The organism is Vibrio nigripulchritudo, from assembly GCF_027924785.1.
Classification (GTDB): domain Bacteria; phylum Pseudomonadota; class Gammaproteobacteria; order Enterobacterales; family Vibrionaceae; genus Vibrio; species Vibrio nigripulchritudo.
In genome coordinates, this window is record NZ_AP027049.1 from 2246875 (window position 1) to 2362217 (window position 115343).

The window sequence follows — 115343 nt, forward strand, 5'->3', positions numbered from 1 at the left end:
TTCAGAACCCGGACCACCGTGTGAACGTTCCGTCTTCTCAAACCACATTGGGTGGTCCTGACAATGCTCATAGCCCATGCGACCGATGGTTCGGCTCGAGATCTCAATGAAGCCAGAAGGCGTGCCTAATGCATTAATTTCTGGGTCTTTACGGAAATCGGCGTGGCGAACCCAAGGTTTACCTGTACCAAAGTCCAGAACCCCTTTCTCCCAGAACTCATCAAACTCAGGCATGTCGAACTTAGCTTTGTTTGCGTTGCGACAGTCTTCATAAAGCGAGCGTACCCACTCCATTTCATCCATTCCGCGTGTGTACTCTTTGTGACGACCAAAGCGACGAGTCAGCTCTGTGAAGATGTCGAAGTCGGTACGAGACTGGAACAATGGATCCACCAGCTTCTGCATCGCCACCAAACCGCGACCAGAGTATGAACCGTACACGTCGATGTCGTTACGTTCCCATTGTGTACAAGCTGGCAGAACGATATCGGAGAATCGACAGGTTGCCGTCCAGGCGAATTCAATGGTCACAACAGTTTGAAGCTTGCGGAACGCCTTCTTCATACGGTTGCGATCCTGATGGTGGTGCCACGGATTGTTCCCTGAAATCACCATCATTTTATAATCTGGCAGTTTGACTTTAGAGCCGTTGTAGCGAATCTCTTTGCCCGGTTCGAGCAAGCAGTCAATCCAGCGAGCAACAGGAATGGTTCGGCTATAGCCGTTGAAATCCTTGTTATCCCACTTTGGCTTCATACCCTGGTCAAGGTTACGAGGGAAACCACCCGGAGCCGCAAACCCTGTAGAAGGCACACCAATACCAGAGTAATGGTGTCCGTAAGAGATGCCACCACCTGGAAGACCGATTTGACCTACCATAGCTGCGACTACCGCCGCCGCCCAGTATGGTTGCTCGCCGTGCTCCTGACGCTGAATACACCAGCCCATCAGGATTTGAGTACGACCGCTGACCAGCATGCGGGCAAATTCGCGAATCTTATCTGCTTCTACACCACAGATTTCTGCCGCCCACTCTGGGGTTTTCTCGATCTTGTCTTTGGTTTCACCCAGAACATATTGAATGAATGGGTCAAAGCCCAAGCAGTATGTCTTGATGAACTCTTTATCGTGCAAATCTTCTTTGTAAAGCACGTGTGCGACGGCCAGCATAAACGCCACATCAGTCATCGGATTGATGTACATGTGATCATTTTGCAGGTAGCGCTGAGTCTTGTTCTTCACTGGGTCAACCGACAGAACGTTAATCTCACCTTTGGCGACTTTTTCTTTAAGCTGCTCAAGGTAAGGGAACGATTCATGAGTCTCACAGTTCCAGCCAACCTGTAGGTTTTTCACTGGATCGTTTGCCCACAGGATGATGTTGTCGCTGTTTTCCAGAATTTCAGACCAGGATGTCCCTTGCGCATAAACTTCTGTAGAACCCAGAACGTAAGGCATGATGGTTTGACCTGCACCTGTCGAGTAGTCCCCTACTTTGGTGATGTAGTTACCGTGCATGCCCACTGCGCGCTGCATGTGGCTGGTACAGCTGTGGAACTGACCCGTCTGACGCCAGCCTGTCTGACCTGCGTGCAGTGCCCATGGACCGTAGTCTTTCTGAACACGCTCAAGCTCGCGGTAGAACAGGTCTAACGCTTCATCCCACGTTACGCGAATAAAACGGTTGTTACCGCGGGTGTCTGCGCTGTATTTGTGCTTTTTCAGCCAGTCGAGACGCACCATCGGATAACGAACACGGGATGGGCTGTAAATGATGCCCTTAATGCCGTTGATCATGTCTGTTGGGTGCGAATCCATCTCCAGCGGTTTGATTTCTTGTACTTTACCGCCGTAGATGTGGGCGCGAAACGCGCCCCAGTGAGAACCAGAGACTTTCCAGGTTCCTGTTGTTTCCGCTGCATTTGCTGAAGCTGATGCCAATAAGCTTGGACCAATCACAGATGCGGCGCTTGTTGTTGCAACACCTTTAAGAAAACTTCTTCGTGTAATAGCCATTTCTTATACTCCGACTGACGCTTAATGGTGACCTTCAGCAAAATCTGAAGAGTGCTTCTGTAGGTATTTCAATACCAGTGCTTCACTGTCTTTATCAAAGTTCACGAATGCGAGCATACCGTTGAACATGCCCGGCCAGCCATTAGCTGTGAAGTGAGCTTCGTCTGGTTGGGTATGACATACCGAACAGTTGGTTTGGTAAGCTTCTCTCGCTTTGTCCCAAATCGGTGTCACGTCACCCAGCATCGCCGTTTTCTCCATCCAGAGTTTGGTTTCCACACGCTGCCATGGCAGACCCGTTAGCTCGTCTTCTTTGGTTTCAAACGTTTTCACTAAGTCTTCGTTGGTTGCGGTTTCTTTTAGCAATGAACCCACTGCGATGTTCAAACCAAAGTCTTCCTGAATAACGCGACCAAAGCCTTTTGCCTTACGCCAGCCTGAAATTTCAACCTGAACGGCGTCGCCTTTCTCATCCACCACTTTCACAGTGGATGCAGGGTTTAGAAGACCCGCTTCTTTAGTCATTGCCGCATCTTCATACATAGGTAGATGACGCACGCTGGTGATAGCGTTACCCGCTGAGTAATCGGTGCTTGAAGCCAACTGCTCCAGCTCACCAATCAGACCACCTGAGCTGTCCATGTTTTTGGGCAGGCTGTGAGCAATGCCTTTGTGACAGTCCAGACAGCTCTGGTCGCGCTCTGCGGCGTTTTTCATTTGAATACGAGCCGCTGGCTTCATCTTGTCGAAGTCCATCGATTCGTAGTTGTGGCAGTTCTTACACTCCAGAGATTTGTTTGCAGAGAAACGATCCCATTCGTGCTTTGCCAGCTCGATACGGCGCTCTTCAAATTTCTCTGGGGTGTCCAGGTCGCCAAAAATTTGTGCGAAGACTTCTTTTGAAGCCTGCATTTTACGCGCAATTTTCGCCGTCCATTCATGAGGAACGTGACAGTCAGGGCAAGTAGCGCGTACACCAGAATGGTTTTTCCAGTGGACGGTTTCCTGCAACTCCTGATAAACGTTGTCACGCATGGTGTGACAGCTGATACAGAACTCTTCTGTGTTGGTCGCTTCCAGTGCAGTGTTAAAACCACCCCAGAAGATGATGCCGGCAATAAAACCACCCATTGTCAGTACACCCAGGCTGATGTGTACCGCAGGGCGAGTCATAGTGCGCCAGATTTTTACGATAAACGATTTCATGATTTGTTCTCTTTAAAATTCTTCGTTCAGATGGTGGTTTCGTTTAGCCGTGTGCACCTGGAGGCCCTAAGAAAAAGACCTGTAGCATCCACACAATAAACCCGTAACCGCCGACAAACATGACGCTAAGAACGGGAAAGAGAACTACAGTAATGAGGAGGAAAGACTTCCACTCCAAAGAGCGGGATTCTTTAGACTCCACTTTGTTAACATTACTCATACATTTGCCTGCTATTAAGTGATATTTTTGTCTGTACTCGGTTCGATAAACCCAATACACCTACAACTTATAATGAGAAATTTTAGAACGATCGAATCTTACGATTCAACGATAAGATGCCCTTCATAGCACGCTATTCAACACTTTTTTGAGCTCATCCAGAGATGTGTTTAATTAACATTTTATGTGAAGAATAATGAACAGATATGAAAAATTAATATTGTTGTATATATGTTTAATTTGAAAGTTTTTTGTAAATAACCGCTCTGCCAATCCGCTCAAAAACACCCATTTCTCATCGATTTTTACCACTGCTTCCGCCGATAAATGTAGCTCAAATGTTAAATTTAGACGCTTCATTTGTGAGAAACCATCTGCAAAAAGTCACACAACTTTTCCCAAATTCACGATAAAATACGGTAAAAAATTTAGGGGTCTCCATGCAGGAATCCATAGACATCAGTTGGGCACTTTTACTGCTGTTTTCTCTCACTTTGTGCGTGCCTTTGTACATCAATCAACGCTTTCAACTAGGGTTGGCAAAAGATGTGGGGATCAGTGTGCTTAGGATGAGCGTTCAGCTCATTCTGGTTGGGGTTTATCTGGAATTCGTGTTCAAGCTAAACAGCCTTACACTTAACGTTGTCTGGGTTCTTATCATGGCAGGAATAGGCACCAGCGCTATTCTGGACAAGGCCAAGCTGCCTGCAAAACCTCTGTTTTCTTCCATATTGACTGGGCTCGTTGTTGGGCTGTCGCCTCTTATTGCTATTTTGTGTGTCGTGATCGTTCAGCCTGAACCTGTTTACAGTTCTCAGTATGTCATTCCCCTTAGTGGCATGCTGATAGGGAATAGCATGCACGCGAACATCGTCATGCTTCAAAACCTCTTTACCTCTTTCAAAGAAAGAGAAGGCGAATACCATGCTGCGCTTTCATTGGGAGCTTCACCTACTTATGCCTCGATGCCGTTTGTACGAGCTGCTATGCAAAAAGCCTGGTCTCCTATCCTTGCCTCCATGGCAACAACAGGCTTAGTCACCCTCCCCGGCATGATGACAGGGCAAATCCTTGGTGGCGCCAGCCCGCTTGTTGCCATCAAGTATCAGTTGATCATCTTACTGGCAATATTCGTGATGCTAACGATCTCTCTTTCTTTATCTACGATGATGATTTTGCAAAGGGTTCTGACAAAAGAAGGCAGAGTGCTTGTATCAATAGAGTGAAGGGCTCACCTTGGTAGACGGCTGATTTTGTTCAGACTGGAGCTGGTTAACAATCGTTGCTTTTAGCCGAACTGGCGAAACTGGCTTGTTAAGCAATAAGTAGCCGCAGTCTCTCACTTCTTGCTTCAGCTCTTCGCTGCGGTTGGCACTCAATACAATTGTAGGAATAGGACGAGAACGGTTTTGATGAACATGACGAGCCACTTCAAGACCTGTCTCTCCATTATCCAGATGATAATCAACAATCAGCATCTCCACAGACTCACTGGCAATGTCACACTCTAATTGCAACGCGGAAAGTGAACCAGCAGTGACAACGTCACACCCCCATCCAGTTAATAATTCACTCATCGCTTCACAGATATTGTTGTCGTTGTCCACCACCCAAATACGACTCCCCTGTAGTATTGCGCTGCCATTCAGTTCTTTAGGGGCAACCAGCGGAGCACTTTTCGTTTTTACGATTCCATACGGCACCATAATTGAGAACCTGGATCCTTTATGGAGCTCTGATTCCAGACTGATTTGATGACCAAGGACATTAGAAATTTTATCGACAATGGCTAAACCCAGCCCTAACTGCGTCCGGTTCTCGGCTTTTCTCGGGCTGAGTCGTTTAAATTCCTGAAAAATCTCTTTCTGCTTGTCTTTCGGAATGCCGTCTCCCGTATCAAGCACATCTATTCTTACTCCGTTTGGGGTTCTGCGGCTGCCCAGCAATACCTTGCCCGATTCAGTGTATCGCAGGGCATTACTCATGAGGTTTCGAATGATTCGTGAGAGCAATACAGAATCGCTGTAAACGACAATATCACTGGGCACATAACGTACTTCGACGTTAGTTTGCAGAGCCACCTGATGAAACTCATTGGCGATATTGCCAAGCAGCTGATCCAACGAGAACGGCTGTTTGTCGGCTCGAATCGTCCCCGCATCTAACTTGGAAATGTCCACCAGCATGGTGATCAGCGATTCAACGTCGGACAGAGAATGCTCTAAAGAGTCCACCAGACGGCTCACTGAAGAGCATATCCGCTGCGCTCTTAAAGACCCCAAAAACAGTTGGGCCGCATTCAAAGGCTGAAGTAAGTCATGGCTGATTGCTGCGAGGAATTTCGTCTTGGATAAATTCGCCAGCTCTGCTTCCTGTTTTGCTTCAAGCAACCGGCTTTGAACGGCACGTCGCTCTTTCACTTCTTTACTGAGCTGCTTGTTCAAATCTTCCAACTGGGCGGTTCTGAGCTGAACTCGTTTCTCCAGTGTTTGATAGGACTGACGCAGTTTCTCGCTGATCGTGGCTTCATAACGGGCAGATTCCGCCTCTTTCAGCAAAGTAATGTCGGTATAGAGCATCACCAGTCCGCCATCAGAGGTTTTACGCTCACTGACTTGTACCCAGCGGTTGTCTTTTTGCTGAAAAACGCGACCACCATGTAAATCCGAATAAGGCAGCTCTTTGATGATCAGCCCCTTGGAGTGCGCCAGTTGTTTCACTTCCGATAGAGTAATGCGGGGCATATCGAGGGGAATATCGTTATCTAGCCAGAATCGCTGGAAACGGCTGTTAGAGTGAACGAGATACCGGTCTTTATCATACAGGGCAAAACCATCCGATATGGACTCAATGGCATCGACGAATCGTTGCTGGGCTCGCTCTACTTTTTGGTTTGCGTTGGATAATTCACGGTTGATAGTTTCAAGCTCATGAAGCGTGGTATTGAGTTCTTCCGTTTTCTCTCGCACCTGATCTGCCAGCATCACCGAGTGCTGGAACGCGGCATAGGGGTCAACTCTGTGGCTGCTGTCCTGCTCGACTCTTCTTACCAGCGAATCGATAATCTTCTTCTGGCGTGCGTTCTCTTCTAGTGCGGATTCTAACTGACGCTTTAATTCCTGCTCGCTATCCATTCAACTCGCCTTATCACGCTTAAGAAGTTCGTCCGAAGAGATTGGGTAGACATTTTTCTGCCGACCAATCGCCACACCGGTCAGAGTCTGATTCATATGCACACCGCCAAGCTGCTCACCATAAGTATTGAACCCAACCATCCTGAACGCGGAAAAGATTTCCCGAATGGTCTCCAACCCGTTGGATTGTTCTATCTCTTTTCGTCTTAAGAAACAGTCACATCCAATGATAATTTCCAGATCTCCGATTCGTTCAGAGACTTCATTAAGCTTTTCTTTTACGTTGGCGTAGATGTCTCCCGGTTTCATCGCGGTAATCACGATGCCGTCATCTACCGCGCAATAGAAATCCAGACTCAAATCTTCATTCACTTTCTGAATGGAACGAATGTAATAATCGCCCCCTACTTTCACTGCCAGAGGGTGTAGTGCGTAAATTTCCGGGCGTAGGTCTGCTAACTCTATCCCGACTTCACGCGCGTATACTTTGGCGGCGGGTTCAGCGTTAAACTCGTAGACTCGTCGGCATTCGCTGTCTGCTTTGGTGACCACCAACTTGCTGCCAAGGCTGTCGATATGGTGGGTAGTAAACACTTCAAAAGGACAGGTCGTATTAAACATCACAACAATGGCAGAACTTGTATAGAACTTGCCATCACAATAGACGTGTGTGTTAGCGAGGTTTTCATCATCCCCTGCCGAACCACCAAAGTGAGGAATGCGACCGAGCGCGGTATCCAAAGTAACCAGGAAGTTCTCTTCTTGCGGGGACAAGCCATCAATCAGAGTGAGGACAAAACTGGAATGTTTGATCGGCGCTCTGAGCTGGCTTCGGCAACCATCAAACAGGTTTTCTACGCAGCGTTGGGCAACATTCAGCTCAAAACCTTCAAGGGGTATCACCATTCCCGAGACCGTAAACGCGTCTTTCGCAAACCCTATAGCACTGATACTGCTTTTTGCGTATCCCGCACTGGTTATCTCCCCTGCTGTCGTACACCCCATTACTTTACAATGGGTAAAAGCTCGGTGCATTTCTGTTTCCAGTTCTCGCAAATCGTAAGCTGCTGAACAAAAAAACAAAACAAACCCAATATTGGGAACATTCAGCCGGGAGGCTAACTCGCGAACCGCTTTCACGGCATCCAACTGATAGGATTCTGCTGTGACGACAGAGGTTTGCTCAGGAAGAGGATTGGCAGAAAACATAGGTAACCTCGAGATTTTGGATACCTTCAGTCTATCGTGCTCTCAACATACCGATATCCTACTTAAGGAGGATATTCTCCTTTCAGGAACTCCTCATATGGTCGATGTCTCAATTTTAGTACGTGAATTCTGAGCTCAGGTTAATAAACTGTATTTAAAAGACAGTTAAAAGAAATGCGGCTCACATCTCGCTTTGTGTGAAATTGAGTATAGAAACACAAAAACCGAGGTTAGTTGGGCAAACATCTGCATCAGTGGTAATAATAAGAATCAAAAAAGAAAACCTTAAGGAAGAGGGATTCGTATGTACAAATTCTTAATTGCCGACGATCATCCATTGTTTCGAGACGCTCTGGTGTCTGTTATCCGGAGCAAATTTCAGGACTGCACCATTCATCAAACGGAAGACGTTGCCACCACTCTGGATTACGTTCGCGATCACACCGACACCGATCTGGTGCTGCTCGACCTTAATATGCCCGGAATGGAAGGGTTGAATGGGCTGCTTGAGCTGAGAAACCAAGCACCTTCTATTCCCGTTGCCATCATTTCTGCCGAAACCAATAAGCAGACCATTCTCCAAACTATGGCGTACGGCGCGATTGGTTTTATCTCTAAATCGTCCCCCAGAGAAGAAATGAGCAATGCGTTTTCTCAAATCATCAATGGCGACGTGTACCTTCCTGCCAATATCATCCGCGCGACCGAAGAAAACAAACCCGTTAACCAAAGAACAAGTAAACCCGCGTTTTCGGCTGATATGCTAAACACCCTGACTCGCCGACAATTATTAGTACTTAAGTCTATGTCTCAGGGAAGCGCCAATAAACAAATCGCCTATGATCTCAATATTTCTGAGACCACAGTGAAATCTCACGTCTCAGCCATTTTGAAAAAACTTGGGGTCCACAACCGCATTCAGGCGGTGGTGGGGGTAACTAACATCGACTTTGATCGCTATTTACGTCGATAAGTTATTTATCAACTGCGACGCTGAGTTTTAAGATAAGGTGCCAACGCGGTCTTCCACATAGCAAAAGTAAACGCCAGATTCGATGCACTTTCTGATTCTGGCTCCTCCAACGAAATCCCCAACAAATGATAGGCTGTTTGGTAGAAACTGGGGCGATGTTTTTGAAACATAGAGAGCATCAATCCTTTGCCTCCCTGAAATGCTTGAATGACTTCCTTCTCTTTGACATTTTTCAGAGAAAATGCCTGTATCTCTTCTAATATCAATCGTCGGGATCTTTCTGGCTGGCGGTCAAAGTGGCTGGTAAATACCAAAGCATTTCGCTCTGGTTTTACCATGGCACTCAAGCTGTAAAGCTGACCAGATAGCCGTAAATCAATGATGGATTGCCGGCTTAATACCCACTGCGCAGCGGCTGACTGAGCATACAAGGATACCCCTTTAGGCAAGCGAAACTCAGCACTAAAACCATCGTCTCTCAGCTCAACAGTTAAAGAAGGTTCCTCTGGAGACGTGGCTGAAACACTATGAGGAAGATTGGCGGGGGTAAATATAGCCTGATCAGATTTCAACTCGCTCAAATGAAAACCAGTAGGTAAATGCTGACGCAGGTGCTCATCAAAGTGCTGCCAGAATATCAATGCTGAACAAGACAGAGTGATCGTCAGGCACTGGATGTCGCTGAGCAAGCCGATGATGCTTTGTTCGTCAAAAGAAACGGATGCGTTTCTCGCCCGAAAATATACCGACATGTAATGCATCAGTTCTTTCAGCCATTGACGATAAACACGGCTAAGCACTGAGTTATCTCTCGGCAATCGGGCAAACAGCGTAATGGTATGATAGTTCATCGGTTTTGGAAGCCAGTCACCAATGGGTTCACGTTTGCTGACGGGAAAAAGCAAGCCTTCATTGACGGCAGTAACTGACTGATAAAGCTTAACCAGACTGTCTCCCCACTTCTTTTTATAGAGGTGATTTTGCTGACTATTGAATTCATGCCAGATGTTGATGGCTTCACGGCTCTCCGTCCATTGGCTAACCAGCAGACTCAGGTATCGCCCCATCAGTTCATCGTATTCTCCGGTGTCGCTTTTCATTCGTATCGTCGGTTTGGGATCCAGCATGGTAGAAAGCGGAAACAGTGAATAGCCCAGTGTCTTCAATGTTGCCTGAACGTGTCCTTCGCTGAGCATTCGATAAAGCTGAACCGCTTTTTGATCCGACATTCGAATCGTCAGTAAGTGCGAGTCATTGATTTTTCGTGTTTTACTCAGCCATTTTTCTGGCATCGACAGATCTTTGGGTAGCATGGCTTCACGGTACAGTAAGGCGGTGACTATGCCTTCCCAGATACTGCTGACCGACCATTCACCTGCCGTGATTAACGTCATGTTTTCAGGTTGGTAGTGTCGCCAGTAGTAACGGGTCAGATCCTGATGAGTCAGAGAAGAAACAGAACCCGGGTCACCACAATAAAGTGGGTATTTGAGCTCAGTCGACATTGAACAAGCCTGATTGAATTCATCGAACCCCTGATAGCCAACCAATTCCTGATACAACGCATTTCTTTCACCCTGCTGAATGCCTTTCTCGTGGTTTTGATTCCAGTCCGTTTCTCTGAGTAAAGGAGTGAGCACGCTTTGTATGAAATAGTTGAGACCATGCCCTGCGTCTTCTCTGTGATGACCGGACAGATGAAACCGGGTATTTCCGCGCCGGGTAGTGGCGTTAAATTCCGTTAAAGCCAGCGATGCCTTTAGCTGCCAAAAACGGCGGGAGGATGGAAGTTTGTGACACCCACGAAGCACCATGTGTTCAAGTGCGTGAGCCACTCCGCTGCCATCGGAAGACGGGGTGTTGATCTTGACAGAGGCAGCAAATGTTTCCTTTGCTGCACCGCGATAAAGATTCTGGCAATGCCAGTGTGTTAGACCAGATGTGTGTTTCCAGCATAACCAGACATCGCCATTTGAGGTTATCTTCTCATCCGTTAGATAAAACGGTGGACTATCAAGATCACTCATCAGGGTTTCGCTATGACTCTTTGACCAATGAAACTAAAACTTCATCAGTAAGTATTTGAAGTGACAGACAGAAGCAAAGGTATCCGTTTTTTTAACCATGCTACTTCCTTTTACTTTTGTCTATTTGTTCCATATTGCGGTGAAGACCAAACATCATTCTGCGTCGTTCATCGCTTTATCAGCAGGTCGTTCCTGTTTTTTATTCCCTGCCTCATTTATAAGACTGTCATTTTTGTGTATTTCAATGAGAGCGGACGGCGAGTGAGTGAAGAAGAAATTTGATTGCGTCAGGATTGCTCAACCAGAAAAAGTGGCATAGTTTCAAAGAAAAGAAGCTCTTGGAGGACAAGAGCTTCAAAACAGGAAAGAAGGTTTAGAAGAACCCGAGCGGGTTAACATCGTAACTAACCAACAGGTTCTTAGTTTGCTGATAATGCCCTAGCATCATCTTGTGGGTTTCACGTCCAATACCAGATTTCTTGTAGCCACCAAAAGCAGCATGAGCCGGATAGAGGTGGTAGCAGTTGGTCCAGACGCGTCCTGCCTGAATAGCGCGACCAACACGGAATGCGCGGTTCATGTCTCTTGTCCAGACACCTGCGCCCAAGCCATATTCCGTATCGTTGGCAATCGCTACTGCCTCTGCTTCATCTTTAAATGTGGTGACACCAATGACGGGACCAAAGATTTCTTCCTGGAACACTCGCATCGAGTTTTCACCTTTAAGAATGGTTGGCTGAATGTAGTAACCACCACCGAAATCTTCCGGCATACCGCCCATCACAACCGATGCGCCTTCGTTTCGACCGATTTCCAGATACTTCTTGATCTTCTCAAACTGCTCGTCAGACGCCTGCGCCCCAACCTGAGTTTCTGTATCTAAAGGATTGCCGTGCTTGATAGCTTTCGCTTTCGCCAGGACCCTATCCATAAATGCATCGTAAATGCTTTCCTGGATAAGCAATCGGGAAGGACAGGTACAGACTTCGCCCTGGTTGAAAAATGCCAGAACTGCTCCTTCTGCCGCTTTCTCAATAAACGCCTCTTCCTGTTCCATGATGTCTTCGAAGTACACATTTGGAGACTTGCCCCCCAGCTCTACGGTCGACGGAATCAAATTGTCTGCCGCACAGCGTAGCACGTGATTACCGATTGCAGTGGACCCGGTAAAAGCGATTTTAGCGATACGCTTAGACGTTGCTAAAGCTTGCCCTGCCTCTGGTCCCATACCATTCACCACATTGAGTACGCCCGGTGGCAGTAAATCGCCAATCACTTCCATCAACAGTAAAATCGTGGTTGGCGTTTGCTCTGCTGGCTTAAGTACTATGCAGTTACCCGCAGCCAGCGCCGGTGCTATTTTCCATGCTGCCATGAGCAACGGAAAGTTCCAAGGGATGATCTGCCCTACTACACCGAGTGGCTCAGGAATGTGATACGCCACTGTATTCGCATCCAGTTCGGCGGCTGTCCCTTCCTGCGCTCGAATGCATCCGGCAAAGTACCGGAAATGGTCGACACAAAGTGGAATGTCCGCGGCTAATGTCTCTCGCACCGCTTTTCCGTTTTCCCAAGTTTCTGCGACAGCGAGCATTTCAAGGTTCGCTTCAATTCGGTCGGCAACCTGCAGCAGTATGTTGGAACGCTCAGTGACCGAGGTGGTGCCCCACGCGTCTTTGGCTTTGTGAGCAGCATCGAGAGCCAGTTCGATATCCGCCGCCTCTGAACGAGGGATTTCCGCAATCACATCTCCCGTACATGGAGATGTATTGGTAAAGTACTGACCGTTTGTGGGTTCTACCCACTGACCGCCAATGTAGTTTTGATAGCGGGGTTTAAAGCTAACAACTGCGCCTTCCGTCCCTGGTTTCGCGTAAATCATAAGCACCTCTCTAGTGGTAGTCGTTCTGTCTATTTTTGGTGATCGCTCTGTATCACTTGTTTTAGGGTCTGTTGACCTTTCGAGATGATTTTTGCAGCCATTTGTGGGTTCTTTATACAAGGCAGCGCTTATTCGGTGTAGTCGCTCTACATCAATAAGCGGTAACACAGTAGAAAGGAGCCACAAATGCTGCCCAAAGGGTTCAACTAGGCGTCCCCGGTCTATACCCTTTACTCTTTGTTGCAAGGTATTTGCTTAGAATGAATAAGCTAAAGACCTTGCGCCGCGATTAAAACACATAGAACTCGAACAAAATTTAACCGCGAAAGGTCAACAGACCCTAGATAGTTCATTCTCCCAGTAGACACTTTGATGCTCCATCCGCAGTTGGTTGGCAAAACCTCCTCCTTTCGGATGAGAAAAAGCTGCAATGATAGAAAGCAAGCTTTTCCCATTTGATATTAAATTTACCCAGATGAAGTTTAGACTTTCCTCATATATAACCAAGTACCTCAGCTTCTATTTCTCTTTAAATTAAATTATCGAAATCCCAGCCTATTTAGGTGTTGATATAAATTATTTTCAAAAAACAGAATTTAAAATTAGCGCACTTATTTTTGTTATGATATAACATATTAAATTAAGGAAATTTAAATTATATCGATTCAATTTTTTCCTATTATTAATCATCTCAATTTCAAAACACTTACACGAAAATCAAAATTCAACCAACCAGTTTAATTATTCTCTTTTCATATTTTCTAAAGTTACTTTAATAAAGTTTCAGCTATTGATAAAAAAGCTCAACAAATACCTATTCAATGGCAATTTTTGTTTTCAGAAATTTTGCTCTTCCTTTAACTTGAAAGGCTGCGCTTCTAGCCCTTTCTAAAAAGGCGTTTGAAAATCAGGCTCAGAACAATATTCTGCCTTTTCAAACTCTGAACCAGCCGCACAAAACTCAGTGCATGCATATTTTTCTGTTACACGCATAGAAAGCATTTTTATTCAAAAATAAAGAATGAAAAGTGGCATTTTCACTTTCTCAATATTTATGCTTCACTTTCACAATTTAATTATTTTTGCCGTGAAAGATTTTAATAAAATTTGAAATGCCCAATTTTCGATAACTAACATGTGTTGTTTCGTTCGCAAAAGAAACAACCTTTCAGTCAACTTCAAAGGAAATGAATAATGAAAATGGCGAATAATAAAAAATCTTTGCTCGCGGTTTCGGTCGCCTCCGTTATGCTCTCCGGCTGTTTTTGGGATGATCCGAAATTCGTCGCAAAATACGTCAGTGACCAGATCGATAAAGATGCCGTGGTAAAACACCTCGACAAACTTGAAAAACGCGCAGTCCCTACCCCAGATGGTAAAGCCATGACTCGGGCTGCTGGCACCAAAGGTTATAAAAAATCCCTGAAATACATTGCGAAGAAATTAAGAAAAGCCGGATATAAAGTCACTAAACAAGAATTCGATTTCAGAAGCTGGCAGGAGCTGGGTAATACCAATGTGGAAGTAGACGGTAAAACACTGCTGAGCTCCAAAGATGCGGGAGAAGGAGAAGTCCCAGACTACGCAACCATGTCCTATTCCGGCTCGTCGAATGGCACGGTGACGGGAGATCTTGTCTTCATCACACCTGATTTCAGATTCGATCAGCCCGATTACGATGATACAGACGGCTGTGAAACGACCGACTTCGACGGCAAAAACGTGACTGGAAAGATAGCAGTCATCCAGCGTGGGGGCTGTTCATTTAATGCCAAAGCCACCAATGCTCAGGCTGCCGGGGCAAAAGGTGTGCTTATCTTCAACCAAGGCAATAATGATGGTCGAAAAAGCGTGGTTCAAGGTACTTTAGGTCGTGACAGCACGGTGACCATTCCAACCTTTGGGCTGCGTTATGATTTAGGTAAGCAGTGGTATGACGCGCTCGCGAGCGGCGCAGTCAGTGCTTCCATGAATGTTATTACGATGAACCAGATGGTGAAAACGAATAACTTACTGGCAGAGACACGTCATGGTGACGATGATCAGGTCATTATGCTTGGTGCGCACTTAGACTCTGTACCAGAAGGGCCGGGGATCAATGACAACGGTTCGGGCTCCGCAGGTCTGCTGGAATACGCCCTGACGCTTTCAGACATTGGTGTTAAACCTAAAAACAAAATCCGTTTCGCATGGTGGGCAGCCGAAGAAGCCGGGTTGATAGGTTCGAATTACTACACTGAAGAATTGTTTAAACCGCTCCTTGATGAAGCTCGCAAGCAAATCATGGAAGAGCTGGGAATCGATAACCCAGACGATCTGACGGAAGAACAGCAGGACATGGTGGAAGCACGTTATAACGAGCTGAACAATGTGAAACTGTATCTGAACTTCGACATGATCGGTTCACCGAACTACATCTATGGCGTTATGGATGGTGACCTTTCAGACACCAAAGATAGTCCGGATAACGCCTACACAGGTGACTTCACTCCACCATTTGGTACTTCGGATATCGAGGCACAATTCATTGAGTTCTTCGGAAATAATGGAGAGAAGACCGTTCCTCAGGCGCTTTCCAAACGTTCCGATTACGCTGGCTTTGCTGACTGGGGCGTGGCATTTGGTGGGTTATTTACCGGTGCTGAAAAACTGAAATCAGCAGAAGAAGTGGGTGACTTTGGCGGCGACATCGATGTGGCTTACGACAAGTGTTATCACCGCGCGTGTGATGATTCCACAAACGTTAGCCATAAAGCGCTGTTTATGAATACTAAGGCGCTGACCTATGTGACAACTTACTACGCAATGAGTGAAGAGCTTTTCCCTGAACCAGAAGCGACAACACAGGCTGCTGCGAAATCTGCACGCAGTTTCGCCATCTCGTCGGAGCCTACTGCACCTAAGCAGACTCTGCGTATTGGTGAGCGCTTAAAAGCGGCTGACAGCGTATCTGACCACGACCATTTCCACGGTGATTTTGATCAGGACATGGAATAATCTCCTTTAAGCTCGGGTATATCACCCGAGCCCATTTGTTCCAACCTTCACGCCCCTTCTCTGGGGCGTTTTTTCGAGTTCTCGAAAAGCTTCTGTCATAAAATCTACATGACCTATCTCTTAAACTTTCGAGAGATTCATCTCTAAAACCAACCAAGCGATACGGAACATAAAAATCGTATGACCAAACCATTATTCGTATTCGATCTAGATGACACCTTAGTAAATGGCGATTGCTCGATGATCTGGAATCAATTTCTGGTTGATGAGGGAATGGTTACTCAACCTAACTTCCTCTCTGAAGATAAAAGATTGATGGCGATGTATGCTCAGGGCGACATGGATATGCAGGAATATCTGGATTTCTCTCTCAATCCGATTACCGAGCATTCTATAATTAAGGTCAATCAGCTTGTGGAAAAATGCGTACTACAACGCATATTGAAACATGTTTTTCCACAAGCGAGAGATCTGCTAGCCCAGCTAAAGCAAGACGATGTCACCATATTGGTTATTTCTGCATCAGTTCATTTCTTGGTTAAACACGTCGCTAATCAACTGGGAATTGAGCACGCTATTGGTATTGACTTGATTGAAAATAACGAACGCTATACGACGAAAATCAGTGGCGTTGCAAGCTACCAACATGGCAAGGTAACCCGTTTAAAATCATGGCTTAAAGAACAAACCGTGTCTTATGACCGCATCATATTCTATACAGATTCGATAAATGACTTACCACTCTGTCAATACGCCGATGAAGTCCACCTTGTGAACCCCTGCTCACAAATTCGTTCGTATGGATTTGAAAATAACTGGAACATCATAAACTGGTAATGAGTGTTAACTGGGTTATCCACAGAAAATGTGGATAACCTTTTGAATGCGAAGCCAGATCACAAATCAGTCATAAAATCCGGTGACTTTTTAATTTTTTACTACTGTCATTAAAGTGAAAACTGAGTGGGGCATTCTCCCCAACATAAAAGACGCAAGGATTGAACTTAGCACATGGAAATTCAAAATCGTCTGGCTAGACCATCAACAAAAAGCAACGTGGGCTCTGAACCCACAGGTGACAGCAAAAACTGGCTTAAAGAACCAGTTAAAGCCATCGTGAAACCTGCGCTACGTGTTAACCCTGAAGAAGGTGTTACCACGGGCTTTGTCGGTAGCAGTACCGACACTCTGGCAGGCGTCATGACTCCGGAAAGCTTAATCTGGTATTAGGTCACCTCAGAACAATTCGCTTAAAAAGACTGTAAAAGCGGGCTCAATCGAGCCCGCTTTTTTGTTTCGTCCGAGATCTGCCAATCTTTAGGATCTGTTGACCTAATTACGCAGATAAATAAGCCAGTATCCCATTCCGACGAACACGCCTCCGCCAATGATGTTTCCTAAAGTAACGGGAACAAGATTATTGATGATGAAGGTGGTCAAATTCAGATCAGCAAAGCTTTCTGGCGTTGCCCCTATCATGGTCCAGAATTCTGGCGTTGCGAGCTCTTTTATCCCTATTGCCATGGGAACCTGAAACATGTTGGCAATGCAATGCTCAAAACCAGCAGAAACAAACATGGCAACAGGCAACACCATCACGATAATTTTGTCTGTCAGGGTTCTGCCACTGAATGTCATCCAAACTGCAATGCATACCAGAACATTACACATGATGCCTAGAGCAACAGCCTGCCAGAAGCCATGGTGAAGCTTGTGCTGAGCGATGTGCATTGTGTTTAAACCAACCTGCCCTGCATCAAACGTGTATTGTTTCGCAGTAAGCATGATGCCCACTAAAACCAGCGCCCCAACCAGATTTCCGGCATAAACCACCAGCCAGTTTTTAAACAGGCACTTCCAGGTAATTTTTCCACTCGCTCGCGCAACTAGCGTCAGCACCGAACTGGTAAAAAGTTCGCCTCCCGTAATGATCACCAAAACAAGCCCCATGCTGAATGCCAACCCGCCGACAAAACGGGTTAATCCCCAGGGTAAGTCCTCTGCCCCTGTGGTGATGGTGGTATAGAACAAAAATGCAATTCCGATATGCAATCCAGCTGTAATTGCCAGCAGAAACGATTTCATTGGATCTTTTGTTGCCTTGCCAACACCGATTTCTGCCGCACGCTCGGCCATTTGAGGTGGTAACAACGCATCGAATTGGTTCATATTCATGGTGCCTGAAACATTTTGAAACATGGAAGAGGCGCGGATAATCGCTCTAATTCCACTAAATTTCAAGGGATATTTCTATGTTTTCAAAAATTGTTGAAAGCCTTGTAAAACAGGCGCTGAGAGGCAGGAAAAAAGCAAATGAAATTCATAATCTTGGCTTAAGAAAAAGGCAGATCAGCAAAACCCGTAGTGATATCACAATCCCAACCAGGCACTGGCTAGTTTGACACCAATTTGATTCAACCTAACAGATCTTTATTCTCATGGTTGTACATGATCTTTCAGAGCTTTATGGTGGGGTCAGACATTTCGCTCTGAGGAATTACGATGAAATACACCCAAGACCATATCGACGAGCTTAACCTTCTTCTTCAATTTGATATCAGCAGTGCAGCAACGGGCATAAAAGTGCACCACGACGCTTCTGAATCTGCTCAAAACGCTGTTCAGCGTCTCTACGAGAAAAAATTATGTACCCTGCCTGACGGTGGCTACCTAACAGATGAAGGCATTGAAGTGGCAGAACACGCAGACAAAATTCTTCGCGTGCTGTGTGCAGGTGCTTAATCAATGAGCCGTATTGTAATTGTAGGGGCAGGCTGGCTAGGTCTGCCTCTCGCTAAACACCTTATCTCCAATGACCATCAGGTTGTTGCGACCAAAACCTCTCAGCAGGGTATCGATCAGCTAAGCGCTCAATCAATCGAAGGCGTTGCTTTTTCATTTTCCGACCGCTTAGAAGAAAACATCAACCGCCTGACCCAGATATTTACTTCTCATCAAGCAGATATTGTCGTGGGTGCATTCCCTCCAGGTTTTCGAAAAGGAAATGGCGAGCAGTACGCTTTGCACTGGCAAGCTATGTCTGAAGCAGCAAATGAAGCTGGGGTCAAAAAGATAGTAAAAGTCAGCTCTACCACTGTATACCCTGAACAATCACTGGACATGACCGAGGAAAAAGCATCTCTATCTATCGCTATAGAAAATAAAGAGTTTTCAGAAAAGGCTGTCATCATGCTGAAAGCTGAGCAGACTATTATCGACTCTGGCTTGGACTACGTTGTGGTTCGATGCAGTGGATTAGTAGGTTCAGACAGACACCCTTCTCGGTTTGCAGGTCGACTTAAATCGGTGAGTAAGTCTGCACCTGCCAATATGCTGCACCAGGATGATGCTGTAGGCGTCGTCGCTTTTGCTGTGACCAATCTCCATAACACCGTTGTCAACGCAACCAGCCCTTCAACCGTCAGTAAAGCGGAATATTATCAACGAGCGATCGAAGCCATCGACTCGGATGAAGAATGCACTCTTCCACCCGTGGTTGACCAACCCGGAAAACGAATTGTGTCTGACAAGCTGGTTTCTTTGGGCTACTCATTCCTTTATCCGAGTACGCTGGACGCGCTATAGGAGAATTTATGTCAACGCGCCTTTATCAGCATATTGAGACTTTGTGGGATTACATGCAAATGCATCAGCATTTTCAGAAAGCTGACTGCATTTTTTGTATGTGCAGTAACGACGAAAGGGTCGCTGAATATGCAGCGCAACTCTATCTGGATGGCATTGCCCCAAAACTGATTTTTTCTGGCGCTCAAGGCAGATTAACAGAAGGTTTGTTTGATGTAACAGAGGCTGAGCATTTTGCTGATATCGCCAAACAGTTGGGTGTCCCTGAAAGTGACATCGTTTTAGAAACCAAAGCCACCAATTCTGGAGAAAACGTCGCCTTTACTGCCATTATTCTGGAACAGCTGGATTTCGCCCCGGAAAAAGTACTCTTGGTACAAAAGCCTTACATGGAAAGGCGCGCATACGCGACCTTTGTGAAGCAGTGGAAGCTGCCTTATAAAGAGGTCTATGTCACATCCCCCGGTGGTCGATTTTTGGACTACTTCAACGATACGATACCCTCTAACCTAGTGATAGAGGCGTTATTGGGCGACTTTGAACGTATTCAGACGTATCCGGAAAAAGGGTTTCAGATAAAACAGGAGATCCCTGAATCTGTCATGCGTGCATACAACAATATAAAAGCGTTCCCTTCATTTGCCTAAATGCTGGGTTTTGCTTTTTCGCAACAAAATTGGACAATACCCAGAGACGATAGCCTCTGGGTATTTGGGTTCTGGTGCCCTCAGAAATACCACTTCAAGGGGCTATTGATCTAACAATAAAATCAAATTACTTAGGAGTGAACGAATGGAAGTCTTGGATCAAGCTGTCGGCTTTCTACTAGAAAATAAGCTTCTGCTGAGCGCCTTAGTCATTTTAGTGATCGTTCTGATTCGCAAGCTCATCATTTCTATGATCCGGGGTGATGTCAATTTTCTTTCTGAAGATCAACGTAAATGGATTTCCCGAACCAAAAACGGGACCTTTTCCGTCATCATTATTACGTTGTTTTTGCTTTGGCAGTCGGAAATCAGCGAATTTGCGCTTTCATTAACTGCAATTGCAGTTGCCGTGGTTGTCGCGTCAAAAGAGATCATTTTATGCTTTACTGGCTCAATTCAACGCGCCAGTTCACGGTCTTTCCGTATCGGAGACTGGATTGAAGTCGGGAATTTATGTGGCGAGGTGATTGAACACAATTTGATGGCTACTGTGATTCAGGAAATTGATCTTCACCATGGGAATTACAATTACACGGGTAAAACCGCTACCCTACCCAACAGTATGTTTTTCAGTATTCCAGTTAAAAATCTGAACTTCATGAAACGTTACGTTTACCACAGCTTTAATATTGTGGTAGGTGAATTCCGGAACCTGTACCCAATGTTCCCTAGCCTACTGGCTAAAATTGATGACCACTGTGAAGATTTTATTGATGTCGCCAAGCGCTATAACGTTGTCATTGAACGTCATGCTGGTGTGGACCTACCTGGTGCTGAACCGCATATTTCGATATCCAGTGCCAACACCGGAGAGCAGGTTGTTCACTTTATGCTGTTCTGCCCAACCGATCGGGCTTTTGAAATTGAACAGCTGGTTCGCGAAGATTTCATGGCAATGTATCAGAGACATTTCGGTCAGAAAGCGTAACAAACAGATTCATGAAAATGATAAAACCCAAGCTTTGGCTTGGGTTTTTAGTAGGCTAAAAACAAAAAAACCTCGATATTGCTATCGAGGATTTTTTTGTTTTTGGAGCGACACACGAGGTTCGAACTCGTGACCTCAACCTTGGCAAGGTTGCGCTCTACCAACTGAGCTAGTGTCGCATATATATGATGAGATGGTGCCCCGGGCCGGACTTGAACCGGCACAGCGCGAACGCCGAGGGATTTTAAATCCCTTGTGTCTACCAATTCCACCACCAGGGCACACAATATTCATTGTGATGGAGACACCATCTGGATACCGCTATTCAAGCCATACCACTTTAATTTGGAGCGACACACGAGGTTCCCGATCTTCAAGGCTTAGGCGTGACCTCAACCTTGGTAAGGGGGAAACCTTGTATCGCAGTTTAACGAAACATCGTCAAACTAAAATTTGGAGCGACACACGAGGTTCGAACTCGTGACCTCAACCTTGGCAAGGTTGCGCTCTACCAACTGAGCTAGTGTCGCGATGGAGGCGCGTCCCGGAGTCGAACCGAGGTCCACGGATTTGCAATCCGCTGCATAGCCACTCTGCCAACACGCCTTTGACTCTTTTTGAAAAACCTTGGTGAGTTCCTCTTGAGTACGGGAAGGCATTCTACGCATTCCCGCGAGAGCGTCAACTGTATTTTTTAGTTTTTTGATTCGTTTGGCTATTTTCCATTCAAAAGGAGTAAAATAGATTATTTTTGTAGCGACATTTACCCAATATCGACCTCTTTTATTTGTTTAAAACACATTAACAGAGTAGTGAAGAAAGTTAAGGTCATTAAACAAGAAATTCAGCCTGTGGGCACATTACAACTGAATCAAGATTGATACGTATTTGAAAAAAATACGACTCCTACCCTTTTATCTTGATCGGCTCATCATCCATACAGAAAACGCCCGTCCAATCCTTATTATTGACCTTAATATCAAGTAGTATTGAAACCAAACAAACCGTCAGATTTGTTCACCTCTTTAAAAGCAAGTCTCTGTGAAATCTATAGTATTAGCACGCTCTTAACATAGATAGCAGTTCCATAACTAAGGAGCTCAATAGTTTACACTTAAAGCTCAAATCTGAGGTGAATAGAGAATTAGCTCTTTGAACTGGCTGAGTTTTATATAGTATGAGATATCTTAATTTTCGACATTGTCACCACAGGGCCCCATCATGACAGATCCGCAATGGCAGACAACATTAATGCAAGAGGTCAGAAACCTAGTGACCGCGGCCTCTGCAAACGATGTTAAAGAAAGGTATGCCGATATACAAAAGCTGTCTGAAACTACTGGGCAATCCATTCCTGTCGAGATTCAGAGTGTCTTCAATGCCTACTCCCGATACCGCGAAGGTCACCTGATCCCTGCTATAAAAGAGTTCTTCGACTGTGTCTCTTTGTGCCAGACCCATAATCAAGAGTATCTGGCTCACATTGGTTACTTTCATATCGGTACGATTTTCGGCTTACTGGGCGATCATTCCCATGCGAGTGAATTTTTGACCAAAGCAGAAAGAGTCGAACAGTTTGGCGACCAGCGCCTGCTGGCTTTTATCCGCAATAATATTGGTGACCTGCTTATGAATGTTGAGCAGTATTCATCAGCATTGAAATACTTTGAGCAGTCACTTGATGCGTTGAATGATGAAGAGCTGGAATACAAACTGGTTCCTTACATCAATATCATTGGTGTCAAAGTAGAGCTAAATCAGTTGGATGAAGTCGCTGCCATATCGGATCTGATAGAACCACATATACACGGCAATCTAAGATACCTTAGCTTCTATCATCAGGTTCAGGGTCGCTACCATATGGCAAGGGGGAACTTTGAACTTTCCGAGACTCACCACCTTGCCGCAATAGACGCAATTAAAGTTTGTCAGAACGATTACTATCTGTCTGAAATGATGCTGGATTACTGCTATCTGTTAGTAAAGCAGTCTAACTGGACTTTATTGGATCAATACCTTGAAGAAGGCTTAGGTTATGCAAGAAAAGTCGGCACAGACAAACTTATCGACAAGTACAACCATATCTTATTGAGTCGGCTGGAAACCATGCCTTCCGGAGAGGAAAAAGATGAGCATTTCAGTGCGCTCTTTGCTTCTTTCAAGAAGTCTCGTGATGCCGCACTAAAAAGGGAAAAAGATTACCTTAGCCAAATTTACCAACTCAATATGGATCGACTGGCACTGGAATCAGCGCAAGACATCAATAAAAATCTGGCATTGATCAACCGGGTTGGGCAATACCTGAGCACGTGCAACAATTTTCGGGATGTACTGCCCCAGTTAGTTGATGATCTGAGTAATCTTTTCACCATCGATACGCTTGCTATTGCGTTTTATGAGTCCGACAAGCCAAAGCTGTTTGTGGAACATTATTACGAAGACAATGCCATTAAGAAGCCAACCTACGTCGATTTTCTGCAGAAAGCGACATTCTTTGAATACTGCGCTAAGAATAACTCTTCACTTTATTTCAACGACATGACGGCAGAGAAAAAGCGTGAAATGCTAGGTGAAACCTCAGAGCACGATAACATGAGCTCGTTGTTATTCTCTCCAATCACCATCAATGGTGAAGTGAAAGCCGTCTTCACGATTCAGGCAGGGGCTTGCTATGCCTATCAGACGTATCAATATGAGCTATTTCTTCAGTTGACGAACTATCTTTCTATTGCACTGGAAAATCAGCTCAACCGCCATCAGCTCACCCTGATCTCTCAAACCGATCATCTGACCAAATTATGGAATCGCCAGTCCTTGGATGCTCATTACCGAGAACTGCAAAACAAAAAGCAGTCTGGCTACAGCATCATCATGCTGGATATTGATTGCTATAAGCAGCTCAATGACCATTACGGTCACGTTAAGGGCGACGAAGTACTCATCACCATCACTCAGCAAATTAAGGAGCATTTTAAGCATCTGAGTGCCAAGTGTTACCGCTACGGTGGCGACGAGTTTGCTATTGTGGTCGGAGGAAGAACATCGGCGAAGGTAAATGATGCAGTTCAGAATCTTCAGCAAGCCGTTTTCAAGTTGAACCTACCCAATCTGAATTCGTACTGTGCTGACCGCGTATCGCTTTCAATAGGCGTGGCTCACTTCGATGAGTGCCCTTCTTCAGTTTCCCTATCTGAATCTCTGCAGCACGCTGACAGCGCGCTATATCACGCCAAACGTGGGGGAAGAAATCAGTACGCAGTATCCGAAGTCGCTAAAGCGGAGGCATAAAAAAACGGATGATTTCTCATCCGTTTATTATTCTTTGTCAGCTTGGCAATCTATTGATGCTTTTCATCCAGAAGATCATCTTTGGCAGCAACCAGATACTGAACCATTGACCAGTAGGTCAGAATTGTAGCGAAGTATAGCGCCGCGTAACCCAGCCACACCATCCAGTCATCATAACGCCAGATGAGAACCCAAAGTGCGAACATCTGGGACAGTGTTTTTACCTTGCCTACCCATGACACTGCGACACTTGAGCGTTTGCCTATTTCTGCCATCCATTCGCGCAGAGCAGAAATAATAATTTCACGAGCAATCATGGTTATCGCCGGAATGGTGATCCACCAGGTCGCGTAATGCTCTGTAATCAGAATAAGAGCCGTTGCAACCATCACTTTGTCGGCAACGGGATCAAGAAACGCTCCGAAGCGAGAAGTTTGCCCAAGCCGACGCGCTAACATACCGTCTAGCCAATCAGTAAATCCTGCTACCCAAAAAACCATTGCAGCGGCAAAAGGAGCCCATGGCGTGGGGATGTAAAACACGATGACAAATACAGGAATCAGTACTAATCGGAGTAAGGTAAGAATGTTCGGTATGGTAAAACGCATATATTTTTTAAGCTCTTAGTCATTGCGCGCTTAATGGTGCGTCAAAACGTCTATTGTTTCAATGCTTGATGAATGTTTTCTGCCAAAGAAAGGCTAATACCTGGAACTTTGGCGATTTCTTCGACAGTTGCCCGCTTTAACTCCTGCAAACCACCCATGTATTTCAGTAAAGCCTGACGCCGTTTAGGACCGACACCTTCAATGCCTTCCAGTGCGCTGGTGCGACGGGTTTTACCTCGTTTGGCTCGGTGACCTGCTATAGCATGGTTGTGGCTTTCATCCCGAATGTGCTGAATCAGGTGCAACGCAGGTTCATCAGTCGCCATGTTGAACTCATCACCTTCAACCGTAATCATGGTCTCTAAACCAGGTTTTCGGGTTATGCCCTTAGCAATACCTATCAGCCTTGGTCGCTTAGGCCAGTCTTCCCAGTGCTGAGAAATGATTTCGTGTGCACGATTTAACTGCCCTTTACCGCCATCGATAAAGATAATGTCGGGGATCTTTTCAATGTCCAACTGCTTTGAATATCGACGATCCAGAACCTGCCCCATGGCGGCGTAATCGTCTCCCCCCGTAATACCCTCAATGTTGTATCGACGGTATTCCTGTTTGACCGGACCTTCACGATTAAACACCACACAAGATGCTATGGTGCTTTCGCCCATGGTATGACTGATATCAAAACACTCCATACGCTGGATAGAATCCATATCAAGATGATCCTGAAGCGCTTTCACACGCTGATTAATCGTCATCTTGTGGTTAATTTTAGTGGTTATCGCTGTCAGAGCATTGGTATTTGCCAGTTTAAGATAACGCGCTCGCGTACCTTTCGGATTTGTCAGAATGGTGATCTTCCGCCCGGCTATTTGAGTCAGCACTTCCTGAAAAGGTTCAGCATCCACAAACAAATCCTGCTCCAGAATCAATCGAGTCGGAATGGTTCGCGCTTCGTTATGACTCAAATAGTACTGGCTCAGAAAACTGTGAAAAACTTCGTGTCGGTCTGTGTTAGTGGGGATCTTAGGAAAGTGGCTGCGACTTCCTAATACTTTGCCCTGACGAATCATCAAGATATGGATACACGCAATGCCGTTTTCCTGAGCAAAGCCCAAAACATCTAAGTCATCCATGGAATCTTCAGAAACGAATTGCTGCTCCTGTACCCGACGAATCGCCTGAATCTGATCCCTTAGAGTTGCGGCATCTTCAAAGCGCAGCTCCATGCTGGCTTTTTCCATCTTGGAAACCAGTGTTTCTAGAACTTGCTTGTCCTTCCCATTCAGAAAAAGGCGAACGTAGTTCACCAGCTCCGCGTACTCTTCATCAGATATTACAGACGAAACACAAGGGGCAGCACATCGACCAATCTGATACATCAAGCAAGGGCGAGTACGGTTGCTGTACACCGTATCTTCACACTGACGAACCGGAAAAATCTTTTGAATTAAATGCAATGATTCACGGACAGCACCGGAATCTGGGTACGGTCCAAAGTACTCCCCTTTGCGCTTCTTGGCACCTCGGTGCATCGAAATGCGAGGGTGTTTATGACCGCTCAGAAAGATATAGGGGTAGGACTTGTCGTCTCGCAGCAATACGTTGTATTTGGGTAAGTATTGCTTGATGTAGTTGTGCTCAAGGATTAACGCTTCTGTCTCGGTATGCGTAACCGTCACATCAATCTTGTTGATGTGACTGACTAACGCACGCGTTTTTTCGTTATCGACCTTTTTACGGAAGTAACTGGAAAGACGTTTCTTGAGATCTTTGGCTTTGCCGACATAAATTACCGTCGACTCGGCGTTGTACATTCTGTAAACGCCGGGTTGACTGGTAACTGTCTTAAGAAAGGAACCGGAATCGAATTGCTGAGACACTACAAAGTCTCGGTATCGATCATTCCGTGACGGATTGCTAAGTGAGTCAGTTCAACATCACCACTTATATCCAGCTTGCTGAATAAACGATAGCGGTAGCTGTTTACGGTTTTCGGGCTCAGGCTCAATTGCTCTGAGATGTCGGTAACCTTCTGACCTTTAGTAATCATCATCATGATTTGAAGTTCTCGTTCCGAAAGGTCTTTGAAAGGATTTTCAGATGCGGAAGAGAACTGGCTCAACGCCATTTGCTGCGCAATTTCAGGTGAAATGTAGCGCTGCCCGGAGTGCACCATTCGAATGGCATTCACCATTTCGTCTGGACCTGCCCCTTTTGTCAGATACCCCGCGGCTCCGGCTTGCATAACCTTCGTCGGAAACGGGTTCTCTGTGTGTACGGTCAGTACAATGATTTTTACATCAGGGTTAAAACGAAGCACTTTTTTCGTTGCTTCCATACCCCCGATGCCTGGCATGTTCATATCCATTAAAACAACGTCAGCATGGTTATTTCTGCACCACTTGACGGCTTCTTCACCGCTGTCAGCTTCCCCTGCTACGTTCATACCACGGACGTCTTCAATAATACGTCGTATCCCTGTGCGAACCAGCTCGTGATCATCTACAAGGAAAACATTTATCAAACTTGTATCTCCACACTATTTTTTGGTTCTATCTATTCCTTCAGTTCACACTCCGGTGAACTGAATTCATAAATTCAGTTGAACTCATCATATCTCAATTCTGGGTTAAAAATTACAATGAATATGCGTCACAACGCAAACTTTCGTCATAACTTATAATCAGAGTCGTTAACTTACCCCTCGTTTGTACTGATTTTCGCCAATTGTTGTGGCAATTTTAGTCAGCAATGTGAGAGAGCGCGAATTTGTTATTTATTGATATTTCAGTAAACAAATCATAACGTCTTAATTCCCATCAAATAATTCGACACAGACCTCAGATCCAAAAGTTCTTATTTATAACTATATGTTAGGTTGTACGGTATTTTGCGCCCTGTTTGTAACGAATAAGTTTCAATAAATTCAATCGACTCAGATATAATTAAAGCGGTTTTGAAGTGTAAGTTGATGCATTTCTGGTCATCAATACCTCAAAGTTGCTAAACCATAAAAATTGTAAGAAATTCACAAGACCAGCGAAGTAGAGATAGACACATTGAGTATTCAAGACGGATTCGTATTAACAAGACAAGCAAGGGACGTGTCCGGCAAAGCTCAGATTGATTTATGGGTAAAAACGGCACAAGGACCCGCCCATCTTGTCATTCCAGACCAAAAGCCAGTGTTCTTTATCGAATCTGAGTACTCACTACTGGTAACCGAGTTATTGGATGCGGCTGCAATTCCTTTCGATATCAAGCCTCTTCCACTAAAGACTTTTGACCAGGTTGCTACGGCAGGAGTTTATTTCACTGCCATTAAACACGCGACCACTGCCTCTCAATTACTTAATAGCAATGACATTCTGACCTACGAATCCGACGTAAGGCTCGCCGACCGGTACCTTATGGAGAGATTTATTCAGGGAAGTATTCAGTTTCAAGGCAATACTCAAGCTAGAAATGATTATATAAAGGTCAATAATACGCAATGTAAGTTTGGTAACTACCACCCTCACCTCACTCAGGTGTCTCTGGATCTCGAATGCAGCGAGAAAGGGATCCTTTACTCCATCGGGCTTGCCAGTGAAATGGATAGCAGGGTCATCATGATTGGTGAACCTCAGCCTGCAACCACCAATATTCAATGGGTCGAAAACGAGTACGCACTATTGAAAGCTATGTTTGACTGGTTTCAAATGTTTGATCCAGACATTGTAGTTGGCTGGAGTGTCATAGATTTCGACTTTAGGCTGCTTAACAGGCGCTGTGAGTGGCACAAACTTCCCTTGAAAATAGGGCGAGGCGGTCAAAACGCGCATTTTCGCCAGTCGAATAACAGCAACCAGAGCTTCATTACCATTCCCGGTCGGGTTGTGTTAGATGGTATCGATACGTTGAAAACCGCGACCTACCACTTTCGCTCGTGGTCGCTGGAATCCGTTTCTCAGGAGCTTCTCGGAGAAGGAAAAGACATCCATAACGCTCATGACCGCATGGATGAGATTAACCGAATGTTTGCCGAAGACAAACCCGCTCTAGCAAAGTACAACCTGCAAGATTGTGTATTGGTGAACCGCATATTTGAGCACACTCATCTTCTGGAATTTGCCATAGAACGCTCGAAACTCACAGGAGTGGAGCTGGACAGGCTTGGCGGTTCCGTTGCAGCCTTTACCAACCTGTATTTGCCTCAGCTACACCGTGCGAATTATGTAGCACCTCATCTGCAGTCCGAGAACTGGCTAGCCAGCCCCGGTGGTTATGTGATGGATTCCATCCCGGGGTTGTATAACTCAGTGCTGGTTCTGGATTTTAAAAGCCTGTATCCGTCTATCATTCGGAGCTTTTTGATTGACCCTATGGGCTTAATTGAAGGTCTGAAACTGGACGTCGGGAATACGCCAGATACTGCCGTTGAAGGTTTTCGAGGAGGACAGTTTCACCGTGAGCGTCATTTTCTTCCCAAGATGATCGAGCAACTCTGGGCTGCACGTGATGTGGCGAAGAAGAACAATGAGAAAGCCTTCTCGCAGGCAATTAAGATCATCATGAACTCCTTTTATGGGGTGTTAGGTTCATCTGGCTGCCGTTTCTTTGATACTCGTCTGGCATCGTCCATTACAATGCGTGGGCACGAAATCATGAAGCAAACTCGTACACTCATCGAAGACAAAGGCTATCAGGTCATTTATGGGGACACCGACTCGACTTTCGTCGCCCTAAACCAGCCTCATTCACAGGAAGATGCAGACAAAATAGGACACGCTTTAGTCGAGCACATCAATCAGTGGTGGCAAACGCACTTAACCGAAGAGTTTGGTATTACTTCCCATTTAGAACTTGAGTATGAAACGCACTATAAGAAGTTTCTGATGCCGACTATTCGTGGTTCAGAAGCTGGCTCTAAAAAGCGCTACGCAGGTCTTATCGGTGATGGAGATAACGAGCAGATCATCTTTAAAGGGCTGGAAAGTGCAAGAACGGATTGGACCCCCCTATCCCAAGAATTCCAACAAACACTGTATGACATGGTCTTCCACAATCAGGACCCCGAGCAATACATTCGAGACTACGTTGAAAGCACCAAAAACGGAGAGTTCGACCACCAGCTCGTGTACCAAAAAAGACTTCGAAGAAAACTGGCTGATTACCAGAAAAACATTCCACCACAGGTCAGAGCCGCTCGACTTGCAGACGAAAAAAACGAGAAGCTGGGAAGGCCTCTGCAATACCAGAACAAAGGGCGTATTGAATACGTCATCACACTGAATGGCCCTGAGCCCAAAGAATATCTTGAAAGCCCCATCGATTATCAGCATTACATCGATAAACAATTGCAACCCATCGCCGATGCCATTCTGCCATTCATCGGCTTGGATTTTGAAAGGTTAAATGCCCCTCAGCTGGGTCTGTTTTAGCCCACATTCTCACCATCAATTTTTTTGTTCTTTACGACAAAAATGTTTGTATGACGGAATAAAAATTAATTGCTACATTCGCTTTCCCTGAGTATCCCAGAGGACAATTCACTCTCCTCTGCTCAGGGAAACGCAGCGTGTTGAACCCCATATTACGGCACCTCAACATCGCTTCATGGCTGCTCCCAGCCTTTTATTCACATACAGGTCTCAGACCTAAGTTATCGAAATGAAAAAGAAGATCATCGTAGGGTGGCGAGAAGTGCTAAGCCTACCTGAACTTCGCCTAGATCGTATCAAAGCGAAAATAGACACAGGTGCGCGAACTTCATGCCTCCACGCTTATAAGTTGGAAACGTTCACCAGAAATCATGCGCTTTGGGTTCGGTTTTGGATGCATCCAGAGCAGAACAACACTGAGCTAAGCCAGATATGTGAAGCAAAAGTAATGGATGAACGCATAGTGCGCGATTCAGGCGGTCATGAAGAAAAACGTTATGTGATTGAAACGCTTCTCTCAGTAAATGAAGAGCAGTGGCCAATCGAAGTGACCTTAACCAACAGAGAAAACATGAGATTCCGAATGCTACTGGGCAGAACCGCCATGCATGACCGAATCATTGTTGACCCAACCGAATCATTTTTAGTGCCATTTGAGGAGAAAAAATAGTGAAAATTGGCATTCTTTCTCGTAACGAATCTTTGTACTCCACTCGCCGTCTTATTGAAGCGTGTGAAGCTCGTGGTCATGAGGTTAAGGTAATCGACGCACTGCGTTGTTACATGAATATCAATTCCGAAAAACCCGAAGTTCACTTTAAGGGTGAGGAATTGACAGGGTTCGATGCCATGATTCCTAGAATTGGTGCGTCTGTGACTTTTTACGGCACAGCAGTACTGCGTCAGTTTGAAATGATGGGCGTCTTTCCTGTTAATGAGTCTGTGGCGATTACTCGTTCGCGCGACAAACTGCGTTCTTTGCAACTGTTGTCACGCAAAGGCATCGGGATGCCAGTAACCGGATTCGCCAGCAAGCCGGATGATGTGAAAGACCTGTTGGATATGGTGGGTGGTGCGCCCGTTGTGATTAAGTTGCTTGAAGGCACTCAGGGCATTGGTGTTGTTTTAGCTGAAACCCGCAAAGCGGCAGAAAGCGTTATCGAAGCGTTTATGGGCTTAAAAGCCAACATCATGGTGCAAGAATTCATCAAAGAAGCAGGTGGTGCGGACATTCGCTGCTTCGTGATTGGAGACAAAGTCATTGCTGCAATGAAACGCCAGGGGGCAGAAGGTGAGTTCCGTTCAAACCTGCATCGCGGAGGCAGTGCTTCACTGGTGAAGATCACTCCAGAAGAGCGCAAAACAGCAGTAGCTGCGGCGAAAGCTATGGGGCTGAATGTGGCTGGTGTTGATCTGCTTCGCTCAGAGCGTGGACCTTTGGTGATGGAGGTCAACTCTTCTCCGGGTCTTGAGGGCATAGAGAAAGCAACTGGCAAAGACGTCGCTGGCATGATTGTGGATTTCATTGAGAAAAATGCGTCTTCAAAAGGAACAAAAACTCGTGGCAAAGGCTAAAAGAAACTCCGATTTCCATTTGCTGGATTACACAGTCGCTCCCGGTGAGCGACTGAAATTTGAACTGGAAGCTGCGAAGCTTTACACGCATTCGCCACTTTCGATTCAGATTGAAGTCATTAATGGTAAATACGCTGGTCCGGTCATGATGGTGAATGCGGCAATTCACGGAGATGAGCTGAATGGTGTGGAAATGGTACGCCAGCTCTCCAGTGTGCTTGATCCTAGCAAACTGAAAGGCACGGTTATCGCCGTGCCCATCGTCAACGTGTTTGGGTTTATTCATAAGTCTCGTTATCTGCCCGACAGACGAGACCTGAACCGCTGTTTTCCCGGTTCCGAGAAAGGGTCGCTGGCATCGCGTATGGCGAACTCATTCTTTACCAACGTTGCTCAGCGTTGTGACCTGATTCTGGATCTGCATACGGGTGCGATTCATCGCACCAATTTACCGCAGATCCGTGGCAATCTGAGCAACCCTGAAACACTGCGTCTGGCAAAAGCATTCAACACGCCGGTAATTGTTGATGCGGCGCTAAGAGATGGCTCTCTGCGCAGCGAAGCGGAAAGAATCGGCATTCCAACGCTTACCTACGAAGCGGGGGAAGCGCTGCGGTTCGAACCCATTTCCATCAGTGCGGGAATGCTAGGTATCAAGCGTGTGATGCAGGCAGCCGGAATGTTAAGGGTCAGCCGCAAAAAGTACCCGGAACCTGTAATTGCCAAATCAACAAACTGGGTGCGGGCGAACAGCGATGGCATGCTTCGAACTGTCGTCACCTTGGGAGAAAAGGTAGAAAAAGACCAGATACTGGCTTATATCAGCTCGCCTCTGGGAGACACTGAAACCCAAATTATTGCGCCCAAAGAAGGCATTGTTATCGGTCAGCAAACTCTGCCGCTGGTGAATGAAGGAGACGCCGTTTTCCATTTGGCGTACTTCACTCAGGACACCGATTTTGTTGAGCAGACAGTGGAAAGCTACATAGATGAAGTGAGTGACGTAGACTCAGAAACCATTACCACAGGTCAAATTACCCTCTCACAAAGCTAGTTCCAAACTCCCGGCAAGTTTAACTGTCGGGATTTTTTGCCTCCTCTTCACAGATTATCTTCATCCGTTTCTTTGAAACTCTCGTCACTAAAAATTACAATTAACATATTAATAACAATTACAGTGGAACGCGTATGTTGTCGATTTTTGATATTTTCAAAGTGGGTGTAGGACCATCAAGTTCTCACACCAACGGTCCGATGATCGCTGGTTATCAATTTGGCAAACTGATTCAGCCCGACTTAGGGAAGATAACCAGAGTGAAGATCGAACTCTTCGGTTCGCTGTCTCTCACTGGTATTGGTCACCACACCGATCGGGCTACTTTGTTGGGTCTGATGGGTTACGAACCTGCGAATATCGATATTACCGAAGCCAATGAGCAGCTTGAAACCTGTGCGAAGCGAGATCTACTGTTGCTATGCGGAACGCAGTCCATCGCCTTTAATCGGGAAAAAGACATGCTTTTTCACAAGCACGCGTTACCCCATCACGAAAATGGCATGACATTAACCGCTTGTGATAAAGACGATAACCCTGTTGCGAGTGAAACCTATTACTCCATTGGGGGTGGGTTCATCAAAACAGAAGAAGAACTTAAGAACCCCAAACCGCTTGATTCTGTTGCCATTCCCTACCCTTTTCATAGTGCAGAAGAGTTGCTGATGCAGGCAGACAAACATGGATTGAGCTTAGGTGGTCTGGTTCAGCAAAACGAACTCGCCATGCGCTCCAAGGCAGATTTGGATCATAAAGCTGATCAGATTTGGGATGTAATGAGCCGCTGTATGGAGAAAGGGTTCGAAACGGAAGGTATCTTGGATGGTGGTTTAAACGTGACGCGCCGTGCCCCTGCTCTACTCAAAAAGCTTGAAGCCAATGCATCGCTAGAAAATGACCCAATGGAAGTGATGGACTGGATCAACCTGTTCGCTTTTGCGGTGAGTGAAGAAAACGCCGCAGGCGGGCAAGTCGTAACGTCTCCGACTAACGGAGCTGCTGGTGTCATTCCCGCAGTGCTGATGTACTACCACCAATTCCTGAGACCTTTAGATAACAAACAGATACGTGATTTTCTGGCCGTGTCCGGCGCAATAGGCATGCTTTACAAAATGAATGCCTCGATATCAGGTGCCGAGGTTGGGTGTCAGGGTGAAATTGGGGTCTCCTCTTCTATGGCAGCAGCCGGACTAACGGCACTGCGCGGGGGCAGCAACGAACAAATCTGCATAGCGGCTGAAATCGCGATGGAACACTCACTAGGCATGACCTGTGATCCCATTGGTGGGCTGGTTCAGGTTCCCTGCATCGAGAGAAACGCAATGGGTGCGGTAAAAGCCATCAATGCATCCAGAATGGCGCTCAAACGCACCAGCAAATGTTTGATCTCTTTGGATAAGGTCATTGAAACCATGTACCGAACCGGTAAAGACATGAACAAAAAATACCGTGAAACGTCATTGGGTGGACTGGCTATGATTCATCTTGCTCCGCCTTGTGAGTAAGGTTGAAATGGACACTTATGATCAGTATTTTTTCTCTGATTTGTTTTCCAGATAGTAATTAACGAAGTCATTTCTAGAAAGGGATTTGCTGAAATACCAACCCAGAACAGAGACACCCGATTTGCAAGGAACTACTTCCAATTGGGTGTCTTTTTCTACGCCTTCGACCACCACATCTAACTGCAATTCCTCTGCAATACTGAGCAGGCTGTTAAAGACCTTCAAACCTTTTTCGGTATCTAATGCGATGACAAAACTCCGATCGATTTTTATCGCGTCGATATCAAATTTATTAAGATAACTGAGCGAAGAGAATCCGGTTCCGAAATCATCAATATGAATTTTAACACCCAGAAGATGGAGTCGGTTCAGTGCCAGAGTCATTTTCCTTCTGTCAGACAGCAACGTTTGCTCTGTGATTTCGAAATGGATTTTTCCGGCAAAAGGTACGACCAACCTTTCTACCTCCTGCAACATGCGATCATCCATTAGCGTCTGTGGCGTGATGTTTATACTGACTTCTAAATCCACGTCTTTTCTTATCCAGTAGTCGATGTCACTGACGACGCGCTTAACCACCCACAAATCCAGATCTTTCATCATTCCCGCCTGTTCCAACCAGGGCAAGAAACGATTGGGATACTCAATGTTCCCATGTTTATCAACGGCTCGGACTAACGCCTCGCAGCCAATTATTTCCATGCTTTCAGCATCGACCTGAGGCTGATATTCAAGACAGAACTCTTTGTTACTGATGCTTTCCAGATGACTTTGCAGGCTGATCTCCTGTTTGGCTTTCGCCTGCATGATCGAAATCGGATCATCGTTAAGGGTCAGTGCTTCTTCCTGCCGCCTTGTGTAGGTCGTATCCAGCGCAGAAAAATAGATTGAGTGCTTTGAATAGGAACGCTCTAAACCAAACACAAAAGGTGCGTAAATTAGTGCTCCAAGCAAGATATTAAATAGCTGGAGTCCAATGGCTGCCAAGTCGCCATGAGTGGCAATCCACGCATTAACCAAAATGGGGCTGTTAAAAGGCAGAGATACGCTAGGAGACGCGACCCACCCACTTTCAACGGCAAAGAGGCTCACGACAACGTTAACCAAGGGCACCAAAATGAATGGCACCAATAGCCTCGGGTTAAATATTATGGGCAACCCAAAAAGAAGAAGTTCGTTCACGTTGATGGCAGCAATGGGGATACTGGCGAGCGCAATAACGCGTAGAGATTGCTGCTTTGATATCACCAGCATGGCAACGATCAATGAAAAGGTGGCGCCGCTCCCTCCGATGAAAACAAAACTTCCCATCAAAGATAAATTCATATGGTAAAAGGCTTCACCACCAGAAATCACAACAGAATAATTGAGGTCAATGGCTTCGTTTAAAAGCTCCACCATCGGCAGCAAGGCGTAATAGCCGTGTATTCCAAAGAACCAGAATACTGAGTTCAGCACGCTGAAAATCATTCCGAACGAATATGGGTCGTTTGCATAATCCAGAGACCGAAAATCAAAGCTCGTCATGCTGGACACAAAAGCAATGAATCCGGTATTAATCAAAATGGTAATGCCAGCTACCACAATAGCGGGCAGTACGAGATTCAGCGTTTCTTTTACTATCTGCCCCGCACTGTCCAGGCTGGTCAACTCAAACCATTTCTGCTTAACAAGCCAGCTAATGATTGGAATGAAGTACAAAGGAGTAACGATCGCCATGATGACGCTGTACATCAGCATCACATTCTCTTCGGGAATCAACTGGCGCAGCACCACTAAGTACGCTATCGACAGAAGTGCTATGGGAGGTCGTGGCATGCGGTATTGCATGGCAAGAATATATGAAATGGCGGCAGTCAGAAGGAATGGAAAAATAGCCGTCAGCTCTGAGTGCAGGGTAAAACTTGCCTCAACCCAAGAAGGTCTTTCGGCGTAAAGGAAATCCCCGATAGACGCGACGAATAGAATCAGAGAAGACAACATTAAACATGGAACCATCCACAATAAACCTTCCCGCAGCGCCAACAGAGAAGACCACAAATGCTTGGTGAAAGACTCATTCTCCCCCCAAATCACCAGCATTTTTAGCTTGTCTGCCCGATTCCATAGCTGCATGTGAGATCTCAGCAAAATCTACCTCAATTAACATTAGCACATGGCAATGTAGCAACGCTTTCCCGAAGTTGAGACGCTCCGAGCTTCTCCTGAAACATCGAGCGTTCCCATTACTTCACAAAAAGGTTTTATGTTAAATTTCTATTGACAAGGTATTACGTAAAACAATATGCTTTGCACGCATTCTAATCACACACTGCTGGAGTAATTTAATATGAGCCGCCAAAACGGTTTCTCACTCATCGAACTGGTCATTGTTGTCGCTATCATGGGAATTCTTTCTGCCGCTGCGTTACCTAAGTTTACTGAGGTAAGTTCTCATGCAAAAAGAGAAACATTAATATCTGCTGAAACAGCCTGGAATTCTGCTGCGAAGAATATTACCGGACAGGCGATGCTGGAGAAAAAAGAAAAGAACAGCGTAATACGTTTTAATGGCAAAGAGTTCAAGCTATCAGGTTTAATGCCTTACCTAGACGCAAAAAACTTAGACAGAGCAATGAGTACGAAACTCGCCTACAAAAATGTCACGACCAAAAACAAAAATGAAAATGGCTTTAAGGAAGGCACCAGTGACGAAGATGATAAAGTGAAGTCCGTAATCTTCTGGCATCATAATATGGACGGAGAAAAAATATCGGATATGACTCCAGAAGTCATACGTGGAAACAAGTGCTACATAGAAATCTCATCCAAACCAAACCACCAGAGCTACCGAACAAAGTCGAATTTCAAAGGTTGCTAACTTAGAAACAAAAACGCCACTCCGAGGAGTGGCGTCTATACTTTAACCAATTCTGAATTCGGTTTTATCGTAGGCTTTAACCAGCCATTTGCCGAATCCATCTAAAATACCGATTATCGACCGTTTTGGAACGGGTTTACCCTGAAGCAAGATAACCAGTCTTTGTACCTCAACCTTTTTCTTGGGATAAAAACGCAAAAAGTGTTTCCCACACTCTACCGGATTTTCAATCCACTGCTTATCCTTGTACATGATCAGTGAATAGCTGGCTCTGAGCAATTTCTTGGCAATGATCTTTTGCAGGTAGCGCGTTTCGGTATCTGAATGCGACTTAGCAATCTTATCTCTATAGAGCGTGACCCAATCACCAACATCCATATTCCAGTGCTTGGCAATTTCCCAACTGGGTTCAAAATCTCCGAAGCTCTGAGATAAATCTTCCCCATGAACGCAAACACAGCAGTGGCGGAGCATAAAGCCCCAAGTAAAAATCCCATCAAGGCTGAGAATTTCAGGCATGGTGCCAAACTGAAACTGAATACCTGTTATCAGGTGATTGTATTGTTTTGAGAAACGCCACTTAATGGTTTTTACAATGGTGTGCTCTTTGTCGGAAAGCGGACGTTGAGTAACGACAACAATATCCAGATTAGAATGCCCTACCCTAGCTGTTTTTCGTGCAACGCTGCCAAAGACATACACGCTATGAAGATTGGAGGTTAGTCCACGTGTGAGAAAGCCGAGAACTTCGTCGATGACCGGTTGAAAATCAGGCTGGAATGCGTCTTTAGGGTCAATGACGGGCAGAGAAGTGGTTGTGTTCAAAAGAATATTCCGAATTTTAGACTCCAGTATATATTCGCCCAGCATTTCCATTCGATCAAGTGTGGGGATACAAATTAAGACCATGGTTCCGGTGAATGAAATCCCCTTTCGATTCAGGCAGTTTTCCTCATATGGCTCAGCAAAGTAAACATGGGTTGCGAGTTGGCTTAGACTAATGCCAAAAATATAAGCATTCAAACCTGCAGAAAGGCGCTTGGCAGTTGTTACCCTATAAGGTTTCATGCTAGTTTCAGCCTGAAAACCAAGCAATTGCCAGAGATGTGGCAACACGCTTGAGTACCAAAACATTTAGGAAATAGACATGCCAAAGGCTAGCGAATTAAAAAAAGGGTTTGCCATTGTTTCTAACGGCAAAACGCTTCTGATTAAAGACATCGAAGTCACGACTCCAGGTGGTCGTGGCGGTGCAAAAATTTACAAACTACGTTGTAACGATTTAACGAATGGTGCGCGAGTAGATGAGCGCTACAAGTCTGACGACGTTGTTGATACTGCGGACATGACAAAGCGCAATGTTGCGTTTTCATACGTAGACGGTGATGAGTACATCTTTATGGATAACGAAGATTACACTCAGTACACCTTTAAGCAGGACGAGATTGAAGACGACCTGCTGTTCATTAATGAAGAAACACAAGGGTTGCAGGTTCTTCTGGTCAATGATCAGGCAGTAGGTCTTGAACTTCCTTCATCTGTTGAACTGGTCATTGAAGAAACGGACCCGTCCATTAAAGGCGCTTCGGCTTCTGCTCGTACTAAACCTGCTCGTTTTGCCACTGGCTTGACCGTTCAGGTACCAGAGTACATTTCTACTGGTGATCGCGTGGTAGTTAACACCACTGAACGTAAATACATGAACCGAGCGTAACATTATGTCAGACCTAATTTCTTTTGATGATGTCATCGATACTGCCTACGATATTTTTCTTGAAATGGCGCCCGATAACCTCGAACCCGCAGATGTAATTCTGTTTACCGCTCAATTTGAAGATCGCGGTGCGGCAGAAATGGTTGAAACGGGTGACGACTGGGTCGGACATGTCGGCTTCGATGTAGATAAAGAAATTTACGCCGAAGTACGCATAGGCTTAGTTAATGAAGAAAGCGACGAGCTGGATGACGTATTCGCCCGAATGCTGATTAGCCGAGACCCGGATCATAAGTTCTGTCACATGCTTTGGAAACGAGACTAACCCTCGTCTCATCTTCATTCACTAGATACAGAAAGCCCGCTAAACACGGTTAGCGGGCTTTTTTTGTTGCGTTAAGCTGTTACCACAGCTTCATCATATTGATGGTGGCGCTGCTGCCATCAGCCGCCTGATCCACCACCTGAAGAACGATACCGTAATGTGGGGTTAAACGACCTGTCGCTGGACGGATTGGATTGGAATAATCTTCCCAGTCCGCAAACATTGGGTTCGCTACCACATATGGGTCATCCAGAGTCAGACCATTGCGGTCTACAAGATGAATCTGGTTACCTGTCTTAGTATTGAATGCGGCATCACGTACCTGATAGCGGGACGTCGCCGGAGTGCCATCGCTCCAGAATTGTGGGTTACGGTCAGCATCAACAACACCTAACCATCCCTCACCTGGGTGAGAAGACACACCGTTGTCCGTGTGAGACGTATCGACATACCAAAGCACCAGACCCGGATCGAACGTCATGATGTGGTTGTTGCGATTGATGTGTGCCAATCCCTTATCAACGCCTTCATGTTGACGCCATTCCGCCAGATAGTAATGCTCATGTTCAAAGCGACCATCATTCAGAATCATGCCGTCAAACGTCAGTTCTGGGTGCGCTGACTCTGCATTGTAGTGGGCAACCTGCTGTGCGTCAGCAGTAACTTTCACTTCATCAAACCAGTAACCATTTTTCACGTAACCGCCATCCGTCAGGTAGTTAAACGTGATGGTCACGGTCTGACCTGCGTAGGCTGTCAGGTCAAAGTTTGCGTCTACCCAACCGTCAGATACTCCGGTAAATCCGATACCGTATCCAATTTCATGCGGATCGTAGATCGTTGTGATGTCACCCGCAATTGGAGTGCCGTTCACCAGAACTCGTCCAAAGTCATATTCATCTTCGATGTCGTAGTTCACTTTGAACGTCAGAGCGGCGGATGTCGCAGCAGGGATAGCAACATCAAACTGAATGTTGGTGTTCAGGTTGTCCCCACGTTGGGAGTAAAAAGACTGAGTACCCACAACATCCATTAGTTTCACAACTTTTGGCGGCAGATTGATTCGCAAGTAATCATGATTGCTGCCTTTCGAAGAAGCCTGATCTAACACCACGGATTGCGGAGACGTATTCAATTGGTCGAACTCGACCGTTTTACCATGTAACCAGTTTCCACCTAGTGAATTTTGCAGGAACTGACGAGCCCATGGGCTAAAGCCTGTTGGTTCTGTGCCCGGAATCAAACCCGCCCATGAACCAGAAGACATGATCGACCAGTAAGAAACAGGCTCACCAGGCGTGCTGCCCCACTCGTCCTCACCGTAGATTGTGTCGTATTCATCAGGCAGACCCAGATCGTGACCATATTCATGGGCAGCCACACCAGCAGCTGCATCAATCGGCTGAATCGTGTAGTCGTACGCAGCCATTGAGCCACCCCAGTTTGGCAATGGTGACGTTGTACCTTCAATCGCAAACACTTTGCCCAGATTCCAGCGGTGAGACCAAATAGCGTCAGACCCCAGATTACCGCCCCCAGCTTCCTGACCGACACCAGAATGGAAGATCATGATGTGGTCAACCAGACCATCTGGCTCGCGCAGGTTACCATCGCCATCCAGGTCGTAGCGATCTTCCAGGTCATAATCACCCAGATTTACATTAGGATCTGCCGCCGCAGCCACAAGAGCTTCACGAACCAGATCACGAGCATTCACGTCTCTGGTCGTGCCTTGTTGTGCACCGTAAAATGCCGCCGGATGCTTAGCTTTGTACCAACCAGCCACGCCACCTATTTGCGTGTAGGAACCACCTGACTGCTGTTCGTAGAACTGAACCATAGAAATCAGGTTATTACCGTTGCTGCCGACGTAACCATCTCGTCCAAACAACATATTTTGGTAGTGCGTTGGTGTGTAGTCTTCGTAGTAATTCGAGGTTTCACCCGGCGTCACCATGTTAGCAGGGTAGTCTGGGAACTCGATGAGTATTGCCAGCACCTTGTCCTGAGTTACAGGTCCTGTCCATGCGTTCTCTTCCTGAACACGAGCGATAGATGCAGGAACTGCGCTGCTGGAAGATTCCGAACCCATAAGACCAAGCAGTCTCTTGTTACGCTTCTCTTCATAAGAAGCAAGTTCGCCCTCTTCTGGTTTTTGAACATGAATAGCAGACAAATACTGATACAACGCCTTAACCGATTCGGTTTCGTTAGCGTCTTTTGCAATAACACCTGTCTTTTTCAACATCGAAATCATGCGATCTTGGTTAACGACACCAAAGTCGACACCGTGTGATTTCACCGGACCAGCCACCGCGGAGGTGGAAAGCCCAAGCAGCAGCGAAGTCAATACCCCTGCTGCCAATTTACTTTTTATTGGTAATGCACGTGAACTCATTTCAAGCCTTTCTTCCTGTTTATTAAAAGTGATTGGTTTTGAACGAATAACCAAAATTCCATTTATTAAAAAGGCGACATAAGCAAGTAAGGGGGCAATTTAGCCTCTATTACTTATCTCTGTCTTAAACCCAAAAACTCTGAATAAATCAATTATTCAAAATCGAAACAAACAATTAATACAAATGTTAAATCATGTCTACGTGAAATAATTTATAAACAATAATCACTCATTTACTATTTATAATTAAATCAACAAGACAATCAGAATTATTGTTCTTTGTTGATTTAAATTTCAGTAAGAAACCATTAAAAACATAATTAACAACAAGATTGACAGTTAAAATTTAAATCATAAAAATCAACACCATAAGAAATAAAATGGAAATTAATAACAACAATAACAGTAATGACAACAAGGAATATAATTCTAGACTAAAACGTTTTATTCAATTTTTATTAATAAAAATACAACATGTAATTAAGTTGTCATAATTGAATAATGATCTCAAACAAATGAAACTAATAATTTAATTAATAGATAATAAAAATAAAAAATTCAATTTGGACATCCGAAATTATTGTTATGTTATTACATTACAAATTTATATATTTACAATAAATGACGGAAATTTGAGAATATAATGTGCCTTTCTTTTCCTTCCCGATATTTTTCTACCTTGAGCGGTGCTCCATACCACTGCTATTCGGTCTGGAGTCAAAGTCCATAGCGAACAACATTGACAACGTCTCATTTCTAAAAATCCTTACTTTAACTCTGGTTTTGTGAGTTAAGCCCATTGATCATTTTTTATACAAATGATTAAACTATCATTAACAGTATTACTTATTAGCTGTTAAGTAATACTTATTGACATACCTCCACCTGATTAAGGTGAGATGACGAGAAAAACTTAAGGAAAGTTGAACAGCAAAAGGAAGATTGAATATGGATCGTTCAAACAAAAAAATGGGGCTTTACCCAAAAGGTATGGACCGCAGAACATTTTTAAAAACTTCGACCGCCGCCAGTGTTGCTCTGGCTTTTGGGCTACCGGGAATGTCGTGGGCAGATGCACATGATCATATGTTAAGTAAGTTTTTGACCGCAGACGTAGACTGGAAAGCTCATGCCGGAGAAACCATCGTGCTCGGCGCAATGGAACACCCGTGGACACAATCAATTGCCCCTGTTCTTCCTCTGTTTGAAAAACTCACGGGCATTAAAGTCAAGCTGCAGAAACAGTCAGAAACTGAATATGTGGGTGAAATGCCCGTCAAGCTCGGTGCCGGTTCGCCAGAACCTGATGTCATGATGGTTCATGCACTTGGTCAGTTCATCAGCTCAGGGTGGTTAGAGCCTCTTGAGGAGTACTACTCAAATCGCGCATTGTTCGATGCAGGCTGGTACGACGCCGATGACATTTTCTCCATGGCAAACGAATTCCCGGTGTGGTCAGACAAAGTACGCTACAGCATGGCGGTAACCGCCGAAGCTCAAACCATGTTCTGTAATACCAAAGCGTTCGAAAAAGCCGGGCTAGCCATACCTAAAACCTACGATCAGGTGTATGAAGCTGCCACTAAGCTCAAGTCGAATCAAATGGCGGGCATTGTCCTTCGCTCCAAATCCGATGGCACCGCAGGCACCTGGCCTTGTGGTGGATTCCTGTTCTCTTATGGCGGTGAAGTGATTAAAGATGGCCGTTGCGTGTTAGACAGTGATCAGGCAATCGCCGCCATTGATATGTACGGACGCTTGCTCAAAGATGCCGGACCGCTCGGCGTCGGAAATTACCATTGGTACGAAGTATTGAATGACTTCTCTGCAGGCGCAGCTGCCATCGCAATGGATTCTTCCAACTTCGCAACCGACTTCCAGAACCCAGAGAAAAGTCTGGTGCACGACTCGACCACTTACGCCGCAATGCCAACTCATGGAAACCATTCTGCAAAAGCCAATATCTGGACGTGGCAAGCTGGCATCAACCGTCACTCTAAAAAGAAACAAGCCGCTTTCTTGTTACTCACATTCCTGAACTCGAAACCAGGCTGTGCGCTGACATCAGCCAACGGCCTGGCCACCATTCGAAACTCAGCATGGGACTCAAAGGCCTTTAAAGATCGCTTTGGGGCAGATGCTGCTCAGGCGGCACTTGCCAATCTGAACTCTGGTGATGCAGAAGTCTTCAAAGCGTGCTGGTTCCATCCGAAAGCCGCGCAGATTCTGGATGCATGGGGCATTGCAATTAACGAGGTCGCGACAGGCGCAAAAACATCTAAGGCTGCCATGACAACCGCAACCAACAAGATCAACGACATTTTGTAACACCAGTCGGGTAAGGAAGCTCGACCGATACAACACATAACATCAGGGAAGGAAATAAGATGAAGGCAATGTTGTCCAAAGGGATGGTCGGATCCAGTCCGCCTGTGCCGCTTCGCTCGGCAAGAGCACATCGTAGAAACTTTATTTTGGCGATGTTATTGCCCGCTACCGCGGTGCTGCTTTTGACAACATTGTTTCCATTCTTGCTCAGTTTGTATCTGTCCTTTACCGACTACTCACTTTTAAATGCAGGGGAAAAAAGCTTTATCGGGTTCGGTAACTACAGCAAGTTGTTCCAGTCTGAAGAGTTTTGGTCTGCCACCAAAGTGACTCTGGTTTTCACCATAGTCGCCGTGACCCTGCAAACCATTTTAGGGGTTGGAATGGCAGCTTTGCTTCACTATGAATCAAAGCAGGCTCCGTGGTTACGACTTCTGTTTTTATTGCCTATTGCTATTACGCCGGTTGCCGCAACCTTCACCTTCAGGCTGATGTTCAACCCTTCGCTTGGGGTTCTGAACTATATGCTGACATCAATCGGGCTGGAATCCAGCGCCTGGACAGCCGCCCCTGAATCGGCGCTGTTTTCTCTTATTCTTGTCGATACCTGGCAATGGACTCCTTTTATTTTGCTGATCACCGCAGGCGGGTTGGCTTCTCTACCATCGGAGCCAGAAGAAGCCAGCGAAGTAGACGGTGCAAACGGCTGGCAAACCTTCTTTTACGTAACCTTGCCGCAGCTCAAACCTTACATTGCCTTAGCTTTGTTGTTTCGGGTTATCGACGCATTCAAGACCTTCGACATCATCTTCGTGTTAACCGGAGGTGGTCCGGGGATCACTACACGAACACTGAACATTCTGGCGTACAAACAAGGCATCGAATTTCTTGAAATGGGTTATGCCTCGTCCATCGCTATCGTGATGCTGATTTTTACCTTGATCGTCAGTCAGGTGTTTCTAAGAAAACTGGGCTTGTTTGATTTGAAAACAGGAGGCACATCATGACCGAGCGAAAAACAACGGTAAGCTCCATCATCGTCCGCCTTTTTGGCTCAATCTGGGCTCGCCGCGTGGTGCTGTATCTGTTCGCCATCTGGTGTCTGTTTCCGCTTTACTGGATATTTTTAACAGCGCTGAAAACGCCGATTCAGGCAATGTCGCGTCCGCCCAGCTTCTGGTTTGAAGCCACACTAAAAAACTTTGAAAAAGTGCTGGCAGACCCTGCAATTCTGGACTTTTTCATCGACAGCGCAATTGTTGCCACAGGTTCCACCGTTCTTAGCCTGTTAATCGGCGCGCCTACCGCGTACATCCTCGCCCGCTTCCATTTTAAAGGCCGGGGAGATTTTGGGTTCTGGATTCTAAGCACAAGAATGACGCCCCCTGTCGCCATGCTGATCCCGTTTTTCGTGCTATTTTTCCAACTCGGTCTGCTGGACACGCACATAGGCTTAATCATCGCACACGTGGTACTCAACCTCGCCATTGTCGTCTGGCTGCTGCGCGGTTTTTTCTCAGAATTGCCCGTAGAACTGGAGGAAGCCGCCTACCTCGATGGAGACACCTATTTCAGCGCATTCTTCCGCATTACCTTACCTCTTGCGCTTCCCGGCTTGGCTTCCGTTGGCATTTTGATTTTCTTACTGTCGTGGAACGAATTCCTTTTTGCACTGGTGCTAGGCGACAGCGAAGTCCGAACCGTCCCTATCGGGCTCTACGGCTTCATCGGGTATCAAACCATTCGCTGGGCAGAGCTCTCTGCCTCTGCCGCATTGATGATCGTTCCGATCATTATTTTCATTGTTATTTTCCAGCGTCACCTACTCAGAGGGTTGACGATGGGGTCATATCGATAAGGTTTAGGAGTTATTGATGACACAAGTTTCGCTAAATGCCGTCAACAAAGAATGGGCTGGAGTCAAAGCTGTCAATCAGTTTGACCTGAACATCGCACAGGGCGAATTTATTGTTCTGCTGGGTCCATCAGGATGCGGAAAAACCACGACCATGCGAATGATCGCCGGGTTAGAAACCCCGACTTCAGGCGAGATTCGCTTTGACAATACCGATATGACAGACCGCCTGCCAAGGGATCGAAACATCGCTATGGTGTTTCAGAACTATGCTCTGTATCCGCACATGACCGTACGCGACAACATCGCCTATCCACATAAAATCGCAGGGTTAGATAAATCGGAGCGCTATCAGAGAGCGCTCTACGCCGCAGAAAAAGTCGGGCTTCTGGACTATTTAGATCGTAAGCCCAAAGCCTTATCCGGTGGGCAACGCCAGCGTGTAGCACTGGCTCGGGCGATTGTCCGAAACCCTTCGGTCTTTTTGATGGACGAGCCCCTATCGAACCTGGACGCCAGACTTCGGGTGGACATGCGTGCAGAAATCAAACGCCTTCAACGAGAGATGGAAGTCACCATGATTTATGTCACCCACGATCAGATAGAAGCCATGACGCTGGCTGATCGAGTCGTCATCATGTCTTCCGGCGAAATACAGCAGATCGGCACACCAGATGAAGTGTATGACGATCCGGCTAACTTATTTGTCGCGGGTTTTCTCGGCTCCCCTTCGATGAACAAAATTCACGGTCAAATTCTTAATGAGTCTTTTCAGACAAATGCCGGGGATCTCCCCGCTCAGGGTATCGGAAACAACACAAACGTTGTGCTGGGTGTTCGACCTGAAGACTGCGCACTTTCACATGAACCCGCCCATTTGACAGGAAAAGTCTATGCGGTAGAGCCTACCGGAGACGCCACACTGGTAGTCTGCAAAGTCGATGATCAATCCGTCACGTTGAAAGCTGATAAACATTTCCGCCCAGAACTGGACGCAGAAATCCATATTCAGGTAAATCCAGAACGTATTCTCTACTTCGACAATCAGACAGGTTTGAGGCTCCGCGCTCAATCAGAAGCTAGCAACTCAGGAGTACAAGAATGAAGAAAAGACGCTCCCAGGCTTGGTTTGGTCCCTTAGACAAAGACGGCTTTATCCATCGCAGTTGGATGAAAAATCGCGGTGCAACAGACGACATGTTCGACGGACGACCTGTCATTGGTATCTGCAATACTTTCTCAGAGCTCACACCTTGTAATGCGCACTTTCGGGAGCTGGTTCAGGAAGTGAAAAACGGAGTGCTGGAAGCAGGCGGCTACCCTCTGGAATTTCCCGTATTTTCCTGCGGCGAGTCCAATCTTCGCCCGACCGCTATGCTGTTTCGCAACCTAGCGTCAATGGATGTTGAGGAGTCAATTCGCGGTAACCCAATTGATGGTGTCGTGCTGATGGCAGGTTGCGACAAAACCACGCCAGCTCTTTTGATGGGCGCTGCCAGTGCCAATCTTCCGACTATTCTGGTGTCCGGTGGTCCTATGCTCAATGGGCGATTTCGAGGAGAAACATTAGGCTCCGGCACCGATGTGTGGAAATTTTCTGAAGACGTTCGCGGGGGCAAGATCGACGTAAAAACCTTTATGGACGCAGAATCAGCCATGTCCCGTTCTGCTGGGCACTGCAACACAGTGGGAACCGCTTCGACCATGGCTGTTATGGCGGAATCTTTAGGTGTTACTTTACCTTATAACGCCACCTACCCCGCCGTTGATGCCAACCGAGCTCGAATTGCGCGTCTTTCAGGCAGGCGAATTGTCGATATGGTGGAAGAAGATTTGTGTCTCAATCAGGTTTTAGTCCGAGATGCGTTTTTAAATGCAATAAGAGTCAACGGAGCGATTGGCGGGTCGACGAATGCCGTAGTGCATCTGCTCGCTATTGCCGGGCGCGCCGAAGTGCCGCTGACTCTGCAGGACTGGGACGACTGTGGGCGAGATATTCCGACTCTGGTGGACTGCCTGCCAAGTGGTCGATTCCTCATGGAGGACTTCTGCTATGCGGGGGGCGTGCCGGCAGTGATGAAGCGTATTGAAGCTTCCATGAACTTGGATGTCATGACGGTGACGGGCGACTCGCTCAAACACAACATTGAATCCGCTCAATGCTACAACGATGAAGTGATTCGACCGCTGAGCCAGCCACTCGTTGATCATGGTGGCATCGCTATTCTCAAAGGCAATCTGGCTCCAAAAGGTGCGGTGCTAAAACCCTCTGCTGCGACTCCTGAACTCATGAATCACCGCGGCAAAGCCGTCACTTTCTCCACAATTGAAGATTTCAAAGCTCGTATCGACTCGCCAGATCTGGATATAGATAAAGACTCCATTCTGGTACTAAAAGGAGCCGGACCAAAAGGCTACCCGGGCATGGCGGAAGTCGGCAATTTACCCTTACCGAAAAAGCTGCTTGAGCAGGGTGTCCGTGACATGGTTCGAATATCAGATGCCAGAATGAGCGGTACCGCTTTTGGTACTGTGGTGCTTCACGTCGCACCTGAATCGGCCGCGGGTGGGGTTATCGGGCTGGTGGAAGATGGCGACATGATTGAACTGAATGTAGAGCAACGAAAACTTCACCTTGAAGTGTCGGATGAAGAGCTTCAACAACGACGCAATCGTCATATAGAAGAACCCTGTTCAATAACCAGTGGCTACCAAAAACTGTATATCGACCATGTACTACAGGCGGATCAGGGAGCTGATCTGGACTTTTTAGTGGGATGTCGCGGCGCAGACGTACCACGCGAGAGCCATTAGCAAATCAGGCTTCAGGAGAGTAAAAGGTGACAGATTACATCATTGTGGGAGGCGGTAGCTCAGCGTGTGTTGCCGCGAATCGTCTGGTAAAAAAATACGGTGCCAGCGTTTTAATGTTAGAAGCTGGCTACGCGGACAATCATCCGTTATTTAGTATGCCCGCGGGCTTTATCAAAATGTTGGCGGGTTCAAAATATCTGACTTTTCATCATACCAAGCCACAATCTCAGCTTGGTCAGCGTGTACACGATATTCCACAAGGTAATGTGCTGGGCGGAGGCAGTACGGTCAATGCCATGGTTTACATGCGCGGTTGCGAGGAGGACTATAAAAGTTGGCATCAGGCGGTGGAAGGCGATGGCTGGAGCTACCAAGATGTACTGCCCTACTATGTGCAACAGGAAGGGAATCAACGCCTGAACAACGAGCTTCACGGAGTAGATGGTTCTTTGAAAGTGTCTGATCCAGTTCATATCTGCGATATGAGTTACATCTACCTTCAGACGATGCAAGCCATGGATGTTCCACTTACACAGGATTTCAACTCTGGGAACCAATTCGGCACCGGATTGATGCAGACCACCACTTATAAGGGTCGTCGCTGCTCTGCTTCAAAAGCCTTTCTTTCCGAGATTAAGCATGAGAAAAAGTTCGAATTGCGGTTGGGGGCGAAAGTAACGCGGATCCTGTTTCTCGATAACACCGCCATTGGTGTGGAATATCAGCACAAAGGGCAGACGTATACAGTAAAAGCCAACAAAGAGGTTTTGCTGGCAGCCGGGGCACTGGTGACTCCACAACTCCTTATGCTTTCCGGAATTGGTGACAAACACCACTTAGCCGACCATCAAATTGATTTAATTCAACATTTACCGGGCGTTGGGCAAAATCTGCAAGATCACCATGAAGTGCCTGTCGTCGTATCTACCAAAGAAAAGCTTGGCTATTTTGGGGAAGATAGAGGGCTAAAAATGATCAAAAATGGTCTTCAGTTTTTGTTGCTAGGTAATGGCCCTGTCTCCAGTAACGGTTGCGAAGCCTGTTCGTTCATAAATCCCATTGAACCTGAAGCCAGACCGACGATTCAACATTACTGCGTGCCCACCGTGTATTTGGATCGTGACGTAATGGGTATAGCGCCTACTCATGGCGCCACATTTAATGCCTGCGTGATACAACCCAAATCGAGAGGCAGTGTGCGGTTAGCATCCAATCGACACCAAGAAAAACCCATTGTCGATTCCAACTATCTCAGTCACCCCGACGATATGGCACTCCAAATTGCAGGTTTTAGATATTCCCGTGAAATGCTTAAGGTTCCGCCTCTTTGCGATGTTGTGAAAGAAGAAATCTTCCCCGGCCTGAACTGCGTTACTGACGAAGACATTGAGGCACACTGTAAACGCACGGTGAAAACCAACTACCACCCAGTTGGAACCTGCAAGATGGGGGTGGAAACAGACGAGTCTGCCGTTGTGGATAGCCACCTTCGTGTGTTTGGGGTGAAAAATTTACGAGTGATCGACGCATCAATTATGCCAACAATCATTAGCGCCAACACCAATGCTCCTGCCATGATGATTGCAGACTACGCGATAGACCGAATGATGAACGAACAGACAAGGAGCTCATCATGACCGTTGGTTATCCAGACCTGCGTAATAAACATGTGTTGATAACTGGCGGCGCAACGGGGATCGGTCAGGCATTAACGTCGGCTTTCGACCAGCAGAAATGCAACGTTAGTTTTTTGGATATTAATGCCGAAGCTGGTCAACAACTTGAGGAAACTCTGAATACGGCAAGATTTGCGTCAGTGGATATTCGGGATTTAGCCGCTCTAGAAAAAGCCATTAAAGATTTCGAGATAGAGTTTGGCTCGGTTGATGTGCTGATCAATAACGCCGCAAATGACAGGCGACATTCTCTGCCAGATTTAGACGCGTCCGATTGGGATGAGTTGATGAACGTGAATCTTCGTTCCTGTTTTTACACCGCCCAATATGCGCATGAAAAAATGAAATCAAATGGAGGCAGCATCATCAACCTGTCTTCAATCAGCCACTTGCTAGGGATTTCAGGCTACCCCGCCTATTCCACCGCTAAGGCTGCAATTCATGGGCTGACTAAGTCTCTGGCTCGCGAACTTGGAGAATGGGATATACGAGTCAACACTCTCACTCTCGGCTGGGTCGTCACTGAAAAGCAGAAACAACTCTGGCTGACTGAACAAATAGAAAAAGAATGGCTGGAACAGCAATGCCTGAAGAGGATGGTTCAGCCACAAGACATTGCAAATACTGCTCTGTTTTTAGCATCGAATGCCTCATCCATGATCACCGGTCAATCTCTGGTGATTGATGGCGGGCGAACTTAGGATGAAAACAATTTGACCAAGAAACAGTTTTTACATGAACACGTAGCGACAGAAATCGGACAACGAGTGGTCAGTGGTCGCTACCCTCCGGGCGTAATGTTCGGCAATGAGCAGGATCTGATTGAAGAGTTTAATGTATCGCGCACAGCAGTACGTGAAGCAGTGAAAGTACTGAATGGAAAAGGCATGGTGGAATCTGTTCCCCGGCTAGGTTTAAGGGTTCGCCCTACTTCGGAATGGCATATGCTCGATAGCGAAGTGCTGTCCTGGGTGGTGCAAAGCTCGTTGAGTAGCGATTTGATTGTAGAGCTTTATGATCTGAGACTGGCGTTTGAACCAAGAGCAGCATACCTCGCAGCCAACCGGTTCTCGAAAGATGATGACATTGCCATTCGACGAGCCTTACAAGGCATGACCTTATACCTTGATGAAGAAGACAGAGTCCGACACGACCTTGCGTTTCATTGCGCGATTCTCGACGCCACTGGAAACCGATTTTATCGCTCGCTGGGTGACATGATATCCGTCGTTTTGCAGCACACGTTCCGGCTTGCTCACAGAGATCTGGACGATGAATCCTGGGTGGACGAACACAAAAAAGTTTATGACGCGATTGTAGCTGGCAACGGTCAACTGGCCAGCGATTTAATGTCTTCACTACTCGAAAATGCCCTGAACGACTTAAAGCAAGCCACACGCCGCGCTTCTGAAGAAGCTTCAAATGAGTAACTAGGTTGATAGCTATGAATAACGTAACACCACGCTTTGAAACTAACGACATTGTTGGGGTGAATCCCGTCCTCGCCATGCCTTTTACCCAGAATGGTGACGTTGACTATGAGAGCTTCGATCGTTTGGTGGAACACTTGATTCAGACGGGTTGCCATGGCATGACTTTATTCGGTATCGCCAGCGAGTTTTACAAGCTATCGTTCCCTGAAAAAGAAAAACTGGCACTTCGCTTTCTGAAAAACACGGAACATTCAAACGTGTATCGCTGCCTGTCTGTAACCGATCACGCAACTGAAGTAGCAGTTCAAACTGCCCAGCATTATCAATCTCTAGGTGCAGATGTGCTGATGTTATTGCCCCCCTACTTCCTAAATCCTCAAACCTGGCAAATTGAAGAGCATATCGAAGCTGTTCTTTCTTCTGTCTCAATCCCAGTTCTGATTCAATACGCCCCCACTGAAACAGGCGTGCCAATTCCCCCAGAAAAGATGGCAGCATGGGGTAAGAAATACCCTAACGCAATGTTTAAAGTTGAATGCAATCCACCAGTCGAATACGGTCAGACGTTACTTTCGATGCTGCCAGACGCAACCCTTCTCAACGGTTACGCAGGCTTGTACATGTTAGATATGATGTCCATTGGCGGAAAAGGCGTCATGCCCGGCAGTTCATTTGCTGAGGTGTATGTGGACATCTATAACCTCTGGCAAAGCGGGCAGCATCAGACCGCCAAAGACAAGCATCAGCAACTTCTCACTTTCATAGAAGTCTGGATGAGTAACTGCGAATACCTGATAGACATAGAAAAGAAAATATTAGCCAAACGAAACGTCATTCAATCCGACTATTGCCGCAAACCGGGATACCCAACCACTGAAAAAGATAACCAGCAGATAGAAGAGTTTTTTCAGTTAATTGGTTTGGGGTGAAATAAGTGGAAATTTAACTTCTGTGGAGGCTAAATTTCCAAAGTCTTGCGTGCCTGTATGATCTGCCCAAAATTGAGAACAGCTGTGCGAAGCCTCAAGTGAAACGCTAAATCTATATGTCTAGCTTTGTGCCAGCACCATGATTCAAAGAATAATTCCACTTTGAGATTAACCTCTAAAAGCCATCAGGATTTAAGCCATATTCTGCATATTTAATATGTTATCTTTCTTCTCTTTATCAACATGTTAGATATTGAAAAGGACTTGAGATGAAAAAACTATTATTTGCATTCTTGTTGATAGCATCATCCGCCTCTTACGCCGATTGGCATCATGGAAAAATTGAGATTATATCAATAGGCTATGATGGGAAAACCATCTCGATAGGCCAAGCAGGCTCGACGAAAACAAACTGCACATGTTATCCAACCTGGCCAAATCTATACTGCTTGAATAGAGATCGTATCTCATTTAATGAAGAGTACGCTTTACTTCTAGCGGCTAAATCTCGTGGGCAGCCGGTTGCTTTAAATATTGATGAAACCACATGCCAAGTAACCGCCATGTATGAGAATTGAGACTACGGAATAAAATAACGTATTGTTTAACGTCTATTTTAAATATGAAGTCTTGGCTGCACTGGCAGCCATCTCTCTTCCAATAATGTGCACAATCGCACGCTTTTATCAATACAATCCAAATTCAACATTTGTTAGTTTAATTAAGGTAAAGACTCATCAAACCTTCAGTAAACACGTGATATTTCTTAGTGAGTAAGGTGTAACTAATGAATTTACTATTTGTATGTTCTGAAAATAGATTAAGAAGCCCAACAGGAGAAGAAATATTTTCAACCTTGAATGGAATTAATGCGATTGGGTGTGGGACCAACAGTGATGCGGAAACACCTTTAAGCGGAGATCTAATTCAGTGGGCAGATATAATATTTGTAATGGAAAAAACGCACAGAAATAAAGTATCTAAGAAATTTAAGGATCTATTAAAAGGAACGAAATTGGTTTGCTTGGACATTCCTGATAACTATGAACGAATGGATCCTGAGTTGGTTAAACTTTTAAAAGCAAGAGTTTCTAGGCATATTCAATCTAGGTAAACAAACAATATGATAATTGGACTCTCGTGATAAAGTGGCTCAAGTATTTACATACAAAGACTTAAATCTCAATCTAAGTGATTTGAGCAACAAAAAGCCTCGCACTTGGCGAGGCTTCGTATTTATTAACGGCTCAGTTTAACCTTGGCGACGTGTTTTCGCTTTCGCAGGCTTTCTGCGTTGGTTTGCACGACCACCGGAGCTGTTTACGCGCTCTTCATGACGTTTCACCGCTCTGCGGATCTTCTGGCTACGTGAACGGTCACGTTTGCGAGATGTGTTATGAGGGTCAATCAAGGACGTTTTTTCTGGTGCAAGCTCTACCATTTCACGCAGGTAGTTTACTTCTTTAAGCTCCAGTTCCATCCATCCGCCGCGAGGCAGTTTCTTATCCAGGAAGATATCACCGTAACGAACACGTTTCAGACGGCTCACAGTCGGACCTTGTGATTCCCACAAACGACGGACTTCTCGGTTACGACCTTCGTTGATCACAACGTAGAAAGTGTGGTTCATGCCTTCGCCGCCAGTGTATACCACGTCTTCGAAGCGAGCTAAGCCATCTTCCAGTTCAACACCGCGAACCAGGTTCTGAATCATTTTCTCGTTCACTTCGCCGAACACGCGAACCAGATATTCACGTTCAACCTGACGTGATGGGTGCATCAAACGGTTAGCCAGTTCACCATCGGTTGTGAACAGTAGCAAGCCAGCAGTGTTGGCATCCAGTCGACCTACAGACACCCAACGTGCACCTTGAATTTTAGGCAAGCGATCAAAAACGGTACGACGACCTTCAGGATCGTGACGTGTACAAAGTTCGCCTTCCGGTTTGTAGTATGCCAGTACGCGGCAGACCACTTCTTCTGAAGCTTTTACTGAAACATTGTGTCCGTCGATTCGAACTGTCGCGTTTTCATCTTCTAAGCGTTCGCCTAGTTTAGCCACGAGACCGTTAACGCTCACGCGTCCGGCTTTGATTAGCGCTTCCATTTCACGGCGAGAACCATGACCTGCTCGCGCTAAAACTTTCTGTAACTTTTCGCTCATTAATTTACCTATGTGTCGCCTTCACAGACGTCGAGTGCAAAATTTGATGCCACCAGTTTTGGTGGGCGCGTATTATCGCAGATATTCTGGAAAAATACCCATTTAAATTTTGATTTTTTTATTACTCGAACGGCGTGGTATCCCCTGCCCCGACACGCGCAATCACAGCTTCATCTTCACTAAAATCGATAACTGTAGTTGGCTGCTCACCTAAGTAGCCACCATTGAGAATCGCATCTACGGCATGCTCAAGTCTGTCACGGATTTCTTCAGGGTCGGATTCTGCAACGTCGCTGCCTGGCAGAATCAAAGAGGTCGACATCAAAGGTTCACCCAGAGCTTCAAGCAGATCCAGCGCTATGATGTTGTCTGGCACACGAATTCCGATGGTTTTCTTTTTGGAATTCATTAGCCTGCGAGGCACTTCTTTCGTGCCTTTGAAGATAAAGGTGTAAGGACCCGGAGTATTATTTTTTAATAATCGAAATGCTGTATTGTCGACGCGAGCGTACAAAGACAACTCTGAAAGATCACGACATAACAGCGTGAAGTTGTGTTTATCATCCAGTTTGCGGATTCGGCAAATGCGTTCAAGTGCCTGCTTGTTTTCAAGCTGACAACCAAGCGCGTAGCCAGAATCGGTGGGATAAACGACGACACCGCCATTGCGAATAATGGCAACGGCTTGAGTAATCAATCGGGCTTGCGGGTTTTCTGGGTGAATGTAAAAAAATTGGCTCATTATTCTTCCTCGCTTGCGAGCTCTTCGTCTCTTGCGAACTCCTCGTTTCTTGAATCTGGGGATTGTTGATTCTGAATCAAATCCCAATCTTTCCACACTGGCTCTACACCAGCGGGCAGCCATAAGTTTCTTCCCAGTTCCATCCAGGGTGACGGATAATGAAAGTCGGAACCTTGAGAAGCTAATAGTTTGTATTGTATAGCATAATCAGCAAGATTGCGTCGTTCTTGTTGGGCTTGCTGAGGCTGAGCCACTTCCATGGCATCTCCTCCTGCTTCACAAAACGCCGTAATCAGACGCTTAATCCATTTAGCCGTTAGCTGATATCGACCTGGGTGGGCCAGTACTGCCTGACCACCCGCCGCATGAATTGCGGTAACAGCATCCTCGATGGAGCACCAGGATGGCGGAACATAACCAGGATTATTACGAGTCAGATACTTCTTAAATACCTGCTGCATAGTTTTAGCATAGCCGTTATCCACCAGCCATTTGGCAAAATGCGCTCTCGTTACTGAAGCGTCACCCGCGATTTCACGCACTTCCTCTAACACACCTTCTCGTGTTGCTTTTGCAAGCCTTTGAGCGATGAGTTCAGAACGTTCTGCTCTTCTGCGTTTTTGTTCATGAATCAGCGTTTGAAGAGCGGGATGCTCACGGTCGATATTCAACCCGACAATATGAATATCTTTATTCTGCCAAACAGTAGAGATCTCGATTCCATCAATCAAAGTAAGATCGATGTCATTTTTCCGGATATAACTGTGCGCCACACTAAGCCCGTCAACCGTGTCGTGGTCTGTAATGGCTAACACCTGCACTCTGAATTCAATCGCTCGATCAATCAATTGTTCAGGTGAAAGTCTGCCGTCGGAGGCAGTGGTATGGCTGTGGAGATCTATTTTCATATTAATGCTTGACTTTTTACCCTTGCACTAGTTAACTAGTACGCAATGACGGACAGCGTACTTAGGAAGCTCATGTTACAGGAATTTAACCAACAACATAACGACAAAGTTTCAGTGGTTTGCACTGTTGCTTCGTGGTGGCTTGTGTGGTGGAAACCTGCGCGGGCTATTGTGCGTATCTGATTTATAGAATTTCAGTCAAATAGCCCGCTCCCTGAGCGGGCTTTTTGTTTTGTCGACTTACTCACACTCAACCGGACAATATTACAGCAAATCAAGGCGTTCAAAGATTGGGGCTGAGTGACGAATATGCGAGTATGTAGTTTCTCCAAATCGCACCACAAATTGAGTTTTTTAACTGGGGATTTGGAAATGTGTTTATTCAAAAGGAGGGCTTGTGAATAAGGCCATAATGATTAAAGAAAAAGGACAGGTCACCCTGCACCCAATGTCCGTGCCTTACAGTGAAGATCCTACGCGCCTTTTTCAGGTACTTTGCGGCGATAAAACCAATAGTCTGTTGTTGGAATCGGCAGAAATTGATTCCAAAGAAAATTTAAGCAGTTGGTTATTGGTCGATGCCGCTGTCCGCATCGTATGCCGAGGTCATCAGATCACTTACGAAGCCCTGACTGAAAATGGTCGTCATTTGATTAAACGCCTTTCTTCTAATCTTCACGAGCAGGTTTCGTTTGAACTGTCGCCGGATGCACTGGTCCTGAATTTCGAGCAGCCGGATTCCGAGTTAGATGAGGACAGCCGTTTGCGCGAAGCATCGAGTTTTGATGCTCTAAGACTGGTTCAGCACAGTTTCGATTTGGAAGGAAAAGACAAACACTCAATCTTTATGGGCGGTCTGTTTGCTTATGATCACGTCGCCAACTTTGAACCTTTGGGTAGTGCTCAGCAGGGCAACCGATGCCCAGATTACGTATTCTACGTCGCTGAAACTTTGATGGTAGTGGATCACCAGACTCGCACCTGTACAGTACAAGCCACACAATTCGACGGTAATGCCTCCACAGAGTCTGCTTTAAAAGAAAGACTGAACGACATTGCAGAGAAAAGTAACAAGCCAGCGCCACTTAAAGAGGCAGTGAAACTGAAAGATGTCTCAGCAGTACCAAGCATTTCAGATGACGTTTTCTGCCAAACCGTTACCGACTTAAAAGAATATGTTGTGAAAGGCGATGTCTTTCAGGTGGTTCCGTCTCGTCGATTCACCTTACCTTGCCCATCACCACTAGCGGCTTATAAAGAGCTAAAGCACAGTAACCCTAGCCCTTACATGTTCTACATGGACGACGAACTGTTCACATTATTTGGAGCTTCTCCAGAAAGTGCGCTCAAGTACGAAACCAAAACCAATCAGGTAGAAATTTATCCAATTGCTGGTACGCGTCGTCGCGGCAAGAAAGCCGATGGCAGCATCGATTTTGATTTGGATAGTCGTATTGAGCTTGAACTTCGTGCTGACATGAAAGAAAACGCCGAGCACATGATGCTGGTCGATCTGGCTCGTAATGACGTTGCGCGTATTTCTGAAGCGGGTACACGTCACGTTGCCGACCTACTCAAAGTAGACAGATACAGCCACGTAATGCATCTCGTCTCGCGTGTGGTCGGTCAACTGCGTGAAGACCTTGATGCTCTGCACGCCTACCAGGCGTGCATGAATATGGGAACATTAACAGGCGCGCCAAAAATCCGTGCGATGCAGCTAATTCGAGATGTAGAGAAAGCGCGTCGCGGCAGTTACGGTGGCGCAGTGGGTTACCTGACAGGTGAAGGCGACCTGGACACATGTATCGTTATTCGTTCTGCATACATTGAAGATGGCATTGCGCAAGTTCAGGCAGGAGCTGGTGTTGTTTATGACTCCGACCCTCAGGCAGAAGCCGACGAAACCCGCGGTAAAGCGCAAGCGGTAATTTCAGCAATTCAAAGTGCCCACAAGGAGTAAAAGATGGCGAACCTAGTATTTGTAGATAACTTTGACTCCTTTACGTACAACCTAGTTGATCAGTTCCGCTCTCTGGGACATGACGTTACCATCTATCGCAATCATATTGCTGCGGAAGTGATTGCCAACGCAGTCGAGAAGCTGGACAACCCTGTTGTAGTACTGTCACCAGGTCCCGGTGCGCCATCCGAAGCAGGCAGCATGCCAGAGCTGATTCAAAAGCTAAAAGGCAAAGTGCCAATGATTGGTATTTGCCTGGGGCATCAGGCGATTGTTGAGGCGTATGGAGGCACCGTTGCCGGAGCAGGTGAAATCGTACACGGAAAAGTGTCGATGATGGCGCATCAAAACCATTCCGTATATCACGATCTGCCCTCGCCTATTGCCATTGCTCGTTACCACTCACTGGTTGCCACTTCTGTACCTGAGTCACTAGAAGTAACGGCAGAAGTCGACGGACTGGTGATGTCTGTGGTAAATGAAAAAGACAAAGTGTGCGGATTCCAATTCCACCCCGAGTCCATCATGACGACTCAAGGGGCGAATTTGCTTGCCAATACCATTCGCTGGGCACTGGCTTAATCAAGAATAAGAAATTACGGATACTCAGCTCGGCTTTAAGTCAGAGCAAGAAGAAGGAAGATTTTATGGAACAGATTATAAATAAGCTTTACGACCAGCAATCTCTGACCAAAGACGAGAGCCAGCAACTGTTTGATGCCATCATCAAAGGTGAAATGGATCCTATTCTGCTTGCTGCTGTTCTAACTGCACTAAAAATCAAAGGCGAAACGCCAGAAGAAATTGCAGGCGCAGCATCAGCACTATTAGCTAACGCTAACCCGTTCCCTCGCCCGGATTACGATTTCGCAGATATCGTCGGCACTGGGGGCGACGGTTCTAATACCATCAATATTTCAACTACCGCCGCTTTTGTCGCTGCTGCATGTGGCGTAAAAGTCGCAAAACACGGCAACCGAGGCGTATCGAGCAAGTCCGGTTCTTCTGACCTGCTGGATTCATTCGGCATCAACCTAGCAATGAGTGCGGAAGATACGCGCAAAGCTGTGGACGATTTAGGCGTCGCTTTCTTATTCGCACCGCAATACCACGGCGGTGTTCGCCACGCCATGCCAGTTCGCCAGACCATGAAAACGCGCACCATCTTCAATATTCTGGGTCCTCTGATTAACCCAGCCCGTCCTAACATCGAATTGATGGGTGTTTATGATGCGGCTCTGGTTCGCCCAATTGCTGAAACCATGCTGCAAATGGGTATGAAGCGCGCAGCAGTCGTTCACGGAAGCGGTCTGGACGAAGTGGCTATTCACGGCGAGACTCTGGTTGCAGAAATCAAAGACGGCAAGATTGAAGAGTACACCCTTTCCCCGTCAGACTTTGGTGTGAACACGCACCCATTAGACGCCATCAAAGGGGGCGAGCCTGCAGAGAATCGCGCCATTATTACAGATATTTTGACAGGCAAAGGTACGGAAGCGCAGGTTTCTGCGGTTGCTGTAAACGTTTCTCTTCTTCTAAAGCTGTTTGGAAACGAAGATTTGAAAGCCAATACTCAAAAAGCCATTGATGCCATGAATTCTGGCGCGGCTTATGAGCTGGTGAAACAACTGGCAGAGAGAGGCTAAATCAATGTCTGAGCACATTACTCAACAAAACCGTGAAATGGCACAGGTGCTTGCTAAAATCGTTGCCGACAAGCATATATGGGTGGAAGAACGCAAAGTCAGCCAGCCTTTGGAAAGCTTTCAACCGTCACTAAAGCCATCGGACAGAAGTTTCTATGATGCGCTTTCTCAGGGTCAGTCTGCTTTTATTCTGGAATGCAAAAAGGCATCCCCTTCCAAAGGTTTGATTCGTGATGACTTTGACTTGGATTACATTGCCTCTGTATATAAGAACCACGCGAGTGCTATCTCGGTTCTGACGGACGAAAAGTACTTTCAGGGCAGTTTTGATTTCCTTCCTCAGGTAAGGAATCAAGTAACACAGCCTGTTCTTTGCAAAGACTTCATGATCGATACATATCAGGTGTATCTTGCAAGGCAATACAATGCTGATGCCATTCTTCTTATGCTGTCTGTGTTGGATGATGAGCAATACCAAGCGCTGGCAGAAGTGGCAGACAGTTTAAATCTGGGTATTTTGACAGAAGTCAGCAACGAAGAAGAGCTAGAACGTGCGATTCGTCTCAAAGCGCGCGTTGTGGGCATAAATAACCGCAACCTTCGTGATCTTTCTATCGACCTCAACCGAACCAAAGAGCTGGCACCAAAACTGCCCGAAGGCACCATTGTTATCTCTGAATCCGGCATCTACAGCAATCAGCAAGTTCGCGATCTCGCCAACCATGCAGATGGCTTTCTGATTGGAAGCTCATTGATGTCTGAAGACAACCTTGAGCTTGCTGTTCGCCGCGTTCTACTCGGTGAAAATAAAGTATGCGGTCTTACTTCACCAGAAGATGCCGCCAAAGCTTATCAAGCTGGTGCGGTGTTTGGTGGGCTTATTTTCGTTGAAAAATCCAAACGCTATGTGGATCTGGAACAAGCTCGCTTAACCATGAGCGGCGCACCTTTGAACTTTGTCGGTGTATTCCAGAATCACCCATCTGACTTTGTTGCAGAAACCGCATCCACACTTGGCTTATCTGCGGTTCAGTTACATGGCGATGAAGACAAGTCTTATGTCGATTCGCTCAAGGCTGCACTGCCAGAACAATGCAAGATTTGGAAAGCATATGGTGTATCAGAGTCTGCACCAAGCCTGCTGAAAGCCAATATTGATCGTCACCTTCTAGATTCAAAAGTGGGCAATCAATCTGGGGGAACGGGTGTTGCGTTCGACTGGTCACTGATTGGCGACGAAAGAATCATCATGCTGGCGGGCGGGCTTTCGCCAGAAAATGCGAAAGAAGCGGCGAGTATTGGTTGCCTGGGTCTGGACCTGAATTCCGGCGTAGAAAGCGCTCCGGGGCAGAAAGACCAAGCGAAACTGAGCCAGGCTTTTAAAGAAATTCGAAATTACTGATCACTGGCGGCTTGCCCGCTATCAAGAAAGTTTAAGGAAATACCATGGCAAAATTAGATGCCTACTTCGGAGAATACGGTGGTCAGTATGTACCACAAATTCTGGTTCCAGCACTTGAGCAACTGGAACAAGCCTTTATCGACGCGCAGGAAGATAAAGAGTTCTTTGCTGAATTTATGGGTCTGTTGCAAGAGTACGCTGGTCGCCCAACTGCCCTGACGCTCACTCGAAACCTCACCAAAGGTACAAAAACCAAACTGTATCTGAAGCGCGAAGACTTGCTTCACGGTGGTGCTCACAAAACCAATCAGGTACTTGGTCAGGCACTGCTGGCGAAACGCATGGGTAAGAATGAGATCATCGCAGAAACAGGTGCTGGTCAGCACGGTGTTGCAACCGCGCTTGCGTGTGCATTGCTGGGTTTAAAGTGTCGCGTTTACATGGGTGCGAAAGACGTAGAGCGTCAGAGCCCGAACGTGTTCCGTATGAAGCTGATGGGCGCGGAAGTGATTCCGGTTCACTCAGGTAGCTCTACTCTGAAAGATGCGTGTAACGAAGCACTTCGTGACTGGTCTGCTTCTTACGAAACCGCGCACTATCTTCTTGGTACTGCTGCAGGACCACACCCTTTCCCAACCATCGTTCGTGAATTCCAGCGCATGATTGGTGAAGAAACTAAGAATCAGATTTTGGCTCGCGAAGGTCGCCTGCCCGACTCTGTTATTGCCTGTGTAGGTGGCGGGTCAAATGCCATCGGCATGTTTGCAGACTTCATTGATGAAACCGACGTTGCGCTTATCGGTGTTGAGCCAGCAGGCTTAGGTATCGATACCGATCAACACGGCGCGCCATTAAAGCACGGTAAAACGGGGATCTTCTTTGGAATGAAAGCCCCTCTGATGCAAGACACTTATGGACAGGTCGAAGAGTCTTATTCAGTCTCTGCAGGTCTGGACTTCCCTTCCGTCGGTCCTCAGCACGCGCACTTGAACGCTACAGGTCGTGCTGAGTATGTCTCTATCACCGACGATGAAGCTCTGGATGCTTTCCAGGAACTGGCGCGCAACGAGGGCATCATTCCGGCTCTGGAATCTTCTCACGCACTGGCTTATGCCCTGAAACTGGCAAAAGAGAACCCAGAAAAAGAGCAGCTACTGGTTGTTAACCTGTCTGGGCGTGGCGACAAAGATATCTTCACAGTACACGATATTTTAGAGAAGAAAGGAGCGCTGTAATGGATCGTTATCAAGCTATGTTCGCCCGTCTGGCGGAAAAAAATCAGGGTGCATTCGTTCCCTTTGTTACGGTAGGCGATCCTAACCCGGCACAATCTTTGAGAATCATGCAAACCTTAGTGGATGCAGGAGCAGACGCATTAGAGTTAGGGATTCCATTCTCCGACCCACTGGCGGATGGTCCGACAATTCAGGGGGCAAACATTCGTGCCCTGGATTCAGGTACCACACCGGATATCTGCTTCGACAGCATCGCAAAAATTCGTCAGGACAACCCTGAACTGCCTATAGGTTTGTTGATGTACGCAAACCTTGTGTATGCCAATGGCATCGACAGCTTTTACGAGCGCTGTGCCAACGCAGGGATTGATTCGGTACTGATTGCAGATGTGCCAACCAATGAAAGTCAGGAATTTGTAGAAGCCGCGCACAAGCACGGTATTCATCCAATCTTTATTGCCCCACCAACAGCGTCAGACAACACCTTAAAGCAGGTCTCAGAGCTCGGTGGAGGTTACACTTACCTACTCTCGCGTGCTGGTGTAACAGGCGCAGAAACCAAAGCTAACATGCCTGTGGGCGATATGCTGGATAAGTTAAACCAGTTTGACGCGCCACCTGCATTATTAGGTTTCGGCATCTCGGAGCCTGAGCAAGTCAAGAAAGCTTTGGAAGCAGGAGCTGCAGGCGCGATTTCTGGCTCTGCGGTGGTGAAAATTATTGAAGCTAACATTGCAGATGAAAAAGCTATGCTGACAGCCCTGTCAGAATTTATCTCTCCGATGAAAGCTGCCACTCAAAAATAACAACATAAACGCAACATTTACCTTAATGTTGCGTTTTTCTCTCCCCCTGTTTAACGCGATCTCTTGCCCCACCTTTCAACCGAATAAACAACCTAACTCATATCAAAAGCAAACGTTTGGCATGAATAGTTATTCAAAAAACCATCAAATATGAATTTTTTCTTACTTATTCGTCTGCGTTATATTGATCGAATTTCCAATTCGGTGTAAAAGACCAAACCAGATTTTCATCCGATATTTTTTAACATATCAGATGCAATATCTAGGTTTGACGATATTTATAGCACAGAGGTTATGGAAGTGTTAAAAAGTAAGGGTTTATTAGGCAATATCGGTGTTCAAGTCGTTATTGCTATGATTCTTGGTACCCTAGCGGGTGCTTTGATGGGCAATTCAGCATCTATGTTTGCGCCGTTGGGTTCAATCTTCATCGCATTGATCAAGATGCTAGTGATCCCACTGGTGGCAGTAGCGCTAATTTCTGGTGCAGCAGGTCTTGGTGATAGTCACTCAGCAGGGAAAGTGGGCATCTTTACCCTAGGGTTCTTTGCAGTTACGTCTGCACTGGCAGTGACGCTGGCTCTGGCAATGGGTGAGATTTTCGAGCCGGGTATCGGTGTAGATGTATCTGGTGTTGAAGGCATGTTCTCAAACCAGTACGCATCAAAAGGTGAGTTGCCAACGTTCTGGGCAACTGTTATTGGCATGATCCCTACCAACGTTTTCCAATCTCTGAATGAAGCGAACATTCTTCAGATTCTGGTATTCTGTCTTTTCTTCGGGATTGCCGTATCTAAGCTGGAAAAAGAGCGTCGTGCTCCACTAATCAATGGCGTTAATGCCATCGTTGACGCTATGGTCTGGATGATCAACTGCGTGATGAAGATTGCTCCAATAGGTGTCTTCGGTCTGATGGCAGACGCAGTCGGTACTTTTGGCTTCAGCGCTCTTACCGTTGTGATTAAGCTTTTCTTCGTTTACGTGGCAGCCATTCTTATCTTTGGTTTCGTGGTTTACCCTACTCTGGTACATGTATTCACTAAAACATCCGCTAAGAAATTCATTTCTGCGATGAAAAAGCCTCAAGCTGTCGCGCTTTCTACTGCATCTTCAATGGCGACACTGCCTGTTACTCTGGATACCGTTGAGCACGAGCTGAAAGTGCGTAACTCAACAGCGTCTTTCGCGCTTCCATTGGGTGCAACCATCAACATGAGTGGTAATGCAATCTACTACGGTCTGGTGGCGATTTTCTTTGCTCAGCTGTTCAACGTAGATTTAAGCCTTGGCGCTTACGCTGCAATTATCGTGACCGCGACTCTTGGTGCGGTAGGTCAGGCAGGTGTTCCAGGTCCTTCGTTCCTTGTTGTAGCAGTACTTCTTGCTGCCGGGATTCCAATTGAAGGTCTTCCACTGCTGTTCGCACTGGATCGTGTTTTTGACATGATTCGTACTGCGCTGAACATTACTGGTGACGCAGCTTGTGCTGTTATCGTTGACTCTTTGATTGATGAAGACGAGAAAGCCGCTGAAGCGAAAACTCAAAGCGCTTAATTGGCTTACGCTAGATAACAAGAAGGGAAGCCTCGGCTTCCCTTTTTTATTTCTTCATTCGCTTTTCGATTTCCCTTTTCTCCCAGTCGTCATCGAAAAAGCTGAATACCTCGAATACCTTCACCGCTTGCAACGCAATACTTAATCCCCAACCTAACGCAACCCAAATCGTCCATATATAACCTGGACTGGTGATGAGGTTGATGATGAACAAGAAGCCTATCGTTGCCACATAGCTCAACAGGCTTGAGTAAAACTTTTTCAATCGTTTTACTTTTTTAGCTGCGTCTTTCTCTTCTGTTGAAATGACAATGTTTTCGTTACTCAGGCTTTCTGTATTGGTCATTGGTGTCTCCTGCTGCAAAGTATGAATATCAACTTCAAACACTGCGGCTAAAGATTTGAGTGACTCCATTCCAGGTTTGCTCCCCTGTTCTATTCTCTGAATGGTTCTGACACTTAATCCGCTCATCTGAGAGAGTTGTTCTTGAGACCACCCTCGGTCGGTTCTAAGAGCTTTCAAATTCATAGCAACGCCTTGTTGATGCAACTTACTTTAGCCGGATTTCGACCTGACATGGAACGACATCAAGCCGACACCGACCCGACAGTTCCTATTTTTCAATCAGTTAGCATAACTCACGGTAACTCCGGAGCATATTGCGAACATCTCAATTTCAGACGATAACATCAGAATTTTGCCTGGATGTCGAATAGAAAAAGGCAAAGCTTGAACCTGAACTTTGCCCAATATCTTGCCTACATGCGATTTACACATCACTCACTGTTGTGAGCTCTCTGTCTTTCTTAAAGCGTTTAGAGAACCAAAGATTTTCGATTTTTGTCGGAGCTTTTCCTAAACAGAGCACTCGGGTGATGTTGGTGCCTAACAACAATCTTTCGGTAACAATTGGTCCCACGATTCCGGCTAACAATGACACAGCAAAAAGCAGGTGAGTATTCTCAACACCAACTTTGGTGAGGATGATTCGAAAAGCCGCAGTAAAGAAAACATGGAAAAGATAAATTGAGTAAGAATACACACCTATTCTGGCAAGCCACTGGCTCCTTCCGCGAATAGACAGCGCACCAATGCAAAATACTGCTCCTACCAATAACCCATAGACAGATCGCTTGTCGTGCACATAAAGGTAGCCAAGCGCGTTCAGCATGAGCGACGCCGAAACCAAGGCCAACAACATCCAACCGTGCCAAACCGAAAGATACCGAATCAAGTTAAACCTGTGTATCGCTACACCGAGCAAGAAGAATGGAAATAAGTAGACAGTACCAGACAAAGCAAAATACGGTACGTCAAAGCTAGAGGTATAGATAAAGGTCGCCAATCCAAAAACAGCCGAAAACAACAGTGGATTACTCAGGAATTTCAATGCTTCAAATATCGCTACGAACGCAAATATGATGAATAGCGCCTCTACAAACCAAAAATGTGCCACAGGTAAAACATGCAGCGTTGACCAATTGTATTGCTCAGCATTCGCACCAGGGGTGAATGATTGCAAAACCGCAAAGGACGTTCCTACAACCAGCATCGGGAAAAGTAATCGTCTCGTTTTTCCGGAGAAAAACTTTCGATAATCGCCATTAAACGGACGATAGGCGTAAACCAAGCCCGATAAAAATGTAAAGATGGGCATCCTGACGTAGCCGAGAAGATCATTCACTTCTCGATACACGCCCTCTTCAAGCCTTAATCCATTAAAAGGTGTATTACCAACTACATGGTATGCCACAAGTAAAATACACGCGAAGCCACGCAGCGTGTCGATTGCCTGTCTGTCATTATTCATTTTTTGTTCTTCAGTAAAGAAGCCCGTGGGGCAAAAAGGGAAAGAAATTGGAAGGGATGATCTCAAGAGCGTAAATTGGCAAAGGAAGCTGCTCAGAAAATAGAGCAAGAGCGTAAACCTGAGTACCTCGCTGGAGACATTTCAATCTGTTCATAGATTAATTCGCCTTCCACCGAGTATTTCAACATGTGAAACCCGGTTATGTGACTGGTTTTATATTCATGTTTAACATGAATTTACTGAGCTTTTTATTTTATAAATATCATACTCTTAGTAAGACCAGTGGCAAAATAGTCTCACTTATGAAACACCGCAAAACTCACGCTTTCGTTGATAAGGTTATTCGTTAGACAAAAAGCCGATGACCTGATGAATACTCTCGACCACGAGTGGGACGTTTTGCCACAGCACAAAGTGCCCTTCATCTGGTGGCTGAATGAGCTTTACAGATTGTTTAGGAAGTTTATTGATGGCGAATACAGAGTTGCCGGGATCGGCAATATCGTCCTCAACACCATGGACAATATTGATAGGCATAGTTAAGGCTGACCAATCACGAGATGCCAAGAGTTCCAGTTCCTTAGACAGTGACATCATTTCTACGTTGGACTGATTCCATTCTGTGGGTAACACCCACTTTGCCAGCAAGGTATCTGCAATGCGGTTGTACCATTTGGGGTGTTCCAGTTCCGGATCAAACGCAGGAGCGACAAACACCATCCCACTAATCTGATTAGGTGCAATAAGCCCTAACTGAAGAGCAATTGGTCCCCCCAGAGAGTGTCCAACTAATATATTCGCTTTGTCTTTGGATAAAAAAGGAAGAATGGCCTGAGCTTGCTTTAAGATAGATGGTTCTGGCAGTGGGTCAGATTCGCCATACCCGAGCCTATCAATGGACACTAAGTCCGCTCTTTTACGGAGATCCGGGTGCTCAAGATAAGCAGAATAGCCTTCTTTGGAACCGGGAGAGCCATGAATAAAAAGAATCTGAACCTGTGTTTGTGGTGAAGTAACACTGGTCACTCCAAGCGATTCGGGCACGGAAACAGGCACGTCGCTATGACGCATTTGGGCACTGGCTACAACCACAATCAAAACAAGGCTCAGCAACCACCCCCAATACTTCACTTTTCTTCTCACATTACGTTCTCTTTAGTTCCACTGACCTACCCAGTCTAGGAGACGGGTACATACAAAATAAAACATGATTCGAACTTGCGCCCGAATCATGCTTATAAAGAACGAAATGTGTAGGAATTTATTTCACTAAACCGCGATTTCTTCCAGCGGCTTTACCCAGTTCTTGCGCCATTCAGGTGCTGGGTAGTTGTCTGGCCAAAATTCGGTCTGCTTAGTGATTCTGCCATTGAATACTGTATGGAACGTAATGGCTCGACCAACGACTTTACCGTCAGAAACGGTGACATCGCTGACAACCTGAGTGCCTTCTTCAATCAGGCTGTTTACCTGAAACGTCCATTTGCCCTCTGCTGGGTATTCACTATTGATAGAGGCAAAGTTCTCCTGTCCAACAATGAGTTCATTAGATTGTGGCCACGAACATTCAAAATCTTCACTCAACCATCGTTTCGCCACATCATGAAAATCGTTTTCTGCCATGGCTTTCCAGTAGTTGGCGACCACTTGCTTGGGAGTTACATAAGAGGTTTTTTTCACTGAGATATCCTTTATCTGCTATTGGATTACAGTGCGTCTTTTATTAGGTTCTTTTGACCTAGTTATTTTTATTGCTCAGGCAGCGACACTACTCTGGCACAGACGGCACTTTCCCCTTGCCTGTCTGGAAAATCAGGAAGATGGCGCTTGCCAGAGTTCCTCCAAAGATCCACAGGTTAGACAAGAAAGAGTCAAACTCATATTGCTCATGAGTCATAAACGCGGAGTGCAATATGCCATGAATGACAATAAAAGTAGCCATCGCAGTTTGAAGTTTTTCGATCTTACTCAGAAATTCCGTCGGTAACATAACCATCATCACAAGAAACAGAGGAATATGCGCCGCGACAAACAATGTCATAGCATAATCCTGTGGTATCCAGACAGTAAGCGGAATCACCAACCACTCGTGGTGCATCATGGCGTCAATCTCGTGAATCACAAAGAAAGCAAACCCAAGAAAAAATAAAACGTTCTTCATATCTATCGTAATGTTCAGGGTCTGTTGACCCCCTGGTTAAATCCAACGACGGACTTGCGTTTGGTATTCTGGATAGGAGTCTGGAAAAAGTTCTGTCAGGAACCTTTCTTCTGGCAGAATCTGAAATTTCGTTATGTATGCGACAAACAACGCGCAAAACGTAAAAGAAAGCCAGTTATTGAACAGTATGCCTAGCCCCAAAAGCGCAAGTAACATTCCGAGATACATAGGGTTTCTTGTGTACTGATATATGCCCGTTGTTACCAGAGAGGTCGTTTTCTCTGTCAGCGTAGGATGGAACGTTGTCTTCTTTTTGTTAAAGGCAATCAAGCCAGAAGTGGCAAGCAAAATGCCAAGTGTAAACAATAGAAAACACAGCAGATATGTCACAAGATTGTGTTGTTGGAATATTTTCGCAGCAGGCAACATCCACATACTTATGGCGCAAGTGAAAGCGATGATTGGAGGAGGAATCTTCAGCTCAAGTGCCTGCATTGACTTCCCTATCAGTTTTCCCGATAAGCTCAAACTACCCGAATCAAATCCGATTGAAAAGAGTTGATAGGCCTATATGATAAGAAATGTGCAATTTGGCATAACATTCGTACTTTTTTGAATAAAAATATTTACAATACGCATGCCAACTAAACCCTTAATTTCAAAGAGGTTTAACTATTGAAAGAATACGACATTGCGTTTCTGCATACCGCGAAGATTCACGTTGATACTTTTACCAATCTTACTAGCCAAATGGCACCTGACTTGCGCCAAATCCGTCGAGTTGAACCTGAGCTGTTAAGTAAAGCCGTGTCAGAAGGATTGAATCACTCTGTAGTTGCAAACACCGAAGAGATATTACGCGATTTAGCCAGTATCGCGAGAATCACAATATCCACTTGCTCTACGCTGGGAAGCATCGCTGAACAGCTGGCGTCGAGAGAAAAGTTAGATGTTAGAAGAATCGACCGGGCAATGGCAGATGTTGCCGTCGGTCATCAAAAAATTTTGGTCTTGGCGGCATTGGAAAGTACGTTACCGCCCACCAGGCAGTTGCTAGAAAGTTCAATGCGTACGCAATCGTCGATAGTGGACATTCACTATCATCTGATTGAACAGGCTTGGGAAGACTTCCAATCCGGCGATATGCCTGAGTATTTAACGAAGATAAGAAATACAATTGTGGACCAGCAGTCAGGCTATGACGTCATTGTGCTGGCACAGGCATCTATGGCAGGTGCAACAAATGACCTGGCTGCCCAAATTCCGGTGCTGAGTAGCCCGGAAATTGGGGTAAAAGCAGCAGTGAAGACGCTATTGAATCTATAAGAAATGGCTAGAACGCCATCAAACCTACGACAAACAGCCCTAACAAATTCAGTGCTGTTACTGCGAACACCACACTGCGAGCAATTTTAAAATTGAGGTAATAGCAGAACATGTGAGCCACGCGAGAGCCAAAATAAACCGAGGCAAGCAAGTTGACCCAATACGGGGATGCCGAAGTTAAAACGGCAAACAGAGTGACAAGAATAAAAATGGCAATACTTTCATTGGTGTTCAGATGTGCACGCGCAACACGAAACAAGAGATCATCGTGGTTTGACGCGATGGTGTGCCCGGGTTTGTGCTTTTTGATAATACCGACAACATCTGCAATCAGAAGCTGAATAAACATCAACGCTCCCATTAAGCCCACAACCAACACCGTGGTCTGATACTCCGCTAAATAGATCATATGAATCTTCCTTGATATAAAGATGCCTACAAACTTACCCTGCCATTGAAGAATATCCAGCAGATACCTATAGAAATTATGAAAACTGAGAGAAAGAAACCAAAAAAGCCATTGCTTCACACAATGGCTTTTCATAATTATCTCTCGATAGTGCTGATCAGTTTTTCATACGTTCCTGATATTCTTCATAACTCATCTTTGAATCTTGCATGCACTGCTCGTATTCCAGCTTGTCGGCAATACTCTGGCACTGATTCTGTTGGGAACTGCGAGTGCCGTAATACGCCTGAGGACCAGAGCATGCAGCGATCAACATTACAACTGACGCTACGGTGATAATCTTAACTTTCATGTCTTGAGTCACTTCCTTGAAACCATTTCATGGGTTTGTCACGGAATAATTTAGACCACTTCACCCTGCTTTGGTTCATCAACTTCCAGGAAGCAGTAAACGCGGAATGTGTAAGCTGTGATCATGACCATTAGAATAGTGCTGATTGCCCCAATAACAAAGTCTACAACCGCATTTTCTAACTCAAGAATGCCAACCAGAGAACCTAACAGATAGGTCGGCATTGCCTGCAACAGAGCCACCAGCAAATAGCCACCGAGAATTGGCCATTGGAATTGCTTGGTCGCATTCCAGCTTAAGGTTAATGACTCTGTGTACGATTTCTCTTCAAGCACGCAGAAATAGTCTGCCAGGCAGAATCGTCCGATAAGATAGATTCCTGGAATGATCAGCAGCATAAAGCCGAAAAATACCGCTATACCCATAACGATGTACATGACCAGTAGCCTGACATAAGCATCACTGCCGTGACGGTAACACTGTCCTGTTGTTAAGTTTGCCCCGTCATATCGCGACTTCAGAAGAACCACAATCGCAGCCTGATACAAAGGAAGAAGAACAAAAGGAGCAAGGGTAAGAAGAGAGCCCTGAAGCGCAGTTATATTTTTCAAGTCAATAGGGATGACTGCATTAAACAAGTCGACAATGCATATCACTGGCAGCATGACGAGCGTTATGGCATACAAGTGACGTCGATAGTAATTCCAAGACTCCTGAATGATCTTAAAAATGTCCATGTTTTTCCTTTGCAACTTAAAATGCAGCCTCAAAATATAGTGTTTAACACGATCTTTCAAACATTTGTCTTTTCTAAAGTGTGTAATTTTGTAGCTTTGGTACAGTTCGCAAAACTCATGTGCGTTTATTGAACTGTGAAGGAAAACGAAAAAAGCCCCTATCCGGGGCAAGACTCACTTACAGAGAATTGAAATTGGCGCAACTCAGGCACAGGCGATATGGGGGTTGTGTGCCTGACTGATGCACCTCTTTAAAGTATTAACACGCTTTGATTCAGGAAGTTTCGTTAGCGGAGTCTTCTGCCTTACTGGCTGCTCTGACGGCTAAATAGCAGATGACAACCATAAAGAGTGGAATGACAGCGGCTGCCGTTTCAACCCAGGCAAAACCCAGAAAGCTCTTAGCCAGTATCAGATGACCGAATACCAACATCAGGGCACATACAATAGCAACAACAATCAATTTTATCTCTTGAGAGGCGGTATGCTTGCTCATGGGAAGACTCCTTAACTTAACCACCCCTTTTATGCCATACAGAACCTAAAACGCTGTAGAACAGTTACTTCGAAAAAGAACCGAACAGTTAAAAAAACGCCTCAAATCACTTTGAGGCGTTTGTTGGTTCTTGATGTTTGTTCAGATTATCTCCAGACACCCCACTGACCAGTCGTACCAGGTTCTTCACCTCGGGTATGCCACTGCGCAGTCCACGTTTTGCCAGCGTGTGTTACCGTATCACCCTCCTTATAAACTTTGGTTGCACTCCATGCATCTGTTACCGGAGGCGTAGGGTCCGTCGCTTTGATAAGAGACAGCTGATAGGTAGGCTCTGCATTCGCTGCATGAACCTTGTTCGCCAGCACATTTGAACTGTCGTACATGTAGTGATTCATTTCAGCATGCCAGATACCAATGAACCACTTACCTTTGTTCTGGTCATTGAATTGAGTGGCAATCAAACCCGCCCAGTTCGACTGGTTGTTGGCTGTGATTGGCAGTTGAATGTCATTTGTCTCTTGTCCTGTAGGGCTAAACGTACGGAATCTCACCGTATCCCCTACTTCTACAGGTCCAAAATCGGGAGTCACAAAGTAGCCAAGTTCCGTCAGGTTCTTCGCTGGAGGAGTGGGATCAACTGGACCCGGATCTGGGTTAGTACCGCCACCACTGAAACTGATGTCACTACAGTTGTAGAAACCTTCACCGCCTGGATCTTTGCGCTGCCAGCGAGTGTAAAGTACTGCATCACCTGTTCTTCCTGCCGGAATTTTCACAGTGAGTCGGTATTTCTTATCCGGTCCAAGCACCACATTGTCATTTCTGACTAGTCGATCGAGATCTGACCATGTTAACGGTGCATCACCTGTGTAAGCGGCGTTGGATAGGTACACTTCCCAGTACGATGGATCATGAGGTGTAGAAGCGTTAAAGACTAACTCAAACTCATTGTTCGCATCCAATTGAAGGGCTGTCTTTTGCCAATGTGGTGACGCCACATCCAGCCCGGCTTTTGAGCTAGCGCCAGCGGAACATAAGCTGCCATCTGCGATTACAGCTCTTACGTGTGCCATGTCTTCATAATTGGCAACGTTCGCTGCAATTTCGTTTCTTTGTACGAACGGGAATGCACCCGAAACATCGTAAGCTGCCTGACAAGCCTGATTAGGGATAGCGTTATCCCAAAATCCACCGTCTAGGTAACAGGTGTTTTGTCTCGCGCTTGGGTATTCTACCCAGCCATGCGCATTCGCCAAACCTGGCAATAAAACCTGCGATAGCCCTGCCAAAGCGACAGAGCATAGTGCTAGTTTTTTCATTGTTTCTCTCCGTTTTATTTTCCTGAACATGTCCACGGTGGCGAAAATGGCTGAGCCAAAATAACCGCGAACTCATTCAGGTTAACAAAGGAGAAAAAGAGAGGAGTCGAATGCAAGTTTATAAATGCAAAGGATTTGTTAAAACGATAAAGTGATTCCATAATCAACTTTACACAATGCAACTGCATTTATTGATTTGCGCCTGATTTCAAACCTCAGCTCAGTTGTAAATTGCCTCACTAATCCAAGCGCCCAATTGACGTATCGCGTGCTCAATTTGAGCATCCCACTCAAATGAACAATTCAGCCGAATATGATGTGCATAGTGCTTATCTGAGCTGAAAAGAATACCAGGCGCAATCCCGATATTGTCTTCGAGAAGTTGGGTATATATCGATTCCGCATTTACACACTCCGGCATTTCAACCCAAACGAAATACCCCCCTTTTGGAGACGTCACCTTTACCTCCTCAGGCAGGTAAGCCCTCAGCCCCTTCAGAAAGTCCTGCTGACGCTGTTTAAGAGTTTTGCGAAGTTTGCGCAAATGTGTGTCGTAGCCACCAGACTGGAGGTAATCAGCAATACCTAACTGAGTTGGCATACTGGCAGAAAGCGTCGACATCAGCTGTGCACGCTGCAACTGCTTGGCGTACTGACGGTTTACAACCCAGCCCACACGGTAGCCAGGGGCAAGGCATTTAGAAAAAGACCCGCAATGCAAAACCGAATGCTGACTGTCAAAGGCTTTGGCAGGCTGGGGTTTTGTATCATCAAAGTAGAGTTCCGAATACACATCATCTTCGATCAGAGGAACATCGTGGCTACACAACAACTTAACCAGCTTTTGCTTTTTCTCTTTTGGAACAGTGTGCCCCAGAGGATTCTGAAAATTCGTCATAAACCAGCATGCCTTGATTGGCAAAGTGCTCAGCGCCTGATCCAACATTTCTAAGTCGATACCTGACTTCGGGCAACTGGGAATTTCAACCACTTTGAGTTTCAGGCGCTCAATCGCCTGCAATGCACCATAGAAGGTAGGTGACTCCACCGCGACCAGATCACCTGGGTTAGTGACAACCTGCAAGCTCAGGTTCAGTGCTTCCATCGCCCCGGAAGTTACAACAATATCGTCGGGCAATACGTGAATGCCTTCGAGGTTGTAACGCTGGGCTATGCATCGTCTTAAACTGTCGTTGCCGGGAGGAAGGTTATTCACCGTGGACTTTGGTGCCATCTTACGCCCGCTGCTCGCCATGCATCGCGTCAGTACTTTGAAGGGGAACAACTCCGGGTCTGGAAACGCGCTGCTTAATGGGATCACATCGTTTTTCCGAGTTTGCTGCAAAACATCAAAAAGCACGTCATTGATGTTCACCGTATCTGTCTGGCTGAGTGATTCTCGGGTACTTGGCAGCGAAGGCTCTGGCGGTTTCGGCGCGACGTAATACCCCGACTGCGGGCGAGCCGTAACCCAGCCCTGGCTTTCGAGCAACTGATAAGATTGCATCACGGTTGCAATACTGAACCCTGAAGTTCGGCACGTTGCCCTGACGGATGGCAGTTTGTCTCCTGCCCTCCAGACGCCGTTTTCGATTTGTGATTTGATGTCCTGAGCCAATTGTTCGTATCTGGTCATTCCGTGAGCCTTTGCTTGTTCGGTGCTTCGAACAGTATCTTGTTATTATGCTTTTTTTCAGAAGCTCGAATAGTAGTCTTTCCGCGACGATTTTTCATGGCATCAGCCTCGTGCAGCGTCCATTTTTGTGAAGATGAGCACCGAATGACACCCCTAAAGATAAGGCTCGCCGTTGTCACAATCTTGCGGTATCTTGAGGAGTAGATATACCCAAGCGACCTCAAGGTGCAGAATTCAGAGTCTCATATTCTGATTCAGTTCAAGGAAAAAAACGCAGTGGAATGACAAGTCCTTTCCAAGTTTTTTGACGAGGAAATGAGACAGAATATGGACTCCCGTGGGCGAGTTTGCTTGGTTCTCATGCTGTGTTATCGATTTTTGATTTAGACCCACTAGATCTTCAAATCGATGCCTTGCCTGAAAACCAAGCAATTCTCGCTGAAACTAGTACCTTGAGGTTACTTGGGTATAAACTTTTATCACCAACCTCCTGGTTGGGTGCAGACAAAACCAATTCATATTCAAAGTGGTATCATAGGAATGGAATTCAGGCACCAATTTATTGACGTCTCTCCCTATCAACGCGTTTTTGTCATTGGCGACATCCATGGCAAGCTTGACCATTTAAAACACACACTCGATGCCATTGAATTCGATTCATCGAATGATCTTCTTATTTCCGTCGGCGACCTGATAGATCGTGGTCCTCAGTCTATTGAAACTCTGGAGTTTTATCACCAGACACCTTGGTTCCTTTCAATCGCTGGAAATCATGAACTCATGATGTCTAATGCCCTTTCTGTCTGGGATCTGGAAGATAAAACTAGCGAACAGAGACGCCTGATTGAAGTGTGGTGTAAAAACGGTGGAGATTGGGCGTTAACTCAGCCAAGAGCGACGCTTGAGAAGTTGGTAAACATCGTTAACCAAATGCCCTGTGCCATCACTTGTGCGCTGCCTGATGGTCGTAAGGTGGGAATCAGTCATGCTCAGCCACACTCGCTTGTGTGGGAGGAAATGCAGAACTGGCAAGGAGATATGATGGACAACCCACGATGGATTTGGGGTCGAACTAGAATCCAGGGGCAGCCTTCTGAGGCCGTATCCGGCGTTGATTTCACCATTCATGGGCACACTCGTAGCGACAAAGTTGTGCGGATAGCAAACAGCTATTTTATCGATACCGCATCACGCAATGACTACACTGGAGAATTCACGCTACTGGAACTCTATTCCGGCGAGTTTTACTCAGCATTAACCTTGACCGAATGGGAAAATTTGTAAGACTCCCAGCATTTTTTGACAAAAAGCTCACATTTCATACTGATCAGTTCGATTTCATGTCATATGCTCGTTTTATATCCAAGTTATCAAAGTAACTTCATGGGTATAAAACTTAGAATAACGATGCTCGAAGGAATGAACATGAGAACACTTTTCGCTTTGCTGGCGTGTGCAATGGCTTTTCAGGTAACCGCTAAACCCAACATCAACGATATGCAGCAATGTCAGGCACTGCTGGATTTTCTAGAGAAAAAACTGGCAACACCCCCGACCCAATATTCTAAAGAACAGGTTCAAACAGCCAAACTTGGCTTAGAAGAATACGACGCCTTTATCCAAACAGAGATCGTTACTCCCGGTTTACTGGCATTTAATGGTGGTGACAAAGGCAAAGCCGATGCCATGCAGCAACAAGTCGATGCTTTCAAGTCAACCGTTGTTTCCGCTCTGGATAAACGCTACCCCAGTCAAAAGCTGGTCATGGACCACGTTATCTCCCTTAACGAATGCACTAAAAAAGCGGTGCCTTCAGGGGAAGAACTGGACGATCTCAAGCGTTCGATGGAAGCTCTAATTGCTTTGGTCAGGACTCAGTAACATCATGACCAGAAAAGTCTTTTGGGATGATCCATATCTCACTACCCACTCCACCACGGTGCATTCGGTTTCCGGCTCAGATATTGAGCTGGAATCAACGATTTTCTATGCCGAAGCAGGTGGACAGGAAAGTGATGAAGGCTCCATTGGCGACTATCAAGTAAAAAAAGCCACTAAAAATGGTAAGCAGATTACTTACACTTTAGAAGACAGCCATAACCTGCAGGTTGGCGATCCCGTAGAAGTGAAAATCGACTGGTCTCGTCGATATCAGTTGATGAGGCTGCATTTTGCTGCGGAAGTCGTGCTGGAGCTTTTTTATAAGCAGTTAGCCGGGATTGAAAAGACGGGCGCGCTCATTGCTGCCCACAAAGCGAGAATCGATTTTCACTATCCAGATGGAATACGCGAAACCATTCCTCTGGTTCAGGAAAAGGGGCAGGCTCTGATCAATCAGGGGCTTCCTATTATTTCCGCTTTTTCGGATGAAAACGCAGAGAGGCGCTATTGGAAAGTCGAAGGATTTTCTCAGGTTCCCTGTGGAGGTACTCACCTGAAAACCACCGACGAAGTGGGCACGCTCAGGTTAAAACGAAAGAACCTAGGAAAAGGCAAAGAACGGGTAGAAATCTTTGTAGAAGATGCCTAGAGTCTGTTATCTACAGCACCAGAACCGTCGAGTTATCGATGAAATCCCAGTCCAAATCAACACCAAGCCCTGCCGATTCAGGAAGTCTCGCATAGCCATTCTGAATCGGAAGAGGCTGCTTTAAACCAAATGAAAAGGTATGCGTCGGGAAAAGCAATTCGGCATAAGTGGTGTTATTGATGGCAGCTGCCACATGCAAATTCACCATTTCTAACGGATGAAAAATAGTGGTGTGCAACTCGCAATTCATATGGAATGCGTCTGCCAGATGCGCTGTTTTCAATACACCAGTGATACCGCCCGACCAGGACACATCTGCTCTAACAGCATCGAAGACTTCACTACTTATCGCTTCTGCCACAGAATAAGGGTGATGCGGTAATACCTCCGCTCCCACAATGGGTATCGATACTTTGAATTTCAATTTCTTCAGTGCGCTGAATGATTCATCTGGCAATGGTTCTTCCAGCCAGAGATAGTTAAGTTCTTCAATGGCTTGTGCAAATTGAATGGTCTCGCTCAGTCGGTATGGCGCAACCGGATCAGACATCAAAGCAAACTCTTCCCCGACCGCTTGCCTGACTGCGCGATGAATCTCGATATCTTCTTCAACCTGTTTACCGGGAGGATGAATCTTATAACCGCAGAAACCCGCGTTTTTCACCGCAAGCGCTTCTGCCTGATAAGCTTCGGCATCGGGCAAAACCAAAGAGGATGTATAGACAGGAACCTTATTTCTCAACCCACCGATGTATCGCCACAAAGGTTGTCCTGCATGCATGGCACCAAGGAGCCACAAGCAACAGTCGAATGGTCCGAAACTGTACATAGGCAGGTGATGCCACCAGCGATTAGCAACTCGAAACTCCTGCCAGATCTTTTCTCTGTCTAACGTATGTTTACCAATCAACAAGGATGGCATACAGGACGCCGCTAAATAACCAGAACCCACTGCCGACTTACCTGCAAAGCCGAACATAGAGGCACTGAGACCGCACTCGGTAGTAAGAGTAACAACCAGAAAGTCGATAACGCTTTGTGTTTCAGATGCATTGACAGAGTGTGATTTTAGGCTGCTTGCGCCCATATCGGTTGATGTCTGACAGCAGCGTATTTCTACGTTTTTGATGATCATATTGAAAAAACCGCTACTTATAGGTGATCAGGCATTCAGCATGACCCAGTGCTTCGGACTTGGTTTTGTTGCCGCGTGCCACCGCAATCACCAGATCCGTAATCTCATCGGATACCGAATCAAGAGAGGAACCTTGCAGTACTTTGCCAGCGTTGATGTCCATATCTCCTGACATCCGCGCGTAGGTTTCTGGATTGGCACACACCTTAATCACCGGAGAAATCGCACTTCCAACCACCGAACCGCGCCCTGTTGTGAACAGGACAACATGCGCCCCACAAGCGATAAGCTCCATAATTTCTGCATTGTCCGCGATATTCGGAAAACCAAACCTCACTTCCCCGTCTGGCACTACATCCATAAGCCATAAGCCGTTTTTATTAGGAAGTTCGGCAGGTTTGATGATGCCTTCAATTGGGCGAGAACCACTCTTTGAATACGCGCCGAGTGATTTTTCTTCGATGGTGGTTAGCCCTCCGTCAGCATTACCCGGAGCAAAACTGGCGAACCCGAGCACGCTGTAATATTCGGCTGCCTTGTTGACCGATTCGACCAAAGCTTCTGATATTTCCGGTGTTGCCCCTCGCTGGCTCATATGCGATTCACAACCAATCAGCTCTCCCGTTTCTTCGAAGATGCAAGTCGCGCCCATATCCACTAACTGGTCGAAACTTAAACCCACTGCCGGGTTAGCAGAAATACCTGATGTGCCATCAGAGCCACCACAAATTGTCGCCACAGACAGCTCGCTGATGTCCATCGGCACTTTGGTTTGCTCACTCAGCGTTTCTAACGCACCCGACACCCATTTAATACCAAGATCAATGGCATTTTGCGTGCCTCCGACTTCCTGAATACCTATGGTTCTGGAAGGGCGACCACTGTTTTTCACCATGGTGTCCAGCTTTTCGCGGTTCATGCTTTCGCAGCCGAGAGAAACAAACAGCACCGCCCCCACATTCGGGTGGGTAGCCAGCCCAGATAAAACCCGTTCTGCATGCTCATTCGGATAGCACCCTGGAAAACCCACTTCATGGACCAACCCCGGTGCAGACGTTTCGAAATGACGAACAATTTTGCTGACTACGAAATGGCTGCATTCCACTAAATAAGCCACCATCACCTGATTGCGGATCCCTTTTCGACCATCGCTTCGAAGGTAACCCTGAAGTTGAACACGTGGTTTAGATTCAGCCATGTGTATGCCCTCCTCGCTGATGGGACGGAATATACCGACTGTGTAGATTGTGAGTGTGAACCATTTCGCCTGCCTCTACATCTGACATACATTCGCCAATAGGCACGCCGTACTTGATGATCAGAGTGCCTTTTTTTAACGCAAAGCGAGCCAGCTTAAATCCAACCGGTGTGGGCTGTTGAACCACAACACTCTCATCGCCAACCGACACTTGCTCATAAGGAGCGAGTTCTCGGCAGGCAATGAGTACGTTGTCCTCCGCTTTTAACAGAATCACAGACGCCATCAGAACTTTCCGTACTGCAAATACGCTTCTTGCGCATCCATGCCGTCGAGAATCGCGGTTCTGACCTTGTTCTCGACCTTGGAAGCATCGTAAGCCGCCTGCGCGACGTGTTGTGCTTTGTCTCTCGGGATGATGATGGCTCCATCGTCGTCCGCCAGAAGGTAGTCGCCAGCATGAATAGAGACGCCTCCGATCTGGATAGGTACGTCGAACCCTTTAGGCTTCCAGTACCCGACAATGTCTTCTGGCGTGTAGAACCGATGCCAGAGCTGAAAACCGATTCTGCGAATAAAGCCCGTGTCTCTCGCTCCGCCATCCACGACGCACCCCAGCACGCCTTTGTGTTGCAGCGTTTCGGCAGACAACTCGCCCATATGCGCGACTTTGTTGTCGTTAGGCTGACAAACCCAGATATGCCCGGGTTTGGCTTTTGACAGCAGCCCTGTCCACTCCAGCAGGCTTTGATGCCCGTCCAGAGTTTCATCCACTTCCCCTTCAATGGTGAAGATGGGGCCAGCCAGAGTTTTGTCCATGAGGAGCGGTCTGATTTCGCGAGGTAACACGTAGTTACTTAACCCGAGATCGCGCATTACATCGTTCACCACGCCGGTGTAGCATTTCTGCAGGAGCTGCGTAATGGCATCCAGCTCGATTGTTGATTGAGTCATGATGATTCCTTTAAAGCAGCGACTGCTCGGTTTCCTTATCAAATAAATGAATGCGATCCAGCCCGATAGCGAACTCCAGCCTTTCGCCATTTCGCACATCTCTGGGGCTCAGCATTTTGGACTGCACTTCTTTCTGACCTATCTGAATAAACAGGATGGTTTCCGTACCCTGCGGCTCGGAAATGATGACGCTTTCGTGGAAAGAAGAACTTTGCACGCCGTTTTCCATGCCGTGTCCAACGGGATACAGATCGTCAGGGCGAATGCCCACTACTACTTTCTGTTCATGTCGGACTTTGCCACGGAAGCGATCTGGCAATTCAATCTCGTGAGCACCTTCAAGATGCAGAATCCAGCCACCGTCTTGTTCGTAGGCGATAGCGTCGATCATGTTCATTGGCGGGCTGCCAATGAATGAGGCAACGAACATGTTGACGGGCGAATGGAAGATCTCCATTGGCGAACCCACCTGCTCGATATAGCCATCTCGCATCACCACCACACGATCAGCCAAGGTCATGGCTTCAACCTGATCGTGTGTTACGTAAACCACGGTAGTCTGCACGGTTTGATGCAGTTTCTTAATTTCCGTACGCATCTGTACCCGTAATTTGGCATCCAGATTTGAGAGAGGCTCGTCGAACAGGAAAACATCCGGCGTTCTCACAATGGCGCGCCCCATTGCCACACGCTGACGCTGACCACCAGATAGTTCGGCAGGCATTCGGTCCATCAGGCTATCCAACCCTAGAATCTGAGCCGCGTTGTCGACGCGTGTTTTGATTTCGGCATCGTCGATACCTGAAATCTTCAACCCAAAGCCCAGGTTTTCCTCTACCGTCATATGCGGATAGAGAGCATAGCTCTGGAACACCATGGAGATGTTTCTGTCCCTTGGCGGCAAGTCATTCACCATTCGATCACCAATGGTCACTTCACCGCTGGTAATACCCTCCAACCCCGCAATGATTCGCAATGTGGTGGACTTTCCGCAGCCAGAAGGACCGACTAACACCACAAATTCGTTGTGTGCGATGTCCAGGTCGACACCGTGCACCACTTCGATTTTGCCGTAACGTTTTACAACTTTGCTTAGCTTTACATCAGCCATAGATGTCTATCCTTTTACACCACCAAATGTCAGCCCTGAAATCAGGTGCTTCTGTACTAAAAACGTCAGTATTAACGCCGGAATAATGATGATTACCGCCATGGCACACATGCCAGCCCAGTCAATAGTAAATTGAGCGGTAAAATCCATTAGCCCTACAGGAAGCGTTTTACTGTCTGTCGAGCGGGTTAACTGGCTTGCCAGTGCGTATTCGTTCCAGGAAGTCAGGAATGCGAATATTCCGGCAGACGCCAGCCCGGAGCGAGCAAGAGGAAATTCAATTTTCCAGAATGCCTGCCAGCGGGTACATCCATCGACTTGTGCCGCTTCAGATAAATCCTTGGGGATCTGGCGGAAGAATCCATCTATCAACCAGATGGTGAACGGAACGTTAAGCGCAACGTAAACCAAGATCACCCCAAACTGAGTGTCTATCCAACCGAGCTTACTCCATAAGATGAACACGGGAAGGCTAAGGGCAATTCCCGGAATGGTGCGTGACAGCATCAAGCCAAGAAACAGCGCGTCTTTCCCTTTGAATCGATATCTCGCAAACGCGTACCCACCTGCGATTCCGATTAAAATCGCAATCGCGGTACTGGTTACCGAGATAATCAGTGAGTTCATAAAATAGCTGCCCACGGGTATCGCGATTTGCTCTGCACCCATGCCAAATATCGACATAAAGTTAGAGAGCCCGATTTCCTCCGGCATCCATACTGGTGGTTTGGCAAGAATTTCTGAATTGGGTCGAAAGGCAGAAAAGATCACCCAAACACCCGGAATGCACATCAAAGAGATAAGGACGAACACGCCTACCCGTATCGCGATATTTTGCATTCTGACTTTCATTGAAGCAGCGATCATTGCGTACCTCCCATGTAGCGGCGTGCCGCAACCAACTTACGGAAGAAGTAAAAGGTAAAGAAAATCGACAGCAAGATAGACACATATGCCATGGCATTAGCCTGCCCCATTTTAGCGTTGTCGTACCCTACCCGGGCGATCAGCGTCCAGAGCAATTCAGTTCGCCCTGCGGGACCGCCTCCCGTCATCACGTCTACGATGTCGAATGCTCTTGCGACATCCAGAGAACGGATAGTCATGGCAATGAACACAAACGGCATCAGAAATGGCAAGGTAATGTGCCTGAACACCTGTAGCGGCGTGCAGCCATCCACTTTTGCTGCCTCGATTGGGTCCTGCGGCATAGCGTAAAGACCTGCCAGTAGCAAAATGGCAAACACGCTGGTACTCATCCAGATCTCTGCCACCATAATGGACATCATGGCGAGCGTTCCGTCCACCAACCAGGGGATAGCCTGATCGGTCAGCCCAAGGGTTTGCAGTAAGTTATTGAGAATTCCTATGTTGTCGTTGAACACGTATTTGAACTGGAAGCCCACCAAGATGGGAGAAAACATCATTGGGAACATCATTACCGTTCGTAACAGACGTTTTCCTTTAGTTATCTGATTCACCAGTAGGGCAATCACCAACCCCAGAACCAGCTCTACATTAAGCACAATGGTCAGGAAAAAGACCGTTCTGGCAAACACCCACCAAAAGTCAGCATCAGAAAAGATTCGGGTGTAGTTCCTGACCCCGATAAACTTCCAAAGTGTTTCCGGGCGAATAATTTTGTATGGCGTAAAACTTGTGTACAGCGAGAAAATCAACGGCAGTAACACCACCACCAGAATGGTGATGATTGCTGGCAAAAGCAGCATGTACGGAACCGATTCTTCTCTGTGAACAAAACGCCGAAGTGCACGAATCATACTTATCCCTGTATTCGTTAAACCTCTAAAAAGTTAAGGGTGGGTTGCCCCACCCGTCTCGATTACAAGTAACCCGCATCCTCCATCACTTCACGCGCATCTTCAGCTGCATCGTCAAGAGCTTGTTTGATGGTTTTCTCACCGACAATGGCCGCCTGTAGTTGTGGCCAGATTTGGTTTGATACTTCAATCCACTCTGGGATAAGAGGCGGTGTGAACGCGTCGTCTGCCATCGACTCCTGATAGGTCTTAAACACTTTCACCATAAAGTCGTTCTTCAAAGCACGGTTAGCTTCGATGATGTCTTGCCATACACGAGTACGAGTCGGTAATAATCCGCGACGCGCTTCCAGAATCTGACCTTCATAGCTGGTAAGGAAGGTAATAAACGAAGCTGCCGCTTGTTTGTTTTCGCACGCTTCAGTAACAGAGAAGGTATGAGAACCCGACCAGCCCGTGCGCTTGCCGCTTGAGCCGACAGGTGCTTTCACTAAGCCGATATCACCCGCGATTTTGGAGTTTTTCGGATCGTTGAAGAACGCAGCCCAGCCCGCCCAGTCAAGGTTTAACGCAACCGTACCCGACGCAAAGCCCAGACCCGTGTCATCCCATAGGTAGTTTGGCACACCCGCTGGTACTGCTTTGGCTTCGTACAAGTCTACGAACCATTTCAATGCACGTTGACCGGCTTCGGAGTTGAATGTCGGGTTCCAGTCTTTATCGAACAGAGCACCACCCTCTGCTACCAGCATTTCGTAGAAACGACCTGTGATCGCCTCATCTTTACCCACGTACTGAGTACCGTAGAAGTTAGGTGGATCGGCGAAGAAAATCGCCTGGTCTTTTACCTGATCCCAAGTCGCTGGTGGCGCTAAGTCGTAGCCGTATTTAGCTTTGAACTTCGCCTGATTTTCCTGATTCTCAAACAGAGATTTTTTGTAATAAAGGTTGGAGATGTCACTATGACGCGGAAGCTGAACCAAACGACCATCAATGGTGCCGTGCTCAAGAGTTAACGGTACAAACTCATCCAATACGTTTGAACCGATCAGTTTTCGAAGATCGGTATAGATAGAGCCGTATTGAGGGGCAAAACTGGTGTGGTTAGACGCCACACAATAGTTGATGTTGTTGGCTGCGATATCCTGTTTGATTTCGCGGTCTAACTCGAAGTGGTTCTTACGGGACAATACCTCTACCTTCATCCCTGTTTTCCGTTCCCATTTCGGGATCAGGGTATACAAAGGTTCATACTGTGCGCCACCAATAAGCTTGACGCGCAGTACATTGTCATCTGCTGCATACGCTGCAGACATCGAGGTAGTTAAGCAGGCAAATCCAATTGCCATTTTCAGTTTGTTCGATCCTAAAAAACGCTTCATCACGTCCTCCATGACGCCGATTTCCCAGAGGCGAGAATGTTCGGCTGTGTGTTTAAGGGTTTATTCAAGTGTTCACTTAAGTAAAAACTCCTTAATGATTGATTCCGTATGCTGGCCTAAAGAAGGTGCAGCAACGCTACTGTTCATAACGTGACCATCAAACCGAATCGGTAAGCGGGTCGTCATCAATTCTTCTACTTCTTCATGGTCGAGCTTTTGCAGCATATCCAGATGCTTAAACGCATCGCTTTCCAATAGCTCGTCCCAGTTCAATACTTCGGATGCCCACACGTCGTGCTTGGCGAAAATCGACATCCAGTGTTCTGTGTTTTGTTCTAACAGCTTGAGCTGGATCAGCGCCTTGATTTCGTCTCTCTTGCTAAACCACAAACTGCTGTCCGTAAAGCTGGCAATGAGTTCGTCTTCCATCAGTTTGCCTAGCCTGTCGACTGGTCCCATGGCAATCGCTATATAGCTGTCTTTGGTTTCGTAGATGCCATAGGGAGCCGATAAATACGCATGAGCGTTGTTCACTTTTGCGCGATCCGGATCGCGCTTACCGTCATTCAAATAAGTGGTCAGTACTTCAAACTGGAAATCCACCAGCACTTCCAGCAAACTGGTTTCGACCTTCCCACCTTCGCCCGTTTCGTTACTTCTCACCAGTGCCGCTAACACCCCCTGCACCAGTGCATTGCCTGCAAGCATGTCGGCAATCGCTAAGCCCATTGGCGTCGGTGGCATATCTTTGTTGCCACTCAGCCAGGTAACACCAGACAAAGATTGTGCTAGCAAATCCTGCCCCGGTCGGTTTACCCATGGTCCGGTAGTGCCATAACCAGATACAGACCCATATATAACTGTAGGATTAAATTGACGAATTGTTTCATAATCCAACCCAAGCCTTTCAATGACACCCGGTCTGAAGTTTTGCAAGACGATGTCGGCTTTTTTAAGCAGTTCCTTTACTACAGCGACGTCGTCAGGGTTCTTCAGATCCGCACAGAAGCTTTCTTTATTGCGATTGATGGCCTGAAATAAGGAATTCACACCACCTACATCGGTGTCGGTTAAATAGAGATGACGACAAAGGTCACCAGTGCCGGGGCGCTCGATTTTAATCACTCGCGCCCCTAAATCTGCGAGCTTTAACCCCGCCAATGGTCCTGCCAGAAACTGGCTGAAATCTACAATAATTTTGCCTTCTAAAGGGCGTGTCATCGCTTACTCCTTGCAAACGCCTGCTGGATGTTTTCTACCGTTTGCTCTGGTGACAATTTTCCTTGCAAGCAAGCGTTCACCCAGTCGCCTGCCTCCTCCTGAAACTTGAGATAACCGTTGTGTCTCGGTCTTAGATACGCGTTTTCCAGTGTTGCTAATGTGTCTTTGAAGAATTGATTAGAAGCGGCATTACAATGCTCATCCTGCCAGGCTTCCAAGTTGCCCGGTTGACCACCCGAATTAAAATAGAAGTCTTTCTGCATCTCAGCAGAAGCAATCCAGAAAGCGTATTTAAGCGCGATGTCTTTGTGCTGAGTGGTGGAAGAAATAGCGATACCTGTACCACCTAGGGTGGTGCCACCAATGGCGTGATTCCCAAATGCGGGCGCGTCACAGGAGCGAACTACGTGCTGGCGGAACCCTTCTCTTCCATAGTTGCTGTAACCATAGAGATAAGGGATATAGACCGCATCGTCGCGACTCGCCAACCACTCATAAGCGCCAATCGGGTTCATTGCAAAGCACCGTTCATCAACGTGCTTACTCATTCTGAGCAGTTGATTTAGCGCATCGACACCCGTTTCGGTATCAATACCGTCCGCTGATTTACCAAAAGGGGTGTTCCGGTTAGCCAATACGTTGTAAAAGCACATCAACGCATCAATAGGTTTGAGTGGGCAAACCACCTTACCCGCTTCTGCCAGCGCAACGACTTCTTCCCATTCCTTGGGTGGATTAGGAAGCAAGTCGGGACGATACGCTGCGACTGGCGTTGCAGCATCAATCGCCAGCGCCCATTGGTGTTTGTCGAAATAAGAAGGGTGAGACTGACCAACAGACTGCTTGGCAAGCTGCTCCAGTTCTTTGTCGTAGCCGTTACCATCCAGTGGAAGCAGCAAACCGCTTTCCGCCGCCGCTCCCGCATGGGGATGGTCGATCACCATAAGGTCAAATTCTGATGTCATCTCTTCCAGTGGTCGGTCTGCAAAAGCCTGAAGCGAGCGTTTGTGCCAGATGATTTCTACGTTTGGGTGCAATTGTGCAAATTTATTCGCTGTTGCCACCATTGGGTCATAGCCTCGGTTGTGATCCCAGGTCATGCCATGCAATGTCACCTTACTCACTCGCTTTCTCCTTTTACGCTGGCTTTGTCTTTGTAAAGCACCGTCATCAAATGCTCGCAATAAAGCACTAACTCGCCATCTCCTTTGTAAACGCTGTAGCTGACTCGGATCAGACCCATTTCGTCATACTTAGGTTCTTTAGCCAGATTTTTGCGAACGGTGTAGATGGTGTCGCCAATAAAGGTGGGTTTGATGAAACGAAGCTTGTCATAACCGTAAGAGAAAGAGTTCAGGCAGTTAGTTGCAACCAACCCTAACCCGTAAGAGAAAACTTGAGCACCGGCGACTAATCGCTTACCGAAATGCCCTTCTTCTTTGGCAAACGTGTCGTCTGCTACGTAGGGGTGAAGGTCCATTACCAGGCTATTAAATAACATGGCTTCCCCTTCTGAAATTGTTCGTCTTAACGAGCGAATGGTATGACCGACTTCAAAATCTTCGTAATACCAGTCTTCTGCGTTCCAAACGGGGATATCAGAGTGTTCTTCCGGCATCCCTTTTACGGGGCGTGATGCCACGCCTACCGTTGGTTTTCTATCCATGACAACCTCAGTCGAATTTCATATCCAAAACTAAATTTCAAAATCAACACTAGCAGTTGATTAAAAAATGATCAACAATAAATTTCAAATATAAATCTACATTGTGAATATGAAATTTATATAGGAAATCACATATGGAAAGAGTGAGATATTTTGAAGACTACATCATGGAAGAAACACGAGAGACGTTCGGCAGAACCATTACCGAAACCGACTTTGTGGTTCATGCTGGTCACACGGGTGATTTTTTCCCCCATCATTTAGACGAAGAGTTTTGCAAAACCAAGCCATGGAAGAAGCGTATCGCCCACGGCACCATGACCTTTGCCATCGGTATTGGCTTAACTGCAACCGAGATCAACCCCGTTGCCTTTACTTACGGTTACGAGAGATTGCGTTTCCCGGCACCCGTTTATATTGGCGATACCATTCGAAGCCGAATCCGGATTTCTAAAAAAATTGAAGATCCAAAGCGTGCAGGTTTTGGTCAGGTCACAGAAACCGTCGAAGTGCTGAATCAAGATGAGAAAGTGGTGCTTTTTTGTGAACACATTCTCTTGGTAGAAATGCGCAATAGCTAAGGTCTGTATAAATTTATATCTCAGGAAGAGGAATTGAAAATGGAACTGCAACAATCTTGGCCTTTACCCTCCAACCCCAAACCCATCGTCATTATTGGCGCGGGTGGGATCGTACACGATGCCCACATGCCAGCGTACCGAAAAGCTGGGTTTCAGGTTCAGGGGATATTTGATATTGATACCGACCGAGCCAAAAAAGTCGCCGAAGACTGGGGAATAGAGACGGTTTATCCTGATTTAGACAGTGCGACAGCCTTTACTGATGTGGTCTACGACCTGCCACTTCCTCCTGTTGCGGTTCCGAACGTATTAGAAGCATTGCCAGACGGCGTACCTGTTTTAATTCAGAAGCCTCTTGGGCTGGATTTAGAGCAGGCAAAAGTGATTCGCGAGATATGCGAGCGTAAATCCCTAGTTGCCGCCGTTAACTTTCAGCTTCGCTACTCTTCCATGATGCTGACAATGCAAGATGCCATTCAAAGTGGAAAGTTAGGTGAGCTGACCGACATTGAAGTTCATCTGAACATTCTTACCCCCTGGGAAATGTTCCCGTTTTTACTCCAAATGGAGCGAATAGAACTTCTGGTTCACTCCATTCACTATATTGACCTGATTCGTTCCGTAGCTGGCAACCCTAAATCCGTTTATTGCCGAACCATGGCAGACCCGCGTTCTGAGGACTTCAAGCAGACCCGAACCAGTGCAATTCTGGATTATGACTATCCACTTCGTTGCCTGATGTCGATTAACCATAACCACAACTATGGTCGAAGAGCGCAGGATGCCACCTTCCGCTTCGAGGGTACAGAAGGCTGTATCACCGTAAAAATGGGTGTGGCGTTGAATTACCCCCATGGTGAACCGGATGAGTTCTGGTTTTGCGAACATGGGAAGGAATGGCAATCTATTCCATTACAAGGAAGCTGGTTCCCAGACGCCTTTATAGGCACCATGAGCAACATTCAGCGATTTGTCGCTGGTGAAGATGAAATTCTGAATACCGCCGTCGCCGATGCATTCCAGACAATGGCAGTAGTAGAAGCGTGTTTTGAAAGCAGCGCAGCGAAAGGGACAGATATTCCCTACTAGAATACGTTTTTCTCTTTCATCTGAGTACGCAAAAGCCGAGTAATGTTGAATCTACTCGGCTTTTTGGTTTGGGATACTCACTCAATCCACCAGCTCAAGACAAATCGCTACGCCTTGTCCGCCGCCAATGCACATGGATGCCAAGCCTCGTTTTGCGTTTGCTCTTATCATTTGATGAATCAGAGACACTACAATGCGGCATCCCGATGCTGCTAAGGGGTGACCAAGCGCAATGGCACCCCCATTGGGGTTCACTTTTTCTGGATTCAGAGACAAGTCTCGTATTACCGCTATGGATTGAGCAGCAAAGGCTTCATTCAGTTCAACCACATCTAACTGGTCTATGGTCCACCCCGCTTTTGCTAACGCTTGTTTCGATGCCAGTACAGGTCCCAATCCCATGTCTATGGGGTCCAATGCCGCGGATGCGTAAGAGACGATTCGAACCATAGGTTTGAGACCAGCAGATGCCAGTGCATTTCCTCGCCCGACTAACACGGAAGCTGCGCCATCATTGATACCTGAAGCATTTCCAGCGGTAATAGTCCCTTGCCCGACAAATGCAGGGGGCATTTCTGACAGCTTCTTGAGGGATGACTGAGGGCGCGGTTGTTCATCATGGGAAACAATAGTGTCACTTTTGTTTGCCTTCACCTTAATGGGAATAATCTCTTGTTCAAAAAGACAAGATTCCATCGCTCTTTTGGTTTTTAGTTGCGAGTTCAGAGCAAACTCATCCTGCATTTCTCTGGATATGTCATAACGACTGGCAATGGGTTCGACGGTTTCCCCCAAGTGTATGTTGTAGAACTTATCCCAAAGCCCATCGGTGATCATGCTGTCTTTCATTACTTGATCGCCTAGCTTTTTGGGTGCGCGGGCATGCAACACGTGCGGGGCTTGTGTCATAGAATCTTGCCCACCCGCCAGAACCAAATCTACGTCGCCTGCTTTGATAGCCTGCGCCGCCAGATGAATCGACTTCTGCCCTGCGCCACAAACCATGTTGACCGTCATTGCGGGGATACGGCTTGGCAAACCCGCCCAAACCGCAGACTGCCGAGCGGGGTTCTGACCTGCACCTCCGGTCAGAACCTGCCCAATGATGACTTCATCGATCAGCTCGTGGTCAAAGTCATGCTCTGCCAGCATTCCCTTTATGACCTGCGAACCGATTTCTGCAGCGGATAAGCTTGCGAACACGCCATTTAACTTTCCAATGGGAGATCGCTTTGCTGCGGCAATGTATATGTCGTTGTCCTTCATAAACAGACCTTAGACGTAACCCGCCGTCGATTTAACTTCAAGATAGTCTTCCAGCCCCCACTCACCGTGCTCGCGACCATTTCCGGATTGCTTGTAGCCGCCAAACGGCGCATTCGCATCCCAGTCTGCACCATTAATCCAGATAGACCCGACTCTGAGTTTCCGGGCAATTTGTCGGGCTTTTTCCATGTCTAGGCATTGTATGTATGCAGAAAGACCGTAAACAGTATCGTTAGCAATCTCAATGGCTTCGCTTTCCGTTTTATAACCAATCAACGCAATGACGGGTCCAAAAATCTCTTCCTGAGCAATGGTCATTGAATTATCAACATCGGCAAATACAGTAGGTTTAACAAAGTAGCCTTTTGAAAGACCATCTGGTCGACCTAAGCCACCAGTCACTAAAGTGGCTCCTTCTTCGATGCCAGCTTTGATTAAGGACTGAATTCGCTCGAACTGGATTTCATTAACAACCGGACCTAGCGATACATCTTTCATCGGGTCGCCTACACTGTGAGCATCGGCAGCTTCTTTGGCGAAGCGTTTAGCGTCTTCCATTTTTTCTTCTGGAATCAGCATTCTTGCTGGTGAACGACAAGCCTGACCGCAATTGACATAGCAAGCCGTTACCCCATCTTTTACTGCCTTTTCCAAATCCGCATCTCGCATGATCAAGTTGGCTGATTTCCCGCCTAACTCCTGCGCTACCCTTTTGACTGTTGATGCGGCGGATTTTGCTACCGCAATCCCTGCTCGGGTTGAACCCGTGACCGAAACCATGTCGACATCAGGATGACGAGACAGTGCTCCGCCAGCACTGTCCCCAGCGCCGGTAATATGATTGTACACACCTGCGGGGTATCCCGCCTGATGAACCAGCTCAGCAAATTTGATGGAGGATAACGGAGAAAACTCAGATGGCTTCGCCACCATGGTGCATCCTGCTGCCAGAGCTGGTGCGGCTTTCACGACCAGTTGATTCATTGGCCAGTTCCAAGGCGTGATCAGAGCGCATACACCAATGGGTTCTTTTGAAATTAATGTGTTTCCGCGAACCTCCTCAAACACTTCTTTCTCTAGTGCCGCAATAGTAGCTTCTAGATGCGCTGTGCCCACCCACGCCTGAGCCGCTTCTGAAAACGCTTTGGTAGTGCCCATTTCGAGTACCATTAAATGCGCTATTTCTTCGTATGCGTCGTTATAAAGAGACAATAATTGCTTCAGCAAAGCTAAGCGCTCTTCTTTGGAGGTCATTGAAAAGTCATCAAACGCTGCTTTTGCAGCGGCTACGGCTCGGTTAACGTCCGTTTCATTGGCCATAGGGATCTGACTGGTTACGGCTTCCGTCGCCGGATTAATCAGCGTATGAGTGTCGCTGGAATCGGGTGTGACCCACTGACCATTGATATAAAATTTTCCTATATTTTCCATCATGATTCCTTCCTTACAGGGCTTGTGAACCCCAATTATCCTTTACCAGCGGCCAGCCTGACTGAATCCGGATGCTGACGTAATTTCAACATTGCCCACGTTCCCACAAAGGGACCGGGTACTAAGATTAGAAATGTCCACTGCCAACTGCCTAGCCACTGGGCAACTTGTGGCGTTATCCAGATAGCAAAAATCGTAATCGCAAAACCAATGCCCATTTGCAAAGCCAGCGATGACCCCACCAGCGACGAATCAGACAGCTCCGTTACCGCTGCTGAAAACTGAGCGCTGTCGGCCACAACCGTGAAGCCCCAGACCATAGCAACAAGGGTAAATACCCAAACAGGACCATCGAAATAAAACCCCACTAAAAGTGCCGCGCTCCCAGAGCAAATCATCATTATCGACGTGGCGTAACAACGACCGATTTTGTCGGCAAGCCAACCACAGAAAACACACCCCGGAGCGCCCAGTGCCACCACAGAAAAAGTCAGAAATGCAGCATTGCTCACTTCTAAACCATTCGATTGCGCTGCAGTGATGTAAGCCAGAAGCCAACCCCACATGGCGTAGAGTTCCCACATGTGCCCGAAATAACCAAAGTTGGCGAGCATGACAGGTCGATTCTTAACAACCTGACCAAGTTGCCTCGGGTTAAACTTTGTCTTAGCAAAAGAGTGAGGTCCTTCACTGAGCAAAAATCCGAAAATGATGGCTGCAATAAAGCTGCACGCCGAGCTGCCGATGATCACCAGCCGCCAGTCGATATTGGCGGTGTCTCCTCGAAACAAAAATGGCAGAGCGGACCCTAAGGTTAATGCCCCCACCATTGCGCCCATTGCCAATCCACGCCCTTTAACAAACCACGTAGCAATAAACTTCATCGCGGGTGGATAAATGAAAGCCAGAGAGACGCCCGTGATAAAACGAAGCAACATGGCGAGACCACCCGTTGGTTCGGTTAAAAGCAGTGCGTTGGATAACGCGGCTACCAGGCTCGCGGTTGCCATCAATCTGGTCAGTTTCAAAACATCCGAAATGGACATCAGGCTCGATGTCAGAGCGCCGGCGACAAACCCGACCTGGACAGCATTGGTTAACCAGGATGATTGCTCTGTGGTGAGTTCAAATACAACAATCAGCTCTGGGAGAATGGCAGTTGCCGAAAACCACGTAGTTAACGACAAAATCACGGCTGCCGCCGCTAAACTCAATGCTTTCCAATGTTCGGGGATCACGCTCATTTACAATCCTTCTAGCGCCACCGTAAACGTGGTTGCACTGCCCTCGACACACACATCCCCTTCACTGTCCGAAATGGTGGCTTTCAGTTGGCAAATGGGTTTGTCATCTCTCACAGACTCAACCACTACAGTCGCAGTTATTGTTTCGTTCACGCCAACTGCTTTCAGAAATTTAAGGTCCGTATGCAAAAACACGGTTCCTGGACCGGGCAAATCCTGCGCAACAGCGGCATTTAACATGCCTGTTGTTACCCCACCCTGCACAATCAATTTTCCAAAAGGCGTTTTTTTGGCAAGTTCTTCATCAAAGTGGACCGGGTTTCTGTCCCCTGTCATTCCCGTAAACGCTTCAATATCTTCCCGCCTGGTGGTTCGCTTCCTAGAAGCCGTCTGCCCCACTTCAGGTTTGCCTTTGATAACCCCTTTCCAACCATATTCATGCGTACTCATAACTCAGTTCCTTTGTTAGGGTCTGATGACCCTAGTTAAACCTGCTCGAAGCAGGGCAAAATCCGACCACCCAAGTTCGTAGGTGCAAACTTGAAGCTGTCCCCGATTTGCATGTCCTTTTTTGTCTTAAACAGATGACTTAACAAAGTTGGTCCTTCATCCAGTTCAATCAAACCAACATAGTAGGGTGTTATGTCTATCCATCCGGGATGCCCCGGTTTGTTTACCTGAGAGTAACTTTTTAATGTTCCTCCTCCTGTCACCCGCTGCCACTGCAAGTCTTCTCCCCAGCAGAACGGGCATTGTGAACGCGGATAAAAAATGTGCTTATGACAGGATTGGCACTGCTGTATTTCCAGTTCGTCTTCAGATACAGCCCGCCAGAAAGGTTGTGTCAGCGCGGTTATCGTTGGTCCCGGAACTTGCAGATGCTCTAAAATTTGCGAGCGTTCTAAAGTTTGCAAATGCTCTAAATGATCCTTATTCATTGCTCCGCTCCTAAAACCAAAGCCACAGCCTCGCTCATGGTGGCGCCATTTCCTGTAACTAATGAAGTACGACAAGACGGCATTTGACGGGCCTCTGCCGTACCCCGAATTTGGTGAACCGCTTCCACCACATGCGTCATGCCACCAGCCAGATCCGGCTGCCCGTAACCCAGCTGACCGCCATGTGTGTTAATCGGCTGTTTGGCTTCAACACCCATTCCGCCGTTATTCGACAGCCACTGCCCAAACTCGCCGGGAGCGCACAATCCTGCGTCCTCTATCGTGGTGGCGACCATGATGGTGTAACAGTCATAAAGCGAGAGAAAATCGATATTTTTAACGGACAATCCCGACTGTTTTAATGCACGTTGAATGGCAGGTTTAAGAGGACCTGACGTGAGATTTGGTGCCTGACTGACAGCACGATGGGTGACTTTTTCCCCAGCCCCCAGAAGATAAACCGGAGAATGATTCGTCTTTTGAAAATGGCGGCTGGAAGTCACAATAACCGCCTCAGCCCCTGCCACGGGCATCACTATTTCAAATAAGTGGAGAGGTGACGCGATAATTGGCGACGCCAGTACATCATCAACACTTGCTGGCTTTCCGTAAAAAATGGCATTGGGATTAAGTTGTGCGTTTTGCCGCGAACCTGCTGCTATTTGAGCGTAGTCTTTAGCACTGCACCCATATTTATGCATGTGTGCCTGCATAAGCAGCGCGTATGAGATATTGGCACCGGAAGCGCCGAAAGGCACATCGAATTCCCTAATCGGATTCCGGTTGGGCGAACGGCTGGGTTCTGGATTGCGATGATTACCAATCACACACAATACGGTTTCGCACATCCCGGCCTGAATCGCAGCCACGGCACGCCAGATCATTCCCGCTCCGGATGCACCACCAAGGTCGACAACGTTCGCCATTGTCGGCTGAAGCCCCATGTACTCGGCGATAGTCGCTGGCACATGCTGGGGGGTTTCGCCTACTTGCGGGCAAACCAGTAACCCATCGATATCAGAAGGAGACAAGCCTGCGTCTTTTGCGGCGTAACTTGAAACCCGCATCAGCAATTCCAGCGTTGTGACACCCTCGGTCTGCCTTTGAGGTTTCAGAGAAGCAACACCTGTTATCCCAATCGCGTTATTCACCAGGCATTCTCCCGAGTCAGTTGTCTGTACTCTTCAAGGCATGCCTGATTGGCGATCGACCCGATATTTTTAACCACGCCACCCGCCACTACCGTTCTTGCAGCACCTTCCACACGTTTTCCATTCACGGTATAAGGAACATCAGAAACGATGTGTACTCTCGCGGGCACATGTCGTGGAGAAGCGCTCTGTCTGATCTGATTGCGTATTTCAGCCACCAGTGTTTTTGATATGCCTTCCCCGGGCGCAGGCTTTAAGCAGAGTACGACGTCTTCGTCGCCATCATGCTGATGACCGAAGGCAAGGTAATCGTCCACTTCTTTATATTGTTCGCAGACAGCGTAAATTTCAGAAATGCCAATTCGGACACCACCGGGTTTGAGCGTATTGTCTGACCGACCATGGACGTATCCGCCACCTGAATAGGTGAATTCAACCACATCACCATGAGTCCACACCTCGTTTCGATCGCCAAAGTACGTATCGTGGTATCGCTTATCACCATCTTCTCCCCAGAACGTAAGTGGCATTGAGGGAAAAGGTTCAGTGCAGACCAACTCGCCACGCTCTCCAATAACCGGAATATCCCGATCATCTAAAGCCGCTATGGAATGGCCCAGTGCTTTGACCATGAGTTGCCCCCGGTAAACGGGATGAACCGGTGACCCAATTAAGAAGCAACCTAAAATCTCCGTCCCACCAGAAATGGAGGCAAACATCATGTCTTCTTTTATGGCCTGATACACCCAGTCAAACTGGTGAGGCAGTGTCGGCGCACCACAAACCATAAGTGATTTCAGGCTTGAAAGTGCGTAGTGCTGATTTGGAAGAAACGCTTCTGCCGCTAAAGTCGCGAGATACTTAGGGCTTACGCCTAAGTGTGTCAAACCAAGATCAGAGGCTAAATTCCAAAGTGGTGTGGAATCTAAACCGTCGGGAGTTTTCAGAATGGGTGCGCCGTCATATAGAACAATAGCGGCTCCAGCAGCGAGCGCCGACAGGTTCCAGTGATACATCATCCAGGCGGTGTTGCTGTACCACATTACCCGATCATTACGTTGAACATCGCCATGCAAAACATGCTCTTTCAAATGCTGCAACAATACCCCACCAACCCGATGAACAATGGCCTTTGGCGCACCGGTTGTTCCAGAGGTATAAAGCACATAGATGGGGTGGTCAAAAGAAGTACGGTTGTATGCCAACGGCTCTTGATGACCATAATCGTTTTGACGAATCGCACGATCACTGACTAATTCACCTTCACCACTTTGCACAATGGTTTGAATACTCGGAATACCGTCTACGACCTGATTAATGCGCTCAGAAATATCAAACGATTTGCCGCCATACTGATAATGCGGTTCAACGAATAATACTTTGGGTTCTACCTGACCGATTCGGTCAATAATTGCAGACTGACCAAAATCTGGTGAACAGGAAGTCCATACTGCCCCAATGCTCACAGTACTCAATAATGCAACCAAGGCATCCACGTTGTTTGGTTGAACCCCTGCCACCCTATCGCCCTGCTGAACTCCAGACTGACGCAAACCATCGGCGACTTTCGCCACTCTCATCCTGAGATCTTTTCGCGTAAACTGCGCTTGTTGACCAGATTCATTAGCGGTAAATACCACCACTTCGTCGTCAGACCCTTTGAGCATGTTCTCCGCTAAATTCAGCAGTGCATCTGGGAAGAAACGAGCCCCCGTCATTCTTGCTGTGGTGCTGGGAACATAGAAAGTTTCTCCTTTATCGCCCACAACGTCACAGAAATCCCAGACCGACGACCAGAAGCCACCAAGGTCACTCACCGACCAGCGGTGCAGCGCATCGTAATCATTCGGGTCGAAACCGTTCCTCTCAGCAAACTGACTCAGCCTCGACTGGCGAATTCGTTCCGCAGATGGCTTCCAAAGTATTTCTTTGTTCATGATTGACTGTCCCTAGCTCTTTCCTCAGCTCTTGCTCCATGCGATCTTGTAGTCAAAATCTGTTAAACCGATTGTGTTTTCGATAAAGTGCTACTGCGTAGCTCAACACCGCATAATTTCATATTTCTGTACCGTTCGGTCTGTACACATTTAAGGTTCTAAATTAACAAATTGTCAACATTTATTTTTCAAAATGAGCACGTGAACATTGCTTTTTGACAGCATATTGATTAGTTTTTATAGCACCTTTGATTACAAATGAAGTTTCGATATAGGCATCAAAAAAACAAAGAAATGTACCGAACAGTCCAATAAAAGGAATGAGATTCTGAAAGATACAAAACAGGCAGCAAGAATCCGACAAATTGCTGCAACACTATTTGCGGAAAAAGGGTTCAATGGCGTGGGTGTGGCAGAGCTTGGTGAAGCGACCGGGCTTGGGCGCGGTGCGCTTTATCACCACATTGATACCAAGGAAAACCTGCTGTATGACATTTCCTCACGCTATATCGTTGAACTGGTTGAGGCGGGGAGAGAGATCACTGCGAATCAGATTGATCCGGCAGAGCGCGTTAAAAGCCTGAGTCGTCACTTGATGCACGTTATTAGCATGCACCTAGCGGAAATGACGGTCTGTTTCAGGGAAATTCACTCTTTAACCGGAGAGCGATACCAATCGGTCGCAAACCTGCACGCCGAATACCAACAGATTTGGGAAGATGCTTTTGCAGCAGGAGCGGCTCAGGGGCAATTCCGGAAAATCGACAAGACCGCCGTTAAAGGTCTGTTAGGGATGTTTTTCTACAGCTTCCTGTGGCTTAAGCCCGGCGGACGCCAGTCGGAGGAGGAAATAGGCAATATATTCAGTGATTTGGTACTCAGAGCCATTGGTGCACAAGGGTATCTAGAGGAAAATCAATTCTTCGAATAAGAATACGCTGTTCTATGTGCTCAGAGTTCAAAAATGCATGAATATGACATGTATAGGGAGTTTGCTGCTTGGTGCTCAAAGCAGCATTCTCCTGAGTGTATTTACCAACAATCGCAGGAACAGTCAGAGCAGTCTTTTTTCAATGACAATGCGTCTACACAGCAACTTGCATTGTCACAAAATTGATCGTTTTCTTTTTTGTCTTTTTTCTTTTTCCTCTCTCGCTTCAAAGTATCGTTTGCGACTCTGCATGCGGAAAAACGCTGTGAAATTCTTGTTCTTGATGAAAGTACGCCGTGTTCCTGAATGATCTTTTTTACTGCTTCAGAACAGGAGTCCCCTTGGTGTAAACAGGCATGTGCGCATCGAAAACCTTTATATGGTGAGATAAAGCGTTGATAAAACCTAATCAGCAGAATCGCCATGTATTTCATTGAGTACCCTTTTCCCTTAGCTGTTTCCACTCTTCTTTTAGTATTCCGTATCTTAAGGAGTCGTAATATTTCCCGTTATAAAAGCGCACTTTGCGCAGTTGTCCTTCGAGCTTAAAACCAAGTTTTTCGGCGCATCGCATCATCGCTGGATTACCCGACCAAGTTGTCAGCCCCACTCTTTCTAGCTCTCGTGTGGTAAATATGTGTGAAACCCACTGAGTCAGTGCCTGATGTGCTATGCCGTGCCCCCATGCTTTGGAGTCGTAGATCACCACACCAGATTCTAACCAGCGGGTGTTTTCGTCTTCCCAATAGCAGCTAACTGTACCCACTGGTTTGCCATTCCATTCAATGACTTGAATGTCTTCACCTTTAAGAAGTCGCTGGAATGTCGTTGTTCGAAACACGTCTTCCGTTGGACGGGTGTAACCAAAGTAAGGACCGTTGTATTTTGTCCATTCCTCGTCTTTGGTGACCAAGTTATGCAGAGCCTGACATTCATCTGCAAACGCTTTTCTGATAATGACAGTCATAGAAATTACCTAAAAACAGAACTCAGGATAAAAAGAAGCTCCCCATTTGAGGAGCGTTCATTTTTATATCTTATAGGCTTAACTTACTATTAATTAAAGCAATTTCTTCTCGCCATTGTGACTGAAGCTTTGGTTTTTGATGCTTAGGCTTTCGAGCCAGATCGTCTTCAAGCAGCGTCTCCAGTTCAAAGAGCTTTTCCAGTAGTTGCTCTTCGTCCGTCTCATTACCCCCTTTAGACTCGACCGACGCTTCAACAACAGTTTCACGCCTATCTGAAACCAGTTCTGATTCAGCCAGTTTCTGATAAGCCAGATTCACGTCCAGAAACGACTCAAGTTTGCCGTCATCAACCAGCCAAAAGCGATTGCACGCCGTTTCGATCAACTGACGATCGTGGCTGACAACCAGTGCCCCACCTTCAAATTTTTGCAGAGTATCAAAGAGCTCTTCCTTGCCTTCTAAATCGAGGTGGTTGGTAGGCTCATCCAACATCAGTAAGTGGTAGTTTGCCAATGTCAGACCGATGAACAGCAAGCGCGAACGCTCACCGCCGCTCAACTCACCAACTTTTTGGTGATGCCGCTGAAATGGAAAACCTGCACTAATCAGCGAGCGTTTACGCGTTTCTTCTGGCAGGTTGCCATAGGGGTAAAGTGCATCCAGTAAGCTGGCATTCCCGTCCAGTTGTTCAAGGCTCTGGTCGTAATACCCGACACGTGCCCGGTTATGGATCGTAATGCCTTCTGACGAAAGCAAGTGTTCGTCACTATTAAGAAGATGGCACTGCCATAACATCCGCATTAGCGATGACTTCCCGCTACCGTTACGCCCTAGAATCGCGACCTTGTCACCACTTTTTACCTGCTGGTGCATTACGTCAAACAACGCAGCAAGTTCAGGCTGAGCCCTCACCTGAGTATTTTCCAACTCCAACAGGCGATTGGCTGGCATACTTTCTCCTGATAAGGAAAGTGTCCAGGGCGAACCTTGAGTCAGCTCAGTTTGCTGCTCGACTAACCGCTCCTTTCGCTTTTCCATGGTTTTGGCTTTACGGGCTAAGTCTTCGTTATCGTAAACTTTTCCCCATATCGCCAGCCGCTTGGCACTTTTTTCAATGCGATCAATTTCCTTCTGCTCGGCTTTATGGCGAGCCTCATCGGCGATGTCTTTCTCTGCTAATGCTGCTCTGGCTTTGCTGCAAGGCAAATCAAAACAATGCAGTGTTTTGTCTCGCATGATCCAAGTTGTGTTGGTTACGTTGTCCAGTAACGTCTGGTCGTGCGAAACCAACACAAAACTGCCTCGCCACTGCTTTAGGAACTGTTCAAGCCAGAGTAATGTCGGCAGATCCAAGTGGTTACTTGGCTCATCCAACAGCAGTAAGTCTGGCTCCTGAATTAACGCCCGAGCAAGCAACAACTTCATGTGTTGCCCTCCACTTAGGGAAGAGGCGGCTTGTTGCCATTGGCTTGGTACAAACCCAAACTCCGCCAGCATGGCTTCAACGCGCCATACTTCATCGGCGTTGGTGAGCTTTTCTGCCAATGCATCTAACAGGCTTGCGTGTTGAACATCTTGTGGCAGTGTTTGCTCCACGCTTGCCACCACACATCGTCTTGCTTGGGTAATGGTTCCGGTATGAGTGTCATTTTTGCCACTCAGTGCACTCAGTAAAGAGCTTTTGCCGCACCCATTATGCCCAATGAGCCCGATTTTGTTGCCTTGTTGAAGGGTGAAAGAAATAGCTTCAAACAGAGTGTTCGAAGGTTGTTCAATAGTAAGAGATTGTGCTGATAATAAAGTACTCATGAGTTTCTCAAGAATTGCAGGCACGAAGCCTTTGTCAAACTACGCTGACAACAATCCAGAAGCTCGAGAGAAGAGCACTCCAAATAGAAATGTATTTTGTCTTTCGCTCAAGCCAGGATTATCGCAGCACGATATCGCAATGTCTTGAGTGGTTCACTATAGCAAAGTGACGTGCGCTGAATGGGCGACACACTAACATAACTAAATCCTCCTTTTCTTTGTTACAGGCACAGTGCCTTGGTGATTCGGTAGCGTGATAATAGATATATCACCAGACAAAGAACAGCTTTGCGAAACGTCACGCATAAAAAAAGAGAGGTGGGTCACCTCTCTTTCGTAATCGATTGTCACTGATTTACATCCTTTTCGCTTAGGATCAGCCAATCAGTACCGTTGGATTTCCTGCGACGATTTTGCCACCATGGTCGGTGCCATCTCCCATTCTTGCAGCAGGTTTACCGTTGATAAAAACAGAGCCAGAGCCTTGTTTGATGGTATCTGGAGGACCGATACACACTAAGGTATCGCCTTTTCTTGCAGCAGGTAAACCGCCAATCAGAACATTCCCAGAACCGCTGACCACGGGTCCCCCTACATGAGGAACTTTAGCTGTAACCTTAGGGCAGACATGCATTGATGTAACGGTGGCAGCAGGTTTTCCCATCACCAACTCCTAACATTTATATAAAATTGATTTAATAACCTAGAACACCAGGTGGTTTATATCAATGCCAGGAATTAGTGGTATGGACAGTCATTCGGTAAAGTTGCAGCTCAATCACACTTTGTCGATTTAATAACCAAAAATGTACAGGCAAACTTTTACTTTGCTTCAGTATACAATCCCAAAGAAATGAAAGAACAAGTTAATTTAGAAGCTTAGTGATGCAGATTGCCACCCAACTGGTCGCTTAAGTAATCCGCCGCCTCCTGCATTGCGTCACGACACATTTTGCGCTTGGCTCGGTTGTCGCCTTCCACACTCTCAATCATAGGAATAGTCAAACAGGCGATGGCTTGCCCAGAGTAATCCACAAGCGGGACAGAAATGTTGACCACACCTTTAATCACGTAGCTTTTGCGCTCTTCGTAGCCCTTCTTGCGAACTTTGGCTAACTCTTCACGAATCGCATTGGTCTCTTCATCAGTACCAGGAGGGTGAGCAACAATAAACTGGTCCAGCTCGGATTTAGGAGAGTGCGCCAATATTACCCGACCAGACGACGCTTTCCAGACATCAAGTTTTGCGCCCAGGCGAACACTCATCAAGTGATAACCTGGTGAATCTACCTGCCCAATCACGAGCACACTGCCCTCCGAGATGATCGCCAGATGCACAGATTGCTGTAACTTCTCCGACAATGCATTCATTACTGGCACGGCAAGTGAGGTCAGTCGTTTAATTTTTGGATATCGGTGCGACACTTCAAACAGCTTAGTTGTGAGTGCGTAACGGTCGGTGTGGGGATCAAGGGAAAGGTAGCCTCTGTCGCAGAGTACCACCAGCATTCGGAATATTTCCCCGACGCTGCGCCCTAGTTCTCGGGCGATTTCTACCTGCGATAAACCGGATGCGTGGTTAGATAAAACTTCTAGAATATCCAACCCCTTTTCCAAAGCGGGAGCTTGGTATTTTTTCTCTGCTTTCGTGTCCAAATGCTTTCCTTAATGAATGAACCAACAGGGCTACGCCCATGTTACTCAATCGGATAACAAGTTTCATCAGAGAAAACCAGTTTCGTATCACGGCTGTGACCTAGCTTTTCAGAGACCACTATTTACATAAGGACTTGCTCTGTGATCTGACTAAGTAATCACCTTATTAGTCCGAGTTTCCGATTGAATTTTGTCCCAGTCCCAAGCAATACCCAAGCCGATATCGGTTGGTGCCTGTGCCTTCCCATCAATAATGTTGAGCCTGCTGCTGGAAATAGAACCTAGCTGAGGAATGAACTCCAACCAGCGACTGTTCGGAACCGCACAACAGAGTGATACGTGCAATTCCATTAAAAAGTGCGGGCAAACTGAAACGTTGTACGTTTCCGCTAAATGCGCCACCTTCAGCCAAGGGGTAATACCGCCAATTCTCGCCACATCGACCTGTACAATATGACACGCGCCTTGCTCCAGATACTCTCTGAATCCTCGCGTTCCATACATGGATTCACCCACCGCAATTGGCAGACCAGCCGTTGCACAAAGCTGCGCGTGACCTGAAATATCTTCTGCTGGCATAGGTTCTTCCAGCCAGCTTATGCCTAAATCGGCAAATGCCCGACCGCGTTTTATCGCCTCGTCTCGGCTAAAGCTTTGGTTGGCATCAACCATGATGTGGTAGTCATCCCCAACCTGTTTTCTCACGTGTTCTAGCCTGCGAATGTCTTCTGCCAGAGAGGGCGAACCCACTTTAACCTTTGAACCACCAAAGCCTTGTTTCTGCACTTCAATCGCATCTTCTGCAAGCTGTTCTGGCGTGAGATGTAGCCAGCCACCTTCGGTGGTATAGAGCGGGATTTCGGGTTTGGCTCCACCAGCAACTTTCCAAAGTGGAAGCTGTGCTTTGATGGACTTTCTGTCCCAAAGAGCCGTATCTATCGCAGCCAATGCTAAAGAAGTTATCGCCCCTACTGACGTTGCGTGACTGTGGAAATAGAGATCACGCCAGATTTGCTCAATGCAGTCTGGATCTTTGCCAATAAGTTGAGGAAGAAGGTGATCGTGAAGCAAAGCGACAACTGACGAACCGCCAGTACCGATGGTATAGGTATACCCCACTCCCGTTACGCCGTCACTATCTGTAATTTTAACCATTGGGGTTTCCTGGCACACAAACGACTGAATGGCGTCGGTGCGCTTAACCTCTGGTTCTAGATCAACCCAATACAGCTCTGCTTTCTCAATGGTTGCCATGGTGGTGCGTCCTTTGCTCCATGTTTTTTAAAAGTGTTTCACTTAGTTTTGCGAGTTCTCGTAGGTAATCGCAGTCTGACTTGAAGTGCCAAGCCCATCGATTCCAAGTTCGACAATATCGCCCTCTTTCAGGTAGCGAGGAGGGTTAAAGCCCAGCCCCACACCAAAAGGCGTGCCTGTGGAAATCACATCTCCGGGAAGTAAGGTCATATACTGACTGATGTAACTCACCTGTTTAGCAATGGAGAAAATCATGTCGCTGGTGTTGCTGTCTTGCAGCATTTCACCATTCAGTGACAGCCAGAGCCTTAGGTTTTGCGCATCCGAACATTCGTCTGTGGTCACGACATAAGGGCCAAGCGGCGCAAATGAGTCGCAGCTTTTTCCTTTCACCCACTGACCTTCCTGCTCAAGCTGGAATTCTCGTTCTGAATAGTCATTGTGAAGCACGTAACCGGCGACGTGCTCTAACGCATCCTCTTCCGACACATAACTTGCACGCTTACCGATAACAATCGCCAGCTCAACTTCCCAGTCGGTTTTCTGGCTGTTTTTAGGGATGATGATGGGATCGTTCGGACCACATAAAGAGCTGGTGGCTTTCATAAATAAAACCGGCTGCCCCGGGATAGGCATCCCAGATTCTTCGGCGTGCTTTTTATAATTCAACCCGACACAAATGATTTTCGAAGGTCGGCAGATTGGGGCTCCATAACGTTCGTTCTCGCCAAACTCTGGGCAATTTCCCTGATGTTCATCAAGCCACTCACTGAGGCGTTTTGGTCCGTCTGAACCAAAGAAAGATTCAGTATAATCCTCACCAAACGCACTGACGTCGATGCGTTTTCCGCTATTCAGTTCGACGCCAGGCTTCTCGCTGCCGGCTTCTCCTACTCGAACAAGTTTCATGGTTGTATTCCTTCACTATCAAAATGATTTAAATCGATAAAAATCAGCGTAACTGAGTGACACCGCCGTCAATGTCATACGCAGATCCTGTAATAAATCTCGCTTTGTCACTGCACAAAAACACGGTGAGATCGGCAATTTCTTTCGGGGTTCCCATCCGACCAATTGGCTGGTATTCGCTGAGCGTTTTAAACATTTCCTCTTTGGTGTCTGGGTAGTGTTTTTCCAGATACCCATCAACAAACGGGGTGTGTACACGTGCCGGACACAGACAGTTGCAACGAACGCCTTTCGCCACGTAGTCTCTTGCGATACTTAAGGTCATTGCGAGTACTGCGCCTTTTGACGCGGAATAGGCAAAGCGGTCGGATATGCCCACTTTGGCGGCAATGGAAGAGAGATTGAGAATGGCACCCTGTGCTTTTTCAAGCAGTGGCATCGCATGCTTTGAGAAAAGAAATAACCCATTGACGTTAACAGAGAAAACTCGCTCCAGTTCAGAAAGAGAGGTATTTTCAAGGGAGCCGATAGACGCGATACCCGCATTGTTAACCAGAGCATCCAGACGACCGATTTGGCTTTCTATTGCAGCGCAAACACTGGCAACATCACTTTCACTGGACACATCGCACTGAAAGGTTGAGACCTTATCCGTATTGAACTCTTTCGATGCATCTTCAAGTTGCTGTGAATTCACATCAACCAGCACAACGTGCGCTCCGGCATCATGAAACCCCTTGGCAATAGCCAGACCAATACCCGATGCTGCTCCGGTTACTAACGCAACTTTTCCCTGCAACATGTCATTCTCCTTATTTCTGTTCGAAAACCTGTTCCATTGTCAGCCACCATTCTTCACCTGCTTCTGGCAGAGGTTGCTGCATGGGTTTCATCCACGCCCACCATTTTTGCGTTGTCGGATCGGCTGCCATCTCCGCCATATCACTTTCGAAGTCCTCTCCTACATATTCGAAGTAGGCGAAGAGCAAGCCGTTGTGATGAAAAATGGAGTAATTCTGAATATGTGATGCTTCGATCTGAGTCAGCACTTCAGGCCACACTTCGGCATGGGCTTTTACGTATTCATCGTAATGTTCTGGCTTCAACTGGATGACCTGACCAAACTTTTTCATGGTACCTCCTCAGCTCCCCACTCGAGACAAATAGACATTTTCCGCAGTTTTGAAATAGAGGTTTTGCTTTTCCGAGTCACTCCAATGCGCCACCAGATCATCCAACCTGGATTGCCACGCTTGTGCAGGCTCAACCAAAGTACAGACTGGCCAGTCGGATCCAAACATTAAACGTTCCGAACCAAAGGACGATTTCAGCCAGGCGATCACCTCAACTAACGTTGCCTCGTTTTTCGACAAGTCCCCAGCCTGCGTGACTAACCCCGACACTTTGCACACTACGTTGGTGTGCGCCGCGATGGAGGCGATGTTCTGTTGCCAGGCTTTATACGCAGATTCGTCTTCAACATAAGAGGCAATGGCAGGTATGCCACCGTGATCCAGTACGAACTGAGTGCCGGGGCACTGCTTTATTAACGCAGCCGCATCGGCGAGTTCTTGAGGTCGAATGCAGATATCAAAGGAGAACCCCTGTTTTCCCATCGCCTGTACGCCTTTGACAAACGCTTCCGACAGGCAGTGACCTGCTTCCATTTCTGGGGTATGGAGTACTTGCCTGAAACCGGCAACATGAGGAGCTTTGGTTCGAACAGAAGAAAGGTATTCATCAATATCTGCTCTGGTCACTTCAATGGATGCCACCATTGCCACAAGCGGTAATTCAGGGTTCTGACAAAGCTTGCCTACGTACTCAATTTCAGCATCTCTCTGCTCCGGAACCACATCCACTTCTAAATACACCGACTTATCAACTTTCTTAAAATCAGAAAGATAGGCGTCGATGCTGAACGTTTTGTTCAATGGTTCAAAATCGTTCACCCATGGAAGATTAAACTCGTCCAAATCCCACAGGTGCAGATGACTGTCAATGATCATCGCAGATCTCCTTATCGCGAACGACATTTTAAATATAAAATTACATTTTAAATACGATATGTAAATTCATTTTGGCTATTATTTGATCAATTTAGCAACTAGCGTGAAGCTGATCACAGTTAAGTGTATGCGTGATCTAAAGAAGATAGATGGCTCCGAGTAGAAGGTAAGGAGAAACAGAGAGCATGACCAAGTGTCTCTCCTACTTCAGCGTATGAAATGAAGGTTTTTCGGTTTAGCTGTTGATCGTTCAGGAAGGATTAGCAAATAGGATTCAAGCCAAAGAAAGGCTCAAACCCTATGCAGAAATGTTTTCGCAGTACTGCTCAGTTGTTAATTACAGCAAAGAAGGAAGCCAGAGCGTGATCATCGGGAAGTAGGTAACCAGCATAAGCACCACCACCATGGTGAGATAAAACGGTAGCATTTGACGAGCAGTGGCTTCTATTTTGACTTTGCCAATCCCACAGCCAACCATAAGAGACGTCCCGACGGGAGGTGTGCATACTCCAATTCCCAAATTCAACAACATAATGATGCCAAAGTGGATCGGATCGACGCCTATTGTTTTTGCTATTGGGAGAAGAATTGGCGTCAGTACAAGGATAAGCACTCCCATATCCATTAGCATTCCCAACACCAGTAAGAGAACGTTAATTGCGAGCAAAATAATGTATGGGTTCTCAGACAAACCTAGAATGAAGTCGGCGAGCAAGCTAGGAACACTCAGGAAAGACAGCAAGTATCCAAACGCCGAAGAGGTCATGATAATCGCGATAACCATCGACAATGTTTTCAGAGTGTCGCTCATGATCTTGTTCATCTGAGTTCGCGTTACGCTTTTATAGATAAGCACGGTAACCAAAAGCGCATAAGCTACTGCCACCGCCGCAGACTCGGTTGCGGTAAAGATCCCGAGCACAATCCCACCAATAATGATCACTATTGTCAGCAACCCAATTGATGCTTCACCGACAATTGCCATACCTTCTTTAAAGGAATAGCGTAGCCCTTTGGGATGATGATTTTTCGATGCAAGGAAACCACATAACATCATTAGTGAAACACTGAGTAGTATTCCTGGAACATACCCGGCAATAAAGAGCTGACTGATGGGCAAACCACCAGCAGCCAGAGCGTAGTAAATCATATTCTGACTGGGTGGAATAAGGACGCCCTGAACCGATGAAGTAACGGTAACGGCAACAGAATACTCAGCCGGATAGCCGCTGCGCTTCATGGCAGGAATTAAGAAGGAACCGATCGACGCCACATCCGCAACCGAAGAACCCGAAATACCACCAAAGAAGGTGCTGGCCACAACATTTCCCTGCGCCATTCCCCCTCGAAAACGCCCGACGAGTACCTCTGAAAAGCGGACCAGTCGGTCCGAGATCCCCCCTTCGGTCATAATGCTGCCAACCAGAATAAAAAACGGCACAGCTAGAAACGTAAAGCTGAACATGCCATTGACCATGCGCTGTGCAATCAGCAATAAGGGTAAATCCAGTTGCCACGCCGTCAGCACAGATGAAATGCCCAATGCAAATGCAATGGGTACTCGCAGTAACATTAAGATGAAAAAACTGCCCAGTAGTACTGCAATACCTACCTGTTCCACACTCATGCCGCTTCCTCTTCTTTTGCTCTCACATCGCCTGAAAAAATATTGGCTAGCGCGTTAATCAAAGTGAGTACCGAACCTACAACAGCAGAGTAGTAAAGCAGCTGCTTAGGTAAGCCAGAAGCGGGCAAGATTTGTGCGCCCGCAATATTGACCAGAGTATGAGCATTCATTAGCAGAATCAGGGAAAACAAGGCAATGCAAAGGTAGGCAAAGTAGTCCAGCCCTTTACCGACAATAATCGGCGATCGGTCTCTGAGATAAGTGATTGCAACGTGTGAATGAGTTCGGACTCCTATCGCAATGGATAACATCCCGTACCAAACAAGGAAGAGCATCGCGACTTCTTCAGACCAGCTGGTTGGCTTGTTAAACACGTAACGCAACACAACCTGTGTCACTGTTATTAAGACAATCAGCTCTAACAGCCGGTTGGCTATCCATGTTGCAATAAGGTTCAATTTAGCAATAAATACGCTCATCACTCTCACTCCATGAGTGCTAGAGTTGCCCCGCCCTACGACGGGACAAAGTCTTATTTGACGGCTTTAATTCTGTTTACCAATGGCAGAAGTTTAGGAAATTCTTCGTACACTGGCTGAACCGCTTGCTGAAATGGTGTGTTGTCAATCACCGTCACTTTCACGCCCGCTGCCACAACTTTCTCTTTTGCTTCAATATTGGCTCGAATCATGAGATCTCGCTCGAATATCGCGGCTTCTTTGGCAGCCTTAGCAATGGCATTTCTATGATTTTCAGGCAGCGAATCAAATTTCGCTTTGTTCATGATAAGAATGGCGGGCGGGCTTAAGTGACCATCTTCAACGTAGTTTGGTGCGACTTCATAGTGACCAGAAGTCAGATAACTTACATAGTCGTTCTCTGCGCCATCAATCACGCCAGTCTGTAAGCTGGAAAAAACCTCGCCATAGTTCATGGGTGTCGCGACACCGCCAACAAGGTTAACCATGCTGATGGAAATGGGCGATTTCTGAACACGAATCTTGAGACCTTTCATGTCTTCAATCGATTTAACAGGATGTTCTTCGGTGGTGTAGAAACTGCGAGTCCCCGCTTCCATAAACTCGAACCCGACCAAACCATATTTCGCCATATCGGCTCTTACTTCATCTCCGATATCACTGTCCAGAACACGGTATTTGTGTTTAATGTTCTTGAATATGTAGGGAAGCGTAAACACGCCGACACTTGGCGATACATTCGCCAGAGTCACACTGTTTACACGCGTAAGGTCGATAATTCCCGCCTGAGTCTGTTCTATGGTTTCTGCCTCCTGCCCCAGTTGAGCGCCAGAAAAGACTTTAACTTTGACTTCACCATTCGAATAAGTGGAAGTGAGCTCGGCAAATTTATGCATCGCTACAGTAACAGGGTTGGATTCAGGCTGATTTTCAGCCAGACGCAATGTCGTCGCGAACGATAATGAAGGTATCAGCAGTGCGGTAACAGACCATCCAATGATTCCTTTAGATATTGTCCCTTTCATGTCCTTTACTCCTTGATTAATTAGCTTTTCTTAAGCCATTACATGGTCAACCCTTGACCACCAGAGGTATTGCTATTTATTCCATTATTTGTGCGTTTTCTAAATGCTCCTCATCCTTTTCAGGGATGGAAAAGATCAGAAGGACGCACAATTCGATCACCTAAGTACACTTGTTTTAATTGTGGTCCATTTCGGGATGTGGACCATTCAATAAAGTCGGCTTTGTCTCCTACTGCGGGCATTGTGTTGGGTTGAGACAGCAGTTGCAGAGGGTTGTGGCGGGTAATTCTCAGTAGATCTGACATCGATAAATCACACCACGCCATTACATCCTGAACCATTTTGTCCATTCGGGCTGAAGACCCCGCAAAGTAAGCCGAACCGGGAATTCGAACGACGCCGTCTGAGCAAAGCTCAATCTCAGATTCACCTAACCAGTAGCGCCCTGGCTGCTGGGAGAGACCAGCTGCGGAAGTGGCATCCGTCGTCAATACAGTCCGCGCCAATGTTTTCGCTCGTATCCATGTTTTAAGCATCTCGGGTTTCACGTGGATACCATCGGCGATAAAGCTGGCATACAAACCGTCTTGCGCTAACTGCGCCATCAGGGGGTTTTCTGTTTTATGAAGTTGATGTGCAAGTCCGTTGCCAAGATGCGTTGATAGCGTCGCTCCTCTTTCAACCGCCCTTGCGATTGTTGTTGAATCGGCTTCAGTGTGCCCTAGTGCAACGGTAATCCCCTCTGATTTCAAATAAGAAATCAACTCAAGTACACCTTCTATTTCAGGCGCGACCGTCATCAATTTAATCGGCTTCGCAACCAAAGATTGCAGCTTTTTAACCACCGATATCGATCCTGAAATCATTGCTTTTTCAGGATGAGCACCGACAAACCCTTCTTTTGGCGATAAAAACGGTCCTTCGATGTGATAACCCAAGACCATATCCGGTCCTAAGGCACTCTTACCGACCGCCTCATCAAGCGTTTTTAGTAATTGATAAAGCTTTTCTTCATCAGCAGAAATCAAAGTGGGCAGGCACTTCGTTACCCCACTTTTGAGCATTTCGAAAAGCGCGTTATCGAGTGCCTCTGGGGACACTCCGAACGAGTTAAAATCCAACCCACTAAAGCCATTAACCTGAATATCCACCAAACCTGGAGTGACCACGCTGTCCTGCTTTTTCTCATTCAAATGAAACGCAGGAACTTCTGTATCGATTCGCGTAATGACTCCCTGTTCATTCAGGTGGTATCTCATCAGTGGCTTTTCGTCTCCGAAGTACACTAATACGCTTTCAGGGTTATCACTTCTCATCACTGCCTCTCTGGTTCAACAGACTTGAAGACTCGTTATCCAGAAAAACCATGGTTGCCTGATGTTTTTGCAACACCGAAGCCGGATGCATCGGAGACATGACTCCCTCAAGGCAATCTTTGACTGCCTGTGCTTTTCTGTCTGAAGGCACAGTGCAAACAATATGGGTACTTTTGAGAATTTGGTTGATTGACATAGAAACCGCATGAGTGGGAACGTCCTCTAATGAAGGAAACCACCCCTCTCCCAACTGCTGCTTTCTGCATGCGGTATCGAGCTCCACCTGTATATACGGAGCAGTCTCTTCGAAGTCCGCAGGAGGATCGTTAAACGCCAGGTGACCGTTCTCGCCAATGCCTACAAAAGCAACGTCGATTTGAATATCAGAGATTGTTTTATTCAAATTGGTCAATTCTTCTTCCAGCTTTGAGGAATCGCCATTGACATAGGTAATCTTTTTCAAATTAGGGAGTTGGTCTTCTACACGCTCTCGAAGGTATCGTCTGAAACTCGCAGGATGCTGATCGCTCAACCCTACATATTCGTCCAAATGAAACACCGACACCCTCGACCAATCAATGCTGGTGTCAGTCACCAAATTGGAAAGCATAGAAAACTGACTGGTTCCCGTTGCCAGAATAATGTTGGCATACCCTTTGGACTCAATGGCTTGGCGAATCAGTTTTGCTCCATATTGAGCGGCAGCAATGGCCATCGATGCTTCGTCTAACCATCTGGATACTTTCATGAATTCTATCCTCACTATTTTGGTTGCCATTTGAACCGTGTGGTTATTGATTAAATACTAACCTGACATTAATTACACTTGCTGTAAATAACTATTTTTTACACAATGTGTAATTATATAAATACTCAGATATGGCAAAGCGATATTGAATAGAGTTACCTTTTTGTTTTTATTTAAATAAATGCTCTATTTATCGCAGGGGAAGCGCTCATTGGGCTTTCGTATTGAATTAGGAAATATTTGAAGGAAGTCACCATTTATGCAGCCAACTACCCCCTCAAAAACCTCAGCGAATCTGTCTTTCAGTGAACGTCTTGCAAAGTCGCTAAATCAGAAAAACAACGACCTAATCCAGCTTTCCGATCAAAGAAAAAATCAGCTGCTTCAAGCCATCTTTTGTCAGGACACGCCAACGCGAAAAAGTCTGAGTCAGGAGTACAAACTGCGACCAGCAACCGTGACTGATCTGATTGGAGAGCTGATTGAACTGGGTTTGGTGGCAGAAGATAAAACGGTAAACCCGTCAAAGCCGGGTCGCCCTGAAGTGTACTTAAGGATTCAGCCTAATGCGCTTTTGGGCATTGTGATTATGATCGACTCACTCACTATCCATGCTCATCTGATCAACCTGACGGGAGAAATTCTCTGCAGCTCATCGCAAACGCTTGACGATCATGAACTGTCAAACGCACAAATTCTGACTCATTTCGAAACATTGGCAATGTCCCTATCTGAAAAGAAAATAAGTGGAAAAGTCGTTGGCATTGTGTGTTCTCTGCCGGGGCTGGTGGATGAAGAAAAGATTTGCTGGGTTTATTCCAACCGATGGCCAAAGATTTCAAATCTGTCTTTTGAACAACTCTCGTCCAAAACTCAATTGCCCGTAAGAATTGCCAAAAACCTGAACAATGAATTGCGCGCCCGCCTGATACGCCACCCGGAACATATGAAAGAATCTGTTCTGAATATTCACTGGGGGTATGGGATTGGTACATCATACGCACTTCGCGGAGACGTAATACACACGCCATTGGGCGGATTTGGAGAACTAGGGCAAACCACAGTTGTGGATGGTGAAAGTTCCGCCACTGTTGAATCTATTGCCTCGCTTAGGGCGATGGAAAACGAACTCAGAAAATATTTTCCAGACAACCCGCTAAGTGAATCCGAATTTGAAAAAGCGTTCAATGAGAAGAACGTCGCTGACATTCCAGTTATTAACCGTGCAATCAACCTTATGAGCGTGACCTTAGCCAACGCTTTTTTAATCCTGTTTCCACAGCAGATTGTGATAACCGGACCATTTGCCCGAACTCCAGAAGTGTTTGACAAGCTGCAGGAGAAATTTACCGCTCAACTTCCTGCATTCATCTCCGACAAAGTTACGTTGCACGTTGGTCAACGTGCCGAAACCGATGAAATGTTCGGCGCGTTGTCTCCGCTTTTTCAGTCTGAAATTATTAAACGACTCAAAAGCCGCTAGCCTTAATATTCAGTCGTCTGACATCAGTGCGCGTTTGACACCCATTTCAAGACCTCGAAACTCAGCAAGCCCTTTGAGTCGCCCAATGCAGGAGTACCCGGGGTTGGTTTTTTTGCCCAAATCATCAATCATTTGATGTCCGTGGTCAGGACGCATAGGTATTGGGCGAGTATCCCCTAACTGGCGTCTTCGGGACTCTTCTTTCAACAACTCGTGGACGACAGAGAACATATCGACATCGCCTTCTAGGTGAGCAGCTTCATGAAAACTTTTAGGGTTTGCCTCCCTTTGCGTCGACCTCAGGTGAGTGAAAAAAATTCGGTCGTGATACGTTCTGATCATATTCACCAAATCGTTGTCTTCTCTCACTCCATAAGAACCAGTGCAAAACGTAAAACCATTGTTTTGGCTCGGAATCGAATTCACAATCCATTCCATGTCTTCTTTGGTCGAAACAATTCTAGGCAACCCCAATATTGGTCTGGGTGGATCGTCCGGATGGATGGCCATTCGAATACTATGTTTTTCACAGATAGGCATCAGAGCCTCTAAAAAGCGCTTTAGGTTTTCTCTCAGTACGCTTTTATCAACGTTGTCATACCTTGTCAGATGCGAGCGAAATTCCTCTAATGTGTAACCTTCTTCCGCTCCGGGAAGACCCGCAATAATGTTCGCGGTAAGCTGATCAATGTCCTGCCGACTCATCTGCTCATATCTTTCACGCGCGGCTTCTTGCTCTGTTGCGGAATAATGCAACTCCGCACCAACTCGCTTTAAGATACAAAGCTCGAAAGCAGCAAAGCTAACGTGATCAAATCTAAGCGCTTTTGAACCGTCACTCAGCTCATAGTCGAGATCGGTTCGCGTCCAATCCAGCACTGGCATAAAGTTGTAACACACGGTATGGATTCCACAGCGAGCGAGGTTAGCAAGCGTTGTCCGGTAGTTGTCTACCCACGTTTGCCAATTGCCTCTTCTCAGTTTTATGTCTTCGTGAACCGGAACACTTTCCACCACTGACCAAGTTAACCCTGCTTCTTCAATAAGTCTCTTTCTTGCTTCTATTTCTGCAACGCTCCAAACCTCCCCATTGGGTATGTGGTGTAACGCCGTCACAATGCTCGTGGCTCCGGCTTGCCTAATATGTTGTAACGTAACGGGATCTTGTGACC

The 115343-nt window shown here is 46.6% G+C and carries 107 protein-coding genes and 4 tRNA genes (2 of these 111 only partly in view); 44 read left to right on the forward strand and 67 right to left on the reverse strand.

Annotation, left to right across the window (positions count from 1 at the left end; all coding sequences use genetic code 11):
• The 3 genes in view from torA to torE are tightly spaced (at most 43 nt apart) and all read right to left on the reverse strand, a layout consistent with a single transcriptional unit that may run on beyond the window.
• Nucleotides 1-2016: the 5' portion of a trimethylamine-N-oxide reductase TorA gene (gene torA / locus QMG91_RS10310; protein WP_004399528.1), read on the reverse strand. 447 nt of this gene lie to the left of the window's left edge; only the first 2016 of its 2463 coding nucleotides appear in the window; its start codon is at nt 2014-2016; the stop codon falls past the left edge of the window.
• A 21-nt stretch (nt 2017-2037) separates the two neighbouring features.
• On the reverse strand, nt 2038-3222 hold the full coding sequence (gene torC, locus QMG91_RS10315) for a pentaheme c-type cytochrome TorC (RefSeq protein ID WP_004399529.1): 1185 nt from the start codon (nt 3220-3222) through the stop codon (nt 2038-2040).
• Between the two features lie 43 nt (nt 3223-3265).
• Nucleotides 3266-3442, reverse strand: a complete 177-nt coding sequence (gene torE / locus QMG91_RS10320; RefSeq protein ID WP_004399531.1) for a trimethylamine N-oxide reductase system protein TorE — start codon at nt 3440-3442, stop codon at nt 3266-3268.
• A gap of 440 nt (nt 3443-3882) precedes the next feature.
• Here torE and QMG91_RS10325 point away from each other — a divergent pair, with 440 nt between their 5' ends.
• Complete coding sequence (locus tag QMG91_RS10325) at nt 3883-4668, forward strand: ABC transporter permease (protein ID WP_281826263.1); 786 nt, start codon at nt 3883-3885, stop codon at nt 4666-4668.
• Here QMG91_RS10325 and QMG91_RS10330 read toward each other — a convergent pair.
• Together QMG91_RS10330 and nosP are read right to left on the reverse strand one after the other, a co-directional pair.
• Complete coding sequence (locus QMG91_RS10330) at nt 4657-6576, reverse strand: hybrid sensor histidine kinase/response regulator (protein WP_281870016.1); 1920 nt, start codon at nt 6574-6576, stop codon at nt 4657-4659. The genes QMG91_RS10325 and QMG91_RS10330 overlap by 12 nt on opposite strands.
• A complete protein-coding gene (gene nosP / locus QMG91_RS10335; RefSeq protein WP_281826267.1) occupies nt 6577-7785 on the reverse strand; it encodes a nitric oxide-sensing protein NosP in 1209 nt (402 codons plus the stop codon). It lies immediately after the preceding gene.
• Nucleotides 7786-8089: 304 nt separating this feature from the next.
• On the opposite strand from nosP, the gene QMG91_RS10340 reads away from it, so the two are divergent.
• Nucleotides 8090-8758: a response regulator gene (locus QMG91_RS10340; protein ID WP_281826269.1), complete on the forward strand. Its 669-nt coding sequence runs from the start codon at nt 8090-8092 to the stop codon at nt 8756-8758.
• A gap of 8 nt (nt 8759-8766) precedes the next feature.
• Here QMG91_RS10340 and QMG91_RS10345 read toward each other — a convergent pair whose 3' ends face one another.
• Both QMG91_RS10345 and exaC read right to left on the reverse strand, forming a co-directional pair.
• Entirely contained in the window at nt 8767-10785 is a 2019-nt protein-coding gene (locus QMG91_RS10345) for an insulinase family protein (protein ID WP_281826271.1), read from the reverse strand.
• A 373-nt stretch (nt 10786-11158) separates the two neighbouring features.
• Nucleotides 11159-12667 (reverse strand): acetaldehyde dehydrogenase ExaC, encoded by a 1509-nt coding sequence (gene exaC / locus QMG91_RS10350; protein WP_022550396.1) that lies wholly within the window; start codon nt 12665-12667, stop codon nt 11159-11161.
• A 1194-nt stretch (nt 12668-13861) separates the two neighbouring features.
• Between exaC and QMG91_RS10355 the strand changes: the two genes are divergently transcribed.
• From QMG91_RS10355 to QMG91_RS10365, 3 genes are all read left to right on the forward strand, one after another.
• Nucleotides 13862-15664: a M20/M25/M40 family metallo-hydrolase gene (locus QMG91_RS10355; protein ID WP_281826274.1), complete on the forward strand. Its 1803-nt coding sequence runs from the start codon at nt 13862-13864 to the stop codon at nt 15662-15664.
• Between the two features lie 180 nt (nt 15665-15844).
• On the forward strand, nt 15845-16501 hold the full coding sequence (locus tag QMG91_RS10360; RefSeq protein ID WP_281826276.1) for an HAD family hydrolase: 657 nt from the start codon (nt 15845-15847) through the stop codon (nt 16499-16501).
• A 174-nt stretch (nt 16502-16675) separates the two neighbouring features.
• Nucleotides 16676-16894: a hypothetical protein gene (locus tag QMG91_RS10365; RefSeq protein ID WP_004404730.1), complete on the forward strand. Its 219-nt coding sequence runs from the start codon at nt 16676-16678 to the stop codon at nt 16892-16894.
• 102 nt (nt 16895-16996) lie between these two features.
• Here the strand turns inward: QMG91_RS10365 and focA are convergent, their stop codons facing one another.
• The gene (gene focA / locus QMG91_RS10370; RefSeq protein WP_281826278.1) at nt 16997-17839 is read right to left on the reverse strand and encodes a formate transporter FocA; all 843 of its coding nucleotides are present in this window, start codon (nt 17837-17839) and stop codon (nt 16997-16999) included.
• 327 nt (nt 17840-18166) lie between these two features.
• Here focA and QMG91_RS10375 point away from each other — a divergent pair, with 327 nt between their 5' ends.
• From QMG91_RS10375 to QMG91_RS10390, 4 genes are all read left to right on the forward strand, one after another.
• A complete protein-coding gene (locus QMG91_RS10375; RefSeq protein WP_004404726.1) occupies nt 18167-18406 on the forward strand; it encodes a TIGR02647 family protein in 240 nt (79 codons plus the stop codon).
• 3 nt (nt 18407-18409) lie between these two features.
• Nucleotides 18410-19249, forward strand: a complete 840-nt coding sequence (locus tag QMG91_RS10380; RefSeq protein ID WP_281826281.1) for an NAD(P)H-binding protein — start codon at nt 18410-18412, stop codon at nt 19247-19249.
• A gap of 8 nt (nt 19250-19257) precedes the next feature.
• Nucleotides 19258-19896 carry a YdcF family protein gene (locus QMG91_RS10385; protein WP_004404721.1) on the forward strand — a complete coding sequence of 213 codons (639 nt, stop codon included), beginning with the start codon at nt 19258-19260 and terminating at the stop codon, nt 19894-19896.
• 145 nt (nt 19897-20041) lie between these two features.
• The gene (locus tag QMG91_RS10390) at nt 20042-20884 is read left to right on the forward strand and encodes a mechanosensitive ion channel family protein (protein WP_281826283.1); all 843 of its coding nucleotides are present in this window, start codon (nt 20042-20044) and stop codon (nt 20882-20884) included.
• Between the two features lie 103 nt (nt 20885-20987).
• Here the strand turns inward: QMG91_RS10390 and QMG91_RS10395 are convergent.
• The 4 genes from QMG91_RS10395 to QMG91_RS10410 form a co-directional block, all read right to left on the reverse strand.
• Nucleotides 20988-21063, reverse strand: a tRNA-Gly gene (locus QMG91_RS10395).
• Nucleotides 21064-21078: 15 nt separating this feature from the next.
• Nucleotides 21079-21165: transfer RNA gene (locus tag QMG91_RS10400), tRNA-Leu, on the reverse strand.
• Between the two features lie 173 nt (nt 21166-21338).
• Nucleotides 21339-21414, reverse strand: a tRNA-Gly gene (locus QMG91_RS10405).
• Nucleotides 21415-21416: 2 nt separating this feature from the next.
• Nucleotides 21417-21490, reverse strand: a tRNA-Cys gene (locus QMG91_RS10410).
• A 615-nt stretch (nt 21491-22105) separates the two neighbouring features.
• Between QMG91_RS10410 and QMG91_RS10415 the strand changes: the two genes are divergently transcribed.
• Nucleotides 22106-24172 (forward strand): sensor domain-containing diguanylate cyclase, encoded by a 2067-nt coding sequence (locus QMG91_RS10415; RefSeq protein ID WP_281826285.1) that lies wholly within the window; start codon nt 22106-22108, stop codon nt 24170-24172.
• A 50-nt stretch (nt 24173-24222) separates the two neighbouring features.
• On the opposite strand, the gene pgsA is transcribed toward QMG91_RS10415, so the two are convergent.
• The 3 genes from pgsA to uvrY are packed head-to-tail and all read right to left on the reverse strand — an operon-like array spanning nt 24223 to nt 27307.
• Nucleotides 24223-24780, reverse strand: coding sequence for a CDP-diacylglycerol--glycerol-3-phosphate 3-phosphatidyltransferase (pgsA, locus tag QMG91_RS10420; protein ID WP_004404715.1), 558 nt, complete (start codon nt 24778-24780; stop codon nt 24223-24225).
• A 50-nt stretch (nt 24781-24830) separates the two neighbouring features.
• The gene (gene uvrC / locus QMG91_RS10425) at nt 24831-26663 is read right to left on the reverse strand and encodes an excinuclease ABC subunit UvrC (protein ID WP_022592115.1); all 1833 of its coding nucleotides are present in this window, start codon (nt 26661-26663) and stop codon (nt 24831-24833) included.
• Nucleotides 26663-27307: a UvrY/SirA/GacA family response regulator transcription factor gene (gene uvrY, locus QMG91_RS10430; RefSeq protein ID WP_004404710.1), complete on the reverse strand. Its 645-nt coding sequence runs from the start codon at nt 27305-27307 to the stop codon at nt 26663-26665. Before uvrY ends, uvrC begins: the two co-directional genes overlap by 1 nt.
• Nucleotides 27308-27842: 535 nt before the next feature.
• Here uvrY and QMG91_RS10435 point away from each other — a divergent pair.
• From QMG91_RS10435 to QMG91_RS10455, 5 genes are all read left to right on the forward strand, one after another.
• Nucleotides 27843-30206: a DNA polymerase II gene (locus tag QMG91_RS10435; RefSeq protein ID WP_281826293.1), complete on the forward strand. Its 2364-nt coding sequence runs from the start codon at nt 27843-27845 to the stop codon at nt 30204-30206.
• A gap of 229 nt (nt 30207-30435) precedes the next feature.
• A complete protein-coding gene (locus QMG91_RS10440; RefSeq protein ID WP_281826295.1) occupies nt 30436-30876 on the forward strand; it encodes an ATP-dependent zinc protease family protein in 441 nt (146 codons plus the stop codon).
• Nucleotides 30876-31781 (forward strand): 30S ribosomal protein S6--L-glutamate ligase, encoded by a 906-nt coding sequence (gene rimK / locus QMG91_RS10445; protein ID WP_004404706.1) that lies wholly within the window; start codon nt 30876-30878, stop codon nt 31779-31781. The genes QMG91_RS10440 and rimK overlap by 1 nt, the downstream gene beginning before the upstream one ends.
• A complete protein-coding gene (locus QMG91_RS10450; protein ID WP_281826298.1) occupies nt 31741-32835 on the forward strand; it encodes a succinylglutamate desuccinylase/aspartoacylase family protein in 1095 nt (364 codons plus the stop codon). The genes rimK and QMG91_RS10450 overlap by 41 nt, the downstream gene beginning before the upstream one ends.
• 134 nt (nt 32836-32969) lie before the next feature.
• Nucleotides 32970-34340, forward strand: coding sequence for an L-serine ammonia-lyase (locus QMG91_RS10455; RefSeq protein WP_022611410.1), 1371 nt, complete (start codon nt 32970-32972; stop codon nt 34338-34340).
• 21 nt (nt 34341-34361) lie between these two features.
• Here QMG91_RS10455 and QMG91_RS10460 read toward each other — a convergent pair whose 3' ends face one another.
• Nucleotides 34362-36422 carry an EAL domain-containing protein gene (locus QMG91_RS10460; RefSeq protein ID WP_281830462.1) on the reverse strand — a complete coding sequence of 687 codons (2061 nt, stop codon included), beginning with the start codon at nt 36420-36422 and terminating at the stop codon, nt 34362-34364.
• 247 nt (nt 36423-36669) lie between these two features.
• On the opposite strand from QMG91_RS10460, the gene QMG91_RS10465 reads away from it, so the two are divergent.
• Nucleotides 36670-37200 (forward strand): type IV pilin protein, encoded by a 531-nt coding sequence (locus tag QMG91_RS10465; protein WP_281826302.1) that lies wholly within the window; start codon nt 36670-36672, stop codon nt 37198-37200.
• 42 nt (nt 37201-37242) lie between these two features.
• Here QMG91_RS10465 and QMG91_RS10470 read toward each other — a convergent pair whose 3' ends face one another.
• Entirely contained in the window at nt 37243-38070 is an 828-nt protein-coding gene (locus QMG91_RS10470) for a nucleotidyltransferase domain-containing protein (protein WP_139063306.1), read from the reverse strand.
• A gap of 277 nt (nt 38071-38347) precedes the next feature.
• On the opposite strand from QMG91_RS10470, the gene efpL reads away from it, so the two are divergent.
• Both efpL and QMG91_RS10480 read left to right on the forward strand, forming a co-directional pair.
• Nucleotides 38348-38914 (forward strand): elongation factor P-like protein EfpL, encoded by a 567-nt coding sequence (gene efpL, locus QMG91_RS10475; RefSeq protein ID WP_004404694.1) that lies wholly within the window; start codon nt 38348-38350, stop codon nt 38912-38914.
• A 4-nt stretch (nt 38915-38918) separates the two neighbouring features.
• Nucleotides 38919-39239 carry an HI1450 family dsDNA-mimic protein gene (locus QMG91_RS10480; protein ID WP_004404692.1) on the forward strand — a complete coding sequence of 107 codons (321 nt, stop codon included), beginning with the start codon at nt 38919-38921 and terminating at the stop codon, nt 39237-39239.
• Nucleotides 39240-39318: 79 nt separating this feature from the next.
• On the opposite strand, the gene QMG91_RS10485 is transcribed toward QMG91_RS10480, so the two are convergent.
• A complete protein-coding gene (locus QMG91_RS10485) occupies nt 39319-41637 on the reverse strand; it encodes an immune inhibitor A domain-containing protein (protein ID WP_281826305.1) in 2319 nt (772 codons plus the stop codon).
• Between the two features lie 948 nt (nt 41638-42585).
• Between QMG91_RS10485 and QMG91_RS10490 the strand changes: the two genes are divergently transcribed.
• The 11 genes from QMG91_RS10490 (at nt 42586) to QMG91_RS10540 (ending at nt 53786) form a co-directional block, all read left to right on the forward strand.
• Nucleotides 42586-43965: an ABC transporter substrate-binding protein gene (locus QMG91_RS10490; protein ID WP_281826307.1), complete on the forward strand. Its 1380-nt coding sequence runs from the start codon at nt 42586-42588 to the stop codon at nt 43963-43965.
• A 59-nt stretch (nt 43966-44024) separates the two neighbouring features.
• On the forward strand, nt 44025-44972 hold the full coding sequence (locus QMG91_RS10495; protein ID WP_281826309.1) for a carbohydrate ABC transporter permease: 948 nt from the start codon (nt 44025-44027) through the stop codon (nt 44970-44972).
• Nucleotides 44969-45823, forward strand: a complete 855-nt coding sequence (locus QMG91_RS10500; protein WP_281826310.1) for a carbohydrate ABC transporter permease — start codon at nt 44969-44971, stop codon at nt 45821-45823. The genes QMG91_RS10495 and QMG91_RS10500 overlap by 4 nt, the downstream gene beginning before the upstream one ends.
• A 16-nt stretch (nt 45824-45839) precedes the next feature.
• Nucleotides 45840-46925, forward strand: a complete 1086-nt coding sequence (locus QMG91_RS10505; protein ID WP_022601507.1) for an ABC transporter ATP-binding protein — start codon at nt 45840-45842, stop codon at nt 46923-46925.
• The gene (locus tag QMG91_RS10510) at nt 46922-48634 is read left to right on the forward strand and encodes an IlvD/Edd family dehydratase (protein ID WP_281826314.1); all 1713 of its coding nucleotides are present in this window, start codon (nt 46922-46924) and stop codon (nt 48632-48634) included. The genes QMG91_RS10505 and QMG91_RS10510 overlap by 4 nt, the downstream gene beginning before the upstream one ends.
• Nucleotides 48635-48660: 26 nt before the next feature.
• Nucleotides 48661-50271 carry a GMC family oxidoreductase gene (locus QMG91_RS10515; protein WP_281826316.1) on the forward strand — a complete coding sequence of 537 codons (1611 nt, stop codon included), beginning with the start codon at nt 48661-48663 and terminating at the stop codon, nt 50269-50271.
• Nucleotides 50268-51011, forward strand: coding sequence for an SDR family NAD(P)-dependent oxidoreductase (locus QMG91_RS10520; protein ID WP_281826318.1), 744 nt, complete (start codon nt 50268-50270; stop codon nt 51009-51011). The genes QMG91_RS10515 and QMG91_RS10520 overlap by 4 nt, the downstream gene beginning before the upstream one ends.
• A gap of 12 nt (nt 51012-51023) precedes the next feature.
• A complete protein-coding gene (locus tag QMG91_RS10525) occupies nt 51024-51740 on the forward strand; it encodes a FadR/GntR family transcriptional regulator (RefSeq protein ID WP_022592129.1) in 717 nt (238 codons plus the stop codon).
• A 14-nt stretch (nt 51741-51754) separates the two neighbouring features.
• Nucleotides 51755-52672: a dihydrodipicolinate synthase family protein gene (locus QMG91_RS10530; RefSeq protein ID WP_281826323.1), complete on the forward strand. Its 918-nt coding sequence runs from the start codon at nt 51755-51757 to the stop codon at nt 52670-52672.
• Nucleotides 52673-52941: 269 nt separating this feature from the next.
• On the forward strand, nt 52942-53250 hold the full coding sequence (locus QMG91_RS10535; protein WP_281826324.1) for a hypothetical protein: 309 nt from the start codon (nt 52942-52944) through the stop codon (nt 53248-53250).
• Nucleotides 53251-53459: 209 nt separating this feature from the next.
• Nucleotides 53460-53786 (forward strand): low molecular weight protein tyrosine phosphatase family protein, encoded by a 327-nt coding sequence (locus QMG91_RS10540; RefSeq protein WP_045964650.1) that lies wholly within the window; start codon nt 53460-53462, stop codon nt 53784-53786.
• A 138-nt stretch (nt 53787-53924) separates the two neighbouring features.
• On the opposite strand, the gene rluB is transcribed toward QMG91_RS10540, so the two are convergent.
• From rluB to rnm, 3 genes are all read right to left on the reverse strand, one after another.
• Nucleotides 53925-54836 (reverse strand): 23S rRNA pseudouridine(2605) synthase RluB, encoded by a 912-nt coding sequence (gene rluB / locus QMG91_RS10545; RefSeq protein WP_281826327.1) that lies wholly within the window; start codon nt 54834-54836, stop codon nt 53925-53927.
• Between the two features lie 121 nt (nt 54837-54957).
• The gene (locus tag QMG91_RS10550; RefSeq protein WP_022550366.1) at nt 54958-55578 is read right to left on the reverse strand and encodes an L-threonylcarbamoyladenylate synthase; all 621 of its coding nucleotides are present in this window, start codon (nt 55576-55578) and stop codon (nt 54958-54960) included.
• The gene (gene rnm / locus QMG91_RS10555) at nt 55578-56486 is read right to left on the reverse strand and encodes an RNase RNM (RefSeq protein WP_022598224.1); all 909 of its coding nucleotides are present in this window, start codon (nt 56484-56486) and stop codon (nt 55578-55580) included. The genes QMG91_RS10550 and rnm overlap by 1 nt, the downstream gene beginning before the upstream one ends.
• Before the next feature lie 412 nt (nt 56487-56898).
• Between rnm and QMG91_RS10560 the strand changes: the two genes are divergently transcribed.
• The 7 genes from QMG91_RS10560 to QMG91_RS10590 all read left to right on the forward strand — a co-directional run bounded on the left by QMG91_RS10560 (nt 56899) and on the right by QMG91_RS10590 (nt 65092).
• The gene (locus tag QMG91_RS10560) at nt 56899-58449 is read left to right on the forward strand and encodes an anthranilate synthase component 1 (protein WP_409351261.1); all 1551 of its coding nucleotides are present in this window, start codon (nt 56899-56901) and stop codon (nt 58447-58449) included.
• A gap of 3 nt (nt 58450-58452) precedes the next feature.
• On the forward strand, nt 58453-59031 hold the full coding sequence (locus QMG91_RS10565) for an aminodeoxychorismate/anthranilate synthase component II (protein WP_004409463.1): 579 nt from the start codon (nt 58453-58455) through the stop codon (nt 59029-59031).
• Nucleotides 59032-59096: 65 nt separating this feature from the next.
• Nucleotides 59097-60095, forward strand: a complete 999-nt coding sequence (trpD, locus tag QMG91_RS10570; protein ID WP_281826334.1) for an anthranilate phosphoribosyltransferase — start codon at nt 59097-59099, stop codon at nt 60093-60095.
• Nucleotides 60096-60099: 4 nt separating this feature from the next.
• Nucleotides 60100-61497, forward strand: coding sequence for a bifunctional indole-3-glycerol-phosphate synthase TrpC/phosphoribosylanthranilate isomerase TrpF (gene trpCF / locus QMG91_RS10575; protein WP_281826336.1), 1398 nt, complete (start codon nt 60100-60102; stop codon nt 61495-61497).
• 44 nt (nt 61498-61541) lie between these two features.
• Entirely contained in the window at nt 61542-62732 is a 1191-nt protein-coding gene (gene trpB, locus QMG91_RS10580) for a tryptophan synthase subunit beta (RefSeq protein ID WP_022550361.1), read from the forward strand.
• Nucleotides 62732-63538, forward strand: a complete 807-nt coding sequence (gene trpA / locus QMG91_RS10585) for a tryptophan synthase subunit alpha (protein WP_281826338.1) — start codon at nt 62732-62734, stop codon at nt 63536-63538. The genes trpB and trpA overlap by 1 nt, the downstream gene beginning before the upstream one ends.
• Nucleotides 63539-63832: 294 nt before the next feature.
• Entirely contained in the window at nt 63833-65092 is a 1260-nt protein-coding gene (locus QMG91_RS10590) for a dicarboxylate/amino acid:cation symporter (protein WP_200765584.1), read from the forward strand.
• 46 nt (nt 65093-65138) lie between these two features.
• Here QMG91_RS10590 and QMG91_RS10595 read toward each other — a convergent pair whose 3' ends face one another.
• The 6 genes from QMG91_RS10595 to QMG91_RS10620 all read right to left on the reverse strand — a co-directional run bounded on the left by QMG91_RS10595 (nt 65139) and on the right by QMG91_RS10620 (nt 69559).
• On the reverse strand, nt 65139-65621 hold the full coding sequence (locus QMG91_RS10595; RefSeq protein ID WP_004400664.1) for a helix-turn-helix domain-containing protein: 483 nt from the start codon (nt 65619-65621) through the stop codon (nt 65139-65141).
• Between the two features lie 241 nt (nt 65622-65862).
• Nucleotides 65863-66903 (reverse strand): acyltransferase family protein, encoded by a 1041-nt coding sequence (locus QMG91_RS10600; RefSeq protein ID WP_281826342.1) that lies wholly within the window; start codon nt 66901-66903, stop codon nt 65863-65865.
• 339 nt (nt 66904-67242) lie between these two features.
• Nucleotides 67243-68046, reverse strand: a complete 804-nt coding sequence (locus QMG91_RS10605) for an alpha/beta fold hydrolase (protein WP_281826343.1) — start codon at nt 68044-68046, stop codon at nt 67243-67245.
• A gap of 126 nt (nt 68047-68172) precedes the next feature.
• On the reverse strand, nt 68173-68583 hold the full coding sequence (locus QMG91_RS10610; RefSeq protein ID WP_022550356.1) for a nuclear transport factor 2 family protein: 411 nt from the start codon (nt 68581-68583) through the stop codon (nt 68173-68175).
• An 88-nt stretch (nt 68584-68671) separates the two neighbouring features.
• Nucleotides 68672-69064: a DUF6713 family protein gene (locus QMG91_RS10615; RefSeq protein WP_004400659.1), complete on the reverse strand. Its 393-nt coding sequence runs from the start codon at nt 69062-69064 to the stop codon at nt 68672-68674.
• Nucleotides 69065-69100: 36 nt separating this feature from the next.
• The gene (locus QMG91_RS10620; protein WP_281826346.1) at nt 69101-69559 is read right to left on the reverse strand and encodes a methyltransferase family protein; all 459 of its coding nucleotides are present in this window, start codon (nt 69557-69559) and stop codon (nt 69101-69103) included.
• A 180-nt stretch (nt 69560-69739) separates the two neighbouring features.
• On the opposite strand from QMG91_RS10620, the gene QMG91_RS10625 reads away from it, so the two are divergent.
• A complete protein-coding gene (locus QMG91_RS10625) occupies nt 69740-70390 on the forward strand; it encodes an aspartate/glutamate racemase family protein (protein WP_281826348.1) in 651 nt (216 codons plus the stop codon).
• Nucleotides 70391-70397: 7 nt separating this feature from the next.
• Here the strand turns inward: QMG91_RS10625 and QMG91_RS10630 are convergent, their stop codons facing one another.
• From QMG91_RS10630 to QMG91_RS10655, 6 genes are all read right to left on the reverse strand, one after another.
• Nucleotides 70398-70799, reverse strand: a complete 402-nt coding sequence (locus QMG91_RS10630; protein ID WP_281826350.1) for an MAPEG family protein — start codon at nt 70797-70799, stop codon at nt 70398-70400.
• Between the two features lie 157 nt (nt 70800-70956).
• Entirely contained in the window at nt 70957-71151 is a 195-nt protein-coding gene (locus QMG91_RS10635; protein ID WP_004400652.1) for a hypothetical protein, read from the reverse strand.
• A gap of 50 nt (nt 71152-71201) precedes the next feature.
• The gene (locus QMG91_RS10640) at nt 71202-71888 is read right to left on the reverse strand and encodes a membrane spanning protein (RefSeq protein WP_004400651.1); all 687 of its coding nucleotides are present in this window, start codon (nt 71886-71888) and stop codon (nt 71202-71204) included.
• 274 nt (nt 71889-72162) lie between these two features.
• Nucleotides 72163-72384 (reverse strand): asparaginyl- tRNA synthetase, encoded by a 222-nt coding sequence (locus QMG91_RS10645; protein ID WP_004400650.1) that lies wholly within the window; start codon nt 72382-72384, stop codon nt 72163-72165.
• Between the two features lie 146 nt (nt 72385-72530).
• Nucleotides 72531-73706: a lytic polysaccharide monooxygenase gene (locus QMG91_RS10650; protein WP_345739806.1), complete on the reverse strand. Its 1176-nt coding sequence runs from the start codon at nt 73704-73706 to the stop codon at nt 72531-72533.
• Nucleotides 73707-73926: 220 nt separating this feature from the next.
• Nucleotides 73927-75342 carry an aminotransferase-like domain-containing protein gene (locus QMG91_RS10655; protein ID WP_281826354.1) on the reverse strand — a complete coding sequence of 472 codons (1416 nt, stop codon included), beginning with the start codon at nt 75340-75342 and terminating at the stop codon, nt 73927-73929.
• A 540-nt stretch (nt 75343-75882) separates the two neighbouring features.
• Between QMG91_RS10655 and QMG91_RS10660 the strand changes: the two genes are divergently transcribed.
• From QMG91_RS10660 to QMG91_RS10670, 3 genes are all read left to right on the forward strand, one after another.
• Entirely contained in the window at nt 75883-76626 is a 744-nt protein-coding gene (locus QMG91_RS10660) for a metallophosphoesterase (protein ID WP_281826356.1), read from the forward strand.
• A gap of 141 nt (nt 76627-76767) precedes the next feature.
• A complete protein-coding gene (locus QMG91_RS10665) occupies nt 76768-77223 on the forward strand; it encodes a hypothetical protein (protein WP_022598199.1) in 456 nt (151 codons plus the stop codon).
• 4 nt (nt 77224-77227) lie between these two features.
• Nucleotides 77228-77872, forward strand: a complete 645-nt coding sequence (locus QMG91_RS10670; protein WP_281826358.1) for an alanyl-tRNA editing protein — start codon at nt 77228-77230, stop codon at nt 77870-77872.
• Nucleotides 77873-77882: 10 nt separating this feature from the next.
• Here QMG91_RS10670 and QMG91_RS10675 read toward each other — a convergent pair whose 3' ends face one another.
• The 11 genes from QMG91_RS10675 to QMG91_RS10725 form a co-directional block, all read right to left on the reverse strand.
• Nucleotides 77883-79007 carry an enolase C-terminal domain-like protein gene (locus QMG91_RS10675; RefSeq protein ID WP_281826360.1) on the reverse strand — a complete coding sequence of 375 codons (1125 nt, stop codon included), beginning with the start codon at nt 79005-79007 and terminating at the stop codon, nt 77883-77885.
• Between the two features lie 13 nt (nt 79008-79020).
• Nucleotides 79021-80205 carry a UxaA family hydrolase gene (locus tag QMG91_RS10680; RefSeq protein ID WP_281826362.1) on the reverse strand — a complete coding sequence of 395 codons (1185 nt, stop codon included), beginning with the start codon at nt 80203-80205 and terminating at the stop codon, nt 79021-79023.
• Nucleotides 80198-80491 (reverse strand): UxaA family hydrolase, encoded by a 294-nt coding sequence (locus QMG91_RS10685; protein ID WP_004400371.1) that lies wholly within the window; start codon nt 80489-80491, stop codon nt 80198-80200. The genes QMG91_RS10680 and QMG91_RS10685 overlap by 8 nt, the downstream gene beginning before the upstream one ends.
• Nucleotides 80491-81159, reverse strand: a complete 669-nt coding sequence (locus QMG91_RS10690) for an RraA family protein (RefSeq protein ID WP_281826366.1) — start codon at nt 81157-81159, stop codon at nt 80491-80493. Before QMG91_RS10690 ends, QMG91_RS10685 begins: the two co-directional genes overlap by 1 nt.
• Nucleotides 81160-81169: 10 nt before the next feature.
• Nucleotides 81170-82270, reverse strand: a complete 1101-nt coding sequence (locus QMG91_RS10695; protein ID WP_281826367.1) for an ABC transporter ATP-binding protein — start codon at nt 82268-82270, stop codon at nt 81170-81172.
• 6 nt (nt 82271-82276) lie between these two features.
• Nucleotides 82277-83137 carry a carbohydrate ABC transporter permease gene (locus QMG91_RS10700; protein ID WP_004400368.1) on the reverse strand — a complete coding sequence of 287 codons (861 nt, stop codon included), beginning with the start codon at nt 83135-83137 and terminating at the stop codon, nt 82277-82279.
• Nucleotides 83134-84051 carry a carbohydrate ABC transporter permease gene (locus tag QMG91_RS10705; protein WP_281826371.1) on the reverse strand — a complete coding sequence of 306 codons (918 nt, stop codon included), beginning with the start codon at nt 84049-84051 and terminating at the stop codon, nt 83134-83136. The genes QMG91_RS10700 and QMG91_RS10705 overlap by 4 nt, the downstream gene beginning before the upstream one ends.
• A gap of 62 nt (nt 84052-84113) precedes the next feature.
• Complete coding sequence (locus tag QMG91_RS10710) at nt 84114-85433, reverse strand: ABC transporter substrate-binding protein (RefSeq protein ID WP_281826373.1); 1320 nt, start codon at nt 85431-85433, stop codon at nt 84114-84116.
• A gap of 72 nt (nt 85434-85505) precedes the next feature.
• Entirely contained in the window at nt 85506-86654 is a 1149-nt protein-coding gene (locus tag QMG91_RS10715) for a CaiB/BaiF CoA transferase family protein (protein WP_022550343.1), read from the reverse strand.
• Nucleotides 86651-87778: an extracellular solute-binding protein gene (locus QMG91_RS10720; protein WP_281826377.1), complete on the reverse strand. Its 1128-nt coding sequence runs from the start codon at nt 87776-87778 to the stop codon at nt 86651-86653. Before QMG91_RS10720 ends, QMG91_RS10715 begins: the two co-directional genes overlap by 4 nt.
• Nucleotides 87775-88320, reverse strand: coding sequence for a MaoC family dehydratase (locus tag QMG91_RS10725; RefSeq protein ID WP_004398871.1), 546 nt, complete (start codon nt 88318-88320; stop codon nt 87775-87777). Before QMG91_RS10725 ends, QMG91_RS10720 begins: the two co-directional genes overlap by 4 nt.
• Nucleotides 88321-88454: 134 nt before the next feature.
• On the opposite strand from QMG91_RS10725, the gene QMG91_RS10730 reads away from it, so the two are divergent.
• Both QMG91_RS10730 and QMG91_RS10735 read left to right on the forward strand, forming a co-directional pair.
• Entirely contained in the window at nt 88455-88901 is a 447-nt protein-coding gene (locus tag QMG91_RS10730; RefSeq protein WP_004398868.1) for a MaoC family dehydratase, read from the forward strand.
• Between the two features lie 39 nt (nt 88902-88940).
• Nucleotides 88941-89990, forward strand: coding sequence for a Gfo/Idh/MocA family protein (locus tag QMG91_RS10735; protein ID WP_281826380.1), 1050 nt, complete (start codon nt 88941-88943; stop codon nt 89988-89990).
• An 81-nt stretch (nt 89991-90071) separates the two neighbouring features.
• On the opposite strand, the gene QMG91_RS10740 is transcribed toward QMG91_RS10735, so the two are convergent.
• From QMG91_RS10740 to QMG91_RS10770, 7 genes are read right to left on the reverse strand one after another with little or no spacing between them, the layout of a single operon-like run.
• The gene (locus QMG91_RS10740) at nt 90072-91256 is read right to left on the reverse strand and encodes an acetyl-CoA C-acetyltransferase (RefSeq protein WP_281826382.1); all 1185 of its coding nucleotides are present in this window, start codon (nt 91254-91256) and stop codon (nt 90072-90074) included.
• Between the two features lie 9 nt (nt 91257-91265).
• The gene (locus tag QMG91_RS10745) at nt 91266-92690 is read right to left on the reverse strand and encodes an aldehyde dehydrogenase family protein (protein WP_206536127.1); all 1425 of its coding nucleotides are present in this window, start codon (nt 92688-92690) and stop codon (nt 91266-91268) included.
• Nucleotides 92691-92722: 32 nt separating this feature from the next.
• Entirely contained in the window at nt 92723-93931 is a 1209-nt protein-coding gene (locus tag QMG91_RS10750; RefSeq protein WP_281826386.1) for an MFS transporter, read from the reverse strand.
• Nucleotides 93932-94381: a MaoC family dehydratase gene (locus QMG91_RS10755; RefSeq protein WP_281826388.1), complete on the reverse strand. Its 450-nt coding sequence runs from the start codon at nt 94379-94381 to the stop codon at nt 93932-93934.
• A 35-nt stretch (nt 94382-94416) separates the two neighbouring features.
• Nucleotides 94417-94869 (reverse strand): Zn-ribbon domain-containing OB-fold protein, encoded by a 453-nt coding sequence (locus QMG91_RS10760; protein WP_281826390.1) that lies wholly within the window; start codon nt 94867-94869, stop codon nt 94417-94419.
• Nucleotides 94866-96020: a thiolase family protein gene (locus QMG91_RS10765; protein WP_281826392.1), complete on the reverse strand. Its 1155-nt coding sequence runs from the start codon at nt 96018-96020 to the stop codon at nt 94866-94868. Before QMG91_RS10765 ends, QMG91_RS10760 begins: the two co-directional genes overlap by 4 nt.
• The gene (locus QMG91_RS10770; protein WP_281826394.1) at nt 96017-97957 is read right to left on the reverse strand and encodes an acetoacetate--CoA ligase; all 1941 of its coding nucleotides are present in this window, start codon (nt 97955-97957) and stop codon (nt 96017-96019) included. The genes QMG91_RS10765 and QMG91_RS10770 overlap by 4 nt, the downstream gene beginning before the upstream one ends.
• A 328-nt stretch (nt 97958-98285) precedes the next feature.
• On the opposite strand from QMG91_RS10770, the gene QMG91_RS10775 reads away from it, so the two are divergent.
• Nucleotides 98286-98888, forward strand: a complete 603-nt coding sequence (locus QMG91_RS10775; protein WP_409351262.1) for a TetR/AcrR family transcriptional regulator — start codon at nt 98286-98288, stop codon at nt 98886-98888.
• A gap of 101 nt (nt 98889-98989) precedes the next feature.
• Here the strand turns inward: QMG91_RS10775 and yidD are convergent, their stop codons facing one another.
• The 15 genes from yidD to QMG91_RS10845 all read right to left on the reverse strand — a co-directional run bounded on the left by yidD (nt 98990) and on the right by QMG91_RS10845 (nt 112688).
• Nucleotides 98990-99322 (reverse strand): membrane protein insertion efficiency factor YidD, encoded by a 333-nt coding sequence (gene yidD, locus QMG91_RS28980; RefSeq protein WP_409351238.1) that lies wholly within the window; start codon nt 99320-99322, stop codon nt 98990-98992.
• Entirely contained in the window at nt 99319-99855 is a 537-nt protein-coding gene (locus QMG91_RS10780; RefSeq protein WP_281826398.1) for a GNAT family N-acetyltransferase, read from the reverse strand. The genes yidD and QMG91_RS10780 overlap by 4 nt, the downstream gene beginning before the upstream one ends.
• 70 nt (nt 99856-99925) lie before the next feature.
• Complete coding sequence (locus QMG91_RS10785) at nt 99926-101665, reverse strand: ABC-F family ATP-binding cassette domain-containing protein (protein ID WP_281826400.1); 1740 nt, start codon at nt 101663-101665, stop codon at nt 99926-99928.
• 376 nt (nt 101666-102041) lie between these two features.
• Complete coding sequence (locus QMG91_RS10790; protein ID WP_004401251.1) at nt 102042-102329, reverse strand: PAAR domain-containing protein; 288 nt, start codon at nt 102327-102329, stop codon at nt 102042-102044.
• Nucleotides 102330-102544: 215 nt separating this feature from the next.
• On the reverse strand, nt 102545-103321 hold the full coding sequence (locus QMG91_RS10795) for an IclR family transcriptional regulator (protein ID WP_004401250.1): 777 nt from the start codon (nt 103319-103321) through the stop codon (nt 102545-102547).
• A 150-nt stretch (nt 103322-103471) separates the two neighbouring features.
• Nucleotides 103472-104575 (reverse strand): mandelate racemase/muconate lactonizing enzyme family protein, encoded by a 1104-nt coding sequence (locus QMG91_RS10800; protein WP_022613998.1) that lies wholly within the window; start codon nt 104573-104575, stop codon nt 103472-103474.
• A gap of 42 nt (nt 104576-104617) precedes the next feature.
• Entirely contained in the window at nt 104618-105484 is an 867-nt protein-coding gene (locus tag QMG91_RS10805) for a fumarylacetoacetate hydrolase family protein (RefSeq protein WP_223096585.1), read from the reverse strand.
• A gap of 43 nt (nt 105485-105527) precedes the next feature.
• Complete coding sequence (locus tag QMG91_RS10810; protein ID WP_004402973.1) at nt 105528-106286, reverse strand: SDR family NAD(P)-dependent oxidoreductase; 759 nt, start codon at nt 106284-106286, stop codon at nt 105528-105530.
• Between the two features lie 10 nt (nt 106287-106296).
• The gene (locus tag QMG91_RS10815; RefSeq protein WP_281826406.1) at nt 106297-106617 is read right to left on the reverse strand and encodes an L-rhamnose mutarotase; all 321 of its coding nucleotides are present in this window, start codon (nt 106615-106617) and stop codon (nt 106297-106299) included.
• Between the two features lie 9 nt (nt 106618-106626).
• Nucleotides 106627-107493: an amidohydrolase family protein gene (locus tag QMG91_RS10820; RefSeq protein ID WP_281826408.1), complete on the reverse strand. Its 867-nt coding sequence runs from the start codon at nt 107491-107493 to the stop codon at nt 106627-106629.
• A gap of 337 nt (nt 107494-107830) precedes the next feature.
• Nucleotides 107831-109120 (reverse strand): TRAP transporter large permease, encoded by a 1290-nt coding sequence (locus QMG91_RS10825; protein WP_281826409.1) that lies wholly within the window; start codon nt 109118-109120, stop codon nt 107831-107833.
• Nucleotides 109117-109599: a TRAP transporter small permease gene (locus QMG91_RS10830; RefSeq protein ID WP_200765620.1), complete on the reverse strand. Its 483-nt coding sequence runs from the start codon at nt 109597-109599 to the stop codon at nt 109117-109119. The genes QMG91_RS10825 and QMG91_RS10830 overlap by 4 nt, the downstream gene beginning before the upstream one ends.
• Nucleotides 109600-109652: 53 nt before the next feature.
• A complete protein-coding gene (locus tag QMG91_RS10835) occupies nt 109653-110624 on the reverse strand; it encodes a TRAP transporter substrate-binding protein (RefSeq protein WP_022593572.1) in 972 nt (323 codons plus the stop codon).
• A 119-nt stretch (nt 110625-110743) separates the two neighbouring features.
• Nucleotides 110744-111940 (reverse strand): N-acetylglucosamine-6-phosphate deacetylase, encoded by a 1197-nt coding sequence (locus tag QMG91_RS10840; protein ID WP_281826413.1) that lies wholly within the window; start codon nt 111938-111940, stop codon nt 110744-110746.
• The gene (locus tag QMG91_RS10845; protein ID WP_281826414.1) at nt 111930-112688 is read right to left on the reverse strand and encodes a glucosamine-6-phosphate deaminase; all 759 of its coding nucleotides are present in this window, start codon (nt 112686-112688) and stop codon (nt 111930-111932) included. Before QMG91_RS10845 ends, QMG91_RS10840 begins: the two co-directional genes overlap by 11 nt.
• A gap of 259 nt (nt 112689-112947) precedes the next feature.
• Here QMG91_RS10845 and QMG91_RS10850 point away from each other — a divergent pair, with 259 nt between their 5' ends.
• Nucleotides 112948-114171, forward strand: coding sequence for an ROK family protein (locus QMG91_RS10850; protein ID WP_281826416.1), 1224 nt, complete (start codon nt 112948-112950; stop codon nt 114169-114171).
• Nucleotides 114172-114180: 9 nt separating this feature from the next.
• On the opposite strand, the gene uxuA is transcribed toward QMG91_RS10850, so the two are convergent.
• Nucleotides 114181-115343, reverse strand: the 3' portion of a protein-coding gene (uxuA, locus tag QMG91_RS10855; RefSeq protein ID WP_022550308.1) for a mannonate dehydratase. 25 nt of this gene lie beyond the right edge of the window; only the last 1163 of its 1188 coding nucleotides appear in the window; its start codon lies beyond the right edge, outside the window — the gene reads right to left on this strand; the stop codon is at nt 114181-114183.

What these genes read in the sequence shown, in the direction of transcription:
- QMG91_RS10755 (WP_281826388.1), bottom strand. Translation starts at nt 94,381, where the DNA reads ATGAGTACGCATGAATATGGTTGGAAAGGGGTTATCAAAGGCAAACCT.
- QMG91_RS10840 (WP_281826413.1), bottom strand. Translation starts at nt 111,940, where the DNA reads ATGAGAAGTGATAACCCTGAAAGCGTATTAGTGTACTTCGGAGACGAA.
- QMG91_RS10480 (WP_004404692.1), top strand. Translation starts at nt 38,919, where the DNA reads ATGTCAGACCTAATTTCTTTTGATGATGTCATCGATACTGCCTACGAT.
- QMG91_RS10785 (WP_281826400.1), bottom strand. Translation starts at nt 101,665, where the DNA reads ATGAGTACTTTATTATCAGCACAATCTCTTACTATTGAACAACCTTCG.
- QMG91_RS10690 (WP_281826366.1), bottom strand. Translation starts at nt 81,159, where the DNA reads ATGACTCAATCAACAATCGAGCTGGATGCCATTACGCAGCTCCTGCAG.
- QMG91_RS10550 (WP_022550366.1), bottom strand. Translation starts at nt 55,578, where the DNA reads ATGAGCCAATTTTTTTACATTCACCCAGAAAACCCGCAAGCCCGATTG.
- QMG91_RS10495 (WP_281826309.1), top strand. Translation starts at nt 44,025, where the DNA reads ATGAAGGCAATGTTGTCCAAAGGGATGGTCGGATCCAGTCCGCCTGTG.
- QMG91_RS10630 (WP_281826350.1), bottom strand. Translation starts at nt 70,799, where the DNA reads ATGATCTATTTAGCGGAGTATCAGACCACGGTGTTGGTTGTGGGCTTA.
- QMG91_RS10740 (WP_281826382.1), bottom strand. Translation starts at nt 91,256, where the DNA reads ATGAAGGACAACGACATATACATTGCCGCAGCAAAGCGATCTCCCATT.
- yidD (WP_409351238.1), bottom strand. Translation starts at nt 99,322, where the DNA reads ATGAAATACATGGCGATTCTGCTGATTAGGTTTTATCAACGCTTTATC.
- torE (WP_004399531.1), bottom strand. Translation starts at nt 3,442, where the DNA reads ATGAGTAATGTTAACAAAGTGGAGTCTAAAGAATCCCGCTCTTTGGAG.
- QMG91_RS10710 (WP_281826373.1), bottom strand. Translation starts at nt 85,433, where the DNA reads ATGAAGCGTTTTTTAGGATCGAACAAACTGAAAATGGCAATTGGATTT.
- QMG91_RS10360 (WP_281826276.1), top strand. Translation starts at nt 15,845, where the DNA reads ATGACCAAACCATTATTCGTATTCGATCTAGATGACACCTTAGTAAAT.
- QMG91_RS10565 (WP_004409463.1), top strand. Translation starts at nt 58,453, where the DNA reads ATGGCGAACCTAGTATTTGTAGATAACTTTGACTCCTTTACGTACAAC.
- QMG91_RS10730 (WP_004398868.1), top strand. Translation starts at nt 88,455, where the DNA reads ATGGAAAGAGTGAGATATTTTGAAGACTACATCATGGAAGAAACACGA.
- QMG91_RS10660 (WP_281826356.1), top strand. Translation starts at nt 75,883, where the DNA reads ATGGAATTCAGGCACCAATTTATTGACGTCTCTCCCTATCAACGCGTT.
- QMG91_RS10650 (WP_345739806.1), bottom strand. Translation starts at nt 73,706, where the DNA reads ATGAAAAAACTAGCACTATGCTCTGTCGCTTTGGCAGGGCTATCGCAG.
- QMG91_RS10620 (WP_281826346.1), bottom strand. Translation starts at nt 69,559, where the DNA reads ATGCAGGCACTTGAGCTGAAGATTCCTCCTCCAATCATCGCTTTCACT.
- QMG91_RS10685 (WP_004400371.1), bottom strand. Translation starts at nt 80,491, where the DNA reads ATGGCGTCTGTGATTCTGTTAAAAGCGGAGGACAACGTACTCATTGCC.
- rluB (WP_281826327.1), bottom strand. Translation starts at nt 54,836, where the DNA reads ATGAGCGAAAAGTTACAGAAAGTTTTAGCGCGAGCAGGTCATGGTTCT.
- QMG91_RS10745 (WP_206536127.1), bottom strand. Translation starts at nt 92,690, where the DNA reads ATGATGGAAAATATAGGAAAATTTTATATCAATGGTCAGTGGGTCACA.
- QMG91_RS10385 (WP_004404721.1), top strand. Translation starts at nt 19,258, where the DNA reads ATGTCAACGCGCCTTTATCAGCATATTGAGACTTTGTGGGATTACATG.
- QMG91_RS10390 (WP_281826283.1), top strand. Translation starts at nt 20,042, where the DNA reads ATGGAAGTCTTGGATCAAGCTGTCGGCTTTCTACTAGAAAATAAGCTT.
- exaC (WP_022550396.1), bottom strand. Translation starts at nt 12,667, where the DNA reads ATGATTTACGCGAAACCAGGGACGGAAGGCGCAGTTGTTAGCTTTAAA.
- rnm (WP_022598224.1), bottom strand. Translation starts at nt 56,486, where the DNA reads ATGAAAATAGATCTCCACAGCCATACCACTGCCTCCGACGGCAGACTT.
- QMG91_RS10485 (WP_281826305.1), bottom strand. Translation starts at nt 41,637, where the DNA reads ATGAGTTCACGTGCATTACCAATAAAAAGTAAATTGGCAGCAGGGGTA.
- QMG91_RS10470 (WP_139063306.1), bottom strand. Translation starts at nt 38,070, where the DNA reads ATGCTGGGCGAATATATACTGGAGTCTAAAATTCGGAATATTCTTTTG.
- QMG91_RS10655 (WP_281826354.1), bottom strand. Translation starts at nt 75,342, where the DNA reads ATGACCAGATACGAACAATTGGCTCAGGACATCAAATCACAAATCGAA.
- QMG91_RS10325 (WP_281826263.1), top strand. Translation starts at nt 3,883, where the DNA reads ATGCAGGAATCCATAGACATCAGTTGGGCACTTTTACTGCTGTTTTCT.
- QMG91_RS10825 (WP_281826409.1), bottom strand. Translation starts at nt 109,120, where the DNA reads ATGAGTGTGGAACAGGTAGGTATTGCAGTACTACTGGGCAGTTTTTTC.
- QMG91_RS10460 (WP_281830462.1), bottom strand. Translation starts at nt 36,422, where the DNA reads ATGCTGGTGATTTGGGGGGAGAATGAGTCTTTCACCAAGCATTTGTGG.
- QMG91_RS10340 (WP_281826269.1), top strand. Translation starts at nt 8,090, where the DNA reads ATGTACAAATTCTTAATTGCCGACGATCATCCATTGTTTCGAGACGCT.
- QMG91_RS10770 (WP_281826394.1), bottom strand. Translation starts at nt 97,957, where the DNA reads ATGAACAAAGAAATACTTTGGAAGCCATCTGCGGAACGAATTCGCCAG.
- QMG91_RS10760 (WP_281826390.1), bottom strand. Translation starts at nt 94,869, where the DNA reads ATGAATAAGGATCATTTAGAGCATTTGCAAACTTTAGAACGCTCGCAA.
- QMG91_RS10510 (WP_281826314.1), top strand. Translation starts at nt 46,922, where the DNA reads ATGAAGAAAAGACGCTCCCAGGCTTGGTTTGGTCCCTTAGACAAAGAC.
- QMG91_RS10725 (WP_004398871.1), bottom strand. Translation starts at nt 88,320, where the DNA reads ATGGATAGAAAACCAACGGTAGGCGTGGCATCACGCCCCGTAAAAGGG.
- QMG91_RS10465 (WP_281826302.1), top strand. Translation starts at nt 36,670, where the DNA reads ATGAGCCGCCAAAACGGTTTCTCACTCATCGAACTGGTCATTGTTGTC.
- QMG91_RS10815 (WP_281826406.1), bottom strand. Translation starts at nt 106,617, where the DNA reads ATGAAAAAGTTTGGTCAGGTCATCCAGTTGAAGCCAGAACATTACGAT.
- QMG91_RS10695 (WP_281826367.1), bottom strand. Translation starts at nt 82,270, where the DNA reads ATGGCTGATGTAAAGCTAAGCAAAGTTGTAAAACGTTACGGCAAAATC.
- QMG91_RS10835 (WP_022593572.1), bottom strand. Translation starts at nt 110,624, where the DNA reads ATGAAAGGGACAATATCTAAAGGAATCATTGGATGGTCTGTTACCGCA.
- nosP (WP_281826267.1), bottom strand. Translation starts at nt 7,785, where the DNA reads ATGTTTTCTGCCAATCCTCTTCCTGAGCAAACCTCTGTCGTCACAGCA.
- QMG91_RS10540 (WP_045964650.1), top strand. Translation starts at nt 53,460, where the DNA reads ATGAATTTACTATTTGTATGTTCTGAAAATAGATTAAGAAGCCCAACA.
- QMG91_RS10590 (WP_200765584.1), top strand. Translation starts at nt 63,833, where the DNA reads ATGGAAGTGTTAAAAAGTAAGGGTTTATTAGGCAATATCGGTGTTCAA.
- QMG91_RS10635 (WP_004400652.1), bottom strand. Translation starts at nt 71,151, where the DNA reads ATGAAAGTTAAGATTATCACCGTAGCGTCAGTTGTAATGTTGATCGCT.
- QMG91_RS10780 (WP_281826398.1), bottom strand. Translation starts at nt 99,855, where the DNA reads ATGACTGTCATTATCAGAAAAGCGTTTGCAGATGAATGTCAGGCTCTG.
- QMG91_RS10600 (WP_281826342.1), bottom strand. Translation starts at nt 66,903, where the DNA reads ATGAATAATGACAGACAGGCAATCGACACGCTGCGTGGCTTCGCGTGT.
- QMG91_RS10345 (WP_281826271.1), bottom strand. Translation starts at nt 10,785, where the DNA reads ATGAGTGATCTTGATAGTCCACCGTTTTATCTAACGGATGAGAAGATA.
- QMG91_RS10595 (WP_004400664.1), bottom strand. Translation starts at nt 65,621, where the DNA reads ATGAATTTGAAAGCTCTTAGAACCGACCGAGGGTGGTCTCAAGAACAA.
- QMG91_RS10645 (WP_004400650.1), bottom strand. Translation starts at nt 72,384, where the DNA reads ATGAGCAAGCATACCGCCTCTCAAGAGATAAAATTGATTGTTGTTGCT.
- pgsA (WP_004404715.1), bottom strand. Translation starts at nt 24,780, where the DNA reads ATGCGTTTTACCATACCGAACATTCTTACCTTACTCCGATTAGTACTG.
- QMG91_RS10380 (WP_281826281.1), top strand. Translation starts at nt 18,410, where the DNA reads ATGAGCCGTATTGTAATTGTAGGGGCAGGCTGGCTAGGTCTGCCTCTC.
- trpB (WP_022550361.1), top strand. Translation starts at nt 61,542, where the DNA reads ATGGCAAAATTAGATGCCTACTTCGGAGAATACGGTGGTCAGTATGTA.
- torC (WP_004399529.1), bottom strand. Translation starts at nt 3,222, where the DNA reads ATGAAATCGTTTATCGTAAAAATCTGGCGCACTATGACTCGCCCTGCG.
- QMG91_RS10735 (WP_281826380.1), top strand. Translation starts at nt 88,941, where the DNA reads ATGGAACTGCAACAATCTTGGCCTTTACCCTCCAACCCCAAACCCATC.
- QMG91_RS10850 (WP_281826416.1), top strand. Translation starts at nt 112,948, where the DNA reads ATGCAGCCAACTACCCCCTCAAAAACCTCAGCGAATCTGTCTTTCAGT.
- QMG91_RS10375 (WP_004404726.1), top strand. Translation starts at nt 18,167, where the DNA reads ATGAAATACACCCAAGACCATATCGACGAGCTTAACCTTCTTCTTCAA.
- trpA (WP_281826338.1), top strand. Translation starts at nt 62,732, where the DNA reads ATGGATCGTTATCAAGCTATGTTCGCCCGTCTGGCGGAAAAAAATCAG.
- QMG91_RS10365 (WP_004404730.1), top strand. Translation starts at nt 16,676, where the DNA reads ATGGAAATTCAAAATCGTCTGGCTAGACCATCAACAAAAAGCAACGTG.
- QMG91_RS10440 (WP_281826295.1), top strand. Translation starts at nt 30,436, where the DNA reads ATGAAAAAGAAGATCATCGTAGGGTGGCGAGAAGTGCTAAGCCTACCT.
- QMG91_RS10450 (WP_281826298.1), top strand. Translation starts at nt 31,741, where the DNA reads ATGCGTCTTCAAAAGGAACAAAAACTCGTGGCAAAGGCTAAAAGAAAC.
- QMG91_RS10670 (WP_281826358.1), top strand. Translation starts at nt 77,228, where the DNA reads ATGACCAGAAAAGTCTTTTGGGATGATCCATATCTCACTACCCACTCC.
- QMG91_RS10830 (WP_200765620.1), bottom strand. Translation starts at nt 109,599, where the DNA reads ATGAGCGTATTTATTGCTAAATTGAACCTTATTGCAACATGGATAGCC.
- QMG91_RS10700 (WP_004400368.1), bottom strand. Translation starts at nt 83,137, where the DNA reads ATGATCGCTGCTTCAATGAAAGTCAGAATGCAAAATATCGCGATACGG.
- QMG91_RS10810 (WP_004402973.1), bottom strand. Translation starts at nt 106,286, where the DNA reads ATGTTGCAGGGAAAAGTTGCGTTAGTAACCGGAGCAGCATCGGGTATT.
- efpL (WP_004404694.1), top strand. Translation starts at nt 38,348, where the DNA reads ATGCCAAAGGCTAGCGAATTAAAAAAAGGGTTTGCCATTGTTTCTAAC.
- trpCF (WP_281826336.1), top strand. Translation starts at nt 60,100, where the DNA reads ATGTCTGAGCACATTACTCAACAAAACCGTGAAATGGCACAGGTGCTT.
- QMG91_RS10560 (WP_409351261.1), top strand. Translation starts at nt 56,899, where the DNA reads ATGATTAAAGAAAAAGGACAGGTCACCCTGCACCCAATGTCCGTGCCT.
- QMG91_RS10505 (WP_022601507.1), top strand. Translation starts at nt 45,840, where the DNA reads ATGACACAAGTTTCGCTAAATGCCGTCAACAAAGAATGGGCTGGAGTC.
- QMG91_RS10615 (WP_004400659.1), bottom strand. Translation starts at nt 69,064, where the DNA reads ATGAAGAACGTTTTATTTTTTCTTGGGTTTGCTTTCTTTGTGATTCAC.
- QMG91_RS10455 (WP_022611410.1), top strand. Translation starts at nt 32,970, where the DNA reads ATGTTGTCGATTTTTGATATTTTCAAAGTGGGTGTAGGACCATCAAGT.
- QMG91_RS10790 (WP_004401251.1), bottom strand. Translation starts at nt 102,329, where the DNA reads ATGGGAAAACCTGCTGCCACCGTTACATCAATGCATGTCTGCCCTAAG.
- QMG91_RS10535 (WP_281826324.1), top strand. Translation starts at nt 52,942, where the DNA reads ATGAAAAAACTATTATTTGCATTCTTGTTGATAGCATCATCCGCCTCT.
- QMG91_RS10705 (WP_281826371.1), bottom strand. Translation starts at nt 84,051, where the DNA reads ATGATTCGTGCACTTCGGCGTTTTGTTCACAGAGAAGAATCGGTTCCG.
- QMG91_RS10490 (WP_281826307.1), top strand. Translation starts at nt 42,586, where the DNA reads ATGGATCGTTCAAACAAAAAAATGGGGCTTTACCCAAAAGGTATGGAC.
- QMG91_RS10355 (WP_281826274.1), top strand. Translation starts at nt 13,862, where the DNA reads ATGAAAATGGCGAATAATAAAAAATCTTTGCTCGCGGTTTCGGTCGCC.
- QMG91_RS10820 (WP_281826408.1), bottom strand. Translation starts at nt 107,493, where the DNA reads ATGATCATTGACAGTCATCTGCACCTGTGGGATTTGGACGAGTTTAAT.
- QMG91_RS10750 (WP_281826386.1), bottom strand. Translation starts at nt 93,931, where the DNA reads ATGAGCGTGATCCCCGAACATTGGAAAGCATTGAGTTTAGCGGCGGCA.
- QMG91_RS10845 (WP_281826414.1), bottom strand. Translation starts at nt 112,688, where the DNA reads ATGAAAGTATCCAGATGGTTAGACGAAGCATCGATGGCCATTGCTGCC.
- QMG91_RS10330 (WP_281870016.1), bottom strand. Translation starts at nt 6,576, where the DNA reads ATGGATAGCGAGCAGGAATTAAAGCGTCAGTTAGAATCCGCACTAGAA.
- trpD (WP_281826334.1), top strand. Translation starts at nt 59,097, where the DNA reads ATGGAACAGATTATAAATAAGCTTTACGACCAGCAATCTCTGACCAAA.
- QMG91_RS10800 (WP_022613998.1), bottom strand. Translation starts at nt 104,575, where the DNA reads ATGGCAACCATTGAGAAAGCAGAGCTGTATTGGGTTGATCTAGAACCA.
- QMG91_RS10640 (WP_004400651.1), bottom strand. Translation starts at nt 71,888, where the DNA reads ATGGACATTTTTAAGATCATTCAGGAGTCTTGGAATTACTATCGACGT.
- QMG91_RS10530 (WP_281826323.1), top strand. Translation starts at nt 51,755, where the DNA reads ATGAATAACGTAACACCACGCTTTGAAACTAACGACATTGTTGGGGTG.
- QMG91_RS10665 (WP_022598199.1), top strand. Translation starts at nt 76,768, where the DNA reads ATGAGAACACTTTTCGCTTTGCTGGCGTGTGCAATGGCTTTTCAGGTA.
- QMG91_RS10805 (WP_223096585.1), bottom strand. Translation starts at nt 105,484, where the DNA reads ATGAAACTTGTTCGAGTAGGAGAAGCCGGCAGCGAGAAGCCTGGCGTC.
- QMG91_RS10500 (WP_281826310.1), top strand. Translation starts at nt 44,969, where the DNA reads ATGACCGAGCGAAAAACAACGGTAAGCTCCATCATCGTCCGCCTTTTT.
- QMG91_RS10520 (WP_281826318.1), top strand. Translation starts at nt 50,268, where the DNA reads ATGACCGTTGGTTATCCAGACCTGCGTAATAAACATGTGTTGATAACT.
- QMG91_RS10675 (WP_281826360.1), bottom strand. Translation starts at nt 79,007, where the DNA reads ATGATCATCAAAAACGTAGAAATACGCTGCTGTCAGACATCAACCGAT.
- focA (WP_281826278.1), bottom strand. Translation starts at nt 17,839, where the DNA reads ATGAATATGAACCAATTCGATGCGTTGTTACCACCTCAAATGGCCGAG.
- QMG91_RS10680 (WP_281826362.1), bottom strand. Translation starts at nt 80,205, where the DNA reads ATGGCTGAATCTAAACCACGTGTTCAACTTCAGGGTTACCTTCGAAGC.
- QMG91_RS10415 (WP_281826285.1), top strand. Translation starts at nt 22,106, where the DNA reads ATGACAGATCCGCAATGGCAGACAACATTAATGCAAGAGGTCAGAAAC.
- QMG91_RS10715 (WP_022550343.1), bottom strand. Translation starts at nt 86,654, where the DNA reads ATGACACGCCCTTTAGAAGGCAAAATTATTGTAGATTTCAGCCAGTTT.